This window comes from Mycobacterium sp. DL592 (assembly GCF_011694515.1).
Lineage (GTDB): Bacteria > Actinomycetota > Actinomycetes > Mycobacteriales > Mycobacteriaceae > Mycobacterium.
In genome coordinates this window covers 4,169,064-4,284,406 of the sequence record NZ_CP050192.1, presented here as the reverse complement: position 1 = coordinate 4,284,406, position 115,343 = coordinate 4,169,064, and the positions used below count along the sequence as shown (strand labels likewise).

Annotated in this window: 108 protein-coding genes, 3 tRNA genes and 1 pseudogene (1 of these 112 only partly in view); 49 read left to right on the top strand and 63 right to left on the bottom strand. The window is 63.9% G+C overall.

The annotated features are described in order from the left end of the window. Positions 1-72, top strand: the final stretch of a protein-coding gene (locus HBE64_RS20605; RefSeq protein ID WP_167106432.1) for a DNA cytosine methyltransferase. 1,065 nt of this gene lie to the left of the window's left edge; only the last 72 of its 1,137 coding nucleotides appear in the window; the start codon falls outside the window, past its left edge; it ends in the stop codon at positions 70-72. After that, the gene (locus HBE64_RS20600) at positions 56-436 is read left to right on the top strand and encodes a cupin domain-containing protein (RefSeq protein WP_243841398.1); all 381 of its coding nucleotides are present in this window, start codon (positions 56-58) and stop codon (positions 434-436) included. The genes HBE64_RS20605 and HBE64_RS20600 overlap by 17 nt, the downstream gene beginning before the upstream one ends. Position 437: 1 nt before the next feature. Here HBE64_RS20600 and HBE64_RS20595 read toward each other — a convergent pair whose 3' ends face one another. Genes HBE64_RS20595 through HBE64_RS20585 form a run of 3 tightly spaced genes read right to left on the bottom strand, consistent with a single transcriptional unit; the run spans position 438 to position 3,162 of the window. Then, positions 438-1,514, bottom strand: coding sequence for an AAA family ATPase (locus HBE64_RS20595; protein WP_167106426.1), 1,077 nt, complete (start codon positions 1,512-1,514; stop codon positions 438-440). Continuing rightward, positions 1,511-2,170, bottom strand: a complete 660-nt coding sequence (gene pnuC / locus HBE64_RS20590; RefSeq protein ID WP_243841397.1) for a nicotinamide riboside transporter PnuC — start codon at positions 2,168-2,170, stop codon at positions 1,511-1,513. The genes HBE64_RS20595 and pnuC overlap by 4 nt, the downstream gene beginning before the upstream one ends. Then, positions 2,152-3,162 (bottom strand): hypothetical protein, encoded by a 1,011-nt coding sequence (locus HBE64_RS20585; protein ID WP_167106423.1) that lies wholly within the window; start codon positions 3,160-3,162, stop codon positions 2,152-2,154. The genes pnuC and HBE64_RS20585 overlap by 19 nt, the downstream gene beginning before the upstream one ends. Positions 3,163-3,253: 91 nt before the next feature. Between HBE64_RS20585 and HBE64_RS20580 the strand changes: the two genes are divergently transcribed. Beyond that, the gene (locus HBE64_RS20580) at positions 3,254-3,898 is read left to right on the top strand and encodes an NUDIX domain-containing protein (protein ID WP_167106420.1); all 645 of its coding nucleotides are present in this window, start codon (positions 3,254-3,256) and stop codon (positions 3,896-3,898) included. A 1-nt stretch (position 3,899) separates the two neighbouring features. Here the strand turns inward: HBE64_RS20580 and HBE64_RS20575 are convergent, their stop codons facing one another. The 12 genes and pseudogenes from HBE64_RS20575 to HBE64_RS20520 all read right to left on the bottom strand — a co-directional run bounded on the left by HBE64_RS20575 (position 3,900) and on the right by HBE64_RS20520 (position 15,680). After that, entirely contained in the window at positions 3,900-4,379 is a 480-nt protein-coding gene (locus HBE64_RS20575; protein ID WP_208300514.1) for a hypothetical protein, read from the bottom strand. Between the two features lie 10 nt (positions 4,380-4,389). Further along, complete coding sequence (locus HBE64_RS20570; protein WP_208300709.1) at positions 4,390-5,580, bottom strand: TetR/AcrR family transcriptional regulator; 1,191 nt, start codon at positions 5,578-5,580, stop codon at positions 4,390-4,392. 26 nt (positions 5,581-5,606) lie between these two features. After that, the gene (locus tag HBE64_RS20565; protein ID WP_167106410.1) at positions 5,607-6,386 is read right to left on the bottom strand and encodes a mannan-binding lectin; all 780 of its coding nucleotides are present in this window, start codon (positions 6,384-6,386) and stop codon (positions 5,607-5,609) included. A gap of 5 nt (positions 6,387-6,391) precedes the next feature. Next, entirely contained in the window at positions 6,392-6,955 is a 564-nt protein-coding gene (locus HBE64_RS20560) for a tetratricopeptide repeat protein (RefSeq protein ID WP_167106407.1), read from the bottom strand. Between the two features lie 13 nt (positions 6,956-6,968). Then, positions 6,969-8,219: an MlaD family protein gene (locus HBE64_RS20555; protein ID WP_167106403.1), complete on the bottom strand. Its 1,251-nt coding sequence runs from the start codon at positions 8,217-8,219 to the stop codon at positions 6,969-6,971. After that, a complete protein-coding gene (locus HBE64_RS24805; RefSeq protein ID WP_167106400.1) occupies positions 8,216-9,397 on the bottom strand; it encodes an MlaD family protein in 1,182 nt (393 codons plus the stop codon). Before HBE64_RS24805 ends, HBE64_RS20555 begins: the two co-directional genes overlap by 4 nt. Beyond that, positions 9,394-10,512 (bottom strand): MCE family protein, encoded by a 1,119-nt coding sequence (locus HBE64_RS20545; RefSeq protein WP_167106397.1) that lies wholly within the window; start codon positions 10,510-10,512, stop codon positions 9,394-9,396. Before HBE64_RS20545 ends, HBE64_RS24805 begins: the two co-directional genes overlap by 4 nt. After that, on the bottom strand, positions 10,509-11,555 hold the full coding sequence (locus HBE64_RS20540) for an MCE family protein (protein WP_167106394.1): 1,047 nt from the start codon (positions 11,553-11,555) through the stop codon (positions 10,509-10,511). Before HBE64_RS20540 ends, HBE64_RS20545 begins: the two co-directional genes overlap by 4 nt. Next, complete coding sequence (locus HBE64_RS20535; RefSeq protein ID WP_167106391.1) at positions 11,548-12,603, bottom strand: MCE family protein; 1,056 nt, start codon at positions 12,601-12,603, stop codon at positions 11,548-11,550. Before HBE64_RS20535 ends, HBE64_RS20540 begins: the two co-directional genes overlap by 8 nt. A 20-nt stretch (positions 12,604-12,623) precedes the next feature. Continuing rightward, positions 12,624-13,973 (bottom strand): annotated as a pseudogene (locus HBE64_RS20530) (MlaD family protein); the annotation flags it as partial. Further along, positions 13,974-14,822: an ABC transporter permease gene (locus HBE64_RS20525; protein WP_243841702.1), complete on the bottom strand. Its 849-nt coding sequence runs from the start codon at positions 14,820-14,822 to the stop codon at positions 13,974-13,976. Between the two features lie 6 nt (positions 14,823-14,828). Then, complete coding sequence (locus HBE64_RS20520; protein WP_167106381.1) at positions 14,829-15,680, bottom strand: ABC transporter permease; 852 nt, start codon at positions 15,678-15,680, stop codon at positions 14,829-14,831. Positions 15,681-16,047: 367 nt separating this feature from the next. Here HBE64_RS20520 and HBE64_RS20515 point away from each other — a divergent pair, with 367 nt between their 5' ends. Then, positions 16,048-17,850: a bifunctional serine/threonine-protein kinase/transporter substrate-binding domain-containing protein gene (locus tag HBE64_RS20515; RefSeq protein WP_167106378.1), complete on the top strand. Its 1,803-nt coding sequence runs from the start codon at positions 16,048-16,050 to the stop codon at positions 17,848-17,850. Here the strand turns inward: HBE64_RS20515 and HBE64_RS20510 are convergent. Further along, positions 17,831-18,943, bottom strand: coding sequence for a fatty acid desaturase (locus tag HBE64_RS20510; protein ID WP_167109486.1), 1,113 nt, complete (start codon positions 18,941-18,943; stop codon positions 17,831-17,833). The two genes, HBE64_RS20515 and HBE64_RS20510, sit on opposite strands and share 20 nt — an antisense overlap. A 273-nt stretch (positions 18,944-19,216) precedes the next feature. On the opposite strand from HBE64_RS20510, the gene HBE64_RS20505 reads away from it, so the two are divergent. Further along, entirely contained in the window at positions 19,217-19,924 is a 708-nt protein-coding gene (locus HBE64_RS20505) for a GAF and ANTAR domain-containing protein (RefSeq protein ID WP_167106375.1), read from the top strand. Positions 19,925-19,970: 46 nt separating this feature from the next. After that, positions 19,971-20,729: a GAF and ANTAR domain-containing protein gene (locus tag HBE64_RS20500; protein ID WP_167106371.1), complete on the top strand. Its 759-nt coding sequence runs from the start codon at positions 19,971-19,973 to the stop codon at positions 20,727-20,729. A 7-nt stretch (positions 20,730-20,736) separates the two neighbouring features. Here the strand turns inward: HBE64_RS20500 and HBE64_RS20495 are convergent, their stop codons facing one another. The 3 genes from HBE64_RS20495 to HBE64_RS20485 all read right to left on the bottom strand — a co-directional run bounded on the left by HBE64_RS20495 (position 20,737) and on the right by HBE64_RS20485 (position 23,924). Next, on the bottom strand, positions 20,737-21,555 hold the full coding sequence (locus HBE64_RS20495) for a GAF and ANTAR domain-containing protein (RefSeq protein ID WP_167106368.1): 819 nt from the start codon (positions 21,553-21,555) through the stop codon (positions 20,737-20,739). Positions 21,556-21,596: 41 nt separating this feature from the next. Continuing rightward, positions 21,597-23,231: a fatty acyl-AMP ligase gene (locus HBE64_RS20490; protein WP_167106365.1), complete on the bottom strand. Its 1,635-nt coding sequence runs from the start codon at positions 23,229-23,231 to the stop codon at positions 21,597-21,599. Between the two features lie 234 nt (positions 23,232-23,465). Then, positions 23,466-23,924 carry a DUF5709 domain-containing protein gene (locus HBE64_RS20485; protein WP_167106362.1) on the bottom strand — a complete coding sequence of 153 codons (459 nt, stop codon included), beginning with the start codon at positions 23,922-23,924 and terminating at the stop codon, positions 23,466-23,468. A gap of 130 nt (positions 23,925-24,054) precedes the next feature. Here HBE64_RS20485 and HBE64_RS20480 point away from each other — a divergent pair, with 130 nt between their 5' ends. Genes HBE64_RS20480 through HBE64_RS20470 form a run of 3 tightly spaced genes read left to right on the top strand, consistent with a single transcriptional unit; the run spans position 24,055 to position 26,253 of the window. Then, positions 24,055-24,558, top strand: a complete 504-nt coding sequence (locus HBE64_RS20480; RefSeq protein WP_167106359.1) for a hypothetical protein — start codon at positions 24,055-24,057, stop codon at positions 24,556-24,558. Beyond that, positions 24,555-25,097 (top strand): ferric reductase-like transmembrane domain-containing protein, encoded by a 543-nt coding sequence (locus HBE64_RS20475; protein ID WP_167106356.1) that lies wholly within the window; start codon positions 24,555-24,557, stop codon positions 25,095-25,097. Before HBE64_RS20480 ends, HBE64_RS20475 begins: the two co-directional genes overlap by 4 nt. Beyond that, the gene (locus HBE64_RS20470; protein ID WP_167106353.1) at positions 25,090-26,253 is read left to right on the top strand and encodes an NADH-ubiquinone oxidoreductase-F iron-sulfur binding region domain-containing protein; all 1,164 of its coding nucleotides are present in this window, start codon (positions 25,090-25,092) and stop codon (positions 26,251-26,253) included. Before HBE64_RS20475 ends, HBE64_RS20470 begins: the two co-directional genes overlap by 8 nt. Here the strand turns inward: HBE64_RS20470 and HBE64_RS20465 are convergent. Further along, positions 26,250-26,702 (bottom strand): DUF5994 family protein, encoded by a 453-nt coding sequence (locus HBE64_RS20465; protein WP_167106350.1) that lies wholly within the window; start codon positions 26,700-26,702, stop codon positions 26,250-26,252. The two genes, HBE64_RS20470 and HBE64_RS20465, sit on opposite strands and share 4 nt — an antisense overlap. A 434-nt stretch (positions 26,703-27,136) precedes the next feature. Here HBE64_RS20465 and HBE64_RS20460 point away from each other — a divergent pair, with 434 nt between their 5' ends. The 5 genes from HBE64_RS20460 to HBE64_RS20440 all read left to right on the top strand — a co-directional run bounded on the left by HBE64_RS20460 (position 27,137) and on the right by HBE64_RS20440 (position 32,589). Continuing rightward, entirely contained in the window at positions 27,137-27,910 is a 774-nt protein-coding gene (locus HBE64_RS20460) for a GAF and ANTAR domain-containing protein (RefSeq protein WP_167106348.1), read from the top strand. A gap of 154 nt (positions 27,911-28,064) precedes the next feature. Next, the gene (locus tag HBE64_RS20455; protein WP_243841396.1) at positions 28,065-29,216 is read left to right on the top strand and encodes a glycosyltransferase; all 1,152 of its coding nucleotides are present in this window, start codon (positions 28,065-28,067) and stop codon (positions 29,214-29,216) included. After that, positions 29,213-30,235 carry a glycosyltransferase gene (locus HBE64_RS20450; RefSeq protein WP_167106343.1) on the top strand — a complete coding sequence of 341 codons (1,023 nt, stop codon included), beginning with the start codon at positions 29,213-29,215 and terminating at the stop codon, positions 30,233-30,235. Before HBE64_RS20455 ends, HBE64_RS20450 begins: the two co-directional genes overlap by 4 nt. Then, positions 30,232-31,710 carry a glycoside hydrolase family 130 protein gene (locus HBE64_RS20445; protein WP_167106341.1) on the top strand — a complete coding sequence of 493 codons (1,479 nt, stop codon included), beginning with the start codon at positions 30,232-30,234 and terminating at the stop codon, positions 31,708-31,710. Before HBE64_RS20450 ends, HBE64_RS20445 begins: the two co-directional genes overlap by 4 nt. 75 nt (positions 31,711-31,785) lie before the next feature. After that, positions 31,786-32,589 (top strand): transglutaminase family protein, encoded by an 804-nt coding sequence (locus HBE64_RS20440; protein WP_208300513.1) that lies wholly within the window; start codon positions 31,786-31,788, stop codon positions 32,587-32,589. 5 nt (positions 32,590-32,594) lie between these two features. Here the strand turns inward: HBE64_RS20440 and HBE64_RS20435 are convergent, their stop codons facing one another. After that, positions 32,595-33,794 (bottom strand): N(5)-(carboxyethyl)ornithine synthase, encoded by a 1,200-nt coding sequence (locus tag HBE64_RS20435; protein WP_167106339.1) that lies wholly within the window; start codon positions 33,792-33,794, stop codon positions 32,595-32,597. A gap of 203 nt (positions 33,795-33,997) precedes the next feature. On the opposite strand from HBE64_RS20435, the gene HBE64_RS20430 reads away from it, so the two are divergent. Continuing rightward, on the top strand, positions 33,998-34,540 hold the full coding sequence (locus HBE64_RS20430; RefSeq protein WP_167106336.1) for a DUF5994 family protein: 543 nt from the start codon (positions 33,998-34,000) through the stop codon (positions 34,538-34,540). A gap of 26 nt (positions 34,541-34,566) precedes the next feature. On the opposite strand, the gene HBE64_RS20425 is transcribed toward HBE64_RS20430, so the two are convergent. Both HBE64_RS20425 and HBE64_RS20420 read right to left on the bottom strand, forming a co-directional pair. Next, a complete protein-coding gene (locus HBE64_RS20425; RefSeq protein ID WP_167106333.1) occupies positions 34,567-34,746 on the bottom strand; it encodes a hypothetical protein in 180 nt (59 codons plus the stop codon). Then, the gene (locus HBE64_RS20420; protein ID WP_167106330.1) at positions 34,746-34,916 is read right to left on the bottom strand and encodes a hypothetical protein; all 171 of its coding nucleotides are present in this window, start codon (positions 34,914-34,916) and stop codon (positions 34,746-34,748) included. The genes HBE64_RS20425 and HBE64_RS20420 overlap by 1 nt, the downstream gene beginning before the upstream one ends. Positions 34,917-35,033: 117 nt before the next feature. Here HBE64_RS20420 and HBE64_RS20415 point away from each other — a divergent pair, with 117 nt between their 5' ends. The 3 genes from HBE64_RS20415 to HBE64_RS20405 all read left to right on the top strand — a co-directional run bounded on the left by HBE64_RS20415 (position 35,034) and on the right by HBE64_RS20405 (position 36,391). Next, positions 35,034-35,636: a TetR/AcrR family transcriptional regulator gene (locus HBE64_RS20415; RefSeq protein WP_167106327.1), complete on the top strand. Its 603-nt coding sequence runs from the start codon at positions 35,034-35,036 to the stop codon at positions 35,634-35,636. 90 nt (positions 35,637-35,726) lie between these two features. Beyond that, complete coding sequence (locus tag HBE64_RS20410) at positions 35,727-35,885, top strand: hypothetical protein (protein ID WP_167096576.1); 159 nt, start codon at positions 35,727-35,729, stop codon at positions 35,883-35,885. Beyond that, positions 35,882-36,391 carry a DUF5994 family protein gene (locus HBE64_RS20405; protein ID WP_167106324.1) on the top strand — a complete coding sequence of 170 codons (510 nt, stop codon included), beginning with the start codon at positions 35,882-35,884 and terminating at the stop codon, positions 36,389-36,391. The genes HBE64_RS20410 and HBE64_RS20405 overlap by 4 nt, the downstream gene beginning before the upstream one ends. A gap of 60 nt (positions 36,392-36,451) precedes the next feature. Here HBE64_RS20405 and HBE64_RS20400 read toward each other — a convergent pair whose 3' ends face one another. The 3 genes from HBE64_RS20400 to HBE64_RS20390 all read right to left on the bottom strand — a co-directional run bounded on the left by HBE64_RS20400 (position 36,452) and on the right by HBE64_RS20390 (position 39,237). Next, positions 36,452-36,655: a cold-shock protein gene (locus HBE64_RS20400; protein WP_163806794.1), complete on the bottom strand. Its 204-nt coding sequence runs from the start codon at positions 36,653-36,655 to the stop codon at positions 36,452-36,454. A gap of 76 nt (positions 36,656-36,731) precedes the next feature. Next, entirely contained in the window at positions 36,732-38,048 is a 1,317-nt protein-coding gene (locus tag HBE64_RS20395; RefSeq protein ID WP_167106322.1) for a DEAD/DEAH box helicase, read from the bottom strand. Positions 38,049-38,253: 205 nt separating this feature from the next. Next, positions 38,254-39,237 (bottom strand): MDR family oxidoreductase, encoded by a 984-nt coding sequence (locus HBE64_RS20390; protein WP_167106320.1) that lies wholly within the window; start codon positions 39,235-39,237, stop codon positions 38,254-38,256. Positions 39,238-39,341: 104 nt separating this feature from the next. Between HBE64_RS20390 and HBE64_RS20385 the strand changes: the two genes are divergently transcribed. Continuing rightward, positions 39,342-40,577 carry a KasA/KasB family beta-ketoacyl-ACP synthase gene (locus HBE64_RS20385; protein ID WP_167106317.1) on the top strand — a complete coding sequence of 412 codons (1,236 nt, stop codon included), beginning with the start codon at positions 39,342-39,344 and terminating at the stop codon, positions 40,575-40,577. Here HBE64_RS20385 and HBE64_RS20380 read toward each other — a convergent pair whose 3' ends face one another. Further along, entirely contained in the window at positions 40,578-41,462 is an 885-nt protein-coding gene (locus tag HBE64_RS20380) for a cyclopropane mycolic acid synthase family methyltransferase (protein ID WP_167106314.1), read from the bottom strand. A 17-nt stretch (positions 41,463-41,479) separates the two neighbouring features. Continuing rightward, positions 41,480-42,427 (bottom strand): cyclopropane mycolic acid synthase family methyltransferase, encoded by a 948-nt coding sequence (locus HBE64_RS20375; RefSeq protein WP_167106311.1) that lies wholly within the window; start codon positions 42,425-42,427, stop codon positions 41,480-41,482. Between the two features lie 59 nt (positions 42,428-42,486). On the opposite strand from HBE64_RS20375, the gene HBE64_RS20370 reads away from it, so the two are divergent. Next, entirely contained in the window at positions 42,487-43,038 is a 552-nt protein-coding gene (locus HBE64_RS20370) for a methyltransferase domain-containing protein (protein ID WP_167106308.1), read from the top strand. Between the two features lie 94 nt (positions 43,039-43,132). Beyond that, positions 43,133-43,552 (top strand): hypothetical protein, encoded by a 420-nt coding sequence (locus HBE64_RS20365; RefSeq protein WP_167106305.1) that lies wholly within the window; start codon positions 43,133-43,135, stop codon positions 43,550-43,552. On the opposite strand, the gene HBE64_RS20360 is transcribed toward HBE64_RS20365, so the two are convergent. After that, entirely contained in the window at positions 43,549-44,397 is an 849-nt protein-coding gene (locus tag HBE64_RS20360; RefSeq protein WP_167106301.1) for an NYN domain-containing protein, read from the bottom strand. The two genes, HBE64_RS20365 and HBE64_RS20360, sit on opposite strands and share 4 nt — an antisense overlap. Positions 44,398-44,546: 149 nt before the next feature. On the opposite strand from HBE64_RS20360, the gene HBE64_RS20355 reads away from it, so the two are divergent. The 4 genes from HBE64_RS20355 (at position 44,547) to HBE64_RS20340 (ending at position 50,453) form a co-directional block, all read left to right on the top strand. Then, positions 44,547-45,797 (top strand): Ig-like domain-containing protein, encoded by a 1,251-nt coding sequence (locus HBE64_RS20355; RefSeq protein ID WP_371744207.1) that lies wholly within the window; start codon positions 44,547-44,549, stop codon positions 45,795-45,797. A gap of 187 nt (positions 45,798-45,984) precedes the next feature. Continuing rightward, the gene (locus tag HBE64_RS20350) at positions 45,985-47,217 is read left to right on the top strand and encodes an Ig-like domain-containing protein (protein WP_371744020.1); all 1,233 of its coding nucleotides are present in this window, start codon (positions 45,985-45,987) and stop codon (positions 47,215-47,217) included. 323 nt (positions 47,218-47,540) lie between these two features. Continuing rightward, the gene (gene usfY, locus HBE64_RS20345; protein ID WP_167106296.1) at positions 47,541-47,852 is read left to right on the top strand and encodes a protein UsfY; all 312 of its coding nucleotides are present in this window, start codon (positions 47,541-47,543) and stop codon (positions 47,850-47,852) included. 366 nt (positions 47,853-48,218) lie between these two features. Next, positions 48,219-50,453 carry an IniB N-terminal domain-containing protein gene (locus HBE64_RS20340; protein ID WP_167106293.1) on the top strand — a complete coding sequence of 745 codons (2,235 nt, stop codon included), beginning with the start codon at positions 48,219-48,221 and terminating at the stop codon, positions 50,451-50,453. A gap of 49 nt (positions 50,454-50,502) precedes the next feature. On the opposite strand, the gene HBE64_RS20335 is transcribed toward HBE64_RS20340, so the two are convergent. The 5 genes from HBE64_RS20335 to HBE64_RS20315 all read right to left on the bottom strand — a co-directional run bounded on the left by HBE64_RS20335 (position 50,503) and on the right by HBE64_RS20315 (position 54,198). Then, positions 50,503-51,267 carry an SDR family NAD(P)-dependent oxidoreductase gene (locus HBE64_RS20335; protein WP_167106290.1) on the bottom strand — a complete coding sequence of 255 codons (765 nt, stop codon included), beginning with the start codon at positions 51,265-51,267 and terminating at the stop codon, positions 50,503-50,505. A gap of 2 nt (positions 51,268-51,269) precedes the next feature. After that, positions 51,270-52,007 (bottom strand): glucose 1-dehydrogenase, encoded by a 738-nt coding sequence (locus tag HBE64_RS20330; protein WP_167106287.1) that lies wholly within the window; start codon positions 52,005-52,007, stop codon positions 51,270-51,272. Between the two features lie 10 nt (positions 52,008-52,017). Then, a complete protein-coding gene (locus HBE64_RS20325; protein ID WP_167106284.1) occupies positions 52,018-52,608 on the bottom strand; it encodes a TetR/AcrR family transcriptional regulator in 591 nt (196 codons plus the stop codon). 3 nt (positions 52,609-52,611) lie between these two features. Then, on the bottom strand, positions 52,612-53,310 hold the full coding sequence (locus HBE64_RS20320) for a crotonase/enoyl-CoA hydratase family protein (protein WP_167106281.1): 699 nt from the start codon (positions 53,308-53,310) through the stop codon (positions 52,612-52,614). 171 nt (positions 53,311-53,481) lie between these two features. Then, positions 53,482-54,198 carry an MBL fold metallo-hydrolase gene (locus tag HBE64_RS20315; protein ID WP_167106278.1) on the bottom strand — a complete coding sequence of 239 codons (717 nt, stop codon included), beginning with the start codon at positions 54,196-54,198 and terminating at the stop codon, positions 53,482-53,484. 128 nt (positions 54,199-54,326) lie between these two features. Between HBE64_RS20315 and HBE64_RS20310 the strand changes: the two genes are divergently transcribed. The 11 genes from HBE64_RS20310 to rplA all read left to right on the top strand — a co-directional run bounded on the left by HBE64_RS20310 (position 54,327) and on the right by rplA (position 59,018). Next, positions 54,327-54,399: transfer RNA gene (locus tag HBE64_RS20310), tRNA-Thr, on the top strand. A gap of 37 nt (positions 54,400-54,436) precedes the next feature. Continuing rightward, positions 54,437-54,510 (top strand) — tRNA-Met (locus HBE64_RS20305). Positions 54,511-54,549: 39 nt separating this feature from the next. Next, positions 54,550-54,717 (top strand): 50S ribosomal protein L33, encoded by a 168-nt coding sequence (gene rpmG, locus HBE64_RS20300; protein WP_059015841.1) that lies wholly within the window; start codon positions 54,550-54,552, stop codon positions 54,715-54,717. Positions 54,718-54,773: 56 nt separating this feature from the next. Continuing rightward, on the top strand, positions 54,774-55,253 hold the full coding sequence (gene hadA / locus HBE64_RS20295; RefSeq protein ID WP_167106275.1) for a (3R)-hydroxyacyl-ACP dehydratase subunit HadA: 480 nt from the start codon (positions 54,774-54,776) through the stop codon (positions 55,251-55,253). Further along, positions 55,240-55,668: a (3R)-hydroxyacyl-ACP dehydratase subunit HadB gene (gene hadB / locus HBE64_RS20290; protein WP_167109480.1), complete on the top strand. Its 429-nt coding sequence runs from the start codon at positions 55,240-55,242 to the stop codon at positions 55,666-55,668. Before hadA ends, hadB begins: the two co-directional genes overlap by 14 nt. Positions 55,669-55,670: 2 nt before the next feature. Continuing rightward, positions 55,671-56,201, top strand: a complete 531-nt coding sequence (hadC, locus tag HBE64_RS20285) for a (3R)-hydroxyacyl-ACP dehydratase subunit HadC (protein ID WP_167106272.1) — start codon at positions 55,671-55,673, stop codon at positions 56,199-56,201. A 119-nt stretch (positions 56,202-56,320) separates the two neighbouring features. Then, a tRNA-Trp gene (locus HBE64_RS20280) sits at positions 56,321-56,393 on the top strand. 90 nt (positions 56,394-56,483) lie between these two features. Beyond that, entirely contained in the window at positions 56,484-56,918 is a 435-nt protein-coding gene (secE, locus tag HBE64_RS20275) for a preprotein translocase subunit SecE (protein ID WP_167106269.1), read from the top strand. Between the two features lie 30 nt (positions 56,919-56,948). Continuing rightward, positions 56,949-57,704: a transcription termination/antitermination protein NusG gene (nusG, locus tag HBE64_RS20270; RefSeq protein WP_167106266.1), complete on the top strand. Its 756-nt coding sequence runs from the start codon at positions 56,949-56,951 to the stop codon at positions 57,702-57,704. A 40-nt stretch (positions 57,705-57,744) separates the two neighbouring features. Next, positions 57,745-58,173: a 50S ribosomal protein L11 gene (rplK, locus tag HBE64_RS20265; RefSeq protein ID WP_059015847.1), complete on the top strand. Its 429-nt coding sequence runs from the start codon at positions 57,745-57,747 to the stop codon at positions 58,171-58,173. Positions 58,174-58,307: 134 nt separating this feature from the next. After that, positions 58,308-59,018 carry a 50S ribosomal protein L1 gene (gene rplA, locus HBE64_RS20260; RefSeq protein ID WP_167106263.1) on the top strand — a complete coding sequence of 237 codons (711 nt, stop codon included), beginning with the start codon at positions 58,308-58,310 and terminating at the stop codon, positions 59,016-59,018. A gap of 57 nt (positions 59,019-59,075) precedes the next feature. On the opposite strand, the gene HBE64_RS20255 is transcribed toward rplA, so the two are convergent. Beyond that, a complete protein-coding gene (locus HBE64_RS20255) occupies positions 59,076-60,575 on the bottom strand; it encodes a sugar transferase (RefSeq protein ID WP_167106260.1) in 1,500 nt (499 codons plus the stop codon). A 914-nt stretch (positions 60,576-61,489) separates the two neighbouring features. Between HBE64_RS20255 and rfbB the strand changes: the two genes are divergently transcribed. Next, on the top strand, positions 61,490-62,485 hold the full coding sequence (gene rfbB / locus HBE64_RS20250) for a dTDP-glucose 4,6-dehydratase (protein ID WP_208300512.1): 996 nt from the start codon (positions 61,490-61,492) through the stop codon (positions 62,483-62,485). Positions 62,486-62,571: 86 nt separating this feature from the next. On the opposite strand, the gene HBE64_RS20245 is transcribed toward rfbB, so the two are convergent. The 3 genes from HBE64_RS20245 to HBE64_RS20235 form a co-directional block, all read right to left on the bottom strand. Then, the gene (locus tag HBE64_RS20245; RefSeq protein WP_371744019.1) at positions 62,572-63,672 is read right to left on the bottom strand and encodes a glycosyltransferase; all 1,101 of its coding nucleotides are present in this window, start codon (positions 63,670-63,672) and stop codon (positions 62,572-62,574) included. 96 nt (positions 63,673-63,768) lie between these two features. Next, positions 63,769-65,127 (bottom strand): hypothetical protein, encoded by a 1,359-nt coding sequence (locus HBE64_RS20240; RefSeq protein WP_167106254.1) that lies wholly within the window; start codon positions 65,125-65,127, stop codon positions 63,769-63,771. Between the two features lie 115 nt (positions 65,128-65,242). Next, positions 65,243-66,454 carry a glycosyltransferase family 4 protein gene (locus HBE64_RS20235; protein ID WP_167106251.1) on the bottom strand — a complete coding sequence of 404 codons (1,212 nt, stop codon included), beginning with the start codon at positions 66,452-66,454 and terminating at the stop codon, positions 65,243-65,245. Between the two features lie 288 nt (positions 66,455-66,742). Here HBE64_RS20235 and HBE64_RS20230 point away from each other — a divergent pair, with 288 nt between their 5' ends. From HBE64_RS20230 to HBE64_RS20220, 3 genes are all read left to right on the top strand, one after another. Further along, complete coding sequence (locus HBE64_RS20230; protein WP_167106248.1) at positions 66,743-68,416, top strand: LamG domain-containing protein; 1,674 nt, start codon at positions 66,743-66,745, stop codon at positions 68,414-68,416. Positions 68,417-69,651: 1,235 nt separating this feature from the next. After that, on the top strand, positions 69,652-70,584 hold the full coding sequence (locus HBE64_RS20225) for a glycosyltransferase family 2 protein (protein WP_167106245.1): 933 nt from the start codon (positions 69,652-69,654) through the stop codon (positions 70,582-70,584). Positions 70,585-70,885: 301 nt separating this feature from the next. After that, positions 70,886-72,292: a LamG domain-containing protein gene (locus HBE64_RS20220; protein ID WP_167106242.1), complete on the top strand. Its 1,407-nt coding sequence runs from the start codon at positions 70,886-70,888 to the stop codon at positions 72,290-72,292. A gap of 48 nt (positions 72,293-72,340) precedes the next feature. On the opposite strand, the gene HBE64_RS20215 is transcribed toward HBE64_RS20220, so the two are convergent. Then, complete coding sequence (locus HBE64_RS20215) at positions 72,341-73,423, bottom strand: polysaccharide pyruvyl transferase family protein (protein WP_167106239.1); 1,083 nt, start codon at positions 73,421-73,423, stop codon at positions 72,341-72,343. A gap of 304 nt (positions 73,424-73,727) precedes the next feature. Between HBE64_RS20215 and HBE64_RS20210 the strand changes: the two genes are divergently transcribed. Beyond that, entirely contained in the window at positions 73,728-75,071 is a 1,344-nt protein-coding gene (locus tag HBE64_RS20210) for an O-antigen ligase (protein WP_167106236.1), read from the top strand. 10 nt (positions 75,072-75,081) lie between these two features. After that, positions 75,082-76,563, top strand: a complete 1,482-nt coding sequence (locus tag HBE64_RS20205) for a lipopolysaccharide biosynthesis protein (protein WP_167106233.1) — start codon at positions 75,082-75,084, stop codon at positions 76,561-76,563. 265 nt (positions 76,564-76,828) lie between these two features. On the opposite strand, the gene HBE64_RS20200 is transcribed toward HBE64_RS20205, so the two are convergent. The 4 genes from HBE64_RS20200 to HBE64_RS20185 form a co-directional block, all read right to left on the bottom strand. Next, complete coding sequence (locus HBE64_RS20200) at positions 76,829-78,286, bottom strand: polysaccharide biosynthesis tyrosine autokinase (RefSeq protein WP_167106230.1); 1,458 nt, start codon at positions 78,284-78,286, stop codon at positions 76,829-76,831. Positions 78,287-78,434: 148 nt separating this feature from the next. After that, positions 78,435-80,276 carry a DUF4012 domain-containing protein gene (locus HBE64_RS20195; protein WP_167106227.1) on the bottom strand — a complete coding sequence of 614 codons (1,842 nt, stop codon included), beginning with the start codon at positions 80,274-80,276 and terminating at the stop codon, positions 78,435-78,437. Positions 80,277-80,412: 136 nt separating this feature from the next. Then, on the bottom strand, positions 80,413-80,814 hold the full coding sequence (locus HBE64_RS20190; RefSeq protein ID WP_167106224.1) for a hypothetical protein: 402 nt from the start codon (positions 80,812-80,814) through the stop codon (positions 80,413-80,415). 669 nt (positions 80,815-81,483) lie between these two features. Further along, the gene (locus tag HBE64_RS20185; protein WP_243841395.1) at positions 81,484-82,467 is read right to left on the bottom strand and encodes an endonuclease/exonuclease/phosphatase family protein; all 984 of its coding nucleotides are present in this window, start codon (positions 82,465-82,467) and stop codon (positions 81,484-81,486) included. Between the two features lie 408 nt (positions 82,468-82,875). On the opposite strand from HBE64_RS20185, the gene HBE64_RS20180 reads away from it, so the two are divergent. Continuing rightward, positions 82,876-83,322, top strand: coding sequence for a hypothetical protein (locus HBE64_RS20180; RefSeq protein ID WP_167106221.1), 447 nt, complete (start codon positions 82,876-82,878; stop codon positions 83,320-83,322). Positions 83,323-83,377: 55 nt separating this feature from the next. Here HBE64_RS20180 and HBE64_RS20175 read toward each other — a convergent pair whose 3' ends face one another. From HBE64_RS20175 to HBE64_RS20165, 3 genes are all read right to left on the bottom strand, one after another. Continuing rightward, positions 83,378-83,848, bottom strand: coding sequence for a protein-tyrosine-phosphatase (locus HBE64_RS20175; protein ID WP_371744018.1), 471 nt, complete (start codon positions 83,846-83,848; stop codon positions 83,378-83,380). Positions 83,849-83,962: 114 nt separating this feature from the next. After that, positions 83,963-85,429: a sugar transferase gene (locus HBE64_RS20170; protein WP_243841394.1), complete on the bottom strand. Its 1,467-nt coding sequence runs from the start codon at positions 85,427-85,429 to the stop codon at positions 83,963-83,965. Between the two features lie 30 nt (positions 85,430-85,459). Next, positions 85,460-87,811 (bottom strand): UDP-glucuronate decarboxylase, encoded by a 2,352-nt coding sequence (locus HBE64_RS20165; protein ID WP_243841393.1) that lies wholly within the window; start codon positions 87,809-87,811, stop codon positions 85,460-85,462. Positions 87,812-88,325: 514 nt separating this feature from the next. Here HBE64_RS20165 and HBE64_RS20160 point away from each other — a divergent pair. The 5 genes from HBE64_RS20160 (at position 88,326) to HBE64_RS20140 (ending at position 95,139) form a co-directional block, all read left to right on the top strand. Continuing rightward, positions 88,326-89,564, top strand: coding sequence for a glycosyltransferase family 4 protein (locus HBE64_RS20160; RefSeq protein WP_167106218.1), 1,239 nt, complete (start codon positions 88,326-88,328; stop codon positions 89,562-89,564). A gap of 619 nt (positions 89,565-90,183) precedes the next feature. Then, complete coding sequence (locus HBE64_RS20155) at positions 90,184-91,524, top strand: lipopolysaccharide biosynthesis protein (protein WP_167106215.1); 1,341 nt, start codon at positions 90,184-90,186, stop codon at positions 91,522-91,524. Between the two features lie 130 nt (positions 91,525-91,654). Continuing rightward, complete coding sequence (asnB, locus tag HBE64_RS20150) at positions 91,655-93,517, top strand: asparagine synthase (glutamine-hydrolyzing) (RefSeq protein WP_167106212.1); 1,863 nt, start codon at positions 91,655-91,657, stop codon at positions 93,515-93,517. Between the two features lie 106 nt (positions 93,518-93,623). Then, positions 93,624-94,319: a class I SAM-dependent methyltransferase gene (locus tag HBE64_RS20145; protein WP_167106209.1), complete on the top strand. Its 696-nt coding sequence runs from the start codon at positions 93,624-93,626 to the stop codon at positions 94,317-94,319. Between the two features lie 70 nt (positions 94,320-94,389). Next, positions 94,390-95,139 (top strand): bifunctional 2-polyprenyl-6-hydroxyphenol methylase/3-demethylubiquinol 3-O-methyltransferase UbiG, encoded by a 750-nt coding sequence (locus HBE64_RS20140; RefSeq protein WP_167106206.1) that lies wholly within the window; start codon positions 94,390-94,392, stop codon positions 95,137-95,139. Positions 95,140-95,162: 23 nt separating this feature from the next. Here HBE64_RS20140 and HBE64_RS20135 read toward each other — a convergent pair whose 3' ends face one another. The 4 genes from HBE64_RS20135 to HBE64_RS20120 all read right to left on the bottom strand — a co-directional run bounded on the left by HBE64_RS20135 (position 95,163) and on the right by HBE64_RS20120 (position 99,359). After that, positions 95,163-96,017 carry a class I SAM-dependent methyltransferase gene (locus tag HBE64_RS20135; protein ID WP_167106203.1) on the bottom strand — a complete coding sequence of 285 codons (855 nt, stop codon included), beginning with the start codon at positions 96,015-96,017 and terminating at the stop codon, positions 95,163-95,165. A gap of 135 nt (positions 96,018-96,152) precedes the next feature. After that, positions 96,153-97,466, bottom strand: a complete 1,314-nt coding sequence (locus tag HBE64_RS20130) for an O-antigen ligase (RefSeq protein WP_167106200.1) — start codon at positions 97,464-97,466, stop codon at positions 96,153-96,155. 154 nt (positions 97,467-97,620) lie between these two features. After that, a complete protein-coding gene (locus HBE64_RS20125) occupies positions 97,621-98,724 on the bottom strand; it encodes a glycosyltransferase family 4 protein (RefSeq protein ID WP_167106197.1) in 1,104 nt (367 codons plus the stop codon). Further along, entirely contained in the window at positions 98,721-99,359 is a 639-nt protein-coding gene (locus tag HBE64_RS20120) for an FkbM family methyltransferase (RefSeq protein WP_208300511.1), read from the bottom strand. Before HBE64_RS20120 ends, HBE64_RS20125 begins: the two co-directional genes overlap by 4 nt. Positions 99,360-99,813: 454 nt before the next feature. Here HBE64_RS20120 and HBE64_RS20115 point away from each other — a divergent pair, with 454 nt between their 5' ends. Further along, complete coding sequence (locus HBE64_RS20115; protein ID WP_167106191.1) at positions 99,814-100,926, top strand: glycosyltransferase; 1,113 nt, start codon at positions 99,814-99,816, stop codon at positions 100,924-100,926. A 35-nt stretch (positions 100,927-100,961) separates the two neighbouring features. Here the strand turns inward: HBE64_RS20115 and HBE64_RS20110 are convergent, their stop codons facing one another. The 13 genes from HBE64_RS20110 to HBE64_RS20050 form a co-directional block, all read right to left on the bottom strand. After that, entirely contained in the window at positions 100,962-101,960 is a 999-nt protein-coding gene (locus HBE64_RS20110; RefSeq protein WP_167106188.1) for a GDP-L-fucose synthase, read from the bottom strand. Continuing rightward, positions 101,957-103,012, bottom strand: a complete 1,056-nt coding sequence (gene gmd / locus HBE64_RS20105; RefSeq protein WP_167106185.1) for a GDP-mannose 4,6-dehydratase — start codon at positions 103,010-103,012, stop codon at positions 101,957-101,959. Before gmd ends, HBE64_RS20110 begins: the two co-directional genes overlap by 4 nt. Before the next feature lie 49 nt (positions 103,013-103,061). Next, complete coding sequence (locus HBE64_RS20100; protein ID WP_167106182.1) at positions 103,062-104,522, bottom strand: polysaccharide biosynthesis tyrosine autokinase; 1,461 nt, start codon at positions 104,520-104,522, stop codon at positions 103,062-103,064. Between the two features lie 235 nt (positions 104,523-104,757). Then, positions 104,758-106,515 carry a DUF4012 domain-containing protein gene (locus HBE64_RS20095; protein WP_167109468.1) on the bottom strand — a complete coding sequence of 586 codons (1,758 nt, stop codon included), beginning with the start codon at positions 106,513-106,515 and terminating at the stop codon, positions 104,758-104,760. A 182-nt stretch (positions 106,516-106,697) separates the two neighbouring features. Beyond that, positions 106,698-107,096 (bottom strand): hypothetical protein, encoded by a 399-nt coding sequence (locus tag HBE64_RS20090; protein ID WP_167106179.1) that lies wholly within the window; start codon positions 107,094-107,096, stop codon positions 106,698-106,700. A 250-nt stretch (positions 107,097-107,346) separates the two neighbouring features. Further along, positions 107,347-108,408 carry an alpha/beta hydrolase gene (locus tag HBE64_RS20085; RefSeq protein ID WP_167106176.1) on the bottom strand — a complete coding sequence of 354 codons (1,062 nt, stop codon included), beginning with the start codon at positions 108,406-108,408 and terminating at the stop codon, positions 107,347-107,349. Positions 108,409-108,428: 20 nt separating this feature from the next. Next, the gene (locus HBE64_RS20080; RefSeq protein ID WP_167106172.1) at positions 108,429-109,646 is read right to left on the bottom strand and encodes an RNA polymerase sigma factor; all 1,218 of its coding nucleotides are present in this window, start codon (positions 109,644-109,646) and stop codon (positions 108,429-108,431) included. Between the two features lie 3 nt (positions 109,647-109,649). Then, positions 109,650-110,348, bottom strand: coding sequence for a YciI family protein (locus HBE64_RS20075; protein ID WP_167106169.1), 699 nt, complete (start codon positions 110,346-110,348; stop codon positions 109,650-109,652). 97 nt (positions 110,349-110,445) lie between these two features. Continuing rightward, the gene (locus HBE64_RS20070; RefSeq protein WP_167106166.1) at positions 110,446-111,345 is read right to left on the bottom strand and encodes a cyclopropane mycolic acid synthase family methyltransferase; all 900 of its coding nucleotides are present in this window, start codon (positions 111,343-111,345) and stop codon (positions 110,446-110,448) included. A 126-nt stretch (positions 111,346-111,471) separates the two neighbouring features. After that, positions 111,472-112,356: a cyclopropane mycolic acid synthase family methyltransferase gene (locus HBE64_RS20065; RefSeq protein WP_167106163.1), complete on the bottom strand. Its 885-nt coding sequence runs from the start codon at positions 112,354-112,356 to the stop codon at positions 111,472-111,474. Between the two features lie 96 nt (positions 112,357-112,452). Then, entirely contained in the window at positions 112,453-113,373 is a 921-nt protein-coding gene (locus HBE64_RS20060) for an alpha/beta fold hydrolase (protein ID WP_167106160.1), read from the bottom strand. A gap of 4 nt (positions 113,374-113,377) precedes the next feature. Further along, positions 113,378-114,724, bottom strand: a complete 1,347-nt coding sequence (locus HBE64_RS20055; RefSeq protein WP_167106157.1) for an AarF/ABC1/UbiB kinase family protein — start codon at positions 114,722-114,724, stop codon at positions 113,378-113,380. A gap of 92 nt (positions 114,725-114,816) precedes the next feature. Further along, positions 114,817-115,343, bottom strand: a 527-nt coding sequence (locus tag HBE64_RS20050) for a DinB family protein (RefSeq protein WP_167106154.1), incomplete at its 5' end; no start/stop codon positions are given.

The following is a 115,343-nucleotide window of genomic DNA, read 5'->3' as shown; positions in this document are numbered from 1 at the left end:
CGCGAGGAGATCGCGCGGCAGATAGGTAATGCTGTTCCGAAACGGCAAGTCCTGCGTGGTCAGCGACACTGAGGCCGAGATCAACTCCGTCGCTCCCGGCTTCGCCATGGGCATCCCGTACGCCACCGAGTCCAGCCCGCCGCCCCCGCGGCCGCTCGGCAATGCCGAACTTATCGATCAGTTCATCCCGCCGGGTCACGTCCGTTGGATGGTCGTCGACTACGGCCCGAACTCTCGAACCCCGGTGCACCATACCGACACCCTCGACCTCCAAACCGTCCTCAGCGGCACCATCGACCTCATCCTCGATGACGGCGTCCACCCCCTCGAAGTCGGCGACATGGTCGTCATGACCGGCACCGACCACGCCTGGAAGGCCGGCCCCGACGGCGCCCGCGTCAACGCTGTCCTCATCGGCACGCCCCCGCCGGAGTAGCTCACTCGAACCCCGGCCCGTGCAGCGGCTCCCCGAACCGCGCCCGCAGCTCCAGCAGCGGATCGATCGTCCGCACCGCAATCCCAACTCGCTCAGTCAGGCTGCCCGTCAACAACACCCACGAATGTCCCGCCGCCGTCAGCGCGTCGATGAACCACCCCGTCATCGTCGCCCGCACCGGCAGATCACCCTCCCGCATCCCGTCGTCATCCCACGGCACCCCCTCGTGATCGGTCACCAGATACACCGCCCGCGGCGGCACCTGCGTCCACGGCTGCCCGGTCCGAGCCAGGGTCCCGAGATAGCGCCGCTCCCAGATCGCCGTTGCAAACGCATCGATGTCACAGATCAACACCGTTGAACCCTCCCGCGCGGCCATCTCCTCCCGCGACGTCTGCTCCGCGCCGATCACGTCGAAATCCTCTGTCGTCCAGACCAACTCGTCGAGCGGAACCCCAGGACTCCGCTCCCACTTCAGCTGCGTGTACTCGCGCCCATACTCCTCGACACACTGAGTCGACGCCCACACGCCACCCCGGGCCCGATAGTGCTCAGCCAGCAGCCTGGCAATCGTTGTCGTACCTGTGGATTCAGCCCCCACCACGACCACCCGCGTCGCCAGCCCCGCCCGGGTGGCCGGGGCCAGATCATTCCACCGCCCCGCCAGGTCGCCGCGCACCGCGGTCGCGCTCAATCCTGCCCGCCGCGTCCGCACGCTAACAGCCCCCAACCACCGGGCCAACTCCGCGCCGTATTGCTCAGCGGAGAACACCGCATCCACCGGCTCGCCCCGCAACGCGGCTTCGATCACCGCGACCTGCGCCGCCCACACCCGCTCATCGGTCACATCCACCGGCGCATCACAGCGCACCCCGATCACCCGAACCCCCGGCTCGCCGCTGTGCTCCGCCTGCAACCACGCCACCCGATCCGCCAACGGCACCGTCTCCACCGCCGCAGCCATCACCAGTACCGTGAACTGCTCGCACTGCGCGGCGCCATCTCGAATGGCCGCGTGGTGTCCGAGGTGCGGTGGATAGAACTTGCCCACCATCAATCCGTGCCGATAGCGAGTCATGCTGGCTGCCTGACTTTTTCAGACACCAACGACCGCGACCACGCCCTCAGCCCGGCCACGCACAACGCCAGGAACACCATGTACACCACCGCAGTCAGGTTCAGTCCCCGGCTGAAGTACAGCGGCACGTAGATGACGTCGGCGGCGATCCAGAAGTACCAGGTCTGAATCCACTTCCCGTTGAGTAGCCACTGCGCGACCAACGACTGACTCGTCGTCAGCGCATCGAGGAACGGCGCCGAATCGTGCACCGACACCAGGACCGGATACAACGCCGCCGTCGCGGCCCCGAGCGCCACCACACACCACATCAGATGCCCAACGCCGGCGGAACGCACCTTCAACGGCGTGCGGCCGCGATCCCCGTACAGCCACTGCCACCACCCCACGAACCCCAACACGATGTAGAGGACCTGCAGCGTCGAATCCGCCCACAACTGCGCCGAGGCGAACAACACCAGGAAGAACGCCGAGTTGGCAATCCCCACAGGGAAGTTCGCCACACTGCGCCGCACCGTCAACGCCACGCACGCGCCGCCGGTGAGGAACCCCAGCAGCTCGGCCCAGGTCACCGGATCACCCCACAGCGTGAACGCCACCGCGTTGAGCGGGGCCACCACCGCCGCCAGCCAGTCCATCATCGACCACCGTTCCATCGGCGAATGATCCCGTGCACCCCGGGGGACACCTCACGATGCCCGACGATCCGCACATCCAGACCCGCATCCTCCACCACACCCAGCGCCCGCTCGATCGCCGCGTCGATCCAGGCGTCCTCGTTGCGGAACACCCCACCGCCGACCCGGGTCAGCAGCACGGTATCGGCCGCACCCCCAGCCGCAGCCAGCAGCGTCGCCTCATAGGTGGCCTCGAGCACCAGCCGCGCGAACGGCTCCCACTGCTCCCGCGGCAGGTGCGAGTACCCGATCGGCAGCGCCGAGCAGAACGCCTGCGACACCAGCCGCCGCTCGTGGCTGACATCGGTGACCTCCACACCGCGGTGCAGACCGATCGCCAACCGGCCCCGCAGCTCGTCGAGCAGATCCTCGCCGGCCTCGCTCAACAGCTCGCTGATCGCGGCCAGCCCGTCTGCCGTGCACAGCGCGTAGCCGTTGCGCATCGACCACAAGTCGGGGACGGCACGACCCGTCAGCTCAGCGAACGCCGCACCCAGCCCCGCCAGCGCATCGAGCTGCCGCTCGGCGGTCTGCCCGATCCCGTCGCCGACCGGCACCAGGTAGTTGCGGTAGATCGTCGCCGCCCCGGCCGCCAGCGCGCACGCCGGGCCCTGGGTGTGGTCGTGCTCGTAGCCGGTGACCCCATGCTCGGGCGTGACGTGCTGCGACGGCATCTCCAGCAGGTTGAACTGTGAGGCAACCTGAAACAGGGCACCCTCGAACTGCTTGTCCGAATGTAACTTCCGGGCATCGCCGACCAGTGCGCTGACCGTCGTGCGCTGCCCCCGGTGCGGGTCCACCTGGCGGCGGAGCTCCGCCAGCGCAGGCAGGCTCAGCTCACCGACGCGGTAGCGCGCGTCGTTGACCGTAGACACCAGCTCCTCGTCCTCCACCCGCAGCCGGTCCTGGACCCGGCGATACCCGTCCTCGGCGAACCCGGTGAGCCGTTCGAACCAGTCGATGGACGCCATGTCTGTTCCCTCCCAGTTGGCTGATTTAGATCGAGAATCGCACTAATTCTGTATTAGCGCAACATCCGCGCTTAATGTAGGGTTCCGGCCTATGGGTGTCGAGAAGAGGCTTCACGACTATCCCCGGCCGACCGTCGCCGTCGACACCGCGCTGCTGACTTGGGATCCCGACCGTGGTCTGCTTGTCGTCGAGATGGCCCGCCCGGACAACGGGAAGTGGGCGCTGCCCGGTGCGTTCCTGCGCCAGGGCGAGACGCTGGCCGACGCCGTCGAGCGCTGTCTGCGCGACAAACTCGGCGTCGAAGGAATCCGGCCCCGCCAGCTGCACGTCTTCGACGACCCGCACCGCGATGACCGCGACTGGGTGCTCTCCGTGGCCCACCTGGCGGTGGTGCGCCCCGAGCAACTGCACTCGCTCGGATCGGGCTCGACGCAGACTCGCCTGGCGTCGGTGGACCGGCCCGGCGAGCTGGCGTGGGACCACCCGGAGATCGTCCGGCTGGCCAAGAACGACATCCGGGAACGCTATGAGACTGAACCCGACCCGGAGCGGCTGCTCGGCAGCAGGTTCACCATGCGGGACCTCAAGCAGGTCCACGAAGCGGTCGCCGGCACCACGCTGCAGCGCGACAGGTTCCGCCGCACGATGGAGCCACGTCTGGTCGGCACCGGGGTGATGGAGGAGAACACCGGCACCCGCGGCCGGCCCGCCGAGCTGTTCCGCAGAAAGCGCTAACTCAACCGGCCGTGAACCGGATCCCCACCAGCTTGTTGTCGACGACCGCCGCCCGGAACTCCTCCAGCGTCGGCACCTGCGAACCGGAGAACTTCAGCCCCATCATCAGCTCGGCCTTCTTCGGCCCGTATTCGACCGCACACCGGTGGAACAGCTCGGCCACCGTCGCGGGGTCCTCGATGAGTTCACCGCGCATCGCCTTTGTCTTGCCGCCGTAGGCCACCTGCGCCGGACCGCCGCCGCGGAAGTTCAGCTTCCATGTCGCGTTCGCCAGCGCATACAAATCCCCGCCTATCAGGTGTGCGCTCACCGGCACCGCATACTGGCGCCCGGACTTGCGCCCGCTGAACCGCAGCACCATGAACTGCTTGAGCGCCCCGCCCGCCGGCGTGCCCAACACGAACTTCAACACCGGGTTCATCACCCGCATGACCACTCCGGGCGGCTCGGAGAGGCTCACCGCCGCGCTGTGTTCTGCCATGGTTTCCAACCTAGCGCCGTCGCGTCGGCCTGCCCAGTAGCGTGACTTCCATCAGCCGGCGGATCGCCGCGATCGACTCCGTGCCCAGCGCGCCGTCGAAGAGCCTGCCGAAATCCACCGTCAGCGCGAAGGCCGCACACACCGCATACCGCGCCCAGCCGATCTTCACCTCCGGACGCACCTCCGTCACCAACCGCGCCCACGCCTCCGTCGCCGAATGCTCGACGGTGTCCAGCACCCGCCGATCGGACTCCGGCACGTTGTGCCGCTCGGTGAAGTAGACATACGCCAGCCCCGGCGACTTCACCAGCCGCACCAGGCTGGCATCGATCAGCCCGACCAGAGCCAACTCGGGATCGTCTGTGCGGGAGAGAACTTCGGCCACACTGCTGGAATGCTGGTCGACGGCACGCCGATACGCCAGACCCAGGATGTCGGCCTTACCCGGAAACGACCGGTACAGACCGGAGGCCTGGATGCCGACCGCCGACGCGATGTCCTCCATGCTGGTGTTTCGATACCCGTGCTCGTAGAACAGCCGCACCGACTCATGCAGCACATGCTCGTACATCCCTGCCGAGGCGCCCACCGCCATCGGCAACGTCGGCCGATCCGAGCGGCGCCGCAACGCCGGCAGGTCGGCCGCCAGCACATCGGCGACCACCATCGACATGCAGGACCGAATCTCGTTGACCGCCAACGGGTTCGCGTGGTCGGTGATACTGCCGATCACACTGAGCGCCGACGCCGTCAGCGCCGAGCGCTGCCGGTGACTCAGCTTCGGCCGAAGCCGCGCCAACGGCCGATCCAGCCGCCGGTTCACCAGCCCCACCTGCTCGAACAGCCGCAACCGGTCCTCGCCCTGCAGGTAGCGCGCCTCCCACCGGTACAGCCCACCGGCCGTCCGGTTGGCGATCGTCGCATCGACCAGGCCGTTCACCAACGCCTCCAGCGTCGCGGCCGGATCGTCCTCACCGTCCTCGACGAAGTCGGTCGCGTCGACCAGCGTCTGACCCAGGTCGAGCACGGCATCGCGGAACAGGTCGTACTTGCTCGTCGAATGCCGATACAGGGCAGCCGGTGTGATGCCGACCCGCGACGCGATGTCCTCCATGCTGACGGCGTGATAACCCAGCAGCCCGAACGCATCCGCTGAGGCCCGCGCGATCTGGGCCTTGCGGTCCTTGGGCCTGCGCCGCACCTCCTCGGGCCGCTGCTCGATCCTGGTCATGATCCGCCGAACTGCCCGCGCAGCACCGAACTCAGCGCCGCCAGCGGGATGTGCGCCTGCACGGTGGCGCCGTCCATCGACCACTGCATGATCCCCGGCGTGTAGTTGACCGGAGAGTCGCGCGCTACCGGGTAGTCCGGCATGTACAGGATCAGCTCGTCGGGGCCCAGCGCCCAGGCCTTGTACGCCCCGGAGTACACCTTGTCCGGTCCCCACCGGTCGACGACGAACGGATAGGTCCCCGGATCATGCTGCGGCGGTGCCAGATTCAGGGCATCTTCGATGAACGGCTGCCCGAGTGAGGCGATCGCCCCCAGCGGCTCGACGCCCGGCTTCACCAGATCCGCCAGCGTCAGCCGGGTACCGCGGGCCATGTCGAAGGTGAAGGTCCGGTAGGCGTTGTTGGGTTTGGGCCCGTCAGCGTGATAGTCCTCGTGGAACACCACAGTGAGGACATCGCCGTGGCGCAGGATCTCGAAGTTCTCCTCACCGAAGCTGTCGGCCACCATGTGCACACCGACGCTGCGCCAGTTGTTCACCAGCGTGGTCAGGTAGTCACGCACCGTCGGCCCGGTCACCGGATTGTCGACGAGCTCGCCGGGCACCGCCACCTTGATATCGCGCACCGCCTTGCGCTCCGAGAGCACCGAGGTGTGGCAGTACTGGCCGTCCCACTGGCCGCCGAGCCCGGCGCAGAAGTCCGGCGCCGAGGCCTGGGCCACCGGCGCGAAACCCAGCGACAGGGTCGCGACGAGTGCAACGACGGGAACTCGCATCAGCGTCAGGGGAGTTCGACTTTGCTTGCCCGCCAACGACCGTCGACGTACTCCATGGTCATCTTGACCCGGCTGCGGTCGATCCGCGGGTCCGGTGCCGCCGAGTTGGCCACCGTCTGATCGACGAACATCAGCACCACCACCTTCTCCGGTGACGCCGACTGCACCGCCGAGTCCACCACCACACCGTGCGCGGTCGCCTTGTTGTCGACCAGCAGCTGGCGCAGCTGCGCACTGGAGCGCGAGTACATGTCCTTGAACTCACCGGTCGCCCCGTCGAGCACCTCGGCGAAGTTCTGGTCCACCTTGGTGGTGTCGATGCTCGTCAACACCTGCGCGTAGGCCACCGCCGCCTGCTGCGCGTCATGGCTGGCCTGCGCCACCCGGTGCTGCTGCCACACCTGCCAGCCCAGGAAGCCCGAAAGCCCCAGCAGCGCAACAACCAATGCGGCCAGCACAGCGCGCAGCACCCACTTCCGACGCGTTGGTGCCGGCGTCACCACCTCCGGGGCAGCAGTCTCCTCGGCCGGGGAGTCGTCGTCCTCGACGTCGTCAGCCACAGCAGTCATGAGATCTCTCCTTCTAGTTCGGCGGTTCGATCGGCAGCACCGGGCCGCCGTACGGAGTCGGAATGGTGAAGCGGCCCTTCGGCGTCGGGTCGGTGGTCTGGCCCAGGTCCGCACCCGGCGCCGGCCCGGCGGTGTCGTCGCCGGCCGGCCGGGGTGCGTTCTTGGCGCCCCGGATCAGCACCGCCGGGTCGTCGTCGCGGCAGTAGGTGTTCAGCGGCGGCTCGGGATAGTCGGCCGACGACGGTGGGCGGCGCGGCGTGCCGTAGTCGCAGGCGTACCGCGGGTAGATGTCGCCGGTGACCCACAGCCCGTGGTCGTGCATGGTGGTGCCCAACGCGTCGAGCACCGACCCGCGATAGTCGGGGAACAACGCCGTCAACGCCGGCACCCGCACATACAGCAGCTGCGACGCGGTCGCCATGCTCGCCAGCAGCCCGACCATGGTGTCGGAGTTGTCCGAGAACAGGGTGTCGGCGGCGGCCAGCGTCGCCGGCGTCTGGTCGACGAACCGGCGATACCCGTCGAGCATCCGGTTCACCCCGGTGAACGTGCGGCTCAGATTGCCGGTGGCCGCGGCGATTCCGGCGTTCTTGTCGGCAGCCGTGGTCAGTACGATCCGGCTGGTCCGCAGCAGGCTGGTGGTCTGCGGCAGCACCGAATCCAGCGTGGAGAGCAGGAACGTGCCGCCGTCGATGATGTCGGCGAGCTTGCGCGGCCCCTCGTTGCTCATGCTGAGTTCCCGCTTGATCAGCTCCAGCTTGGCCGGATCAACCTGCGCCAGAACACCATCGGAGTCGGCCAGCAGCTGCGCCAGGCTCACCGGCACCGACGTGTTGGACTGCGCGATCACACTGCCATCCGCCAGATACGGCCCGGCATCCGAGGTCGGCACGAACTCGATGTACTGCTCACCGGCCGCCGACAACCCCGACACCCGCACCGGGCTGGACACTGGGATCCGCACGTCCGAGCGCACCGTCGCGACCGCGGCCACCCCGTGCGGTGTCACCGCCAGCGACTGCACCCGACCGACCGCCACCCCGCGCAGGGTCACGTCCTGATTGGGCAGCAGCCCACCGGACTCCGGGAGTTCGATGGTGACCCGATACGCCGAGGAGAACGGCGACACCCGCAGCGCACCCCACATCACGTAGGCGCTGGACACCACCAACGTCAGCACCAGCGCGACCGTCGACAGCACCGACCGGCGCCGGTACCCGAATCGGACCGTCCGGACGAGAAGATCTGCCGCCCAATTGATCACGGTGGCGGCTCCGTCGACGGGGGAGCGACGATCTGCATACCGGGATCGGTCGGGCTGGGCATCACCGGAACCTGGGGCACGTCGGGGCCCTGCCCGACGACCCGCTGCTGCAGCCGCCACAGCGTGTACTTGAACGACCCGACGAGCTGGGCCCAGTTGTAGCGCTTGGGGCCGTGGAAACCTGGGTCGCCGCCGAACCCGATGTCGGGGATCGACCCCAGCACCAGCCGGTCGATACTGGCCCGCACCGAAATCGCATTACTGGAAGTCGATTTGATCAACGGCGGCATGATCCGGTTCAGCGAGGCCAGGTCGGCACCCGGAGCCAGGACGACGTCGTTCCACGCCGAGGCGATGGTGTTTGCGTCGGCGATCATGCTGCGGCCACTGGTGTCGGTGCCTGCGATCGACGGGAACTTCTGTAGCTGGCGGCTGGTCGCGCCGATCTGCTCGATGAGGTCGGCCACCGTCGCGGTGTTGGCGGCCAGGGTGTCGGCGGCCGGTCCCGCCGCCACCAGGAGGTCGCTGAGGGTTTGGTTCTTCGCGTCGAGTTCGTGTGCCAGCGAAGACGTCTGCGTCAGCGCCTCGGAGAGCTGGTCGGAGCGCGCGGTCAGTTTCGACAGTGTGCGGTTGGTCTTGGCGATCAGGTCGCCGAACGCCTGGCCCTGATCCCCGGTGGCCTTGCCCGCGCCGTTGATGAGGTTGGTCAGATTGCGTACCGCGCCGCCGTTGACCATGACGGCCGCCGAGCTGAGCACCGACTCGACGGTGGCCGCCGCCCTGGTCGAGTCCAAGCCGATGGTGTCGCCGTCCTTCAGCAACGGGGTCAGCGGGCTGGCCGTGGCCGGTGGCTTGATCGCGACGAAGACGTCGCCCAGCGGGGTGGCCGAGCGCAGTTCGGCGGTGCTGCCCGCAGGCAGCCGCACCCCGTCCATGATCCGCAGCGTGGTGACCGCGGTGTAGTTGCGCGCCACCATCGACTCGAGCTCACCCACATCGGCGCCGGCGAGCTTGACCTTCGCCTTGGCCGGCAGGTTCAGCGCATTGGAGAACACCGCCGTCAGCCGGTACCCACCACTGCCGACGGACGGCGCCGGCAGCGGCAGGCTGGACAGCCCGCCCGACGAGCACCCCGTCACCGTCACCGCGACCAGGAGAACCGCTGCGGCGCGCCTCATTTCTGCCCCATCGCTGCCATACCGTCCAGCACGTAGGTCAGACCGAAGTCCGGCCCGAAGTCCTGCAGGGTGCCGGTGCTGCAACCCAACTGCCGCAGCCCCATCAGGTTGCAGACTTCCTTGACGCTCTGGCTGTCGAACAGCACCCGGTCGGTGAGCACCCGGGCGCGGGCGGCGCCGTTGTTCTGGTCGACGATGTTGTACATGTTGTCCAGGGTCAGCGGCGCGACGTCGAGGAACTCGGCCAGGTCACGCTGGCGGTCGACGAGCGTGCCCGCCGACGTGTGGCCGTTGGCGACGATCGCCTTGATGTGATCGCGGTTCTTCTCCAGGAAGTCTCCGACCTGCGCCAGCAGGGTGTTCATCTTCTTGCCGGTGCTGCCGCTGCCGAAGTCCTCGTCGTTGACGATCTGGCTGAGTTGGCGCACGGTGGAGCCGAAGTCGCGCAGCGTCGCGTCGTTGTCGGCGGCGGCCTGCATCAGCGAGCTCAGATTGCGCACGATGGTGGTCAGCTGGTCGCGGGTCTGGGTGCCGCCGTCGGCGCTGAGCCGCAACGCATTCGACAGCTGATCGAGCGCCGACTTGATCTTCTCGCCGTTGCCGTCGGCGATCGCCGCCCCGGAGTTCAGCACGTCGGCGACGGGGCCGTTGCCGGTGCCGTCACCCTTGAGCGAGCTGGAGATCTTGTCGAGCACGCCGAGCACCCGGGCGAACTCGACCGGCGTCTTGGTCCGGGGCAGCCCGATGGTGTCGTGGTCGGCCAGCGTCGGGCCGTCGCGATACGGCGGCGTCAGCTCGATCTGCCGGTCGGTCAGGATCGACGTCGACACCGTGACGGCCTGGGCGTCGGCCGGAATCTTCACATCCCGGTCGACGGTGAACTCGACTTCGACGTAGCCGCTCTTCGGTGTGATAGCGGTGACCTTGCCTACCGGCATCCCCAGCACCGCAACCGTGTTGTTCACGTACAGCCCTGCCGCACTGTCGAATTGGGCGGTCACCGTGATGTGGTCGGAGGCCGACCGGAAGTACACCCACGCCGCGGTGGCCGCCGAGGCCACCAGCACCACGGCCGCCGCGGTGATGGCGACCAGCTTGACCCGCGCCCGTGTCATTGGCAGTCCTTGAAGTACTGGATCATCCCGAACTGCTTGGCCCGTCCGCTGATGGCGCACATCCACGAGTCGACGGCCAGGCCGGCGGGTGTGTTGAAGTCCATCGCGTTACCGGTTCCGGTGGCATTGGCGAAGCCGCGCAACGCAACCGGGCCCGACTGCAGGATGCTACGCAGCAGGTCGTCGTGCTGGGCCAGCAGGGTGGTCAGCTGACTGAGGTTGGCGACGGTCCGGTCGAATTCGGCCCGGTTGTCGACCACCGTGGTGCTCATGGTGTTCACCAGGTCGGTCAACGCGGCGAGCATGGCGTGAAACGACGCGCTGCGGGCGACGAACTGGCCGATCAGATCCTGGCCCTGGTTGATCATCGCCGCGATGTTGGCGTGCTGACGCTCCAGCGTGGTGCTCACCAGCTCCGTGCTTTTCAGCAGCTGCCCCAGTTGGTCGCGGCGGTCGGCGATCACCGTGGACAGGATGTGGATGTTCTGCATGGCCTGCGGCACCACCGCGGGCAGCCCCTGCATCTGCTTGCCGAGAATCCCCAGCGACTGCGCGAACGCGTCGGTGTCGACCTGCTGGTAGGTCGTCGACACGTCGGCCAGCGCGGCCTGCAGGTCGTAGGGCACCTCGGTGTGCGCCAGGTCAAAGGTGTTGTTCGGCAACGTGCCGCCGTCCTCGGGCACCAGCGCCAGATAGCGCGAACCCAGAATGGTGGCCACCTTGATGACCGCCTTCGACTCCGCACCCAGCACCACGTCGTCGCGGACCTCCAGACCGGCCTCCACGTGGTCACCGGCCAGCTTCATGCTGGTGACCTTGCCGACCTGAATGCCCCCGATCGTGATCGGATTGCCGGTCTGCAGCGCCGCGGCCTGCAGGAACTTCGCGGTGTAGTGCCGGTGCCCGACGTTGGTGGCGTTGGCCAGCAGCATCGCGCCGACGACCACGCTGACGACGGCCACGGCGATCAGGCCGAGCCACGTCGCGTTGTAGCTTTCCAACCGCCGGCTGCGGAGCCGGGCCAGCAGCGAGCCCTCAGCCATTGCCGGCATTCCTGCATCGCGGGGAGTACCAGGCCTTGTTCCCGGGTGTGGCCGCGTCGACGATGATCGGCACCACGTCGTTGAGGCCGGGGAAGAAGCCGGTGGCGTTCAGGTCGCAGGCGTAGGCGTTGGCGTAGGCGCCCTCGCTGGTGATGCGGGCCAGCCCCTTCAACATCAGCGGCAGATTGTTGGCGGTGAACGCCAGCTGCGGCTCGATGTCGAGCAGGTGGCCGGTGAAACCGGGCTGGCGGGTGAGCATCTGGTTCAGCGTCGGGGATGCGGTGTCGGTGACGCTGGCCAGCTGCTGCATCACCCGTGTCAGCGACCCTGTGGAGGCCACCAGCTCCGGGCGGCGGGCATCGAAGTCCGACACCGCGTGGCTGGTCTGTGCCAGCACCTGATCCAGGTGTCCGTTCTGGGCGGACAGATTGCCCATCACCGTGTTCAGCTGGGTGATCACGTCACCGAGCACCTGGTCGCGGCCAGCGAATGTGTCAGTGAGAGTGGAGGTTTGCGACACCAGCTGCATGATCGAAGCGTCATCTCCCTGCAGCGAGGCGATCACCCCTTTGGTCAGATTGTCGGCGTCCTGCGGGTTGAGGACGCTGAAGAGCGGTTCGTAACCGTTGAGCAGGGTGGTGACGTCGAAGGACGGGTCGGTGCGCTCGACGGGGATGGTGCTGTTGGCCGGCAGCGGCCCGGTGTCGCCGGTCTTGCCCAGCGACAACCCGACATAGCGCTGGCCGACGATGTTCTGGTAGGTCACCGACGCCACCGTGTTGCCGAACAGCCGCTGGTCGTTCTGCACGACGAACGACACCTTCGCCAACTTGCCTTGCAGTTCGATCTTTTCGACCCGGCCCACTCGCACGCCGGCCATCCGGACGTCGTCGCCCTCACGCAGCCCGTAGACGTCGGTGAACATCGCCGCATACGGGGTGGTCGGCCCGGCGACGTCGCGGCGCAGCGTCGCATACACCAGCCAGGTCACCGCCACCGCGACCACCATGAACAGTGACAGCCCGATCAGCGGGCCGCGGATCTTCATCGGGGGCCTCCCGGGTCGGCCTCGGCAGGCAGCGGCGCCGGGGGAGCGGGCGGCGCCGGGGTGTTGTCCGGGTCGGCGGTGCCCGGCACCCGCAGCGCGGGTGAAAGCCACGGCGGGACAGGTGGATTGGGGTCGGTGAGGTTCGGGTGGGGATTGAGCAGCGGCGGGCCGGTGGCCACCAGATTGCCGTCGGCGCCGATGACGGTCCCCGGCGGCGGAGCCAGATCCTTGGGCGGCTGGTAATTCTGCGGCATCAGGATCTCCGGCAGATCGGGCCGCACGACGATCTGCGGGGCGGTGAAGCAGCTGGGCCCCCACAGCTGGCCGTAGCGCGGGCAGTCGGCGCGGGTGTAGGTGGAGCTCGGCGTCAGCGACAGGTTGATCCGCATGTTGCCGGCCTCGATCTCGGGGATCCACACCTCGTCGAAGAACTTGTGGGACAGGTCGTTCAATTTGGTGAACGCCGGGACGAACTTGCCGGCGTTCATCGCCAGGCTGCCCAGCACCGGGGTCAGGTGGGTGGTGATTCCGGTCAGCTGGTCGATGTGGTTGTCGACAGCGGTGCGGGTGGTGCCGACGGTGTTGGCGCCGCCGGCGATCAAAGTGGCTAGCGCCGAACGCTTCTCGGCCAGCACCTGCATCGGCGCGACGGCCTGGTGCAGCGCGTCCAGCAGGTCGGGTGCGGTGGCGGCCAGCCCGTGGGTGGCGTCGATCAACGCCGACACCGTCGACGGGCCCGGCTCGGTGCTGATGACGGAGTTGAGTTCGTCGAGCAGCCGGCTGAGCTGCGCGCCGCCGGTGAGCAGCTTGCCCCGCCGGTTCTCGGTGGCGGCGTTGACCGCGGCCAGGATGCCGACGCTGGTGTCGTCGCGACCGCGGCCGGCGGCTGCCAGCACGTCGCGCAGCTTGCTGATGGTGGTCTGGAACAGCACCGTCGGCAGGGCGGTGTCCTCGGGGATGTGCGCACCCGGGGCGATGGGCGGCCCGGCGCCGTCGGCGACGAGCTGCACCGAGGACACCGCGAACACGTTGCTGGGCACCACCCGTGCGGTGACCGAGGCCGGAATCGATTGGGCATACTCGGGTTTGAGGTCGATGCGGACGTAGTTGGGGCTCCCGTTGGCGGCCGGGGTCACGTTGTCGACCGAGCCGACGAGCACCCCGTGGTACTTCACGTCGGACTTCTGCGGCAGCCCGTCGCCGACGTTGAGCAGGTCGGCCACCACCCGCACATAGTTGTTGAGCCGGCCGGTCGACTTCACCACCAACAGCGTGGTGATCAGGGCCGCGGCGAGCAGCACGGCAAGCCCGCAGGCCAGCAGCTGACGATCCGAGGGCCCGCGCCCGTCGAGTTCGTAGGAGTTGCCCATCTACCCGCCGAACCTCGCGCCGGCGTCCACGCTCCACAACGCCATCGTCATCAGCATGTTGACGATGATCACCACGGTGATGGCCGCCCGCATCGCATGCCCGGCGGCGATACCGACACCTTCCGGGCCGCCGCTGGCGTAGAAACCGTAGTAGCACTGGATGGTCGAGGCGATCCAGACGAATACGACCGCCTTCAGCAGCGAGTACAGCACGTCGGTGCCCGACAGCATCAGCGTGAAGTAGTGCAGGTAGGCCCCGGATGCGCCGCCGCTGATGAGCTCGACGACGACCTGGGTGGTCAGGTAGCTCACCGCCAAACACAAAACGTACAAGGGGATTACGGCCACCACCGAGGCCATCAGCCGGGTGGTCACCAGATAGGGGATCGGCCGGATCGCCAGCGAGTCCAGGGCGTCGATCTCCTCGGCGATCCGCATTGACCCCAGCTGCGCGGTGAACCGGCAGCCGCCCTGGGTGGCGAAGGCCAGCGCCGCGGCGATCGGCGCGAGTTCGCGGGTGTTCACCAGTGACGAGATGATGCCAGTAGCCGGCCCCAGCCCGAGCAGGTTCAGGAAGTTGTAGCCCTCGATACCGACGATCGCGCCGACCGTCATACCCAGGACCACCGCCACCCCGGCCGTGCCGCCGCCGACGACCAGCGAGCCGTTGCCCCAGGCGATATCGGAGAGCAGCCGCCCGAACTCGGCGCGGTAGTGCCGCAGCACGATCGGCACCGCAGCGACCGCGCGGACGAAGAACACCAGAATGTGCCCGAGCCGCAGGATCGGCGCGGAGGCCGCCTTGGCGAGGGTGCCGAGCCGGGCGCCGAACGGGGAGAAGGTCGCCACAGACACCTACAACCCCATCCTCGGGAACAGCATGTTGTAGAGCTGGCTGATGACGACGTTGACGATCATCAGGATGAGGATCGACTCCACGACGGCAGCATTAACCGAGTTGGCCACCCCGGTCGGGCCGCCCTGGGTGGCAAGACCTTTCTGGCTGGACACCACCGCCACAATCGCCCCGAACACGACCGCCTTGAGCAGGGCCAGGATCATGTCACCGGGGGTGGTGAACGACGCGAAGGTGGCCACGAAGCTGCCGGGTGCGCCGTTCTGGAAGTACACGTTGAACAGGTAGCTGGCCAGGAACCCGACGAAGCACACCACACCCGTTAGCGCGACGCCGATCATGATCGCGGCGGCGAAGCGGGGCACCACCAGGCGGCGGATCACCGAGACACCCATGACCTCCATGGCGTCGATCTCTTCGCGCATCGTGCGCGAGCCCAGATCGGCGGTGATCGCCGAGCCGACGGCCGCGGCCATCAGGATCGCGGCGACCAGCGAGGCGGCCTGCCGGATGACGGCCAGACCGCTGGCGGCGCCGGCCAGCGAGGTGGCCCCGACTTGTCCGGCGAGCAAGGCAAACTGGATCGACAGGGTGACCCCGACTGGCAATGCGACCAGAACGGTGGGTACCACGGCGGTGCCGGCCATGAAGGCGCCCTGGCGGACGAATTCCCGCCAGGGGAAGCGGCCGGTGGCCAGGTCGATGATCAAGTATTGGACGGTGCGCACACCCAGAACGAACTGCTGGCCGACGGTCGTCAGGGACGCCAGCGGGTGGCGAGTGACATAGCCGCCGACCCAGTTCTCGATGGCCTCGGCGCCCTCTCGGACAGCTGGTTGCTGACTAGCCATCGCGGCGGCTATGTGATGACGAGCGCGTTACCAAAGCTGTTGTCCCTGAGGGTTGTTGACGATCAGTCCGCGCGTCGAGGAAACGGACGTGCTGATGATCCCTTTGGTGCGCCTTGCGTCACCGTAGGACCCGCCCGGCTGCGCCGTCAAGGGAATGAAGAATATTGATTCACTTAATTGGGATGCCTCCCGACCGCCGAGTGTGCAACGGCATACGCAACACGCCGCGCAAGGCGTACGAGAACGCACACTCGCGGCCTCGGGTGGCGAGAAGCCATGCCCACAGCACCTCAGCGGACCCTAGGGCGTCCCTGGCAAACGTGCGGTAACTTCAATCGACGGTCACAGGGTTGGCGAGGAGTACATGGTGGATGCCACGCCATTCGGGCACTATCAGCTGCGTGAGCTGATAGGTCGGGGCGGCATGGGCGAGGTCTACCGCGCTTTCGACACCAAAACCGACCGGATCGTGGCACTCAAGGTCCTCCCGCACCATCTCGCCGAGGACACCACCTTCCAGCAACGCTTCCGCCGCGAAGCCCAGGCCGCTGCCGCCCTCAACGAACCCCACGTGGTGCCCATCCACGGCTACGGCGAAATCGACGGCCGCCTCTATCTCGACATGCGCCTCATCGAGGGCCGCCCGCTGGGTGCCACCCTCACCGATACGAAGGTCCTCGACCCGGCCTACGCCGTCCACGTCGTCGAGCAGGTCGCGGCCGCCCTGGACGCCGCGCATGCCACCGGCCTGATCCACCGTGACATCAAACCTTCCAACATCCTGATCACCGACCGCCAGTTCGCCTATCTCATCGACTTCGGCCTGGCCCGCACCGCGGGCGAGAACGGACTGACCACCGCGGGCAGCACGCTGGGAACCCTGGCCTATATGGCCCCCGAACGCTTCGACGGCGGCCAGGCCGACCCGCGCGCCGACATCTACGCACTGGCATGCGTGCTCTACGAATGTCTTACCGGGTCGCGGCCTTATCCGTCGGACAGCATGGAACAGCAGATCGCCGGGCACATCCGCAAACCCGCGCCCAAACCGTCCGACAAAGACCCGCGGCTGGCCGCCTTCGACGAGGTCATCGCCAAGGGCATGGCCAAGAAGCTCGAACAGCGCTACCAGAGCGCTGGTGAGCTGGCCGCCGCCGCCCGCAAAGCCCTCGACACGCCGGTCCGCAAGACGAGCACGTCGGGCCGGCACTCCCTGCCCGCCAAGCGAATTCGGGTTCCCGGGAAAGTCCTGCTGGCCGTCGCCGGCTCGGTGCTGCTCGTCGCGACGCTCGGCATCGGTGCCTGGCAGTGGCGCGATGGCGACGGCCGCGGCTCCACCGCACCCACCAGCCTGGCCGGTGCGCTGTCGTCCTCGCAGGCTCCGCCCGCACCTGCCGGCGCTGTCCCCGAGATCGCGGCCACCGTCCCCGAGGCCATCCGCAAGACCGGGCGGCTGGTGGTCGGCGTCAACACCCCGTATGCCCCCAACGAGTTCATCGATGCCTACGGCAAGCTCGTCGGCTTCGACATCGACCTGATGAACGCGATGGCCCGAACCCTCGGTCTCACACCGGAATACAAGGAGACCGCGTTCGAGGCGATCATCCCCTCGGTGCGGGCCGGTGACTTCAACCTGGGAATGTCGTCGTTCACCGATACCAAGGAACGCCAAGCCGCCGCCGACTTCGTCACCTACTTCCAGGCCGGCACGCTGTGGGCACAGCGCCCCGGCGCCCCGGTGAACCCCGACGACGCGTGCGGGCTGAAAGTCGGTGTGGCCTACGCCGCCATCCAGGAGACCACCGAGATCCCGGCCAAGAGCGCGGCCTGTGTGGCGGCAGGCAAGCCGCCGATCGCCAAGGTCGTCTACACCCGTCAGGACGACCTCAATACCGCCCTGATGGCCGGCGAGGTCGATGCGATGTCGGCCGACTCGCCGGTCACCGGGTTCGCCATCAAGACCAGCGGCGGCCAACTCGAAGCCGCCGGTGAGGTGTTCGACTCCGCCCCCTACGGCTGGCCGGTGGCCAAGAACTCCGGGCTGGCGCAGTCGCTGAAGCTGGCCCTGGCGCATCTGATCGAGACCGGCGAGTATCGCACCATCGCCACCATGTGGGGTGTGGAGATGGGCATGATCGACGCGCCGCAGATCAACGCTGCAGTGCGCTGACCTGCAGTTCCTGATCGGCTCCCAGGAAGCGGTCCGGCAACGCCAGCTTCAGGATGGTCCGCTGGGCCAGGAAGAACTGCCGCGGCAGCGATCCCGTGGTGTACGGCAGCCCGTAGTCGGCGCACAGCGCCTGCACCTGCCGTGCGATCGCGGCGTAGCGGTTGCTGGGCAGATCGGGGAACAGGTGATGTTCGATCTGGTAGCAGAGGTTGCCGCTGAGGAATGCCAGCACCCGTCCGGCCTTGAAGTTGGCGCTGCCGAGCATCTGGCGCACATACCACTCGCCCTTGCTCTCCTGCTCGAGGGCAGCGGCGGTGAATTTCTCGGCGCCGTCGGGAAAGTGGCCGCAGAAGATCACCGCGTAGGCCCAGAGGTTGCGCAGCAGGTTCGCCGCCGCATTGGCGGTCAAGGCCCGCCGCCACCGAGTTCCGTTGAGCGCCGGGATCGCAACGTAGTCCTTGAGGACCTGACGGCCGATCTTGCGCTTGAAGGCTTGGCTCTGCGCGGCCCGCTGGTCATCGGAGTCCGCCCGCTCGTGCGCGGCGTGCAGTCCGTGCAGGGCGATACCCCACTCGAAGATGACGGCCAGCAACACGTTGCGGAACGGCTGGGCAAGATTGCGTGGCTGCCAGGCGACGTCGCGGCTAACGCGCATGATGCCGAAGCCGAGGTCGTCGTCGACGTCGACGACGTTGGTGAACACGTGGTGGCGGTAGTTGTGTGAGTAGCGCCACTGGGATGACAGCCCCGCCATATCCCACTCCCAGGCCGTGGAGTGGATTTCCGGGTCGTTCATCCAATCCCATTGCCCGTGACCGACATTGTGGCCGATCTCCATGTTCTCGATGCTCTTGGCCACCGCGAGTGAGACGGTTCCCAGCAGCCAGCCCGTCCGCGAGCGGCTGCCGAAGATCAGCAACCGGGCCCCGACGTCCAGGGCCCGCTGGAACAGAATGGTTCTGCGGATATAGGCGGCGTCGCGGGCACCGCGGGAGCTCTCGACCTCGGCTCGAATCGAATCGAGTGCGGCGGCTAGAGCGTCGGTGTCCTGTCGACTGAGATGTGCATACCCGGCGACATCGGTGATCGCGATGGTGAGTCCTCGAGATGATGGCCGTTGCGGGGTTGAGCGACAACGATATTGGAGGACGCGCCCGACGGTGAGCGGATGCTCGCGGCACCGCGCAAGGGCGACGCCGTTTCGGGCCGGCTGTGGTGCCAGCACGGCAAGCCTACCCGCGGCGGGCGACGGGTGCAGGCGCAGGCTTGGGCAAAGCCGAGCAATCGCGACCGAACTGGGGCAGGCTGGACTGATGGCGGCGCGTAGTTCCCACACTGTGCCGGCGTCAAGCCTGGTCCGGCTCGTTTGACGATCCAGGATGGGCTTGTCGCGGCCGTAGAGGGGCGGCGCGGAGCACAGGCCGCCGACCGTCTGTGTCAGGCGTGCGTGACGTTGCTCGACGTCGACGCCGCGGCGATCTCCCTCGTCTTCGACGGCACGAACACCGCCACTCTGGGTGCCAGCGGGCCACAGGCGAAGCTGTATGACGAACTGCAGTTCATCTACGGCGAAGGGCCCTGTCTGGACGCAGTGGCCGGCCGGGCCCCGGTGCTCGTCGTCGATCTCGGTTACCCGGGTGAAGCGCGCTGGCCCAGCTACGGCCGGGCGATGCTGGAGCACCACATCCGGGGTGTGTTCGCCATGCCCGTGCTGGCCGCGGGGGAGTACGTCGGGGCCCTCGACCTGTTCCGGGCAGAGCCGGGCTCGCTGCCGGGTGAGCAGATCGCCGGGATGGCGATCGCCGCCGAGCTGGCGTGCATACCGGTGCTGGATCTGCTGGCCGGCGATCTGCAGGCGGCCATCGAGGACCCCGCCAGCAGCGCATGGGCGGAGCTCAATGCGCTCAGCCGTGTCGAGGTCAGCCAGGCCACCGGCATGCTGGTGGCGCAGCTCGACATTGACCCGGCCGAGGCCCTGGTGCGCATCCGTGCGCACGCCTACGCCACCGGCCGAAGCGCCACCGACGTCGCCCGCGACATCCTGGACCGGCGCCTGCGATTGGACGCCGACTGATGCGCGACAACGAAATCTCATCCACACCAAGGCAGGGAGGGAAGCCATGGTGAACGACGACAACCTTCGAGAAACCCGAGTGCTCAGCGCGGTGGTATCGCTGGTCGACCGTCTGCTCGACGACTTCGACGTCGTCGACCTGCTCACCGAACTCACCGAACGCTGTGCCGAACTGCTCGACGTGGCCTCGGCCGGGTTCCTGCTCGCCGATCCGCTGCAGCGACTTCATCTGCTGGCCGCCACCTCCGAGCAGACCCGCGAGCTGGAGCTGTTTCAGCTGCAGGCCGAGCAGGGCCCCTGCATCGAGTGCTACCGCACCGGGGAGCCGGTTCTGGTCCCGGACCTGCGCGGTGAGGCAGAGCGGTGGCCGCGATTCGTCCCCGCCGCGGTGGACGCCGGTTTCGCGGCAGTGCACGCGGTGCCGATGCGGGCAGCCGGTTCCGTCCTGGGCGCGCTCGGCTTGTTCGACACCAGCCCCGGCGCGCTCACCGAAGCGGACCAATTGGTCGGTCAGACCCTGGCCCACATCGCCTGTGTGGCGGTCCTGCAGGAACACCCGCCGACGACGGCCACCGTGGTGGCACCGCTGCGCTCGGCGCTGACCTCACGAATGGTCGTCGAACAGGCCAAGGGATTTCTGAGCGAGATGCTCGGAGTATCGGTGGACAAGTCCTTCCAGCTGCTGCGCGCCTACAGCCGCGCCCGCGGGGAGCACCTCACCGATATCGCGCGGCGGCTTATGCAGGAACGCCACACGCGTCCCGAGATTGTGCGGGCTCTCTCGGAGCTGGCCCGCAACCAGTGAGCGCCGGTTAGTGCTGACGGGCCCGGGCCCGGCGGACAGCCTCGTCGACGATCTGCTGGGCGACTTCAGCCAGTTTGACGTGCTCGGTTTGGCTGATGCGGGTGAGGCGGTCGAACGCCTCCTGCGAAGTACCGCCAGATCGGCTGCGGAGGATGCCGATCGCCTGGTCGATCACCGCCCGGCTGCCCAGCGCCGCCTGCAGTTGCGTGGTGCGTTGGCGGGTGCTGGCCAGTAACTGCGCGTTGTACACCGCCACCGCCGCGGGCCCGGAGAACTGGATCCCGAGTGCCACCGCGTGGTCGGCGAACGCGTCCCGGCCGTGGGCGTAGGAGTTGATCGAACCGATCACCTGCTCACCGATGGTCAGCGGCAGCGCCAGCACCGAGTGCACCCCCATGCGGGCCACCCGGCCGCCGAAGTGCGGCCACCGGCGGTCGCTGCCCAGCGAGCCGCTCACGGCGGGCCGCCGGGACTGAATGCAGGTGATGCACGGACCTTCGGAGAGTTCCTCGTATTGCACGGTGTCGATCATGCGGACGAAGTCGGCGGTTGCCGACCAGGCCTGGATGTGGGGCTGCTCATCGCCGGTCGAGGTGTCGTCGGAACGGACCAGGGTAACCCCCGCGCCGTCGGCTCCCGGGATGGCTTGCACGGCGAATTGTGCTACCTGGCTGAGCATTTCATCGACGGAGCAGGCGCCCGCGACGATCTTCGCGACACCGCTGAGCCCGGCGTTGAGGTCGAACTCGTCGGCTTGCATCTGGGCCGGTGACAGCTCGGGCTCCGGCGGCAGCTTGCGGCCGGGCTGGACGTCGTAGTCGGCCATCGCCCCCTCCTTCGCCCCGGGGGCCAATCTACGCGTCCACTTCAGACGACCAAAGCCATGGCGTGAGCGCGCCGCAACTTGCCCGACGGGGTCTTGGGGATGGTTCCGGGAGCAAGCACCACCACCCGCCGGGGCCGGGCCTCGACCTCGATGACGACCTCGTGGATCACCTGACGTTCGATCCTGCGGACCTCGTCGCGGTCGTCGCACGATGTGGACTCCACGGCCACCGCGAACGACTCGCGGGACTGTCCGGCATCCAGTCGCACCGCCACCGTGCAGCCGGGGCGGACGCCGTCGACGCGGGAGGCCGCCCGCTCGATGTCGGTGGGATAGATGTTGCGCCCGGCCATGATGATGACGTCCTTGAGCCGGCCGCAGACGACGATCTCGGCGTTCTCGGTGAGGTAGCCCAGGTCGCCGGTGTCGTACCAGCCCTCGTCGTCCTGCGCCGAGACGAATCCGGCGATAGTGGTGTAGCCGGGCGTGACGGGTTCGCCGCGGACGTGGATGACGCCGACACCGCGGGTCGGCACCAGTGCGCCGTCCTGGTCGACGATGCGGACGTCGAGCCCGTCCAGCGGGCGGCCCAGGGTGACCAGGCGCCGGACGTTCTGCCGGGCCGCGGGCACGGCGCGCTGCAGCACCGCCAGCAGGTCGGCGTCGACCTCGTCGACGGTCATACCGGCACCGCAGGGCGAAAAGGACACCGCCACCGTCGTCTCGGCCATCCCGTAGGCGGGCACGATCGCCTCGGGCCGCAATCCGTAGGGTGCACCGGCCTCGCACAGCTCCTCGACATCGGCAGGGTCGACCTGCTCGGCTCCCGACAGCGCCCACCGCAGCGACGACAGGTCGAACTGACCCGGCGTCGCCGAGTGCCGCAGTCGCTTCGCCAACAGGTTGTAGGCAAAGTTCGGCGCGGCGGTCATCGTGCCCTTGTATTTGTCGATCAGCTTGACCCACAACAAGTTATCGCGCAGGAAGTCCATCGGCGTGAGCTTGACCAGCTCGGCGCCGAAGTACATCGGCACGGTCAGAAAGCCGGTCATGCCCATGTCGTGGAAGCACGGCAGCCAGCTAACGATCACGTCGGAAGCCGGGTCGAACTCCGCGCCGACGAACATCGCCTCGGCGTTGGCAACGACGTTCGCATGAGTGATGTGGACGGCCTTGGGTGAACCTGTCGACCCCGAAGTCAGTTGCAGCAGGGCCAGATCGGTCTCGGCGGTCGGCACGGGCCGCACGGGGCGTGCCTGCGCGAGTTCATCGACGATCAGCACCGGCATGCCCAGCTCGGCGAGCAGCGGCGCAGCCGGCAGGAACGGGTCGGAGACGACCACGGCCTTCGCGTCGATCACCGAGATCACCGCGGCGGTCTCATCGGCCCAACGCTTGAGGTCGGTTCGGGGTGTGGGCTGGTGCAGCATCGTGACCGAAGCCCCGCGCATCCAGATCGCCTGTGCGGTCGGTGCGATATCGACCGGGGCCCCGGCGAGTACGGCCACGGCGTCGCCGTGGCCCACCCAGGCCCGCGACAGACCGCCGGCGATGTGCCCGGCGCGCTGATGCACGTCGGCCCAGCTGTGCCGGACCGCATTGTCGGGTTCCCCGGTGATCATGCCGTTCACGCTCCACTGAGCATTTCCGAACATCGTCTCGGTGAACTGGCTCATGAATGTCCTGTGCCCGCCGCGCGAGGACGCGGCCCGCTAGGTCGTGGCCGCAGCGATACTGCACTGCGAGTGCCATGCGCCGAAGGGGCGCCACAACTACGGGTCGGTCAACGCCGGACCGGTACTCCGGTGCGGTGGGGCGTCCAGATCGCCACCGTGACGTTGCCGCGAGGCTGCTGCGTCAGCCTCATCGACCGTACCGCGCTATTGGCTGCACGGCCGAACGACTCGGTACTAGTCCTCGTCGCTGATGATGTGCATGGCGGCCTCTTCGGCCGAGGCCGCGCCACCGTCGATCCCGACGTCGGCGGCGAACAACTCGGCGTCATCGTCCTCACCGGATCCGAGGTTCGAGGCCACCAGCCGGCCCGAACGGGCGCGGCCCACCTCGTCGTCCTGCGGGAACTCGGATACGCGCTCGGAGTCGTCGGAGCGGTCCTGCTCGAACTCGTCGAGCACGTTGTTCAGTCGCGACAGCGGATCGGGCTCTTCCTCGGCCAGCAGCTCATCGAGGGTCTCCCTGCCGGGATGGTCGAGCACCGCCTTGGCATAGGGCCGCTCCGGCGGGGAGATTCCCTCGTCAAGGATGTCGTCGACGCCGCGGTCGACCAGGGTGTCCTCCGGCTGCAGCTGGTTGTCGTCATCGACGCTGTACTCGCCGGACTCGATGCTGGTGTCGTCCCAATTGCTCACAGTTTCCACAATGGCACGAATCGACCTGAAAGCCTCGGTCAGAGCTTCCATTGGTGCCTTTGGTCACCACCTAGCGAGCACATAGCGAGTTCTTTGAGCGTCCTAAAAATCGGCTGACACTCTCGTGGACATGAACTCACCTCGTTCCGGATTCCGCCGGGCCGCCGTCGCCTCGTGGACGCTGGCCGGAATCGGCGTCGCCGGAGTGGCGGGCGCCTCCGCCCTGGCCTACGCCGACACCTACAAGCCGCCGCCGGCCGCGGAAGCCCCGGCACCTGAGGTCCTGGCACCCGCTCCGCCGGTGGACGTGGCACCGCCGGCACCCCCGGCTGACGCCCCGCCGCCGCCGCCCGTCGACCCGGTGGCACCGGCCGCGCCGGCACCCGTCGCGCCGGCCCCTGCCGAGACCTACACCCCGCAATACACGGCCCCTGCCGAGACCTACACCCCGAAGTACACGCAGGCGCCCGTCCAGCAGCAGGAGCCCGTCCAGCAGCAGGCTCCGTCGTCCTCGTCCTCCTCGGGGCAGTCCGCGTTCCCCATTCGCAAGAGCCACGTCCCGGCCGGCGGAGGCAGCGTGTCGGGCGGCGGCAACAGCTTCTCGCCCCACGTCACGTTCTCGCGCGGGTCATGACCAGTGAGGCCCTGTGGGCGCTGGGGCGCGGCAACGGCATCGTCGCCCTCGCATTCATGACGGTCTCGGTGGCACTCGGCATCGTCACCCGCTCGGGGCGCCCGCTGGTGGTGCTGCCGCGCTTCGCCGTCGCTGACGTGCACCGCTTCGTCGCCTTGGCCGCAACACTTCTCGTGCTGCTGCACATGGGCCTGCTGTTCATGGACCCCTACGCCAAACTTCGACTCATCGACTTCGTCGTGCCGTTCCTGGGTGCCTACCGGCCGCTGTGGCAGGGGCTGGGCACCGTCGCCTTCGACGTGCTCCTCATCGTCATCATCACGAGCCTGCTACGACAACGTCTGGGGCTCAAAGTATTCCGGGTCATTCACTGGGTCACGTACCTCCTGTGGCCGATCGCGATGGCCCATGCCCTCGGCAATGGCACCGACACCGACCGCATTTGGTTCCTGGCCTTCGCGGGCTGCTGCGCTCTGATCGTGGTCGCCAGCGTCGTGTGGCGCCTGCGCTCCAACTTCACCGAGTACGCCAATGCGTGACGCCAGACTGCTAGGTGCCCAGGGCCCCGGAATAGCCGCGCACCAGAGCCACTTCGGTCCCTTGCCTAAGGTCGGACCCGACCTCATCGCCGCCATCGCCGAAGCAGGACTGTCCGGACGCGGCGGCGCAGGCTTTCCCACCGCCCGCAAGATGGGTGCGGTGACGGGGGCCAATCCGGTGGTCGTCGGTAACGGTGCCGAAGGTGAACCGTTGAGCCGCAAGGACGCGATGCTGCTGACCCGCGCACCGCACCTGGTGATCGACGGCCTCGAGGCCGCCGCCGCGGCGGTAGACGCCGACAAGCTGTACCTCTACGTGCACGCCGACGCGATACCCGCGGTCACCAAGGCGCTGACTGAACGCCCGAACCGGGTCACCGTGATCGAGGCTCCGGACACCTTCGTCGCCGGTGAGGAATCATCTGTGGTCCGTCGGATCGAGGGCGGTCCCGCTCTGCCACGCGACCGTGTGGTCCCCACCGCCATCTCCGGCGTGCGCGGGCGTCCCACCCTGGTCAACAACGTCGAAACGCTGGCTCACGTCGCGCTGATCGCCCGCTACGGCGCCGCATGGTTCCGATCTGTCGGTGACCGTGACGAACCCGGCACCATGCTGGTGACGCTGTCCGGTGCGGTCGACAATCAGGGTGTTCTCGAGGTGCCGACGGGTACACCGCTCACTGACATCATCGACCCACGCGGGGTCTCCGCGGTCCTGGTCGGTGGCTATCACGGAAGTTGGCTTCTCGCAGATTCTTTTGCCGAAGCGCGGTTGTCCAGGGCCGGGCTGAAGGAGCTGGGGGCCAGCCCCGGTGCGGGCATCATCCACGCACTGGGCCGCACCGAGTGCGGGCTGGCGCGCACCGCCGAGATCGTCGGCTACCTGGCCGACGAGAGCGCCCGCCAGTGCGGGCCATGCCGCAACGGCCTGCCACGGTTGGCGGAACTGGTCGACGAACTCGCGTATGGGCGCGCCAATGATGCTGTGGCCAAGGAGATTCGGCGAATCGTGCGGCTGGTCGACGGGCGCGGATCATGCCGGCACCCGGACGGCTCCGCGCGTCTGATCCGCAGTTCGCTGCGCGCTTTTGCCGTCGACATCGAACTGCATCACCACGACCGCTGCACCGCCGCCGACGCCGTGGTGCGCGACTAGCCCTGAGCCGGTGCCAGTAGCTCCTCGGTCGTCGACGCGTCATCCGGTGTGGCCGCGGCCATCATGATGTCGTGTGCCCGGGCAGGTTCGGTGCCGGCGGGAACCACCAGCAGCACGACCTTGCCGCCGCCGATTCCCTGGACCTCGACGGTGTGGTCGGGCTGGCGCTGGTAGCCGGCGAGCCGCACGGTGCGATCGCCCACCAGCATCTTGGCGGGGGCTTTGACCCACTCGGTCATCTTGTAGAGCACATAGGTGATCGGGCCGAGCCGGACCGACAGGACCGCGAGCAGATCCGGAACCTCGTCTTCGAGAGTGTCGCTGTGCGGCCACCAGGCGCCGTCGACCCGACCGGTCAGGGGAGCTTTCGGTTTGAGCCGCAGCCGGGGCGTCTCCTGGGGAGGAGCTTGCTGCCAACCTTGCGATGATCGGGTGTGTGTCGGCGTCACGAGACGCTCCTGCCTCCGACCGCCGGGCGGCCGAAATTGTCAGCGACGAAGCGACTTTGGATGTGTGCGACGTACCGCCGATACCGTCGACTCTACGCCCTCACCGGGGCAAAGTGAACCGCTCGACCTGACGTGCAGACCGATTGAACGCGAAAACTATTTCAAGCCAACATTTTTCGCGTGAATAATGCCGCTGGATCAGCGGCGCTTGATGTTGAGCACCGGGTCGCTCGCCGTGCCGTCGCTCTTGCCGCGCTTCTCAGCCCTTTTTTCTTTCAACGACTTACCGGGCTTCTTCGACATCGACTGCCGAGGGGATTTGTCAGACACTATGGGCCCTTTCATCAGGGGGCCGGTGGCAAGGTCCCGTTCACCAGACGCTACACGCGAAAACCCGGCCGGGGACCGTGACGGTGTCGACGTAGGCTGATCCGATGGCCCGGGCGAGCCAAGACGGCGAGGAATCACCGAGTTCCGACGACGCCAATCTGCGCGCCGGTATTGCCGATCTCGCCGGCTTGGTCGCCGACAGCCGCCCGCTGCCCGAATTGCTCGCCGAAGTGGCCGCGTTCGCGGCGAGTGCCATCCCGCATGCCGACGGTGTGGGGGTGGTGTTGCTGCGGGGTGAGCAGACCGGCCCCGTGGTCGAAGCGTCAGCCGCCAGCGACACCTTTGTCGAACAGATCGACCACATCCAGTACGTCACCCTCGGCGAGGGGCCCGGTATCACCGCCGCACAGCAGGGCAGCCCGGTGTGCTCCGGGTCCCTGGGCGGTGAGCAGCAGTGGCCACGGTTCGGGCCCCGTGCGGGACGGTCGGGCATCCACAGTGTGCTGGCCCTGCCCCTGGCGGTCGGCGATCAGGTATTCGGCGCCATCTGCGTGTACTCCCGCGACAAGGACGCCTTCGGCCGCCACGCCTGCGAACTCGGTGAACTGTTTGCCAAACCGGCAGCGGTCGCTGTACACAACGCGCGAATCCTCGCCCAGGCGCTCGCCCTCACCGACCGGCTCCAAGCAACCCTGCTCACCCGGCCGATCATCGATCAGGCGGTCGGAGTCATCCGCGGACGCACCGGACGCAGCACCGAGGACGCGCTCGAACAGCTCCGGACGATCAGTCAAGCCGAGCAACGCAAGCTTGCGGAGGTTGCGCGCAGCGTCGTCGACGAGGCTGTGCGTCGAGCCCGCGCCCGGCGGAAGCCGTGACCAGGGGTGTAACATGGGGTGAGTTGGTAACCCAGCCAGCCCGGGATTAGTCAGCTGTCCGCTGCTGAACTTGCCGAGCATCAGCTCACGCCGGGCACGCCGGTGACAACCGCCAGGCGGGATCACCTTGAATTTTCTTTCGACCCTTTCTTCTTTGACGTATCCTGCTGCGCCCCAACACATTCGGGCAGCCAAGCGAGTCGGAATCGTCAGCACCTACCCTCCGACACGGTGCGGCCTGGCCTTCTTCAGCGCGGCATTGGCCGACGGGCTGCGTGCCAACGGTGTCGACGTGGCCGTGGTGCGCATCGCTGACGGCACACCGGCCGATGACGACACCGTCGCCGGCGAACTGGTCAGCAATTCTCCCGCATCCACCGCCGCCTGCGCGGAGCTGCTGAACTCCTGCGACGTGGCAGTCATCCAGCACGAGTACGGCATCTACGGCGGAGCCGACGGCGAGGATGTCATCGAGCTCATCGGCGGCCTGCGGGTTCCGTCGATCGTCATCCTCCACACCGTGCTCACCGAGCCGACGCCGCATCAGCAATTCGTCCTGGAGACCGTCGCCGCCGCAGCCGACCACGTCGTCGTCATGACGTCGGCGGCTAACGACCGCCTGTGCCACGGCTACGACGTCGACTCCCGCAAGGTGTCCACGATCGCCCACGGTGTCACCGTCGCGACCGGCGCCCGGGTGAAGCGGTCCGGACGCCCGATGCTGCTCACCTGGGGCCTGCTGGGTCCGGGCAAGGGCATCGAGCGCGTCATCGACGTCATGCCCTCCCTGCGCGACCTGCCGGGACGGCCCCGATACGTCGTCGCCGGCCGCACCCACCCCAAAGTGCTTGCCGCCGAAGGGGAAGCCTATCGGGAGTCACTCATTGCCAGGGCGGCCGATCGCGGAGTCTCGGACTCGGTGCACTTCGAACCCTCCTACCGCTCGAGCCTCTCGCTGAGCGCGCTGGTTCAGTCCGCCGCAGTGGTGGTGCTGCCGTACGACTCGACCGACCAGGTCACCTCGGGGGTGTTGGTCGATGCGATCGCCAACGGCCGCCCGGTGGTGGCGACCAGGTTCCCGCACGCGGTCGAGTTGCTCAGCGACGGTACCGGAATCGTCGTCGACCACGATGACCCCGCCGAGTTGGCCGCGGCCCTGCGCCGCGTACTGACCCAACCCTGTCTGGCCGGGGCGATGGCGGCGAGGTCACGCGAGATCGCGCCGAACATGGCGTGGTCGATGGTTGCCGCAGACTATCTGGCGCTTGCTAATCGGTTGCGCGCCAACCGGTCGGCGACGGTATGACAGCTGACGCTTCGGCCCCCGTGTTCGACCACCTGATCCGGATGACAGACGGTCGCGGCACGTTCGAACATGCCCTCCTCGACCAGCCAGACCCCAGCCACGGTTACTGCACCGACGACGTGGCCAGGGTTCTCGTCGTCACCACCCGGGAGCCCAACCCGTCCGGGGACGTCAATCGCCTCGCCGGGGTGGCGTTGCGATTCCTCGGCGAAGCGCAGGCTCTCACCGGCGCCTGCCGCAACCGGATGGACAGCTCAGGCAAGTTCGCGGACGAGGCGAGCCTGGAAGACTGTTGGGGCCGATGCCTGTGGGGTTTGGGCACCGCGGCCGCACACAGCGACGTCCCCTGGGTCCGCAAGTCGGCTTTGATCCAGTTCGAACGGGCCGCCAAGGTCCGCTCGCCGTGGCCCAGGGCGATGGCCTACGCCGCACTGGGCGCCGCCGAAGTCATCTCGGTGTATCCCGACCACAGTGCCGCGCTCAGTCTGATCACCGACTACGCCGTGTCGATTCCCGCGCCCAACGGCGACGCGGCCTGGCCCTGGCCCGAACCGAGGCTCGCCTACGCCAACGCGGTGTTCGCCGAAGCGATGATCGCGGCAGGCGTTGCCTTGGAGGCGCCCAAACTGTGGCAGCGCGGGCTCGAACTGCTGGCCTGGCTACTCGGCGTCGAGACCGGCGACGGTCACCTGTCACCGACACCGGTCGCCGGTCGCGGCCCGCACGACCCCAAACCCGCATTCGATCAGCAGCCGATCGAGGTCGCTGCCCTCGCCGATGCCTGCGCCCGAGCAGCCGCCATCGACGCCAGCGCAACCTGGCCGGATGGGCTCCGTGCAGCGGCGGCCTGGTTCGAAGGCTCCAACGACGCCAATGCGCTGATGTGGGACCCCCAGACCGGGGCCGGCTTCGACGGGCTGCACGCCGACGGGGTCAACCAAAACCAGGGTGCGGAATCCACCTTGGCCGTCATTGCCACGCTGCAGCACGCCCGACGCGTATCGCTTCTGCAGCAATGACTTCCACGACCGCGTTGGTCACCACCCGCAGCACCCAGCGGCTCGTCGCCAACCCCGCGCGGGTCATCAGCCGACTCTTCGTACCGGGACAGGAGGGATTCGAGCACCAGGATTCCCGTGCCGGGCTGGTGCTCGAGCGAGTTCTAGCTCTGGCGGAGGAGGACGTGCTGGTCGAGCTGGACGACGTCATCACCCGATTCGACCGGCGACACCGGGATCTGGCAGGCACCTTCCGTCAGCATGCACGCGAACTCACGGACCGACTCGGCCCTGGCGAAACCCTCTCCGACGCAAGGATGTTGTTGCTGGGAGCCGTCTTCACAAGCGAGTATGCGATCGAAGGGGCGGCGCTGTGCAATCCCAGTATCGTGGCCGACCCCGATCAGTCCGGGTTGCCCGCGGGTGATCTGAGATTCGTTATGAGCGTGCGCAGCATCGGGGAAGGACACATCTCCTCGATCGGCTTTCGCAGCGGGGTGATCGATTCGCGAGGTAACCCTCGAATCGATCGCCCGGTCGCGCTGGCCACGATTGGCTGGACCGGGCCTGCTCTTCTCGATGCCGCAACGTTTCGTGCCGAGTTGGCCCGACTCGACGACGTGGGGGAGGCGGCCGAGTATGTGTTCGGAGCCCTCGGTGACCGCTTCACCCGGGCCGACCTCGACGACCAACTCGCCCGGCTGCAATCGCACCGGCGCACGCGCGGCCATGCCCAGGCCACCATCTCGCAGATCAGGTCGATCGCCGCCCGCTACTACGCCCTCGAGTTCCGGAATCGGATACCGCTCTCGGAACGTGTTCTGTGGCCGTCGACCAGCGTGGAGGCAGTCGGCATGGAAGACGCCCGCTTCGTCCGATTCGTAGACGACGACGGATTGGTGACCTTCTACGCCACCTACACCGCCTACAACGGTTCCAATATCACCCAGCAACTGCTGGAAACCCACGATTTCCAATCGTTCACCTCGCGGCCGATCGTCGGATCGGCCGCGGCGAACAAAGGTCTCGCACTCTTCCCGCGCCGCGTCAACGGGCGTTATGCCGCCTTGTCGAGGGCCGGCCGGGAGACCAACGCGATCGCCTACTCCGACCGGCCGTACGTGTGGACAAACCCCATCGAGATCCAGCGACCGGCGCAGCCGTGGGAGATCCTGCAACTCGGCAACTGCGGAGCGCCCATTGAAACCGAATACGGCTGGCTGGTTTTGACGCATGGTGTCGGCCCGATGCGCACGTATCACATCGGCGCGCTACTGCTTGATCTCGACGAACCGACCCGCGTCATCGGCCGGCTGCGGGAGCCGCTCCTGAGTCCGGCCGCTGATGAGTCCGACGGTTACGTCCCCAACGTCGTCTACTCGTGCGGAGCGATCGTCCACGCCGACACACTGGTGCTCCCATACGGGATGAGCGACGCCGCAATCGGATTCGCCACCACCCCACTTCCCGAGCTGCTGGCTGCCCTCATTGGCTGAGAATCAGCCGGCCGCCGTGGTGTGCGATCTTCCCCGGTTGGACGCTGAGCCGCCCGCCATGGATCATGGTCCGGTATGAGGCGAGAGGTGGGATCGGATCTCGAAGTCGAGATCACCGAGCCGACGACGTTGGAGTTCCAGATCGCTGTCGCCCCGCACCCGGGCACATCGGTATCTGAGGCGTTGACGTTCGTGCTGAACGGTTCTCCTGTCACGGCCTTGGAGATCAGCGGCACGCACGGCAACCGGATCCACAAGCTCGAGGCCCCGGTGGGCACGCTGAAAGTGCACTACGAGGCGACGATCACCGGCCGAACTGACCCGGCGCCGGTCACCGAGCACGATCTGTCGGTGTACCTGCGGCCCAGCCGCTACGCCGAGGCCGACAAGTTCTATGGTTTTGCGGCAACGGAATTCGGCGGCTACCTGGACTCGACCGACCTGTTGGAGAAGGTGTCGCGATGGGTGGGCAACCGATTGAACTATGTACCCGGCTCCAGCGACCCGATCGACGGAGCTGTCGACACCCTGCTTGCCGGCGCCGGAGTGTGCCGCGACTTCGCGCACCTCGTGGTCGCGATGCTGCGGGCGGTCAACGTTCCGGCCCGGGCCGTCGCGGTGTACGCCCCCGGCCTATACCCGATGGACTTCCATGCCGTGGCCGAGGCGTTCGTTGACGAGCAGTGGCGGGTGGTCGACCCGACGCTGCTGGCACCCCGGCAGTCCCTGGTGCGCATCGCCACCGGTCGCGACGCGGCGGACACCGCGTTCCTCGACAACCACAAGGGTGCGATCACGCTGACCTGGCTCGAGGTCATGGCGATCGTCGACGGCGATCTGCCGAGGGATTCGATCGACCAACTGGTGTCGATCGGATAACTGGCCTAGCGAGCGGCGGCGGTCAGGTGCGGGTAGGTGGCCTGGCGGTGCTGGAACGCCAGAATGGCCTCATTCAGGACGACCCCGTCGCGGATTTCGATGGCCCGCGGAATGGTCGAACATCCGCTCCAGCTGTCCGGGCCGCCCAGAACCGTCGCGATATGCGGCAGCAACGCCAGGCTGATCTCCCACGTCGCGGAGTTCCACAGATAGGACGGGCTGTGGTCGACGGCGTAGTAGTGCACGCCGGGCGCGACCTCGATGACCGGGTCGGTGAACGATGTGGGCCGTGCCCAGCTGAAACCCATCCCGCTGTCGCAGGAGACGTCCACGATCAGTGTGCCGGGCGTGAAGACGTCCAGTTCGTCGTCGGTGACGAAAATCAGTGGCGCTGAAGGATCCTGCAGGACGCAGTTCACCACGATGTCGCTGTCGGCGAGGAAGTCCGCCATCATGACCGGACCGGTCGGGGAGTCCGCCCACGTCCGATCGAGGATTTCGGGATCCTGACGCATCTGGAAGATCTGGGTCGAATGGATCGGCGATGCGACGGCGGCGACCTCGCGGTTGGTCAGCACCCGCACATCGTCGACGCCGTGCGCATTGAGGGCGGTGACCGCGCCGCGTGCGGTCGCGCCGAATCCGATCACCGTGGCCCGCAGTCGCCGGCCGTAGCTGCCGGTCGTGCCCGCCAGTTGCATCGCGTGCAGAACCGAGCAGTAGCCCGCGAGCTCGTTGTTCTTGTGAAAGACATGCAGCGCGAAGGAGCCGTCGTCATGCCAGTGATTCATCGCCTCGAAGGCGATCAACGTCATGTGCTGGTCGATGGCAGTTTGGGTCAACGCGGTGTCCTGGACGCAGTGCGGCCAGCCCCAGACGATTTGTCCGGTCTTCATTTCCGCGAGATCTTCAGCCTGCACCTTGGGCAGCAGGATCACGTCGCACTCGGCGATCAGTTGTTCTCGCGACTTGAAACCGGCGACGAGACCGGCCAACTCGTCCGCGCTGGTGTCGAAATCCTCGCCGTAGCCGTGTTCCAGGAAGATTCGTGTGCGCAACTGCGGATCGATCCGGTCGAAGTGCGCCGGATGGATCGGCAGCCGGTGTTCGTTCTCCTTGCGCGAGTGCGCAAGGACTCCCAGCGAAAGTTGTTGATCTCTCGAGTCTTTGCGTTGTGCAGCAGTGTGATGGGAATCGTCAGACATTGCAGGCCCTCTTGATGGGGGGACCCGGTTGGACCCGTCTGCTCAACCGTACGCCCCGGCCACCCTGCGGGTATCCCGGCAGCGGCGCAGGTAGGCGGACCGTACCGGTGTAGGGTCTGCGTAGAGGTCCATCTCGCATTGGCGGCGATCGTGTTGTGCTGATACGTCGGGGATCAGCCCTGCTAACGCCAAAGGAATTTCAGATGGACGGATCCATTGAATCCACGTCGGCGTCTTTGTTGAAGCACTCCTGGACTGCGCGCCGCCTCGCGAGCCCGGTACGTATCTCGTTGAGCCTGTGCCCGGGCGGCGTCATCGACGGGGCCTGGTGGCCGCACTCGGGCTCACTGGCACGCGAGCTGCCGTCTCTCGTCGACGCGTTGAAGTCCACTCTCGGTGAAATCCTCGACATCAAGCTCAACTGGACCGCCAACGCGGGTGCTCCCGTGCTCAAGCCGCTGTCGTCGGGTTCGATGTCGATGCTGGGATGGAACGACCGCCGCCAGCGGCTCGTGTTCGTCATCGGCCGTACCGCCCAGGCCCGGCTGCTCGTCATTCCGGACTCCGCGACACCCACATTGGGCCGGATGGTGTTGCGCCGGGCCGCCTCGATGCCCCTGTCCGCCGCCGACCAGAGCAGTCCGATCCTGGAGACAGCCGAGTGCATCTTGCGGGCGGCAAAGGCAGAAAGCTTGTCATGGGCGGCAGCACCCACGGCCCGTGGCGTAGAGCCTTCAGCCCTCTGACGTTGTCACGGTCGTGTGGTGCAACCTCACAGCCGGTACATCTCCCGCGACATCGACGCTTGTTCGACGAAGCTCTCCCGTCTCGGCGGATACTGCGGGTGAACCACGCGGTTCTCCCGGCTGACGTGGGCGATCGGCCGGACCAGTGCCAGCAGGCGCTCGATGAGGCGCGCGGGCGATAGGCCGACACCTGGCAGTGCAACCATCATGACCTCCTGGTCCACGCAGAGATCAGCGGCGGCATCTCGACGCTGGCTCCCGCATCGGGATCTGCCAGATCGCCTTTGGCCAAACCACGTTGGTCGGCAATCGGATACACCGATCGCCAACTCGTCATCTCGCTGTCGGCATGTCCGAGCGGGTAGCTGGTCGTCATCCGAATCCTCTCCTGGCGGTCAGATTTGTAGACTAACCGGTCTAGACCAATTCGTCTAGACGGTTCGGTCTAGTCGTTTTGGTCCAGTGGACCGCAGGAGCATCTATATTGGGTGGCATGGCCGCCGACCAAGCAACCCTGTCGCACAAGGAGCGGCTGCTGATTGCCGGCGCGGACCAGTTCTATGAGAACGGGTTTCACGGGACCACGATCGACGCGGTACTCGCCGCGGCGGGCGTTCCGAAGGGCTCCTTCTACCACCATTTCGGATCCAAGGAAGCATTCGCCCAAGCCGTACTGGATCGCTACGCCCAATTCCAGGGCGAGCTATTCGCGAAGTGGATCTCGAAGAAGGATCTTTCGACTGCCGACCAGCTGGCCGGTTACTTCAAGGATCTGTCAGGCGGCTTCATTAGATCTGGCTTCCAGAACGCCTGTCTCATGGGAAAGTTCTCCACCGAGATCGCCGCGACGTCTGACGTCTTTCGGGACCAATTGGCCGCTCAGATGGCTCTGTGGAAGCGACAGTTGGCGCGCCTGTTCAGCACGGGCCAGGAGCGTGGTGACATTCGCCGCGATCGCACCGCCGATGAACTCGCCGACGCGGTGTTGGCCCTGATCCAGGGCGGTTTCGTCCTCACTTTGTCCACCCGCGACAAGAACACCATCGCCACGGTCGGGGCCACGATCATGGAGATCATCGAACCGTCGGCACGCTGAGGTCTCAGCCTGCGGGTGTAGTGTCGAGGGTGGTCCGTCAGTAGCGGTGATGCGTTCTCGTGAATCGTCCGCGGATCTACCCTCCTATTCGTGAAGGGCCCGCGAATGCAACATTCCGACCTTTTTTCTCAGCCTGTCGAGGTCGTCGAGGCCGGCGCCTACGACAAGGACAGCGAGCCCGTGAAGAATCCGGTCTTCTCCGACCGCGACGACTCCGACCGTCCAACGTCTGATCCGGCCTCGTCGTGAACGGGCTGCGCGGGCCGCGACGGACCGCGAGCCCGGTACGCCTGACCCTCAATCGAACCCTCGGCGCCGACATCGACGGTGCATGGTGGCCGCACACCGGTGCGATGGCCCGCGAGCTTCCTGAACTCATCGAGTCTCTGCATTCGCAACTCGGCGAGATCGTCGACATCAACATCAACTGGTCGTCGACAGCCGGTGCACCGCTCATGATCACGCAGTCATCTGCCGCGCTGCTCAAGATGCGCTGGAACGACAGCCGTCAACGGATCATGGTGGTGATCGGTCGTCTCGGCTGCGCGCGGCTGCTCGTCATTCCGCATATGACCACACCCCAATTGGCCATGATGGTGCTGCGTCGCGCCGCCGACATGTCCATCCCCATCGCAGAGCAGGACAGTCCCGAGTATCAGGCCGCCGACCGGGTTGTCCGCGCCGCCCAGTCGCAGAGCGCCACCCAGACCGCGCAGGCCAGTGGCGCGCAGTCTGCGGTCACTCCGCCTAACTGACCAAATGCCAAGGGCTGGCACGGCATAGCCGTACCAGCCCTTGGTTGGTCTGTGGTCCGATCAGACCGCGGACACCCGAGTCGCCTGGGGACCCTTGGGGCCCTGGCCGACCTCGAACTGAACGCGCTGATTCTCCTCGAGCGACTTGAAGCCGCTGCCCTGGATCTCGGAGTAGTGCACGAACAGATCCTGCTCGCCACTGTCAGGAGCGATGAAGCCGAAGCCCTTTTCGCCGTTGAACCATTTCACAGTTCCCTGTGCCATCTGTCTTTCTTCTTTCATCAGTTGGATGCCTACTTGCGACACCCAGTGTTCACATCGGCGATCGCCGGCGTGAAATCTAGTTCGCTCCAACCCTGGAGCGAGGCCGGCGGGCGCGCCGACGGCCGGGTTGCCCACCACCGGTACCCGTACGCGGGCGGTTCTGGGTGGACGGTGCCGGGCGACGCTGCTGCGGGGCAGCGACGGCGACGGCTTTCGGTGCCTGGTAGGGAGCAACCTCGCCCACCAATGCCTGGACCGACTCGGAGTCATGCGAAACCTGTTCGGGCGCAACCGCGATCCCGGCACGGCGAAGCAGTGCCTGGGTATCACGACGCTGCTCGGGCAGCACCACGGTGACGACGTCACCGGCGCGGCCCGCGCGTGCGGTCCGGCCCGAGCGGTGCAGATATGCCTTGTGCTCGGCCGGCGGGTCGATGTGCACCACGAGCTCGACGTCGTCGACGTGTACGCCGCGGGCGGCGATGTCGGTGGCGACCAGAACCCGTGCCGTCCCAGCGGTGAACGCGGCCAGGTTGCGGTCACGTGCAGGCTGAGAAAGGTTGCCGTGCAGGTCGACTGACGGAATACCGGCCTCGTTGAGCTGCTTGGCGAGCTTGCGGGCGTGATGCTTGGTGCGCAGGAACAGGATTCGGCGCCCGGTGCCGGAGGCCAGGGTGTGCACCAGTTGCTTCTTGGCTTCCACGCCGGAGACGTGGAACACGTGATGGGTCATCGCGGCCACCGGTGAGGTGTCCGAGTCGACCGCGTGGGTGACCTCGTTGCGCAGGAACCGCTTGACCAGCTTGTCGACGCCGTTGTCCAGCGTCGCCGAGAACAGCAGTCGCTGACCGCCACCGGGGGTGGCCGCGAGGATACGTGTCACGCCGGGCAGGAAGCCGAGGTCGGCCATGTGGTCGGCCTCGTCGATCACGGTGATCTCGACGGCGTCGAGGGTGATCAGCCGCTGGCGCATCAGGTCCTCGAGCCGGCCGGGGCAGGCGACGACGATGTCGGCGCCGTCCTTGAGGGCCTTGACCTGCCTGCTCTGCGGCACGCCACCGAAGATGGTGGTGACCTGCAGGCCGTAAACCTTGGCGAGCGGGGTCAGCGCCGCGGTGATCTGGGTGGCCAGCTCACGAGTCGGCGCCAGTACCAGGCCGGACGGCCGCGACGAGCGTCGGGTGACCTCAGCCAGGCGGGCGACCAGCGGGATGGCGAATGCCAGCGTCTTACCGCTGCCCGTCTTGCCGCGGCCCAGCACGTCGCGCCCGGCCAGGGTGTCCGGCAGGGTCGAAACTTGGATGGGGAATGGTTCGGCGATGCCGTTCTCCGAAAGCGCGCGCACCATGGGTGCGGGCACGCCGAGACCGGCAAAAGTTGATTCGGTTGTCATGCTGCCTTTCAGGCAATGAAGAGGTGGCGAGATTGCCGGGAGGCAAAATCGATCGCCGCGAGACTGTGTGCCCGGGGGCACAATCAGCTGAACTCGGCCTTGCGGCCGGTGAAGTGAAGGTGTTCCACGACGTACTGGTCAGCGCGTTGCGATGCCAGCGTTGAGATGAGCATAGCAGGCCGGCGCCCAAATCACCCCTGTGATGTCAGCGGTTGACGTCGACGACCAGACGTCCGCGCACAGTGCCGTCCATCAGCTCGCCTGCCGCGGCGATGGCCTCACCCAGCGAAATCTCGCGCACGATCTTCTCCAGCGCCGCCGGATCGAGGTCACGCGCCAAGCGGTCCCAGGCCGCCAGCCGCGGCGCTCGCGGCGCCATCACGCTGTCGATACCCAGCAGCGACACCCCGCGCAGGATGAACGGCGCCACCGAGGCCGGAAAGTCCATCCCCTGAGCCAGTCCGCACGCCGCGACCGCACCGCCGTAGCGGGTCTGCGCGCACACGTTGGCCAGGGTGTGGCTGCCGACGGTGTCGACCGCCCCCGCCCAGCGTTCCTTTTGCAGCGGCTTGCCGGGGGCGCCCAACTCGGCGCGGTCGATCACCGTCGTCGCGCCCAGCTGTTCCAAATAGTCTGTCTCCGAGGCCTTTCCGGTGGCGGCGGTGACGCTGAACCCGGCCTGCTTGAGCAACGCGATCGCGATGCTGCCCACGCCGCCGGTCGCGCCGGTCACCAGGATCTCACCGCGATCCGGGGTGAGGCCGAACTTCACCAGCGCCTCCACACACAGACCCGCGGTGTAGCCCGCGGTGCCGATCGCCATTGCTTGGCGGGAGTCGAACGCCGACGGTAGCGCGATGAGCCAGTCCCCGGACAGCCGCGCCTTCTGCGCGAGGCCGCCCCAGTGCGTCTCGCCGACACCCCAGCCGTTGAGGACCACCCGGTCACCGGGGGAGAACTCGCCGTGCGAGCTGTCGGTGACCACGCCGGCCAGGTCGATACCGGGCACCATCGGGAATTTGCGCACCACCGGTGACTTGCCGGTGATGGCCAGCCCGTCCTTGTAGTTCAGGGTGGAGAACTCCACCTCGACGGTCACGTCGCCGTCGGGAAGTTGTGCCTCGTCGAGGTCGGCGACGGTGACCGTCTGCCCTGATTCGCCCTTGTCGATCAAGATTCCGGAGAACACCGTCGTCCCTTCGTCGTCGCCAGAGGCACATTCTCGCAGGCTTACTTTCCGCGGCAATTGGGAACCCCACGCGTCAAAGACGCCACTGGAGGGGTGAGCAAGGAATGGGTGTGTTGCGCACCGACGTCGCGGTGACCGCGATGACGTCGACCACCGCGCTGGCCTCGGACGCCGAGCAGACCTGGCAGCACCTGCTGGAGGGCGCCAGCGGCATCCGCCCGCTCGACACGTGGTTCACCCGCGAGCACTCCTCGCCGGTGATCATCGGCGGCGCGCTGCAGGAGGACTTCGACGAACACCTCAATCGCGTCGAACTTCGTCGGCTGTCCTATCTGGGGAAGATGGCCACCGTGCTGGGCCGGCGGCTGTGGGACCAGGCCGGCGCACCCGAGGTGGACACGACGCGGCTGACCGTGTCGATCGGGCTCGCGCTGGGCACCACCGAGGAGATCGCGGTGCAGTACGGCGACTGGGAGGACCGCGGCCTGCGTGCCATGTCCCCGCTGGCCGTGCAGATGTTCATGCCCAATGCCCCGGCCGCCGCGGTCGGGCTGGAACGCCAGGCCAAGGCCGGTGTGATCACACCCGTGATGGCTGATGCCTCCGGTGCCGGCGCGATCGCCGAAGCGTGGCGGCGTCTGGTCCTGGGCGAGGCCGACATCGCGATCTGCGGCGCCGTGGAGACGAGGGTCGAGGCCGTGCCGGTGGCCGCGTTCACCGCGCTGGGCTTGTTGTCGACGAACAGCGACGACCCACCGGGCGCCTGCCGACCCTTCGACCGCCACCGCGACGGTATGGTCCTGGCCGAAGGTGGCGCCTTGATGCTGATCGAGACCGAGCAACACGCCAAGGCCAGGGGGGCGCCAATTCTGGCCCGGCTCATGGGAGTTGGCGTCAACTCCGACGGATACGACGACCTCCGCCCGGATCCCACCGGAGCGCTGGCCGCCGACGCCATCGCCAGGGCAGTGCAGCTGGCCGGGCTGCAACCGGGCGACATCGACCACGTCAACGCCCACGCCACCGGCACAACGTTCGGCGATCTGGCTGAGGCGCAAGCCATTCGGCGCGCACTGCGCGGGCATACGCCCGCGGTGTACGCCCCCAAGGCCGCACTGGGACACTCCCTCGGTGCCGCAGGCGCGGTCGAGGCGGTGCTCACCGTGCAGGCGCTGCGCGACGGCGTGGTGCCCGCCACCCGCAACGTCAAAGACCTCGACCCGGCGATCGACCTCGATGTCGTCGTCGACCGGCCGCGCCCCGGCAACTACCGATACGCCCTCACCAACTCGTTCGGCCTCGGTGGGCACAACGCGGCCCTGGTCTTCGGCGCCGCCTGACTACTGCTTGACCAACGTGAACTGGCCGACCTCGGACACCCCTCGGCTGAAGAAGTCCGAGCAGCCGACCAGGTAGCGCAGATAGCGGTCGTAGATCTCCACCGAGGTCGCGGCGATCGCCTGGTCGCGGGCCGCCTCCAGCCGCTGCGACCAGATGTCGAGCGTGCGGACGTAGTGCGGGGTCAGATAGTTGAGGCTCTCGACGGAAAACCCTGCCCTGCCGGCGAAGTCGGCGATGTCGTCGTCGCACGGCACCGCCCCGCCGGGGAAGATCTCCTTGGCGATGAACCGCATGAACTTCAGGTCGCTCATGGTGATCGGGATGCCCATCTCCGGCCAGCGCTTCAGCGGATGGCCCATGATGGTCTGCAACACCATCCGGCCGTTGTCGGGCAACACCCGGTGACACATCTCGAAGAACGCGGCGTAGCGGTCCTTCGGAAACGCCTCGAACGCCTCGATACTGACGATCCGGTCCACCGGCTGATCGAATTCCTCCCAGCCGCGCAGGAGGATCTGCCGGGATCGCTGCGAGTCGATGTCGTCGAGGACCTCCTGGCCCAGAGAGCGCTGGTTGCGGCTCAGCGTCAGGCCGAGCGTGTTCACGTCGTGGCGCTGCACGGCCCGCTTCATCACCGAACCCCAGCCGCAACCGATGTCGAGAAGCGTCATCCCCGGCTGCAGATACAACTCGCCGAGCGCCAGGTCGATCTTGGCCAGCTGGGCTTCTTCCAGCGTCATGTCGTCGCGTTCGAAGAACGCACAGCTGTAGGTGCGCGACGGGTCCTGGAACAGCCCGAAGAAATCATTCGAGATGTCGTAGTGGGCCTGAACGTCTTCATATGCGGGCCGCAATTGCGTAGAGCCCGACCTGCTCTGCGTCATGAGTGACGAACCCCCCTTTATTTTGCAGCCTTCTCGCAGGTGAACTGGCAGACGTCGGTGTATCCGTTGCGGAACAGGTCAGCGCACCCGGTCAGGTACTTGTGGAACCGCTCATAGATCTCCTCGGACGTGATCGCGACGGCCTCGTCTTTGTTGGCTTCCAGGTTCGAGGCCCAGGTGTCCAGGGTGCGGGCGTAGTGCGGCTGGAGGTGCTGCTCACGGGTGACGTCGTACCCGGCGGTGACGGCGTGCTTGCGGACCATCGACGCCAGCGGCAGACGGCCACCGGGATAGATCTCGTCCATGATGAATTTGATGAACCGGACCCGCGACATGGTCAGCGGCAAACCCTTGGCTTTGATCTCCTCGTCCTCGGGAATGATGATCGTGTGTAGCAGCATCACGCCGTCGTCGGGCAGCCAGCTGAAGGTTTTCTTGAAGTAGTCGTCGTACTTGTTGAACCCGAAGTGTTCGAAGGCGCCGATGGACACGATCCGGTCCACCTTGCCGTCGAACTCCTCCCACGGCTGCAGGCGAACTTCCTTGTGGCGCGGGCTCGTCGAGTTCGCGAACCAGTACTCCTCGATGTGGCGGCGCTGGTTCTCCGACAGCGTCAGCCCGATGACGTTGACGTCGTACTTGTCGACGGCGCGCATGATCGTCGAGCCCCAGCCGCAACCGATGTCGAGCAGCGTCATCCCGGGTTTGAGTCCGAGCTTGCCCAGTGCCAGGTCGACCTTGGCGATCTGGGCTTCTTCCAGCGTCATGTCGTCGCGCTCGAAGTAGGCGCAGCTGTACGTCTGGGTGGGGTCTTGCCAGAGCTTGAAGAACTCGTTGGAGATGTCGTAGTGGAACTGGACTTCGTCCTTGTCGGATCCGCGGGTCGCGGATGCGGACTTCGACAGCCACTGAGACTGAGCCTGGGGAATGGATTGAGACACGTTCGTCCTCGAGGCAGGGGTCATCGGTCGTAATGGTGCGTACCCACATCGGCTCGGCGCCAATCACCCGATACGGTCATCAGATGGCCGACGAGGATCGCGTTCGCTGGGACGGCAGACATGCCGACCGTGAGCCGGGGCCGGTGGGTCCGCCGGGACTTTTCGCCGCCTACGAGAGTGCGTTTCCGGTCGCGGGACATGCCCTTGACCTGGCCTGCGGTCAAGGGGAGGTGTCGGTGTGGCTGGCTGTCCGGGGTTTGCACGTGCTGGGCGTCGACGTGTCACCGGTAGCGATCGCAGCCGCACGAGAGTTGGCTGTGCGCAACGCTGTTGACGGGCGGTGCCGATTCGAGGTGCTCGACCTCGACGGTGGGCTTCCGCCCGGGCCGCCCGCGAACGTGATCGTCTGCAACAAGTTTCGCGACCGCAGGCTCGACGCCGCGATCGTCGAACGGCTGGCACCCGGCGGTCTGCTGGCCATCAGTGCGCTGAGTGAGGTCGGCGCCCATCCCGGGCCGTTTCGGGTGGCGGCAGGGGAATTGGAGCACGCCTTTGCCGATTTGGACGTGCTGGCCGCATCGGAGGCCGACGGGCAGGCATGGCTGCTCGCCCGGCGAGAGACTGCACCCAATTAACCTGCGCCGCCGTCAATTTCAGCGTGAGGGGATTCCCATTTACGTCATGCATAATCATCGGCGGGTCGGGGACTTTCACTAGGGGAGGAACGCAATGAAGCGAACCCTGATCGTCGCTGCCGCAATCACCACGATGGGGTTCGCCGCACCGGCGCATGCCGCCGATCCCAACGTCGTCGGAACGTTCGCGTTCAAGGCCGGCAACGTCGCCTCGACCTGGGTGATGACACCGTGCGCCGACGACACCGACCAGTGCATCCACGTCGCCTCGTCAGGCATGCCGGGCCAGCAGCCCTGGAACGCCGATGCCTTCTGGTCGGTGGGCTCGTGGATCCTCAAGGTCGAGCAAGCCGATGCGATCAGCTGTGACGACGGCGTCCAGCATCCGGGGCTGATGACCTATTCGTGGGACGCGGCGACGTTCCAGGGGTGGGCCGGCATCTACAACCCGGGGGTGTGCGACGGCAAGGCCGGCAGCATCGCCGCGCCGTTCGCCCTGACCCGAACGGCCTAGCGCAGCTTCACCATCCGGGTCGTCGAGCTCTCGTCGAGTTCGACGATGTCCGAGCGTGAGCGCAGGAAGTCGCTGAAGGACCGGAAGCCCAGCGACTTCTCGGAGAACGACGGGTCCATCCGCTTCATCTGCGCCTTGACCGTCGAGTTGTGCAGCCACTCGACGTCGTCCTTCTCCAAGCCGATTTGCAGGGCCCGCTTCAGCAGCGCGGTTGCGGCAGCCTGCCCGTCGGGCGGCTCGGGTTCGGTCGACTTGGCCCGCTTCGCGCGGGGCTTCTCCTCGGTGTCCGCGGGCTGGAGTACCGGCACCCCGGGGAGCGCGTCGTAGATGACGAACTCGTCGCACGCCGCGGCCAGCGACTTGCTCGACGACCCGGCCACCCCGATGCCTACCACGTAGCGGCCGAGCCGCTTGCAGCGTTGCGCGAGCGGAATGTAGTCCGAGTCGCCGGCCACGATCACCACATGGGTCAGGTCGGGTAGCCGGAACATGTCCTCGACGGCGTCGACCGCCAGCCGGATGTCGGCGGCATTCTTGCCGTAGGCGGCCGCCGGGAACAACTGCACGAGGTCGACGGCGCGGCCGACCAGCTGCTCGCGGTACTCGGCGTTGACGCCGGCCGACCAGTCGGCATAGGCCCGGGTCAACACCACCGTCCCGAACGACGAGGAGAAATCCAGGATCGCCCCTACATCGACCCTGGCCAGGGTGAGCTTCGCCGGCTCAAGGCCCTTGGCTTTGTCACGCTGAAAAGAGTTGCGGCCGTTGACCTGGTCGTAGCGGGAGATCACGATGTTGTCGAAGTCGAGATACACCGCGACGCGGGCCGCACCGGGTTCGGTCATGTGCTGAAGTCTTGTCCATGTTGTGACGAAGCACGCGCTATTGCGCAGAACCCTTGTGTCGTCCGCCCCGTCTATGATTCAAGGACCCATCCAGTCGGGTGGGCTCCCGGCCGGAATGGCCGACCTTCTACTGGAGTGTCTGGGTGTCTTTGAGTCGTCGTGCGCGCGGTGCCTACCTCGCCGCCGTCCTTGCCGTACTGGCCGTTCTCGGTGGTGTGGTGATCTCGACGACTCCGCACTGCCCCGAGCACTGCCGGGCCGAGGCCGCCGCACAGGTTCCGGCTCCGGCGCCGTCGAACGACCCGGCTGCGCTCGCCCTCACGCCGGCCGACGGCGCCAATGACGTCGACCCGCTGGCCGCGGTCAAAGCCGTCGCGCAGACCGGGATGCTGACCCGCGTCAGCCTGGTGAACGACGCCGGCAAGCCGGTGCCCGGCGTCGTCACCCCCGATTTCAAGACCTGGAAGCCCACCGTGCCGCTGGGTTACGGGCGCACCTACACACTGTCGGTCGACGCCCGCGGCCCTGGCGGCGTGCCGTCGTCGGTGACCTCGACATTCCAGACCCTGGTTCCGGGCAATCAGACCGAGGTCTCTCTGACCGCGCCGGGCGGGCAGCCGCTCGACGGCGCGACGTTGGGTATCGGAGCCATCGTCGTCGCCCGCTTCGACGAGCCGATCGCTGATCGCGCTGCCGCCGAACGGCGCCTGTCGGTCACCACCTCACCTCCGGTCGCCGGCTCGTGGTACTGGGTGGACGACCAGAACGCCCGCTGGCGGCCCGAAAAGTATTACGCGCCGGGCACTTCGGTGACCGTCAAAGCCGACATCTACGGTGTGCCCCTCGGTGACGGGCTCTACGGCGAACAGGACAGCGCTGCGAAGTTCCGCATCGGCGCCGCGCACGTCTCGGTCGCCGACGACACCACCAAACAGGTCAGCGTCTACGAGAACGGGAAGCTGATCCGCACCATGCCCACCTCGATGGGGATGGGCGGTACCGAAACCATCGGCGGGCAGACCCTGTCGTTCTGGACCCCGCCCGGCGTCTACACCGTGATGGACAAGGCGAACCCGGTGATCATGGATTCCTCGACCTACGGCCTGCCGATCAATTCGCGGCTGGGCTACCGGGAATCCATCCCGTACGCCACCCGCATCAGCTCCGACGGCATCTATCTTCACCAGCTCAACGCCACCGTATGGGCCCAGGGCAATACCAACGTCTCCCACGGCTGCCTGAACCTCAGCGGCGATAACGCACAGTGGTTCTACGACTTCGCCCAGCCAGGTGACGTCGTCGAGGTGCGCAACACCGGGGGACCGCCCCTGCAGGTCTGGCAGAACGGTGATTGGACGTTGCCGTGGGCCGACTGGCTCAAAGGCAGTGCACTGAGGTAGCCCAGCCGCTAGGTGACCGGTCTTTGCTGCAGGCCACCGCTGGTACCGCTGTCGTCACGTCGAAATGGGAGCGGGTTTCCGTCTATGATCTCAGTCGTCAATGGTGACGCCGGCAACATATCGTCGACCAGCTCTGGAGTGAATTTCGGTGAGTCGTCCCGGTCGTGCAAGCACGGCGATCTTGGTCGTGGGCGCGTTGCTCCTCGCAGTTCTCGGCAGCGACGTCGCCGGCTTGCCCGGGTGCCAGGACGGCTGTAAGACCCCGACTGCTGCTGCTGCGGCGGCCCCGGCCCCGCCTGCGGCCCCGCAGCCGCCGCTGCTGGGCGTTGCTCCGGCGAACGGCTCCGCTGACTTGAGCCCGCTGAGCCGGGTCTCGGCGCGGGTCGTGGCCGGCAGCATCACCAACGTCTCCCTGGTCGACGACTACGGCAACACCGTTGCCGGGGCGCTGTCGCCCGACGGTACGTCGTGGCAGCCGACCGAGCAGCTGAAGTACGGCCGCAACTACACCTTGCAGGTCGCCAGCCGCGGCACCAGCGGTGTGCCGTTGGCCCGCACCACCACTTTCGCAACGGCAACGCCGAACAACCTGACCGCGGTGTACCTGGAGACGCCCGGCGGTCTGCCGATCCACGAGGACCAGCGCTACGGCATCGGCACCATCATCTCCGCGCGCTTTGACGAGCCGATCACCGACAAGGCCGCCGCTGAACGCCAGCTGGTGGTGACGGCCAACCCACCGGTGAAGGGCTCCTGGTACTGGGTTGACGACGCCACCGCTCATTGGCGCCCGGAGACGTACTACAGCCCCGGCACCACGGTCACGGTTACGGCCAACATGTTCGGGATGCGACTCGGCGACGGTCTGTACGGCCAGAACAACGAGACGGCGACGCTGACGATCGGCGACGCGCACGTGTCGATCGCCGACGACGCCACCAAGACCGTCAACGTCTTCGACAACGGCAAACTGGTGCGCGCCATGCCGACGTCCATGGGCCGTGGTGGTACCGAAACCATTGCGGGACGGACGTTTTCGTTCTGGACCCCGCCCGGGGTCTACACCGTGATCGACAAGGCCGAAGAGGTGACGATGGACTCGTCGACCTACGGTCTGCCGGTTGCGTCGTCGATGGGCTACAAGCTCAAGATTCCCTACGCCACCCGGATCAGCACCGACGGCATCTATCTGCACCAGCTCAACGCCACCACGTGGGCGCAGGGCAACACCAATACCTCGCACGGGTGCCTGAACCTCAACGGTGAGAACGCCGCCTGGTTCTTCAACTTCTCCCAGCCCGGCGACGTCGTCGAGGTCCGCGGTACCGGTGGGCCGGGGCTGGCGATCTGGCAGAACGGCGACTGGTCGCTGCCGTGGAATGAGTGGCTCAAGGGCAGCGCGCTGACGCCTAAGCCGTAGCGCGTGGGATTTCTATACCCCCCGGAGGTATAGGATGGTTGTCATGAGCGACCAGACAACGACGTCCACCTGTACCAATGCCAGCTGTACCTGCCAGAACTGCACGTGCGGAGACAGCTGCAGCTGCGGTAAGTCCGACTAGCCTGCGGCCGATGCCGGCAACCGGTGACGGCTTCCGCGAGCGTGCGTGTCGGCCCGCCGACACGCCGCCAGCGCCGACACTAGGCGCACCCTCGCCGGGACTGTCGCCCCCAGGAATTGAGCTGTGAGCTAGCTCACAGCGAGCGTAGGCTGGGGGTGTCTCTTCGCGGAAGGGAGACGCCATGAAGGGTGCATATCGCGATCCGGTGGATCACGCGCGAACCACTCAGCCGCATGCCGGCGAATCGTTCGTCGACACCCTGTGGCTGCCGGGATTACTCCTCATCGCTCTGGGTGTGGTCGGTTTGGCCGGGGTGGTTGCCGCCCTTGCCTACAACCACCACGAGCTGTTGATGACGCTGATCTCGGTGGCTGCAGGACTGTTGATCGCCGGTGGTCTGGCCATCACCGCCGAACACCACCGCGTGCAACGGGTGGAGCGGCGGTGGCTGGCTGACCATCCAGACCACTGGCAGAACCACTCGAGCGCTTAACCGTTCACCCGGTGCCCACGCCCGTCCCCCGGGGACGGACGAAAGCGTCGCTTGCTTTGCTGTAAGTATCGCGCCTGTCAATAACGAGGTAACGATTCGGAATCGCCTTGGCGGCGGGTGGTGCCCGCGGTGTTGGATCTGATCAGGACATATGGGTGTTCAGTCAAAGAAGCGCCTGCTCACGCCCGGTAGCGAAAGCTCGATCCCCTAATCCCCTAATGGGGATTGCTGGGTTATCCCGGTAGGGGCCCTATCGGGCAGGGGAGTGCGCCCCATGTTGGGGGCTCGGCGTTGTTCATAACGTGGCGGTAAGTCACCCGGCCAGCCGGGGTAGAGCTTCTCTCCAGAGACGAAAGGCACTTCTTCATGGACACCCTGCTGCAGTTCATCCTCGATCTGTTCGCCAATGAAAACGCCGCGCAGACGTTCGTCGCGGACCCGAACGCCGCGCTTGCGAATGCCGGGCTGGCCGACGTCAGCCCGCAGGAACTCCAGTCCGTCGCCGCCTCCGCTGTTCCGGGCCTGCAATTGTCCGGGGCGGATCCGGTGGCCGGCCTGGCCCACGCGGTGTCGGATCAGTTCGGATTCGCACCCGTCGGCGACGCCGCGGTGATCGGTGACCAAGCGCTGCAAGTCGGAGCCGACGCCGGCACCGGCTTGGCGGCCGGGATCGGCGAGGGTATCGGAGCCGGGCTGGGCACCGCGTTGAGTGGTGGCCTCGAAACCGGGCTGTCGACCGGCCTTGGCCTGGGCACGGGCCTGGGCATCGGTGGTGGCGCTGAGATTGGCGGTGGTGTTCAGGCTGGGCTGGGCTCGGAGATCGGTGTCGGTACCGGGTTGGGCACGGGCTTTGGTGTTGGTGGCGGAGCCGAGGTCGGTGGTGGTTTCGAGGCGGGCCTGGGTACTGAGATCGGCGCTGGTGCTGGTGTCGGCGGCGGCTTGGGCACCGGGTTTGGCCTCGGTGGCGGTGCTGAGGTCGGTGCTGGTTTCAATGCCGGCCTCGGTTCGGAGATTGGCGTTGGTACCGGCTTGGGCACGGGATTTGGTGTTGGTGGCGGTGCTGAGGTCGGTGGTGGTTTCGAGGCTGGGTTGGGTGCTGAGATCGGCGCTGGTGCTGGTGTCGGTGGTGGCTTGGGCACCGGGTTTGGCCTCGGTGGCGGCGCCGAGGTCGGCGGTGGTTTCAATGCCGGTCTGGGTTCAGAGATTGGTGTTGGCGGCGGAGCCGAACTCGGCGGCGGTTTCAACGCCGGCCTCGGTGCTGGCACGCACACTGGCATCGGTACAGGCTTCGGCGTCGGTGGGAACGTCGGTGGCGGAGCCGAACTCGGCGGCGGCATCAATGCCGGCCTCGGTGGTGGCACACAGTTCGGCGGCAACGCCGGCGGCGGAGCCAACATCGGCTCGGGACTCGCCGCGGGTGCAGGCGCCGAAGCCCTTGACCGAAGCCGATTTTCGGCCAACGGCGGTGTCGATGCCGAACGGCGCACGGCCCTGAGCGCCAACTCCAGCTCGCCGACCGTCAACACCGGCGTCGGCGCCCAGGGGAACTTCAGCAGCAACTCCAGCGCAGGCTTCAGCAGCCCACTCGGCGGCGCCGGATTCGCCAACCAGACCGCGGCTGCCGGCGGCGGCGCGATCGGTCTAGGCGGAGCAGGCCTGGGCGCGTCCGGCACCACCGCGGTGACGAGCGCGACCACAGCAGGCATCGTCAGCCCGCTCGGCGGTGCCGCGTTGAGCACGCAGGCCGCAGCAACCAACACCGCGGCGGCGAGCTTCCTCCACAACGAGGGCGCGGCACTCGGCGGGCAGTCGAGTGCCGCCGGACAGGCCAACGTGGGTGGCGGATTCGGCACACAGGCCAACGTCGGCAGCGCATTCGGTACTCAGGCCAACGTCGGTGGAGCATTCGGCGGACACACCGCCGCCACTGTGGCAACCCCTGCTGGGGGTGCGACCGTCGACGGTCACACCAACGTGGCCGCGGGCGCGGCGGCGGGGGGAAGTGCGGACTTCCTCACCCACGAGGCGACGACGCTCGGTGCGCACAGCGCCGTGCAGGCTGCCGGCTCGACCGATGCTGCCGCATCGGCAGGACAGACGACTGTCGGTGGAAATACCAACGCCCACAACAGCTTCAACAGCAGTGCCGACATCCTCGGCCAGGACAGCGCAGCCCTCGGCGGCCACAGCACCGCCAGCGGTGGTGCCGTCACCGGCACGCACACGCAGCTGGGCTCGCCCAGCCAGGGCACGGTGATCAACACCGGCGGATCGGCATCCGGCGGTGGCGAGGTCGCCGCCGGCTCGCAGGGCGCCTCGGTGATCACCGCAGCCCAGGGCAGCGGCGCGGCCGCTGGCTCCACCTCGGTGGGCGGCAACCACGCGTCGACCACCGTCGACCAGCACGTTGCCGCGGACTCGGCGACCCATGTCGCGGCCCCGACGCCGGATCACTCCGCTGTCGACCAGTCCGCCCATGCGTCGACCGACTACTCGAGTCACTCGCTGTTCGACGCCAGTAACGACCCGTCGGCCTCGCACGCCCAGGCGGCCACCGACCTGTCGTCACACAACCAGTTCGACCATCACCTGGGTTTCTGAACCGCAGAGCCAGTCCGATGTCGGCGGGGACCGGATGGTCCCCGCCGACTCATGTCCAGGTCTCGGGCAGGTTGTGCCCGCCGTCGGCCACCAGCACCGCACCGGTCACGAACGAGGCCGTCTCATGAGCCAAAAACAGCACACACGAGGCGATCTCGTCCGTTGTGCCGCTGCGACCGAACGGTCCCGCCGATGCCGCGACCGCCTCGAACTCCAGCTGTGAACCCGTGAGCACGTAGCCCGGCGCGACGACGTTGACCGTCACACCGTCGCGCACCACCTCCAGCGCCAGGGCACGGCTCAACCCGACCAGCCCGGCCTTCGCCGCGGTGTAGGTGGCCTGGCCGGGCATCGCGTTGACGGTGCCGGTCGTCGAACCCACCGTCACGATGCGCCCGTAGCCTGCTGCGGTCATCACCGGTACCGCGGCCCGGCACATCAGGAACGCCGTCGTCATGTTGCGCGCTATCGCGGAATCCCAGTCCTGCAACGACAGTTGCGGCACCTCGGCTTCGGTGTCCCACCCGCTGGTCACCGAGGTCATTCCCGCGTTGTTCACCAGAATGTCGAGCCGCCCCCAGGCCTCGGTGGCGGCGGCGACCAGCGTGTCGGCGGCGCCGTCTACGGTGAGGTCGGCCACCACACCGATTGCCGCAGAACCGAGTTCACCGGCGCGGTCGTGAATGCGGTCACTGGTGGCGCCCAGCACCACCCGGGCTCCTTCGGCGACAAGATGGCGGGCGACGGCGAAGCCGATCCCGTCAGATGCGCCCGCGCCGGTGACGATCGCGACACGATTCTCGAAACGGCCCATACTCACCTCCGGTGCGGGACGTCGGCGATCAGGCCGCCGTCCATGACGAATTCTGAGCCGGTGGCGAAAGAGGACTCGTCACTGGCCAGGAACAACACGAACGTTGACACCTCGACGGGCTCGGCGATCCGACCCAGGGGTGCGGCGACCAGATCTTCGGGCATGTGCGCGGTCATCGGGGTGCGGACCATCCCCGGATGCAGCGAGTTCACCCGAATGTTGTTGGGCGCCAGCTCCAATGCGGCGGACTTGGTCAGTCCGCGGATCGCCCACTTGGAGGCGACGTAGCCGTGGTTTCCCGGAGTGCCGCGCATACCCTGGATCGAGGACATGTTGATGATCGAGCCGCCGCCGGCGGCGATCATCGGCTCGATCGCCGACTTGATGCCCAGCATTGTCCCGGTGAGGTTGACGTCGAGAACGCGTTGCCAGCGTTCGGGTTCCAGATTGCCCAACGTGCGCCGGTAGACGATGCCCGCGTTGTTCACCAGCACGTCGAGCTTGCCGAACGCGTGCAGCGCCGTGTCGACGGCGCCCGCCCAGTGGTCAGGATCGGTGACGTCTAGGTGCACATACCGCGCGGCGTCACCGAGCTCGTCGGCGACTGCCATGCCCTCGTCGTCCAACACATCACCGAGGACGACCTTGGCACCCTCGCTGACCAGCAGTCGGGCGTGCGAGGCGCCCATGCCGCGCGCGGCGCCGCTGATGACTGCGACCTTGCCGTCGACGCGTCCCATCCTCGGCACGCTACCGGCCGAACCCGGCCAGCACGGCCTGCACCCCGACGTCCCAGCGGCGGTTGACCGAGACGGCCGAGGAGCCCAGCCAGCCGCCCGCCTCTTGCACGGCCAAACCCTGTGCCAGAGCTAGCAATACGTGCGCGATGTCGACCGGATCACCGGAGAGTGTGCCGGCGGCGATGCAGCGCTGCACCTTGCCGACGAGGATCTCCCGCACGGTCGGCGCGGCCCCGGTCTGCTCGGGGCCGGGGTCGAGATCCTGGAACGGGCGGCTGAACATCACCCGGGCCAGTGGCGGGTAGTCCAGGCAGAACCGCCGGAACACCGGGATCACGGCGCGCAGGTCCGCCAGCGGGTCAGCGGTTTCCTGCAGCCCGGCAAGCTGGCGGCCGAGGCGGTGGAACCCTTCGAAGAAGACCGCCCGCAGCAGGCCGGCCTTGTCGTCGAACAGCTCGTACACCGCGGGCACCGAGGTGCCGGCGCGCTCGGCCACCCGTCGCGTGGTGAAACCGGACATGCCGTTCTCGCACAACGTGGCCACCGCCACGTCGACCACCCGGTCGCGCAGCTCGGGGGTGCGCTGCTTGACCCTCGGCACGGACTAGGACAGCCCGAACTCGGTATGGATGTTGTCGATACCGTGGCGCATCGCATCGAGAGTGGCCTGCCTGGCCCGCAGCTTGCTGGCAAGGTGGGCCCCCGGGGTCAACGTGGTGAACTCCTGGGCGGCCTCCAGGGCGCGGGGGAGCACCTGGTCGGGCAGCACGATCTCGTCGACCCAGCCGCCGGCCAGTGCGGTTTCGCCGAAGAACGTCTTGGCCAGCCCGACGGCCTGCTGGTAGGCCGACGGGGTCAGCCGCAGCTTCAGCACCTCCAGCGCCGGGTAGGGCAGGATCATCCCGATCGCCACCTCATTGGCCTGGAAGTTGTAGGCGTGGGCGGCAATTCGATGATCGAAGCTGCATGCCAGGAACCCGCCCATCGCGATCGCGTGCCCGGTGATGGCGGCGACGACCGGCTTGGGGAACGACAGCAGGCGGTGGGACAGGTTGAAACCTGCCTGCAGCATCGCGATGGAGGCGTCGATATCGCCGGAGCGGAAAACCTTGAGGTCGAAGCCACCGCTGAACACCCGTTCGTTGCCGGCCAGGACCACCGCTGCGGCGTTGTCAGCCTCGGCGCGATCGAGGGCGTCGTTGATGTGCTGCAGCGTGCTCGGGCTCAGCACGTTCACTTTGCCGTCGTCGAGTGTGATCACGGCGATCGCGTCGTCCTTGCGATAACTTACCGGCCCGCTCATGGATGCTCCTTCGTCGCAGCGTCAGTTGAATCGACGTTACGTAACAAAGTTCCGATTGCCAAGATGCAATCTCGACCCACCCGGGCGGGGAATCCCACGGCCCCGGTCTGGCGCACGAATCAGCCAGTCTGCCAACGGATCTCGATGTCGGCGTGACCAGTTGCAGGCCGGTCAGCCGCCCATGAACGAGCGCCACTGCTCCAGGCTCGACACCCGGTAGACGTAGTTGGACCGTTTGACCTCGGAGAGCACCGCGCTGGGCTCGGTCGAGTACCAGTGCCCGGGGAACACCGTGGGGTCGCCGGGCAGAGCGGCCAGCTGCTGGAGGCTGCGGAACATCTCGTCGACGTCGCCGCCGGGGAAGTCGGTGCGCCCGCAGCCGTCGAGGAACAGGGTGTCGCCGGCCACCAGTCGGCCGTCGAGCAGGAAGCACTGGCTGCCCGGGGTGTGCCCGGGGGTGTGCAGCAGTTCGATCTCGATGTCGCCGACGGCGACCTTGTCGCGATGCTCGTGGGCGGTCAGCTCGCTCATCGGGATGCCGGTGGTCCTTGACACCCACAGCGCCTCGTGGGCGTTGACGTGCACCGGCACGCTGACGCGCTCGAGCAGCTCGGCCAGGCCCGCCAGCGTGAAGCCCATCATCGTTCCGCCGACGTGATCGGGGTGGTGGTGGGTGACCAGCACACCGGAGAGGTGCATGCCGTCGGCCTCCAGCGCGTCGAGCAGGTCCCCGGCGGCGTAGGCCGGGTCGACCACCACGGCGTCGCCGCTCTCGCGGTCGCCGATCAGATAGGCGAAGTTGCGCATCTGCTGCGCCATCATGTCGCCGGGCGCGAAGTCCCGGCCGGAGAGCAGTTGGCGGAAGTACAGCCGGTCCGTCGATGACATGACCTCAGCCTATGGCGTGTACGTGCCAGGCCGGATTTCGCCCCTCGACGAGCGGTTTGGCTGAGCCGAGTCGCAGGCTGTACCCTCTTTAAGGCCCACGGCGCGGTTCAACTGACGCCGAGGGTAAGGCCCCCTTAGCTCAGTCGGTAGAGCGTTTCCATGGTAAGGAAAAGGTCAACGGTTCGATTCCGTTAGGGGGCTCGGTGGACGCGAGCGGAGCTCCGCCCGCGTCGATCGGGGCGGTGTAGCTCAGCTGGTTAGAGCGCACGACTCATAATCGTGAGGTCGGGAGATCGAGCCTCCCCACCGCTACAGGAACGAACTACGAGAGTGTGAAAGAAGGCAACGAACGTGGCCTCCAGTACTGACGTCCGGCCGAAGATCACTTTGGCCTGCGAGGTGTGCAAGCACCGCAACTACATCACCAAGAAGAACCGCCGCAACGATCCTGATCGGCTGGAGCTGAAGAAGTTCTGCCCGAACTGTGGCACGCATCAGCCGCACAAAGAGTCGCGCTGATCGCGCCCGGCTGTCCGTGTGACGGCCGGAGAAAGTTACTAGGTAGGTTCTAGCCCGTGGCGTTGTCCCAGACTCTCGTCGGAACGCACTACCGCTATCCCGATCACTACGCGGTGGAGCGCGAAAAGATTCGCGAATACGCCAGGGCCGTGCATAACGACGATCCGGTCTTCGTCTCCGACGAGGCTGCCGCCGCACTCGGCTACGACGGGCTGCCCGCACCGCTGACGTTCATCAGCGTGTTTAGCTACGTGGCGCAGAAGGCGTTCTTCGAGAACGCCAACATCGGCATCTCCGACCGTCAGATCGTTCAGATCGACCAGGTACTGAAGTTCCTGGCCCCGGTCACGGCCGGAGACAAGCTCTACTGTGACGTCTACCTGGATTCCATTCGGCAGGCGCACGGTACCGACATCATCGTCACCAAAAACATCGTCACGAACCAGGACGGCACGGTGGTCCAAGAGGCCTACACGACGCTGGCGGGGCGAAGCGAGGAAAACGGAGAGAGTGGCTTCAACGATGGCACTGCGTGAGTTCAGTTCGGTCAAAGTCGGCGAAGAGCTGCCGGAGCGGGTGATCACCCTGACCCGGGCAGACCTGGTCAACTACGCCGGGGTGTCCGGCGACTTGAACCCCATCCACTGGGATGACGAGATCGCCAAGCAGGTCGGTCTGGACACCGCCATCGCCCACGGCATGCTGACCATGGGTCTGGGCGGCGGCTACGTGACGGCGTGGGTCGGCGACCCGGGCGCGGTCAGCGAATACAACGTTCGGTTCACCGCGATCGTCCCAGTCCCCAACGACGGAACCGGGACCGACATCGTGTTCACCGGCAAGGTCAAGTCTGCCGACGCCGAGACCAAGACCGTCCACATCGCGCTGACCGCCACCACCGGCGGCAAGAAGATCTTCGGCCGCGCTGTAGCCATCGCAAAGCTGGCGTAGAGATGGCCCTCAAGACCGACATCCGCGGCATGGTGTACGAGTACCCGGAGACCTTCACCATCGGCCGTGAGCAGATCCGCCAGTACGCCAATTCGATCAAGGCCCAGGACCCGGCCAGCATCGATACCGAGGCGGCCAAGGAACTCGGCTACGACGGACTCGTCGCACCCCTGACCTTTATGTCGATCTTCGCGGTGATGATTCAGCGGCACTTCTTCCAGCACGTCGACGTGGGCTTCGAAACCCTGCAGATCGTCCAGGTGGACCAAAAGTTCAAGTTCTACCGGCCGATCGCCGAGGGTGACGAGCTGCGCGGCAGCTTGGCAATCGACTCGGTCAACGAGCGGTTCGGCGCCGACATCGTTACCTCCCGAAATATCCTGGTCGATGTGAAGACCGGCGAGGTCGTCATGGAAGCCTTCACCACCCTGATGGGCCACGAGGGCGACAACTCGATCTCGGCCGGCTGGGACCCCGAAACCGGCCAGGTTCTGCGCAAGCCCGTCCGCCACGAGGACGACGAAGCGGATTAACACCTGCTCGTTGTGCCGTTGTACACTCGGACCTCGGGGTTTTCCCACGTAAGCGCGCTGTCCGTCGGTTCGGGTTTCACCGAACGGGGAGCGCGCGAGTTATGTGGGGGGACCAACAGAGGGGCGTAGCTCAACTGGCAGAGCAGCGGTCTCCAAAACCGCAGGTTGCAGGTTCAAGTCCTGTCGCCCCTGCTCAACTGAATAGGCAATGGTGGACACTGGAGGGTGCACACCGGGCTGGGTGGTCCCAGCCCATACGGACTCGACACAAAGGAGCATGCGGTGAGCGATGAGCGCGATAGTGCTGACGCCGCAAGCGACAGCAACGAGGACACCACCGGCGGTCAAACCGTCGTCGTGAGCCGCCCCCAGCGTCCCACCGGCAAGCGGACCCGGCAGCGCGCCGGCGCCACCGCACTGGCCGAGCAGGAAGAAGTGGAATCGGGCGCCGAGGAACTCGGCGTCGACGAGACGAAGTCCGGCAAGAAAGCCAAGAAGCCGAAGAAGGCCTCCACCGGACCGTCGCGCAACCCCTTCGTGTTCGTGTGGAACTACCTCAAGCAGGTGGTTGCCGAGCTGCGCAAGGTGATCTGGCCGAACCGCAAGCAGATGGTCAGCTACACCAGCGTCGTGCTGCTGTTCCTGGCTTTCATGGTGGCGCTGATCGGCGGCGTGGACCTGGGCCTGGCCAAGCTGGTGCTGCTGGTGTTCGGCTGACCTGGATGTTGTGAGAGAGGACTGACTACCGTGACAACCCCCGAAGGCGATACCCCCACGGGTGAAGGCCTCGTCGATGTCATCGACGAGACCACACCTGAGCTCGAGGTGGCGCCTGAAGCCGAGGCGACGGAAGCCGCCGCCGAGGCCGTCGAGGAGGAACTCGATCCGGCCGACGCGCTCAAGGCTGAGCTGCGCAGCAAGCCGGGTGACTGGTACGTCATCCACTCCTACGCCGGCTACGAGAACAAGGTGAAGGCCAACCTCGAGACCCGCGTGCAGAACCTCGACGTCGGCGACTACATCTTCCAGGTGGAAGTGCCCACCGAAGAGGTCACCGAGATCAAGAACGGCCAGCGCAAGCAGGTCAACCGCAAGGTGCTGCCGGGCTACATCCTGGTGCGCATGGAACTGACCGACGACTCGTGGGCCGCGGTGCGCAACACCCCCGGTGTCACCGGCTTCGTCGGCGCCACCTCGCGGCCGACGGCACTGTCGCTCAACGACGTGGTGAAGTTCCTGCTGCCCCAGGGCGCGGCCAAGAAGCAGGGCAAGGCGGCTTCGACTGCGGCGGCTGCGTCGTCGGAGGCCACGCTGGAGCGCCCGGAGATTCTGGTCGACTTCGAGGTCGGCGAGTCGGTGACCGTCATGGACGGCCCGTTCGCCACACTGCCGGCGTCGATCAGCGAGGTCAACGCCGAACAGCAGAAGCTCAAGGTGCTGGTGTCTATCTTCGGCCGCGAGACGCCTGTCGAACTGACCTTCAACCAGGTCGCCAAGATCTAGTAAGTCGGGCTTCGGCCCCCAGAAAGGAAAACGAACACCCATGGCTCCCAAGAAGAAGGTCGCCGGGCTGATCAAGCTCCAGATCCAGGCCGGGCAGGCCAACCCCGCCCCGCCGGTCGGCCCCGCGCTCGGCCAGCACGGCGTCAACATCATGGAGTTCTGCAAGGCCTACAACGCCGCGACGGAGAACCAGCGCGGGAACATCATCCCCGTCGAGATCACCGTCTACGAGGACCGCAGCTTCACCTTCGAACTGAAGACCCCGCCCGCCGCCCGGCTGCTGCTGAAGGCCGCCGGTGTGCAGAAGGGTTCGGCCGAGCCGCACAAGACCAAGGTTGCCAAGGTGACCTGGGATCAGGTGCGCGAGATCGCCGAGACCAAGAAGGCCGACCTCAACGCCAACGACATCGACCAGGCCGCCAAGATCATCGCCGGCACCGCCCGGTCGATGGGCATCACGGTCGAATAATTTCACTGTTGATTGAGCGCTGACGCACAGGTTGGTCGAGTAACCAACAGCGTCACTTCTCACTCGACGAAAAGTTAGACGTGGGAGAGCCCGCTTCGGCTCGCAACCACAACCTCTGAATTCAGGAGATACCAATGAGCAAGACAAGCAAGGCATACCGCGAAGCCGCCGAGAAGGTGGACAAGAGCAAGCTCTACACCCCGCTCGAGGCCGCCAAGCTCGCCAAGGAAACGTCGTCGAAGAAGCAGGATGCGACCGTAGAGGTAGCGATCCGGCTGGGCGTCGACCCGCGCAAGGCCGACCAGATGGTCCGTGGCACCGTCAACCTGCCCAACGGCACCGGCAAGACCGCCCGCGTCGCCGTGTTCGCGGTGGGTGAGAAGGCCGAAGCCGCCATCGCCGCCGGCGCCGACGTCGTCGGCAGCGACGACCTGATCGAGAAGATCCAGGGTGGCTTCCTCGACTTCGACGCCGCGATCGCCACGCCCGACCAGATGGCCAAGGTGGGCCGCATCGCCCGTGTGCTCGGCCCGCGCGGTCTGATGCCCAACCCCAAGACCGGCACCGTCACCCCGGATGTGGCCAAGGCTGTGGCCGACATCAAGGGCGGCAAGATCAATTTCCGCGTCGACAAGCAGGCCAACCTGCACTTCGTGATCGGCAAGGCTTCGTTCGACGAGAAGAAGCTCGTCGAGAACTACGGCGCCGCGCTCGACGAGGTGCTGCGGGCCAAGCCGTCCTCGTCGAAGGGCCGCTACCTGAAGAAGATCACCGTGTCGACGACCACGGGCCCGGGCATCCCGGTCGACCCGGCCGTCACACGCAACTTCACCGAAGAGGCGTAACGCATTTCGTTCGAATGGCCACCTGCTGCAGCAGGTGGCCATTCGCCGTTTGAGGGCTCAGTACGCCCCTGAATGTGAGAAGACGGCCTTCATCGTTTTCAGAGCGATCAGCAAATCGGCGACCATGGACCAGTTTTCGACGTAGAACAGGTCGAGCCGGACGGTGTCCTCCCACGACAGGTCGGAGCGGCCGCTGACCTGCCACAGGCCCGTGATGCCGGGCCGTACGAGCAGACGGCGCATCGCGTAGTCGTCGTAGGAGTTGACCTCTTTGGCCAGTGGGGGGCGCGGTCCGACAACGCTCATCTCGCGCTTGAGGACGTTGATGAACTGTGGCAGTTCGTCGATGCTGTACTTGCGCAAGTACCGGCCGACGGGGGTGACTCGAGGGTCGTCGTGGAGCTTGAACAGCACCCCACCCTGGAAGTCGTTGTGGCGCGCCAATCTGTCGACCATGCGATCAGCGCCATCGATCATCGTCCGGAACTTGAGCATGACGAATGGCTTGCCGTCCAAGCCGATACGGCTCGATCGGTACAAGATGGGTCCTGCACTCGTCAGCTTGATGGCGAGTGCGACGAGGACGAGGAACGGGAAGCCGCACAGCAGGACTGCGGACGAGAACGCGACGTCGAAGACTCGCTTCTGAAAGCGCTTGGCGCCGTCGTACTGTGGCTTCTCGACGTGGATCAGCGGGAGTCCCGACACCGGTCGCATCTGAAGTCGCGGTCCTGCGATATCGGCGACACCGGGCGCGACGAGTAGGTCGACGTCGAGCTTCTCGAGTTCCCATGACAGATCTCTGATCGCGCGGCTGTGGAGGCGCTCGGTCGCTGTGACCGCTACGGCTTGGCAGCCGGTGGCCAGGACGGCTTCCACCACGTTGGATTCGTCACCGAATGTCGGGACTTTCCTGACGCCGGGTACGTCGACGTGGGTGTGGATGTTGGGGCCGGGTATACACGCGCCGACGACCTGGTATTCCGACCACTGCTCGCGGGCGAGGGATTGAGTCAGATCACGAACGGCGGGAACGCTGCCGACCGCCAGTACGCGAGTGATGTACCGGCCGTGCTTCATTCGGGCTCTGATCATCGAGCGTCGGACCGACCAGCGCATCAGGGCAAGAATGACGATTCCCGCCGGAAGGGCCACAAGGAGATAGCCCCTGGCGATCTCGAGTTTGAACAGCATCGAGACAATCGCAACGCCACCGAACACCGACAGGGTCGCCACCCAGACACGGCGGTACTCTTCTGCGCCCGCGCCGATGATTCGCACCGAGCGGGATCGGGCAGCGTATAGCGCGGCCAACCATATGACGGCAATCGTCAGCGAGACCGTTGTGTAGCTGGGGCCCTGCGGAGTTCGGGGTACCACGGGCATGTTGCCGAATCGAATCCAGTGGGCAAGCCCAACCGCGGCAACGACTCCGACGAAGTCGATGGCGACGAGGCGCCGCGCATAGCCGTACTGCCACGAGGCGAATCTGTTGGTCAGCGCTGTATCGGTGTGGGCCGCAACCTGTAGCTCATTGCTTTCGCCTGCAGCTGTCAACAAATCCCCCAGTTCCCGAGAATCTCGTCCAGCTCCAATTGCGTAACGCGTGCGATCTTACTCATAAGCAGGCGAGGTTCGCTTGACTAAGCAATGAGATTGACAGTAGATGCTCAGATTCACGTCGGCTCGAATGGCCGGCCTGGAGATTTATTTACCCAGAAGTGCAATCTCAGCTAAATCCCAACGCGCGGTTGACGATAACTCATCGTCGACTGAATCACCTCCTCGGAGTGCGCGGTCATCCGTACCGCTGAAAGCCGAACCAGTTTGCTTGACAATGCAAAGTAAGCGCTTTATCGAGCATGAACATCCGAAAGACCTCCCACGGTGTTAGCTCTGATGCCGCGCGGCAACCAGATCAGGCCCCCGGGCCGGGGGTGCGGGCGCCGTGGTGGCTTTCCAATACCGGCACGGCCTGTGCGGCAAGGCAATCCATCGGCCTGCGGAGCAGCCACTTCGTCAGGTGCGAGGGTGAGACTGCCAACATTCTGATCGGTCACGGCACGACGCGGCGCGGCGGTGGTGAGTTTCGAAGCCGACCGGCGGCCGTACGACTCGGGCCACGGCCCGCCTCAGCCGCGCGGTGGCTGGGACCGGGCGCGCGGGACCGATTGCGCAGGAGCGTTTTACAATATGGCGATATTGATAGGAATGCTCTTGGCGGGAGATCGGCCGGGCCTCTAGCGATTGTCTCCGACAGAAATCTGCAGTGCGCGTGGCCTATACTTCGACGGGCGCGACATATGGGTCCGGACCCGGGAATTGCGTATCGAACTCGAAGTTGTTCTAGCCGAGCATATTGCAGGCGGCAAGGCGCCATCACCGATGATGAGCTGCGTCGGCGGGCCCGGGCCCCAGCATTCTCGGAGTATGGCTGGTGTCTATCGGATCTAGCGGGATAGGGCGCATTGATGCGGTTGATTGTGACCGGTGGCGCGGGTTTCATCGGATCAAATTTCGTCAGGCATGTGATCGATCACACCGGCTATCACGTGACCGTGCTCGACAAACTGACTTATGCGGGCAATCGGGCGTCCATCAAAGATCTACCGGACAAGCGGGTCGCATTCGTCCACGGCGACGTCGCCGACGCGGCCGTAGTTGACGGGCTGTTTGCCGGGGCCGATGCCGCGGTTCACTTTGCTGCCGAAACGCACAACGACAACTCGCTGCATGGACCGAAACCGTTCCTGGATACCAACCTGGTGGGCACGTTCACCCTGCTTGAAGCGGCCCGAAAGTACGGAACCAGGTTTCATCATGTCTCTACCGACGAAGTGTATGGCGATCTGGCGCTTGATGATCCGGGCAGGTTCACCGAGGCCAGCCCGTACAACCCTTCGTCGCCGTACTCCGCGACGAAGGCAGGAAGCGATCTCCTGGTGAGGGCCTGGGTCCGTTCGTTCGGCGTCGCAGCGACCATCTCGAACTGCTCGAACAACTACGGGCCTTACCAGCACGTCGAGAAGTTCATCCCGCGACAAATCACCAATGTGCTGTGCGGTCTGCGCCCCAAGCTCTACGGGGAGGGGCGCAACGTTCGCGACTGGATTCATGCGGACGACCACTCGTCGGCGGTGCTGAGGATCCTGGAACAGGGTCGCATCGGAGAGACCTATCTCATCGGCGCCGACGGGGAGAGGGACAACAAGAGCGTCATCGAGATGATCCTCACCTTGATGGGGCATGCTGCGAATGCGTATGACCATGTCGGCGACCGGCCCGGTCACGACCTGCGCTACGCGATCGACGCCACCAAGCTACGTGAAGAGTTGGGCTGGCAACCGAAGTATCGGGACTTCACGCGCGGATTGGCTGACACCATCGAGTGGTACCGCGAACACGCAGACTGGTGGGGGCCGGCCAAAGACGCCACCGAGGCGTTCTACGCCGGCCTCGGCCAGTGACCGTCACCCTCAGCAGGGAAAAGCTTTGTACCGCAGTTAAACCCGAAACGGCGAACGTCGTGGCCCAGAACTGGACCGATGAGGCTCTAGGTCGATGTGAGCAACGCGCGTAACGCCTGCTCGTACTCCGTACATACCTGTTTCCAGGAGTAGTCGTCCTCGGCGCGCGTCTGGTTGGCCCGGCTTGCCTGGTCGAGTCCCGCGCGGTCGTCCATCATGTCCAGTACGGCCCGGGCGATGGCCTGCGACTCGCCTGGCACGAATCGTCCGGCCGATCCCAGTACCTCCCGGTTGTACACGGTATCTCTGGCCAGCGTTGGGGCGCCTGCTGCCATGGCTTGAACCAGTGCCGGATTCGTACCACCGACGCTGTGGCCGTGAAAGTACACGCCGGCGTGCTGCCAGAGGGCGAGCAGCAACTTGTCGTTGGAGACGTGGCCCAGCCAGGTCACCGTCGGCCAGTCGGTGGCCAACTGCCGCGCTGCGTCGTCCAACTCCCCGCCGTATCCGGTCGTCCCCACGATGACCACCTGATGCTTGGCGGCGATCGTACACACCGCTTCAAAGAACTGAGGGACGCTGTTCTCCGGCACGAAACGGGCAACGATCAGCACGTAACCCCGGTGCACCAAACCGTCGGGCACCGGCAGTGGCGGCGGAACGGTCCCTCCATATGGGATGAAAGTTCCTGTGGCCCTGAACTTCTGTTGCCAGTAGGACTCGATAGCCTTCGCGTCGAAGATCAGACCGTCACTCCAGCGTGCCGTGCATCGGGCCCCCTGATAGAAGACGCGTTTGGCCAGTGCGTTCCACTTGTCGCGATCCCACTCGATACCGTCGACATTGACCAGCGAGGGAATGTTGCGCGCCTTTAACAACGGGAGGAAGTATCCGTTGGCGACGTTCATGACCAGTGCTACGTCAGGACGTCGCACCGCGGCGTCGAATGTCGATGTGAGTCCGTAGGAAAGGGTACTCAGACTCTTGGTCTCCAGGCCCCGCGTCACCCGCGTCTGTACGCGCGGATCTCTCTCGGGGTCGTCGAGCCTTGATGCGTTATGCCGACCGTATACGGTGACATCCCAACCTTCCTCCACGAGGTAGGGGGCGAGTTTCCGGGTTGCTGTCTCGAAGCCACCGTAATAGCTCGGATATCCCCGCGTTCCGATCAGCGCGACAGACGGCAATATATTTCCCTCACTGTGAGCGACAACCGGAATAGTTTCGACAGCAAGAAGTTATATATTGGCGGCAGGATTTGCGCTAGTCGTAGACCCGTTGGCTCACTGCAGGATTGAGATCTTCGAACCGCTTTCCTGCCCGGTGGCCCTTTGCCAGCTTTGGGCTTCCTCGACCGTCTCCGGCCGCTGGAATTCCATCTTGGTTCCCGGTTTCAGCCGGATGGTGTTATTGCGGGTGATGTAGCCGGTAGGCACGTCTGAGGAGTGGTAACTGTACGCGCTGTACGCATCCTCGAAAGTATTGTTCTGGATCACCACATCAACGGGCGTTTGCAGCCGATATGTGAGCAAATGCGTACGCACGCCTTGATCCGGCCGAACGTCAGAGAAGATCCCATAGCCACCACGCTGGCAAAGATTTCCCGCAATGCTGATGTTGCCGAAGCCGGGAGAGGCGGCGTTGTTGCTCTCGGACCACAGTTCGAACGTCTGGCCGCAATCGTGAATGTGGTTGTTACGTACAGTCAGATCGCGCCATAGCACTGGACCGTCGGCGACGTCCCGCCCCTGTGCGGTCCAGGCGGCGTCGTACACCTGCGTGATCTCGTTGCCCTCAATTAGCCAGCGCTGGCTGTTGGCCCAGTTCTGGATTGCGTTGCCGTAGCGAGGATTGGCTCCGTTCTGGAGGATGGAGCCGCCGATGTAGTCGATCTGGCAGTCGTGCACATGCACGTCTGTCGCCTCTCCGGCGATCCCGCATCCGCCGGAGCCGGTGATGTGTAGGTCGTGGATGTCGAGCGACCCATTGATGCAGTTGATCACCTGCCCTGTCGCGCTGGTGCCGTTCGGTGCCGCGCGGATGTCGCGGGCCAGCGTGGTCGGGTTGGCAGACGACTTGACGTAGAGGAGATGCCCAGCGATATCGGTGCAGAAGTCCCACGGTGAAGTCAGTTGAGCGGGATCGGCTTTCATGGTCGGAACCGCGGTGCCATCGACCATGAGAAAACCGATGTTGGCGTCGTTGAGCGCGTTGTATCCGCCGTGGGTGTCGGGCGAGCCCAGGTCGATCGTCCAGATGCCCTCGCTGTGCTGCACCCACCCGTCGGGACGGTTCAGCACCTTGAACATCGTCAGCACGGGTCTGACTCCGGAGCCGTATGCGCCGACCTCGCACCCAAACGGGGGCGTCAACTCGCCATAGAAGGTATCGCCGCGGCGGAACAGAACTGTCGACCGTCCGCCCGGCAGGGCTGCGTTGACCTTCTGTATGGTTGCCCAAGCACTGGCGGGGGTGAGCCCGTCGGCGCTGTCGTTGCCCGCGTTGGAGACGTAATGGGTCGACGGTGCTGGTAGCGCCGCCGATGCCACGGTCGGCTCACCAGTTCCAGGCAGCAGCACACCGGCGGTCGCTACCTGTGCGGCAGCGTGGAACAGCCTCCTGCGTGAGAAGTGAGAATCCACGGCGTTCCCCTGTGCCACTGACTAGTCGATCTGTTGATTCATCTGCGGGCATATCCTGTTGCGCAACAGGATATGCGACTAGATTGCATGGCTCCTAAGTGCCGGCGTGGATCCGCTACGTTGCCGGTCGTGAGTCCGCCCCTCGGAACGGGCTTTGGCCCTGGAGCATTCGCCTGAACACTTCCATGTAAGCGTTAGCAGTGCGCTCCCAACTGTAGTGCTCGCGCGCGAGGTCCATTGCCGCTCCACCCAGCTGTCTCGCCTGCTCAGTGTTCTGCATTGTCGTAACAATGTGGTTCGCAATGCTTTGCGCACCGTCACCAACAAGTGCGTGCAAGCCTGGAACAAGGCCCGCGATGGGGCTGGCGCTTGCGGAGTTCAGAATGACCGGACAGCCCATGGCCATCGGCCGAATCGCCTTCAGGAATACGCCCGCGTCGACCATGGACGGCGCAAGACTCACCGCCGCGTGGAGAAACTCGTCATCATAATCATCGACTTGCCCAACGACGGTGACACCATTCGCACCGTCGAGCGCACGAACCAAAGCAGTCGGTCTTGCTCCGAATACTCGCAGTTCAGCAGTGGGTAGCACTTGACGCACGAGCGGCATGACCTCCCGTGCGAGAAAGACAGCAGCGACCTCATTTTCTGCGCGCCACATCGCCCCGCCGAAAACGGCGGTGTGGGGCCGATCTCCAATCCATCTCGTGCGAGGCGGTTCTACTCCGACGGGGACGACTTCGACGATTCCGGCAGCGTCGGAGAGCTTCTCCTTGTCGCGTTTCGAATACACGAGTGCGGCGTCCACATTGGTCAAGATGGCGCTTCTTGTGCGCCGCATCTTCACACGCTCGATCTCTTGCATCCACTTGCGGATCATGTTGTGGCTCAGGAGTGACCTTTCAGCCGTTCCCCACGACAAGTCGTGAAGCGTGATGCTGGTGCGCATCAATGTGTGACGCACGTGTTTGTCACAGCGCAGAAGTGCCTCCGCGGTCTGGTTGTACTCTGCGTGCAGAATGTCGGGGCGCAATGTCCGTGCAACAGCTAGAGCTTCCCGCGTGGATTGTCGAGACCATGATCCGCGGCCCGCGTATGGATAAGGCGAGATACGGTCCAACTGTGTTCTGCGCACAGCCGAGCCTGCGTGGTAGGTGACACCGTCAACCTTCCACTGGTCTAGTGTGCCGTTACGCTGACCGGGCGCATATACATGAACCTCCGAAAAGCCTGCCAGTGCATTGACGAGGGGCCGCATCAGATCGTTCGCTGCGTGGTCATGTTGAGTCAGAGGCGAATACGGTGTCAGTAGCAGCACTTTCATCGGCGCCCCCAACTCAGATGTAGCCAGCATTCGGCTGGAATCCCGGCGTCTTCGCGAAGCTGAATGTTCGCACTGCGACATGCCGAGGGTGCCCAGCGGTGTGAGAGTACGAGAGTTTCGTTCGATACGCACGAATTAACTGGTCCGAAGGTGGCCCCGCGGCGGTGTGGTGGGCATGCAGCAGCTCTGTGGGCCGATCCGACTTTGACGTGTGACACGGCGCAACTCGGCGGACACACGACCCTGCATATGCGGCGGGCGGACCCCCCACGCAGTATTCTCCGTCGAATGAGCTCCTCGGAGAACAACCCCCGTCTGGTATTCAGTGACATCGAATCTGGCGGATTGTTCTCGCGCCGTGAGGTTTTCCGCCGCCTAGGGCTTCTCGGCGTTGGCGCTTCGGGCGCGTTGGTCCTAAGTAGTTGCCAGCAGGCCACGCAAGATTCATCAGCTCCAGATACCAGCACTGAGCCGACGGGGGCGCAGCAGAGCGATACCCCCGAGGCCATATCTGCGGTGAATGCCGCCGATATCCCGTGGCCGGCGGGTCTTGTTGCGATGTGGGATTTCCAGGGTGATCCAGAAGGTGGGAACACGGTCACCTCCAGTCTCGGAGTCGCACCGCTGATCTTAACCGCGCGTGGGTCGAAGGTTGTTGTCAAAAGCTCGACTGACCCCGGTCCATTTGGTCCCTCGCTAGTGCTCGATGGAGAAACTGTTTATGTGAAGGATGGCGAGATCGGGGCATTGGACGTCACCAAACACGGTGGCCAAGTTACCGTCTTAACGTGGATTAACGACACTGCCGACAATCATGACGATTCAGACATAAATGGTATGGCCTTCCGGGCCGGCTCATATTGCACAGGCGGCCCGGAAGAGTCTTTGCAGTACGGCTCTTACTTCGATGCAATCCGTTACATTACATGGACTCATGGACACTATACCCCCCATATTGGTGCGCAGGACGGACCAACGCCAGGATTCGCTTCCAATCACGACTATGCCGCGAGCGCCAGGAAGTGCTTCACAGGTGTGGGCCAAGGGCAATGGCACATGGAGGCGTTTACTTATGACGGCAAGAAGATAACCGCCTTCATAGATGGATTATCTGATGTATGGAAAGCGGTCAAGGAACCACCTCCGAGTGAACCGGGTTACACACTGCACCCAACGGTCGATCGAAATCCATATGTTCTGAATAAACCCATTAACAGCTCACCGAAAATGAAGCGATTCAGCATTGGCGCAGCGGTGAAAGGGGAGCCCCCTGAATTTCCAGGCGTACATTTCACGACCGGTAAGCTGGGTGGTGTTGCGGTATTCGACCGATGCTTGACGGCCGAGGAGATCATGGCGGTCCGCCTCCGTACGTTGAAACCGAACGAGCCCATAACAACTTATTCTTTCGAGGTTACCTCCGTGGGTGCGCACCCATTAGCGGAAATTGGATGGTCCGCCGTTGCGGGGCCATTGAATAGCGATGTGTCCGCGGCATGGGGTGATGACTACCGCGTCTCACGACCGTCTGGTTCACCGAAGGCGTTCCTTCGCAAGACCTCCAAGGCTCTAGGCGCCGCCTGGGTACCGCTCACTGGACTGTCGAGCTCACAGATCAAGAGTGTTCGTTTCAAGTTGCTTTCAGAAAAGCCATCTGCTTCGCCTCAACGAGTACTCGTCAGGGTAGGAGACACCTGGTGGGCATCCGACACTGCCTATGGAACGGTTAAGGCGCATTCGGCCGACACCAAGTGGTCTAGAGCTGAGAGCGTTACCCACCCGATGAGATGGGATCCGGGGCTGTGGCGGTCGGTGAGTCTTCGGCCGGGGTCACTGATCCTTTCCGACGGTCACAATGCCGCGCCTATTCCGCCGGGCGGATTGACGGCAATTGGCTTTCTGTCGGAAGGCGGTGATGGTTCGGTGGTCCGTATTACTGACGTGGAGATCTTTCCGAATTAGAGGCCCGCACTGTTCAACACCTTGAGGTTTAAGTGGGTGTCCGGGGCATGCGATGAGCCTGAACGACCGAGATCCACCCATCGCAATCACCGTGTTCAGTCCCTTGGTTGTCGATGCGGCCATCCATTCGCGCGGCTACGACACGAATAGTTAACTGCTATGGTTTGAAGAGACCAAACGTCGACCACCTCGGAAAGTTGAGAGGACGCGCGTGCGTATGCTTTCGGAGACTCTTTGAATTACATGGCGGACCGCTCCGTGCGGATCTATAATCCACTTCATAACGTTCTGGCCCATTTCACTGGCCGGCTGATTGAAGGCCTAGGTGGTCAAGGTCTCTCCACGATTGAGCTCGCCTCGCGAAATGGAGAGGTTGGCAGACATCCCTACGGCAAGGCGCTTGCACTCGGAGCGCACGTGCGAAACGCTCGTCTGCACGTTCGATCTGGTGGGCCGAATATAGTTACATGGCCTCTGCTCGGCTGGTTGGAGATGCCGATGTGGCGCCACCCATTACACGAGACTTTCATCGCGATGCACGATCCGGAACCGCTAGTCCGGCAGAACGGCATATCGCCATGCGCTGCGATGTTTTCCGCAAAGCTGAGCGGGTCGAATTGGCCGCACTTAGTCACCATGAGCCCAGAGGCCCGCGCTGTGACCGCGAAATACTTTGATACCCGTCGGATTCACATGTTGCCCCATCCGATGTCTCGCCCGAAGGTCGCGGGTCCGGCTACGTCTGCGGAGACGGTTCTCGTCCTTGGCCAGTACAAACCCGCTCGTGATCTCGATGCCATGGTAGCGATCGCCCCCGTGCTGACGCGGGCTGGCTGGAATCCGATGGTTGTCGGGCGCGGATGGCCAGATCTTCCGGGATGGTCAGTCGTCAACCGATTCGTTACCGAAGAAGAGTTCCAGCAACTACTAGCAGGGTCTGCGGTGTTACTCCTTCCGTACAAGTACTACTTTCAAAGCGGTGTCGCGCTGCGAGCGCTAGAGGCGGGTGTGCCCGTCGTAGGTCGCAGCACAGGCTTCCTTACCTCTATCCTCGGGAAGGGCTTTCCCGGTGCTGTCGACGACTGGGACGACCCGGCGGCATGGTTGGCGGCGGTCCGTGCAGCTGCCAGCGGGCGCACGGAGCAGTTGCGCTCTGCCACAGACTATTCCAACCGCGGGGCGGTGGAGTGGCGCGAACTGGTGTGCCCCGCTGACTTTCGGAGCGGGTGATTCGCATGACTTTCGATCCCGACGAGGCTCTACACGTTCTGACCGTTCACTACAACACACCCGACTTAACCTCACGTCTTGTGAGGGAGTTTCCCCGCATCACGCCTCGTGGGCGCCGCGTCTTCATCCATATTCTCGACAATTCGTCAGAACCTGAGAATCTGCGGATGCTCCAGCAGGCTACCGACGGCGTGCATGGAACCACCCTTGACGTGAGTGACCGCAACGTTGGATTCGGAGAGGGCATCAATTGCCTTGCGAGCCGTAACGATATACAACCTTCGCACGTCGTTTGGCTACTGAACCCCGACACTCGGCTCGAGCCCGGATGCTTGGGCGAACTCGAAGCGGAACTCGACAGCGGTCGGTTCGACGTTGTGTCACCGTTGATCTTCAGCGGAGACGGTGATGAGGATCGGTGGATTTGGTACTGCGGCGGCGACATCAACGTTCGACAGCTGCGTGTGACCCACCAACTTTACGGATCGAGTCTGGGTGAGGCGGGACGCGAGCCATTCGAGACCGGGTTCGTAACTGGGGCAGCTCCGATGATGCGGGCAGACACCTTCCACGACTTGGGGGGGTTTCGCCGGGGCTATTTCATGTACTGGGAGGATGCGTACTTCTCGTGGCAGGCAAGGGGGACGGGCCGACGTCTTGGTGTTGTACCGGCCGCGCATTTGTGGCATGCGGTTGGCGCATCGTCCGGGTACGGGAAGAGCCGGAGCTTCTACTACTGGTCAACTCGGAATCGGTTCACCTTTGCGGGCGATATCGGCCTTTCACGATGGCAGGTTGTGGGGGGACGCCGTGGCGTCGAATGCTTCCGTCCGATCGCGCACGCCATACGAGAGCGAGAGGGCCGATTGTCAAAGGTGCGCCATGCTATTCGAGGAACCCTCGACGGGTTCCTGGGGACACAGCGAGTTCCCAGCTAGACCGTTACGTAGCGTGGTGGCGATGAGCACTCACTGGATCGACAATCCAGAACGTCGAAGAGGAAGCGGCAACCTCAGCAAACCTGCAGTAACCTACACGCGTGACCGTGTGGGCCAGCGCCGGAGCTAATGAATGACAGCTGGATCTGATGGCTTGTTCTCACGCCGCAAAGCCCTAGGGACATTTGGTCTGTTCGCGGTGGGCGCTACCGCGGGGATTCCTCTTGTGGGGGCATGTACGGCGTCTACTGCAAAGCGACAATCCGCGGGCGCATCAAGTTTCCCGTGGCCCGATGGCCTTGTGGCGGTGTGGGATTTCCAAGACGATCAGGAGGGAGGAAAGACTGTCACAGCCGTCCATGGGGCCGAGCTGCTAACTCTGACGGCGCGTGGCACCAAGACGGTTGTCAAGGATGCAGCCGACAGGGGGCCGTTCGGGCCGTCTTTGGTGCTCGACGGCGAAACCGTCTTCGTGAAAGACGGTGACATCGGAGCTCTGGACGTAACCAAGAGTGGTAACCAGGTGTCAGTCGTGAACTGGGTCAAGGACACCGCTGATAACCACGACGATAACTTCAACGGCACAGCGTGCCGAGCAGGGTCGCACTGTGAGGGAGGTCCCGACTCGGCGCGCCAGTACGCATCCTACTTCGATGCGATCCGCTACATCGGCTGGTCACACGGCCACTACACGCCCCATATCGGCGCACAGGACGGTCCAAGTCCTGGGTACCCGTATAACAGGGACTACGCAGCAAGCGCGCGAAAGTATTTCACCGGAGTGGGTCAGGGCCAGTGGCATATGGAGGCTTTCACCTATGACGGTGAGACCATCACCGCTTACGTTGACGGACTGTCCGACGTATGGAAGGCAGTCGCCGAGCCTGCGCCGGATGAACCCGGTTACTCATTGCACCAAACAGTTGACCGAAACCCGTTTTTTCTCGGGAAGCCGATAAATAATTCACCTACCACTAAGCGCTTCTCGATTGGTGCCGCGGTTAGCGGCGAGCCGCCGGATTTTCACGGGGTGAACTTCACCGACGGCAAACTGGGCGGTGTGGCAGTCTTCAACCGTGCGCTGACGGCTGACGAAATCATGGCTATCCGGCTGGGAACTTTGAGACCGGGCGAGCCGATTACGATGTTCTCGTTCGAGGTGACGTCTCCTGGTCCGCATCCTTTGCGCGAGATCGGTTGGACTGCGGTAGCGGGGACGCTGAGTGCAGACGTTTCTGCAGGGATCGAGGACGACTACCGTGCTTCGCGACCGGCGGATTCAGACAAGGCGTTCTTGCGGAAGGCGAATCCGGCGATCGGCGCGACCTGGATTCCGCTGACTGGACTTTCGGCCTCTCAGGTCAAGCGGTTGCGCTTCAAGCTGCTATCGGCCTTACCGTCATCAGCGCAGCAACGCGTGCTGATCCGCACGGGTGAAAAATGGTGGGCTTCCAACTCGGCTTATGGCACGAAGACACCGCATGCCAACGCTTCAAACTGGTCGGAGGCCGAGACCGTCGTTCATGTGATGTCGTGGGGGCCCGGACAGTGGCGGCCGGTCACCCTGGAACCCGATGCGCTCGCGCTGGCTGACGGCGCCAACACGGAGCCCATCTCCGCGGATAGGGTGACTGCTATTGGGTTCATATCGGCTGGCGGCGACGGATCGGCAGCCAGAGTTACTGATCTCGAACTCTTAGCTGACTGAGTCGGGCATGAGGATGGCTGCAGGCAGGCCAGGCTCGGTCTGGTGCTATCAGTCCGATTCGAGCCCATCGAAATTCAGAAGCGCCAACTCCCGGACTTTAGGCAGGCGAGCTGAAACCCGTTGACGTACCGAAGGATCGTCGATGATCTGATTCAAAGCAGCCATTGCATCCTTCGCAAGGTCCGGCCCCGGTTCCAGAGCCATATCAGGCGTCTCGAACAAGTCCATCAATCCAGAGACTTTGCCCTGGGTGGACAGTACTGCCGCTGGCACGCCTTGATTAAGTGCAAGAATCGACAGGTGCATTCGCCCAGTTAGTACGGCCGACGATTGCTTGGCGAGCCATGCGACCTGGCTGGGCCGCAGCAAATTTTCGACAAGATGAACGTAACTACCGGTGCCGGCCTCGTTCGCCACTTCGGCACAGGCGGCGAGGTCGTCGTCGCCTGGACGAATAACGTGTGGCAGCAACATGATCGAGCATCCAGAACGGACGAAATGGCGTGCTACGGCCACGTATTGCTCGGTTCGGACCCCCCGACTCGCCAACAGGCCGCTGACATTCATGATGATGATCCGCCGGCGGTCTTGCGCCGCTATCCAGGGTGCCGCCGGGGCGTAGGGTTCGACCGCGTCCATGGCGAAAACGACGTCTGCTGTCTGGTGCAGGTTCAAACCTCCGTCACGACCTAGACGGGCAAGGGAGCGCGGGTCGCGTGAGCACAGCAGTGAGCCTGGCTGAGAAAGCGTGAGTGCCTGCCGGACTGCGCTGGGCGGCGCGCCATTCCAGCTGAACCCGAGGACCCGGTTCGGGGTTCCAAGTGCGTTACCGATACAGAGCATGCCAAAGCGGATGCTCGATTGAGCCGCGTCGTAACCGCCATCCATCACGTCGGCGCCGATCACCGAGAATGTCGAGTGGGCACCGATGAGGCCCGCGATGTGGCGCCGGAGTCTGCTGCGAACCCAGGGTCTGGTGGCGAAAAGATCTGGTAAAACGATCTTCTCGACACGCCCGGCGAACTTCGAGGGTATGTCATGGCCACCCTCGTGTTCTACGAGGAGGGTCACCGGCCAAGTGGTGTTGAGCAGGAAGGACTCAAGCATCGCCTGGTCGCCGATGTTTCCCATGCCGATCGTGGGGAGCAGCAGGTGGCTCCGATGGCGGCTTCGCGCGACGTGTCTGAGGCCGGACGGCATTGTGGTGTCACGCCTCAGCGAACTGACAAGCCAGCGTTCGGCATTGAAGCGGGCGTCGAGTGAATACCTGCACCGATCTTGTATCCGCCGCGCTAGTGGCTTGGTCCCAGCATGACTGGACGAGTGCGTCATCGGAGCTCCCGCATCGTAGTTTGGCTGTGCCCCTCGGCGACGGACACTCCTTTGCCATAAGCTATGGCTGAAAAGTTGCGTCGGAGAATAGTTGGTCTGACCTGTGTCAACGAATCAGTTACTGATTATTGCAGCAGTAGGGATATTCGTCTTTGCTGCAGCGTCACATGTGGGCTGGGCTGTGGCATGTTTAGCCGGCTATGTGATCACGTTTGGTGGTGTCACGACCTCGTTGATTATTGTCGGTTCGCAAACGAGGCATACAGGTATTGCTCCCTCAACGCCCGTAGTCTGGCTTGGCGATGCATTGCTGTTAGGTGCCGTGCTTGCCGTATGGGCAGGCGGGGGGCGTCTGAGAATCGGTTGGCTCTTAGCGGCTTTCGGGCTGCCGGCCCTAGTGCTGGAGATAACCGTGTGGGGTGGCACCCCCGCGCAGTGGTCTGGTCTCAAGCTGTATGTGACGGCGATCGTCGCTTTCGCTGTAGGCCGTTGGCTCAGCGAGAACCTCACTGAGAAATCTGCTCTGCTACTGGCCTCGGTCTGCGCTGCGGTCTGTTTCCTTCAGCTTGTCTTTACAGTCGCGCAGTCCCGGGGAGTGATGTTGCTCCGAGCGGGTGGCCCCGACACCGAGAATTGGATCACGTCTGAGGGCCGGATGGTGGGTCTCTTCAGCCATCCCGCAATCCTCGGAAAGACAGTGTTTCTACTTCTTTGCTTTCTGCTGCCGCTGTCGACGTGCCGTCGACCACTCACTCGACGATTGACCTACACTGCCGTGGCCTTCGGTTCTCTTGCGACTCTCTTCACCCTCTCGCGGGCGAACATCCTCGCCATCGGGATCGCGATCGTGCTGTGGGTGCTTCTCAGCGGTAGGGCTTCCTCCATTGCAGCAAGACTAGGCGTCCTTGCCGTCTCGATTGGGCTCATTGTCCTGAACGGCGGCCTCATCGGAGCTTTGCAGGACAGGCAGCGGGCCGACCCCGGTGGTGGATACCGTGACCGGCTTCTGCAGACCGGATTGGGCCAAATCGAAAGCGCCCCTTTTACCGGCACGGGCCCGAATTTCTACACTGACGTAGTTGGCCGCTACGACCGACTTGCCGCAGCTGGATTTCCCGTCCATAACTCGTTCTTGTATCCCGCTGCTGAACTAGGAATCCCGCTGGCGATCCTTTTATTCGTGCCGATAGTCTTGACCATCGTGGTTCGGATCAGCAGAATCAGACCTCACCTCGGCCTCGAGGTGCAGACAGCCGCACTGTTGTCGATATTTCCGGGGTTGTTGCTGATTGCATGGACCGGCTGGGGAATGATCGCTACAGAGGCGCTTCCCTTGTGGTTCATGGGTTTTGGTTTCCTCGCCGCGAACAACAATTTCTTTAATCGGGCCCAACCGCCGCATATAAATAGCGAAGCCTTAGCTGACACCTCGACTGCTCGGACTTGAGGCTTTGACGGTGGACAAATCTGTGGACGAGCCGCCATCCACATCAGCCAAGACTGCCGGCGCAATCACGGTAGCAGGCCAGCTGATCAAAGGCATCGTTCAGTTTGTCGGTCTGGTTGCGTTCTCACACCTATTGAGCCCGCGTGACATTGGTCTTATCGCCATGTTGGCGGTATTCCTCATGCTCGGCGAAACAATTCGGGACTTTGGTCTACTGCAAGCGGCAATTCAAACGCCGAAGCTCACCCACGGGCAAGCGAGCAACCTGTTCTGGAGCAATACATTTATTGGTCTTGTGATGTCGGTGAGCCTGACCGCTGCGGCTCCGGCTGTAGCGGCGATGTACAGCGAACCCACGTTGCGAGCCGTCGCACCTTGGATCGCGCTGTCATTCTCAATCAACGCACTTCAAACGCAGTTTCAGGTGCGGCTCGCACGCGACTTGAGGTTTATGGCATTGACGGCCACCGATGCGTTGTCACAGGTGATCGGCTTGGCTGCGGGTTTGGTTGCCGCTGTGGCGGGAGCCGCATATTGGTCCTTAGTCATTCAAATGCTGACAATTTATGTAGCGCTGCTGATAATGCGAGTCGTGGTCAGCGGGTGGTGGCCGGGATTGCCGAGGCGCGAGTCCGGCATGAAAGCCCTATACCTGTTTGGCATTCATTCTGGCTTAACTCAACTGCTCAATTTCTTCGCTTACAACACGGACTCGTATCTGATTGGTACTCGCTGGGGGGCGAGCGCGCTGGGTATTTACAATCGGGCGTTCCAAATGTTCACCGTGCCTGCCAATCAGCTGTTGGCGCCACTTACGAATGTCGCGCTTCCCTTACTGTCCCGCCGACGTCACGCCGGTGGTGACTTCTATCCTTTGCTGCTGAAGGCCCAGGTTGCCATATCGGTGGCGCTGACGGCAATGTTCTCGCTTGCCGCGGCTCTCGCGCACCCTATCGTTGAGGTGGTGCTCGGACCGACTTGGAGTAAGTCTGCACCGCTGTTGTCAATTCTATCGATCGGCGGAGCGGTCCAGGTCATGAGCTACATTGTATTCTGGGCCTTTCTGGCCTCAGGAAATGCACGCCAGTTGTTCTATGCCGGTTTGGTCACGAGATCGATTTTGGTGCTGTGCATAGTCGTTGGATCTTTGGCTGGCTTGGCGGGCGTTGCCTGGGGATTTACGACCGGGTTGGCGATATCGTGGTTTATTAACCTAGCGTGGCTGAGGAGATGCGACTCGATGCCAGTGCGCATTTTCCTTCGATCAGGCGTTCATGTGTTGCTGAGTGGTCTGGTCGCCGGCCTCGCTGGATGGGGTCTCGTCGCGGTTGCGGGACCGAACATTAACGTGTTCATCCTGTTGGTGCTCGGTTTCATTGTGGTCTCCGCCGTCTACGCGATACTCATCTTGGCGAACAGGCTCGCCCGAGAGATGTTGCGCGAGAACGTTGGCCCCGCTGTCGCGCGATTGCGGGGACTCGGCAAGACCTAGACCATGGGCGGACCAAATCAATTGAGTCGCAACGCGGGGACGCGGCTGGCATCGCGTCTACCTGACGACCTTGATACCGATGATCAACCTAAGTCGGTATCGAGATGATCGAGTTCCGTTGGTGAGGTGAGCAGGGAGCCGAGCATATAGCGGGCGTCGGTTCTGCCCGGGATCCCTTGGCAGCGAACTAGATTCGCGACTGTCGGGATGCAGCTCAGGTCGGCGAAGAGGTAGTCAACGCCAACTTGGCAGCGAGGAGAATCGATCACACCGGCTCGACGGCCTCTTTCTCGGATGTGGCCGGCACATCGGAGGAGTCCTCGGCGGATCCGCTCGTGGTGGCCGATGAACCGTTCAGCGACGCGCCATCGCTGCCATAGCTGTAGTTGTAGTTATAGCTGTACGAGGTTGTGCCACGTGCTGCGGTCATGGTGAACACAGCTCCGAGGATGGACGCGCCCACGCCGGTGAGGTTCCTGATCGCATGCGCGAGCTGTTCGCGTTTCGTCGTTCCGAACCGCACCATCACCAGCACGCCGTCGACACTGGTGGACAGGACGGCCGCATCTGTGACGGCCAGCAGGGGGGAGGAATCCACAATGACGTAGTCGAATTGCTCGCGCAGTTCGCCCACGATCCGCTTGGCGGCCTGGGATGCGAGCAATTCGCTCGGATTCGGCGGAATCGCGCCGGAAGCCAGCACCGTCAGGCCGGGGAACCGGGTCTTCTGCAGGACGTCGCTGAGTGATGCTGCGCCGCTGAGGACAGTGCTGAAGCCCGCTGTGCCAACGAGGTTCAGGTATTTGTCCAGCATCGGCCTGCGCATGTCGCCATCGACCAGAACGACCGTGTGCCCGGCTTCGGCCAGTACGAGTGCCAGGTTGATCGCTGTTGTGGATTTCCCTTCATTCGGCAGCGAGCTGGCAACGAGGATCGCCCGGGGCGGGTCGTCGACGGCGAGGAACTGCAGATTGGTCCGAAGCTTGCGGAAGGCCTCCGAGATACCCGAACTCTCTTTGTCGAACGCGATCGCCGCGTCCTTACGCCGTTCCTTGTCAGCCGGGATGTTGCCGACCAGCACGACGCCCGTAATGTCCTCGACCGTCTCACGGTCGTTGACGGTGTTGTCCAGTCGATCTCGGAGGACCGCCAGGCCCACGCCCAACAACACACCGGCGACCAACCCCAACGCGATGTTGCGGCTGGTCTTGGGCACGACGGGTGATTCGGGAATCGTCGCGCGTTGTTCGACGATCACCCGTGCGTCGGGCTTCGAGCCGTCTGGGGGCGTCTCGAGTTCTCGAACCATTTTCACGAACTCGTCGGACAACGCGTTTGCGATGTCGCGGGCCCGGACGGGCGAGGCGTCGAGTACCTGGACATCGATGAGCACCGTGTCCTGCTTGGCAGAGGCTGTGATCTGTTTGGTCAGTGCGGAGGGTCTCATATCGAGGCCGAGCTTGTCGATCGTGCGTTTGGCCAGGGTCTCACCCTTCAGAAGCTGCGTGTACGACAACACGCGCTCTTGGGAGAACAGGGTGCCCTGATAGGCGTCTGCCAAGGAATCGCCCGCCGCTGTCGAGACGAACAGCCGTGTCGACGCCTGGTAGAGCGGTGTGGTCAGCAGAGTGACAGCGACCGCCGCCAGTAGGGCGGCCGTCAGGGCTGCGGTGACTGTAATCCAGCGCGCTCGAAGAATTTTGACAAATTCCTGGAGATTCACTGCGTTCCCCTTCCCATAGGCGGACTTGCGTCCCCGGCGGCTGACCTACCTGAGTAGGCGCTGGACCTCAAATTGAACATTGCACAGCTGTTACCTGCACTATCCGCAGGCTGCATCCGACGAACTTGTCCCGGGCGGCGATGGAGAATCACTTTGAGCATTGCGGCACCGTGACTTCCGGGATAACGGTGTCGCGCAACGGTTGAACTGGTACGCGTGGCGCCCCAGCGGCTGTGGGTTCGGAGAGCCGGAAAGTGATCTCCGCAGTCTTTCCGGGTGCGATGGCCACTTGACTCTCAAAGCTGGGGTGTCCGCGCTCCTTGGCGCCGAAGACACGAACCCTCTTGCCGTTGACGACAACACTGATTACCTGCGCGTCCTTGGTTGCGAGCAGGCGTACCGAGCTGAGCATCGCGCCCCTCGGGATGTTCTCTGCGAGAGCGGGAAAGAAGCCCAACTTCCCTGCGACGTAATCCGGCAGTCCAGATGCATCCGGGAGTGTATTGGTCAACCGGACCGTGACAGTCGACATCCGCGTATCTCCATCGCAACCGTCAGCGACATACTCGATCTGTCGATCCAAGTAATAGTCCATCTTGTTGCCGCCGAGATTATTGATGACGACCTCCGCGTAGGGCGCCGGATCATCTGGAACCACATGAGCCAGAGGAGTCTCTTCAAGCAGCTTCTGGTCGGCAGGTGACGAACTCCAGACCGAGATTCGCCGCTCGCCGATCGCACGGCCTAAGGCGTCGAACAACTTGCGCGCGGACTGCACCGGCGCGCCGATCTTCTTGACCACCGCGGAAGCAACCTCCTGCAGATACTGCTTACGCGCGGATTGATCTGTGGGAAAGCGGGTGTAGACGGTCGACTCAGTCAACTCGACGACGTTGTTGTCCGCTACCGTCTCGCCGTCCGGCATCACGACAGGTCCGGTGGCCCCGAGGATATAGCTGAGTGCGATGGGGTCGATGGCGACAACACCATCGACCTTCATTCCCGACTGTTGTTCCCACATCGACTGCCAGATCTGGGCCGCATATGGGAAATGGGAACTCTGGTTGCTGTTACGGAAATCCGTAGTTGGATGGGTGAACCCGTACTGCTGGTCGAAGTCTGGGCCAAGAGACATCGGCGTGAAGGGCTTATCAAGCTCGGTATTGCGGCCCAGCGTGTCCACTGCGGGCTTGCCATTGTCGAATCGCAGAATTCCAAACCCGCCGAGGAGCCCTCCGGTGCCTCGGGCCTCGGCATTGGTCTGGAATCCCATGAAGTAAGTGCGGGGGCCGTCGGCACCCATGAGTGCCGGCGCTACACGCGCGGCGACAGCGGCGTTGCCCACCAGCTGGGAGATATCGGCAGTCTGCGCTTGAAGTTTCGTTCGGGCCTCACCGAGCGCCGAAACATAATGCGGATCCGAAATCGCTTCTGCCTCAGCGTTAAGCCGCGCTGCGCTCGCAGCGATCTTGGCCAGAATCGGCGCTTCCTTGCGAAGTGACTGTACGTCGAGTCGGCCGTTCGCAAGCAGTTGCTTCGGCGCGACGCTGGTGCCGGCATCTGCGGTGGGTTTCAGAACGTCAGCCGCCAGCCCCAGCACCACATCGGTTATCTGTTGGCCGGTCTTGAAAGGGCCGCCCAGCCACGGCACTGCGGAAGCGATGTTCCAGGGCAGGGAGTGGGCCGCATCCCGGGCAGCCTGTGCTTGCGTCTGCGCATCAGCGGCAAACCGTGTCGCGTCAGCCGTATCACCCTGCAGCAGTGCATCTTTGCTCTGCTGGGCAGTGCTGCGCGCCTGGTCGAGGTGGGCCTTGGCTGCTTGCGCTTGGAAACCGAGCCAGCAGCCGAACGCGATGAGCAGGACAAGAATCCCAAGGCCTGACCACGCAACCCTGCCGCTCCTGAACCAGGGGCGCTCATCGGTGTCGGGCGAAGTCGTGGAGCTATCGTTCGAGTCGCCACTGGACCGATGCCGTGAAAAGAGACCCACTCAGTACATTCCCCGTGCTCCAGTGCGGTCTGCGTTAGACGACAGCAGACAGCAGTCGCGATAGCTGACTCTGAAGAACCGAATCTCCAGCGGGCGCGGGCGGCGCCAACTGACGAGTGATTCCGTTGAGATTGAGCTACGCGCCAGTCTGGTAGGGGCCGGCATGGAACGTCAGGGCGATGGAGGTGCCGAAGGCGCTGACCCCGTCGCTCACGTTGCTGAAGAATTCACCGATGGGACCGCCGACGACTTTGGACACCAGCTTCAAGAGCTGAGCGGTGCCGTCCACGAGGACGTAGGCGACATTTCCGATGAAGGTCACCGTTCCGCGTACCAGGGTTTGCACTCCGGAGACGACTGATTCAACGAGATAGCAGCCCACGTCTCCCGGGTTGCAAGTGGTCGTGGCGGACGCCGCAGCAGTGGGAATCACGACCGAGTTGACAGCTCCCGACACCGAATTGCCGATTCCTGCCGCGTGAGCTGCCGTAGGCGTGATCACGGCAGCGGTGGCGAGCACCAGTGCCGCAGTACCCACCTGGAACTTGGTAGCGAAATTGGTTGCGCCTGCAGTAGTCATTTGGGACCCCCAATTGTCGGCCGTGAAGCCGTCGATACTCGTGGACGGAAACCTGCTGGATAAGGGCTTGAGCTGGTGAGATCGTGTCAGAAGGTGATGGTGCTGTCAAACGCAAATACCTACTTTCATGCGCAAAGTTTGTAAATTCTCTGCTACCCAGCAACGGAATTTGGATCGCCGTTCTTGCGCATTAATTTGCTGGCCCACGTGTTTAGCGCGAGAGGGCGTGCTCCCGGGCTCGATCGGGCCCTCAGCTTCGATAGCGAGGATTCCAATCGCGTGCACTCAGCAGTGCTCTGGGTCCGGAATCTGGGTGTACCAACATCGGTAGCGGTTGCTGCGAGACATCTGTGGAAGTGCTGCGAATAGGTGAGCATCCGGTGGCCTGCCGATCCGCGGCGGGAGCAGTGGAAGTGGGGGGCTGCCGGAGGGCGTCGGCAACGGTGGTGTCATCGCCGATGCTGCGGACTGTGCCGGTGATGTGGGCGCGCGACTGTTCCGGATCGCCCACCGCAGGCCCGCATGGGTGATCGACGCCGGCTTAGGTCCTTCTCGCTCCACACGCGCTCAGCCATACAGCTCCTTCCAAGGAGCCCAGACTGTCAACGACCTCAGTCGGTTGTAGAACTAGCCGGTGGGCAATTCGATGGTTGCCAGCAATGCGCGGTGGTCGGAGCCCGGCACTTCGACAGTACGGATCGACGAAGCAGCGGCGTTGTGGGTCAAAATGTGGTCGATGGTGATCAGAGGTGGATACCACCTGTTGGACGGGAAGGTCGGAGCGAAGCCGGCGCCGAGCTGCTCCACAGCATCGCGGTAGCCGTCAGTCAGCAGTTCCCGGAACTGCAGCATGTCGGGAGTGCTGTTGTAGTCGCCACCCACGATGACCGCACCGAATCCAGCACTGTCCGCAAAGTTCGCTAATTGTGCTTTGGCGCTTGCCATTCCGCTGCGCCACTCTGCGACGGTGTTATGTTCTTCGGCGACCGGCGATGTGACGTGCACACTCGCCAGTAGTGGTTCTGTCGCTAACCCGGGAATCTGCAGCCGCGCTACAGGAATCGTCACGCCGCGGTGCCGCGGTGCCGACAAGGAGGTAAGCGGATACCGACTCCACATGCCGATTCCCCCGGCGCCAGCCGAGGGGATGAGTTGAGAGTAGGGGAAGGTCTTGTCGATTCCGGCTTGCTGAAAGCGTTGCACGGCTTCTGGAGTCAACTCGGAGAGGGTGATCACATCGGCGCCGTCCTTGGCCAGGCCAACGAGGAATGAAGGGTCGGCCTGTCCGTAGCGAAGGTTCGAAGACAGCACCCGCAGGGAGACGTGCTCGCCGATCGTCACGGGCCGGCCAAGGTAGTACCACGACACCTGGACAGCGAGGGTGGCGACGAGGACGCCCACGGCGGCGATCGAGAGTGCCACTCGACGGCAGGAAGCAGCAAGGCACAGCCCCAACAGGGCAACGAGCGTGACGTAAGGCGACCCCACAGCGAGGACCAGATCCGCGACTGTCTTTATCGGTTGCGTTCGCGCCGCCAGGGCGAGAAGGGCGAATCCGAGAGCCGAAATCGACACTGTTGACAGAACCACCACACGGATCGTCTTGTACACGTATGCAGCCCTCCCCCTACGGCGCCCCACGATTCGAACGCAGGCTATCAGTGTGGGGATTGATGGACGCCGGTCTAAAGCGTCCCGGTTCAAGCAATCGGAGCAGGTGCAGGGATGCTTGGGAGAGAAGTTGTTTGGCTGATCGTTGAACGGTCAAATTGCGTCGCAATCACCGTTCGACTGGGGAGACGACGTCGGTGATTGATGGAGATTGGGCCAGTTCCAGTCCTATCGAAGAACGCTTCGGTCGCGTCACAGATTTCGTCACCGGAGCCTCGAACGAGCGATATGGTTTAGGGGCTGGTTTGCATGTCCGTTGGGGTGGCGTGCCGTTCGATGGGGGAGAACGTGAAGAGATTCGTTGCAGCATGTCTCGGGACTCTCGCGAGTGCACCGATCCTAGTGCTGATGCTCGGTGCGGGCGCTGCCAATGGGGCGCCGCCGTTCTATGGCGAGACTTATGCAAAGGCTTCCGAATCCGTCAAGAGCAACGGCGGGACGCCGATGATTGCGACGATCATTGGTAGTCAGCTGCCCACCAATGACTGTGTGGTCACCAACGCGTACCCGTCAATTACGCTGAATTCCCAAGGGCGGGCCGCTCACGGCTCAAGGTGGCTGTTTGAACTGAACTGCAATCAGCGGATCGCCTCCCCAGGCAAGCCCGGCAATTCAGCGGCCACCGCTGATGGTTCACAGGCCAAGAAGATCGAGGGTTACATCGAGTACTGGAACAAAGGAAACTTCGACGCATGCGGTGCTGATAAGAAAACTGCGCAATGGTGCCAGCAGGAGTGTGACGCATACGGTGGCTGCTCCGCTGAGTTCGAGAACTATTTAGCTAGTAAGGCGTAGTCCTGGGACTCGTTGTCGGCCAGCAGATATGGCCGCTTTGGCAATACGCTCGGAGTTACTGTCTGCACAATTCAAGGATCGGTGTCAGCAGGGCTGCGATCTGGAAGCCAACCATCGCGAAGAATTCCGGGCTCTGGCCGATAGGGTCGGGGACGTCCACAAGCTCGGACGATTGAAGGCGCGGACGGAGATCTGCGAGGTCGGTGACACTAATGCCCCCGCCCTCTGATGCAAGTCGAGAGGCTTCGCCCAGCGAAAATGTCCTACGGAGTTGGCGTGGGGCGAGTTCCAATACCATGTCTCGCTGCGCCATCGTCATGGTGAGAATGAGGTCGGCGTCTGACGCGATTCTCGAATTCAGCTGTCGCGCAGCGAATTCTGATGCGTCGCCACCGATTTCGGCAAGCACCGCTGCTGCCTCGTGATGCATCGGATGTGCGACTACCGCATGGGTACCGGCACTAGATGCTAGGAGGTGGGAGAGTTGATGCTGCCTGGCGTAGGCAGCTGTATACCGTTCCGCCATAGGCGACCGACAGATGTTTCCCGTGCAGACAAACAGAACTCTCAGAATGTCCTCCTTGCTCCGCTGGCGGCGCAAGCCGCGGGGGTCTCAACTCACCTGTCAGGGGATAGTTTGTCAGTAGGCACCGTTGCGTCCAAGTACTATCCGCGGCGTTTGTATCAGAATTCGCATGTCCCACATCAGCGACCACGACCGGACGTAGACCGAATCAAGGTGCTGGAGGTCGGCGTACGTCAACTCGCTCCGACCGCAGACCTGCCAAAGGCCGGTTATGCCAGGCTTTACGTCCAGGCGTGCCAGCGCTGCACCATCGATGTGCTCGGACTCCTCGGTCGGCAGTGGGCGAGGGCCGACCAGCGACATCTCGCCTCGGACCACATTGATCAATTGAGGCAGTTCGTCGATGCTGGTCTTGCGGATGAAGGCGCCGACCCTGGTGACTCTTGGATCGTTCTGCATCTTGAACAGAGGACCATCCACCTCATTGAGTTGTGCAATGATGTCGCGTTGCTCCCACGCGTCAGCAGTCATAGAGCGAAACTTGAAGATTTGGAAGGGTTTGCCGGCCTGGCCAATTCGTTCTTGGCGAAAGAACACCGGCCCGCTGCTGTCGAGCTTGATCGCGACGGCGACGATAAGCAGCACCGGACTGGCGAACATGAGTGCACACGTCGCGAGCGTCACGTCGATGATCCGCTTCGAGACTCGTGCGACTGGTCCCAGTGAGGCAGTAGGCAAGTGCACCAGAGTTAGGCCATGTAACTCCTCGGCCTCGCTTCGCCAGTTGTGCAGCTCGAAATAGCGTGGAATCTCAGAAACCGGCACTTGTCCCTCAAGGTGGCGCAGGGCCTCGAGCACGGAGGCGTCATCAGCTCTCGGAAAGCCAATGATGACCCGATCAACCTGATAAGCCTTGCAGACGGCGGGAAGGTCGGAAAGGCTGCCAAGGACAAGCGTTCCGGGAGTCGGATTGTCATCGACGTGGCCGACCACCAGAGTATCGGGGCACCGCTGCAGCCTCGATGTCAATCGAACCGAACTCGGTCCAGTCCCAATCACCAAGATTCGGCTCACGGTGGGATCGAACAGTCGGACGACCAGTCGCCGTCCGAACGGCACCAAGACGATGGCAGGAAGTGTCATGGCCACGGCAGCTGTCAGCGTGAGCATTCTTCCGCCGCCGCCGATGAAGGTGTCAGCTCCGAGTGCGAGCAGGGCGGCGGTCGGCAGGCACCGAGCGACCACCATGGGCCGCCACCACTCGCTCGGCCTCAGACGCGAGGCGGGTCGACGGTACAGCCCGTGAAGGTGCAGTGCGACCGCCATTGCTGTGGTCGCGACCGCTATGTCGCGGATGCCGAGATGGCCGGCGCGCTCCGCGCTGATGTGGCTGAGTGCCAGCGCACCAAGGGTAGCGCAGGCTGTCAGCGTGATCAGATCTGATATCTCCAGGAGATAGCGATGTTGCAGGCCGAGTTGCCGTGCCCGCGCTGTACCACCAATCTCCACCGGGGAATCCAACGCCGCGCGCAGGTCGGATTTGCGAACGGAGAGTCGCTTGCGGGGTATGTCAATAGTCACATTGACTCCTTGCGATGCAGTGGCGTGGCGTCACCAGCCGAATCCGATCAGTCGCAGGCCTGACTCGGCAAAGTGTGCTTCCGGCAGACAATTTCGGCCGTCGACAACCACAGTGCCTCGCATGGCACGGCGCAACTCGGCAGGGTCAATCTGGCGGAAATCCGGCCATTCGGTGGTAACGACAACAGCGTCCACTCTGTCGGCGGCATCATAAACATCGTGTGCTAGTCGCACCGCGCCGAACTCGACCGGAAGTTCCTTCAGGACTGGGTCGAAGGCGGAGACTGTCACGCCTGCGGCAAGTAGCCGCCGAGCTATATCGAGGGCTGGCGAGTCACGCAGATCGTCTGTTCCGGGCTTGAAGGTCAAGCCGAGTAACGCGACTCGGCGGCCTTTCAACACGTGAAGCTCCCGCTGAAGCTTTCGCACGACGCTGGCTCGTTGCGCTTTGTTGATAGCAACGGTTGCTTGCAACATCGTTGGCGTGTAGCCGTATTCCTGGCCGGATGAGATCAGCGCGGCGACGTCCTTACCGAAGCACGACCCCCCCCACCCGACACCAGGATTGAGGAACGCACTTCCAACGCGGTGGTCGGCACCGATGGCGGGAAGCACTTCTCGGACGTCGGCACCGAGCAGCTCACACAGCTGGGCCATCTCGTTCGCAAAACTGATCTTCGTCGCCAGAAACGCATTCGCGGCGTACTTGATCATCTCGGCGGACGCCAATTCCGTTGTGATCAGCGCTGGCTGAATACCCCGTCGACCGCCGGCGAACGATTGATTCAGCACCGGTTGGTAGAGCTCGGCTACGCAACTGACGTCCTCGTCGGCACCGCCCAGCACGATGCGATCGGGGTAGAGGAAGTCATCGATAGCAGATCCCTCCCGAAGGAACTCCGGGTTGGAGACGACGTGGAACGTCAGCTGCCGGCTCCCCTCTAATGCGTCTTCCAGGATTGTGCGCGTCCAGTTACCTGAACCGACCGGCACGGTGGACTTGTTGACGATCACGGCACCTGGGCGAAGATGCGGCGCCAACGAACTGATAGCACTTTCGAGCTGCGAAAGGTCCGGCGATCCGCCATCGTCCGGTGGAGTTCCAACGCAAAGGAAGACGAAGTCTGCATCGGACAATGCGTCGCTGGGTTCGCTGGTGAACCGTAGCCGTCCGGTCGACAATGTCGACTTGAGAAGGTCTTGCAATCCAGGCTCGACGAAGGGCGCCTGCCCATCGTTGAGCTGACCAGCGCATGAAGCATTGGTGTCCAGACCACACACGGAATGGCCGAGAAACGCCAAACATGTCGAAGTGACCGCGCCGACGTATCCGGTACCGATGACCGCAACGTTGTGGCGCGGTTGCTCCTGGGGCCGATCGTCAAGTGAACCAACGGGGGTGCGCTGCCATGAGCGGTCACTGCCGCTGCGAAACCAAGAAGTGGTTCGCAGCAGGCCATCGCGGGCTTCAACCTCAGGAGCCCAACCCAGTTCGCTCCTCGCGAGTGTGATGTCTGGTCGACGCTGAGACGGATCATCCTGGGGGCGCTCAGAGAACTCAATCGGAGAGTCTGTTCCGGCGAGCTCCCGGATGAGTTCCGCCAACTGCAAGATCGTCATCTCATGGGGATTGCCAACGTTGACCGGACCCGCAACGTCGGAGAACAAGAGCCGTAGGGCACCCTCGACTAGATCATCGACATAGCAGACGGAGCGCGTCTGACTGCCATCGCCGTGAACCGAGATCGGGATACCGGCCAGTGCTTGCGTTACGAAGTTTGGGATCGCACGGCCGTCGTTCGCACGCATGCGAGGCCCATATGTGTTGAAGATGCGCATGATCGCGGTGTTGACGCCGTGTACGTTCCGGTACGACGTCGTAAGCGCTTCGGCGAAGCGCTTCGCCTCGTCGTAGCAGGCACGTGGCCCCACCGGATTGACGTTGCCCCAGTAGGTTTCGGGCTGAGGATGGACGAGCGGGTCACCGTAGGTCTCTGAGGTCGACGCAAGAAGAAAGCGGGCCCCCTTTTCCTTGGCCAAGCCCAAGGTGTGGAGTGTTCCCAAAGAACCGGCCTTCAACGTTTGTATGGGGAACTCCGCATAGTCCACGGGCGAAGCCGGAGAAGCGAAATGGAGCACGTAGTCAACTGGCCCGGGGATCGAAATGAAGTCACTAACGTCCACATTGACTAGGCGAAAGCCCTCCCGGCCTTGAAGGTGGGCGACATTCTCGGCCGCCCCAGTCACGAAGTTGTCTAGGCATATCACGTCAATGTCGTGATCCAGCAGCCGTTCCGCAAGATGAGAGCCGATGAACCCGGCACCGCCCGTTAATACTGCCCGTCGCCGCATGACCGCCCCCGATGCTCTTGTCTGTTCCATACGGCCCACTCGAATCGGTATTTGATCTTGAGTAAGCCGCGTCCTCCATCTGCAAATATTGGCCGACCATTAGCTAAGAAAGGTCGCGGTGATGCCGCTATTTGCAAAGGAAAATATGAACACACGTGAATCCCCCCGAACCCCGAATAGCGTAGAGCCTATGTTGGCCAGCTCATGCTCGACTCTGACGCTAGCACCGTCGGGTGCCCTCAGCAATCAGAATGGCGAACCTTGGCGACCAGCGCGCGGAAGTGTGGAGAGCCGCGGTTTGGAGTGCGAACACGCGCGTGCTCCCTGTTCTTTGCGCGCGAGTCCAATGCGGTGTTCATCGGCGCTCGGCGGCCCGGTTCGGCTTCTTTCAGAAACCGCCACGACTTGTGGTTCTCAACGAGCAAGTCCGCGACCGGCCGCGCAAACCTGGAAAGCTTCGAGTTGCAAGCACCTCGAAGCTCGAGACCATCCGGGGTTTCTCTGTTGCCTGCGGCAGAAAATCCACCGGTTGTAATGTCACGCCATGGCTGGACGCCGAGTGTCGATACTGAGCTTGCACTATCCGCCGGACGCAACGGGAATCGCGCCGTATGCCGGAGCCTTGGCCGCCGGTCTCAGCGCGCGCGCGCATCGAGTGACGGCGTGGGTTGCTCATCCGTTCTATCCGGAATGGAGGATTCGGCCCGGCTACGGACAGTGGAAGCGGACCGATGTGATCGACGGTGTAGTCGTTCATCGAGTGCGCCATTACGTGCCGCGCCCCCCGAGGGGTTTGCGGCGGTTGTTGTCTGAAGTGAGCTTTGGCTTGCGCCTGTTCCTCCGCCGATTTCGCTCCGACTCCGTCGTGATTGCCGTTTCACCTGCGCTTTTCGCCACTGCCCTGGTTGCGTTGCGCTTTCGCTTGACTCCGAGACGACCGGCTCTGATCGTCTGGGTGCAAGACCTCTACACCCTTGGACTGGTTGAAACCAAAGAAGGCGGCCGCTTCTCGACAGTCCTCACGAAGTGGGTGGAGGGCTGCGTCCTTCGGGCAGCTGATCGGGTGGTCGTGATCCACCCCACGTTCGCTGCCTACGTCACCGCCAGTCTCGGGGTCAGTGGTGAACGTGTCTCTGTCATCCGCAACTGGACTCACTTGCAACCCGCTCCGGCAATCTCCCAAAGCGATGCGCGTGCGGCGCTCGACTGGCCCACTGACGTATACCTCGCCGTTCACACCGGAAACATGGGCGCGAAACAAGGACTCGAGAATGTAGTCGCGGCTGCGCGCTTGGCAGACGAGCAGAGGGCGCACATCAGATTCGTCCTCGTTGGCGACGGCGGCGAACGGGCCCGGCTCGAGCAGTTGGCGCGAGGAGTTGACCGCATAGAATTCGTCGATCCGCTAGACGACTCCGACTATCGGTGCGCCCTTGCCGCTGCTGACTGCCTTCTGGTGAATGAACTTCCGGGAGTCGCAGCGATGGCAGTGCCCAGCAAACTCACCTCTTACTTCGATGCTGCACGACCGATTCTCGCTGCGACCGATTCCAATGGAATAACTGCAGGAGAAATCGAGCGCGCGAGTGCCGGCATCGTGGTGCCCGCCGGAGATCCGCAGGCACTCCTTGCGATGGCCCTGGAAGTCTCCCAAGATATTGAGAAGGCAACCAATTTTGGCCGCTCTGGACGCAGATATCGAATGGAGACGCTAGACGCAGATGTGGCGGTAGCTGCATTTGAGGAGATTATTCAAGATATAGCGGCTGAAAGGGGTTGGTAATGGGTTATGCGGGGCGGCGTGACTTAGATCTTTGCTTTTCAAGTTTATTCGCGAGCCAGTCTTCAAGATCGCTTTGGGTCGGGGGTTATCTGAGCAACTTCGTCCGCGCTTCGGTGGCGAGGTTCTTCCGGGCCCGACCAGCCGCCTGAGCTTGGAGCTAGCGAGTTCTGCGCTGCCGAAACAGTTACCCGACTGGCTGATGGCAGTAGGCTGAGTTGGGGGCGAAACTTCCGGCCCTCTTCGTCGTAAGAACTGATACTTGACGGTTCGATGAATTAGTCGGCGTTGATCTGGTGAATGCCCTACACTCGGCAGCGGCTATCACTGCTCGAGGGCCTGCAGTACGCGGTTGACGACCGCTCCAGCGGGACGGGGCCTTGATCAGTCTCGCGGTTGACGTTGGGGCGCAATCGCATACCGGGGGGTTCGGATGACGTTAGAGCCATGCCAGGTGTTGCTGAGGGCACCATCATCACCCGCCGTCGGTTGGGTGGGCCGACTGAGCCTCCCGGCTGGTCGATGACCGACGAGCATGACTTCTAACCCAATGCGTCGTAGTCGAGATGCCCCCGCGGGAGACGGAGTCAAGCGCCGTCGAATCCTGCAGGGTGTTCTGGCGATGGGCTACAGCAAGACCGTCATCGCGTTGACTCAGTTGGCGATGGTTCCAGCGCTCGCCACGGCCTGGGGCCTCCCACTCTATGGTCAGTGGTTGCTGCTCGCCACCGTGCCAACGTTCTTGGTGGCCGGCGATTTCGGTTTCGGGTATGCCGCAGGCAACCGTCTGATCGGTGAAGTGGCGCGGGGTGACAACCGCCAGGCACGCGTCACGTTTCAGAGTGCCCAGGCTGTCGTGTTGTGTTGCAGCACAGCTCTCCTCGCATTGGTGATGCTGATCTGTTTCTTGCTGCCGGATCGCTTGCTCGCGGTGTCTGGGGGGATGGATGGTGGGGGCGCACGTTCTGTTCTGATCGTGCTGTGCGTGTATGGAGTCGTGGCTATGCAGTCCGGGCTGTTCATGGCTGCAATGCGCGCACATGGTGGTTTCGCCCTGTCGTCGAGCCTCGACTCGACCGTGCAACTTGTTGAAGGCCTTGCCGTCATTGGCGTGGCGATATCTGGTGGGACACCACTCGAGGCTGCCCTCGCGTACCTCATCGCCAGAGCCCTAGGTGTGGTCGGACACATAGGGCTCGCGCTTCGCAGGGCGAGCTGGCTAAGGCTTGGATTCGGAGAAGCGAGTCGGACTCGAATGTCCGAACTGCTGCGACCCGCCCTGGCGGCGATGATGTTGCCACTCGGGCAGGCGGGCTACATCCAAGGAACCGCGCTCGCGGTCGGCGCTGCTGCAGGCGCCGCCACGGTGCCGATCTTTACCAGCCTGCGCACGCTTTCGCGGGTTGGCTTGCAATTCTCCTTGAGTGTCACTTTGCCGATACTGCCGGAGTTCACCGCAGAGCACGCTCGTGGAAATCAGGCGTGGCTCGCTAGAGTCACCGGTGCCCTGACGACGTTCAACGCGTTGGTCGGCGCGGCGGCGGCGTTGACTCTGATACTTCTCGGAAACCCTTTGCTCGAGTGGTGGACAAGGGGGGCAATAGCGGCTCCGCAAGCGATGATCGCCCTTACCGCTGTCAGCCTGGTGGCGGCGACGGTGTGGAATCCGCTGGCCTACCTACTACTTGCTGTAAATCGCCACGAACTGTTCACGTATGGGTTCTTGGCTGGCGCAGTGGCGGCCCTGGCCCTCACCTTCGTCCTTGTTCGACATTTGGGCGTCACCGGAGCTGCGGGCGCAGGCCTGCTTTTCGACCTCGCCATGTGCGTCTGTGGCGTCATTCTCGTGCGGCGTCTGACCGGGCCCTTTCCGGTGGGCTTGTCGACGCTTCGCATGCTGCTTCCTCAACGCTGGCTGCGTGGCAACCCGGCGGCGTCCGCGCCGATACTAGGTGAAAGATGAAGGGGAACCGCAACAGTGGAGAGACGTACGCGCTCGCGCACGCGCAGAATACTGTGCCCCTCGCGTTACGCAGGCGCACGATTGGTGATCCCATGCGGGCGATGACGTCGAGGGATATCAAGCAGGCGCCATGTGCGGAATAGTCGCGATCATCGGTGACGGCCACGCGAATCTTGGCATCCGCCGCCAGCAAGCCCTCGATAGTCTGATTCACCGTGGGCCTGACGACGAAGGATCCTGGGCGGATGCCCATGCGTGGCTCGGCCACCGAAGGTTGGCGATCATCGACCTTACGTCCGGTGGCCACCAGCCGATGCTTCACGAGCCGACCGGGGTCGTACTCACCTACAACGGTGAGATCTACAACTATGTAGAGCTGCGAGCCGAACTCCAAACGGCCGGACATACTTTCAGGACAAAGTCGGATACAGAGGTCCTTTTGGCTGCTTACCTCGAGTGGGGTGAGGGCTGCCTCAGCCGACTCAACGGCATGTGGAGCTTTGTGATTTGGGATCCGCGTAAACAGGTGGCTTTCTTCGCGAGGGACCGTCTCGGGGAGAAGCCCCTCTATTTTGCGATGGTGAACGGCGGACTCGCGATCGCCTCGGAGCCCAAGGCAATCCTGAAGCTGTATCCCGAGCTGCGTACTCCTGATGACGCGTCGGTGTACCAGTTCCTCGCGGAAGGCGATCTCTACTCGAGCGACCGTAGCTTCTACGCCGGTATCCGAGTTCTCCGACCTGGCCAGTGTGGCCGCATTGTTCTCGGCGCGTCTTCGCCCACTACTCGAATCTATTGGAGTCCTGATGATTCCGCGCTGCAAGAACCTGACTATGGAAGAGCGGTCGAGCAGTTCGGTGAGCTCTTTGCGGATTCAGTTCGGCTTCGGATGCGTAGCGATGTTCCGGTCGGTGTCACACTGAGCGGCGGCCTCGACTCCTCAGCCGTACTTCAAGCCGCCGTGGCAGCTACCGAATCCAGCGGAGGAAGGGTGCGGGCCTATACCTCGGTATATGAGTCGCCCAACGGTTTCCAGAGTATTGACGAACGCGCTTGGGCCGGCTTGGTCGCCGGTAAGTATCAGTCCGTTGACCTTCAAGAGATTTCGGCGAGCACCTGCGACTGGCTCGACGTGCTGACAAGGGTGACCTGGCATCTGGACGGCCCGGGAGGCTCTCCCGCGGTGTTTCCGCTGTGGAAGATCGTGCAGCATGCCCGGGCATCCGGAACGCCGGTACTTCTCGAGGGCCAAGGAGGCGACGAACTGTTGGGCGGGTACACCCCCTACGCCGCCATAGTGCTACTGGATTCGCTATTTCGGCTCCGACTGCCGACCTTTGCTCGTGAATTCCGTTCTTACGCTCAGACATTCTCGACCCTGATGCTAACGCTGTTCATAGTGAGAGAGCGGACCGCGTTCGCCAGGCGGGTATACCGCCGGCATGTCGGGGCGCTCGGTACTCTGAATCCTGACTTCGTCAGTCGGTTCGAGCGCGGCGCATCTCACAAGCCGGCGAGGACGGTGAATGCCCGACTGAACGACGATCTCACCCGGGATGTTCTGCCCGGCCTACTGCATTACGGCGATGCCATCAGCATGGCCCACTCGATAGAGAACCGCTTGCCTTTCCTGGACTATCGTCTGGTGGAGTTTGTAGGAAGGCTGCCGGCGGAGTTCAAGGTTGGTAACGGCGAGACGAAACGGATTCTGCGAGAATATCTTCGGTCTGTAGGTCTATCCGTAGTCGCGAACCGCAGGGACAAACTCGGTTACCCCACACCAATCAGCACGTGGCTTGCGGCAAATGGTGGTGAGGTCCTCAAGTGTCTGCTGTTGTCCAACGATGCCGAGACTCGGGCCTACTGCAGCCCGGAGCGGGTGGCGCGCCTCATCGAGCACCATGTCGGAGGGGGAAAGGGCGCCGCCCATCATCTTTACCGCCTCCTCACTACCGAACTTTGGCTCCGAACCTGTATCGCGGAATCGGTCTGAGGTCATCGCCGCAAAAGCCACTGACTCAACACAGGAGAAGAGGTACTGTGATTTGGGCTGTTACGGACGCTGGGGGCGGCCTATTCCGCAGCCTGAGGGGGAGACTATGTCTGCGAATAGTCAAGTGCCGATTTACGAGACTTCAGATCATTATCTGGGGCAACTTGGTGAGGATTACCTCGCGTACGCAGCGGTGATCATGGACACGACCGGCAAGATCACTGCCGAGATTATGCAGCCCTACGTGAATAGCACTGACACAGTGCTCGACTTCGGGGCGGGTACCGGGAGCACACTTCATCATCTGAAGGCGCGTCGAAAAGTTGCAGTCGAGATCAACCCAGCGGCGCGTCAAGGATGCCACGATCGCTTCGGCAATGAGATCGAGATGCACTCTGACATCTCATCGATCGGCAATGGCTCAGTCGACGTCTGCATTTCGAATCACTGCTTGGAGCATGTTCCCTACCCCATCGCAGCACTTCGCGAGATTCGCCGGACGCTGCGCCCCGGTGGTCGCCTGATCCTGCGAGTGCCGATCGATGACTGGCGCGCTTCAAAGCAGTATCGTGCCGAGGACATCAACCACCACCTGCACACCTGGACACCGCTACTGCTCGGCCACACGCTGTTTGACGCTGGATTCAGAGAATTCTCGGTGCGGGTTGATGCTCATGCAGTTCCTCCGCGGCACACCGAGAAGTTCTATCGCTTGTTGCCCCGGCCGTTATTCAATGCTGTGTGTCGCATGATCGCGATCCTGCGTAGACGGCGGAGCTTGGTTGCCGTCTGCACGGCCTAGTGGGGGAGGGGCTGGCGAGCGCGACAAGCCCGCACACCTGTCCTTTCAAAGATTCGGGGGGATTCGAATGGTGGCTTCTGAGAACTTGCAGCAGCACTATGCAAGCTTCTACGCCAGCGGCGAGGACTTTGAGTGGCGCCGCCTAGGTGCCATCGACAAGGCTGACAACATCGTCCGAGCATGGCGTTCGCTGACAGGTACTCGGCCGCGTGTGGTCGAGATCGGTTGCGGTGACGGGGCAATCGCCGCGAGACTGGCAGAGCTGGATTTTTTCGACTCTTATCTCGGTTTCGATATCTCCGAGTCTGGGATCGGGGCCGCTAAGGCACGCGCGATTGTCCGGGCGGACTTCGCAGTCTCAGGATTCCCCATTCCACTCAAGGACGATTCCGCAGATGTCGTGATCATGTCGCATGTCATCGAGCACCTCGAACACCCACGCCAACTGATAAGAGAGGCCCGTCGTATCGCCCCTTTGCTCATCGCAGAAGTCCCACTCGAGCTGAATCGGGGTCTAAGGATCGACTACGATTGGAACCCAGTGGGACACATCAATAAGTACAGCGGAAAAGCGATCCGACAGTTGATTCAAACTTGCCAATTCGACGTGCTCGCCCAATTCACTACGAATCCGTCCCGGGATGTTGCTTTATTCCATACCCCTGGTATCCGGTCATCGACGAAATGGGTGATCAAGCAGTCAGCGTTGCGTGTGACTCCAAACATTGCGCGTAGCATGTTCACCTTCCACGAGACGCTCATCGCGCAGCGGAACGAGCGCACGCATCCGAGCCACGGTGTCGGCGCAAAGCGAATTTAGGGAATTGCACAGCTCCCGATATCCTACGCGGGCCAGGCCGACGCGGTAATCGCTCGTTCAGTCGGTTCCAGTAACTTCTTCAGCAGCAGTTGATTCCCAGCAGCGCTGAGAATTTTGTACTTGCCTGAGTGAAACTTCAATAGGATATTCACGGGCCACGCTGGGTTGTCATGGGCACGCGGATAGAAATTCCAGACGAGATCGTCGAAAATTAACACACCGTTCGGTGTCAACAGGCGCCACGCGTTGATACCGTCAGCCAGGACATCATCAGCGAAATGCGATCCGTCGACATATATCAGGTCGAACTCCTGTTTCTCGTCCAGCAGCTGCGGCAACACGCGTAGCGACGATCCTCTGATTTTTGTCATCCGGCCTGCAAACGGTTCGAGATTAGCATCAAACCGAGATTCGAGGCTCAGCAATTCTCCGCGTGAGCACGACTGCAATCCGTTATCGCCCTCACGCCCATCGGCGGCACACACATGTTCGTCACTTCCAGCCCAAGTGTCCACCGCAGTCAGCGTTCCGTTCGGGAAATACGTCAATAGAAATACGGTCGAACGCCCTTCGTAAGAACCGATTTCAAGGATCCGGACTGGGTCGGTGCGCTGGAAGGTCCTCGCGAAAACTACGCACCACTGGGTGATGTTGTGGTCGAACCAGGTACGTCGGAACTGGCCCTGTTTGGCGCGTTGTTCAAAATCCGCACGTACCTGGGAAATATGTGCTGCTGGTCCGCGAAGAACTCCGCGAGAAATCAAGAGATAGTACAGGGAATCTTGAAAGTAGTGCCATAGAAGTGGTGGGGCCGACCCGTTGCGTAACAGTATCTTGAAGATGCCCGTTGATGAGCGGATAATTTCTAAGGCACCCATGCTTTCCCTCCACCTCGAAAACTACGTCCCGCAACTGGCGCAGGATTCGAAGAACCCTCGACCATTGACGATGTGCAGCCCGCCGATATCCCCCAGTACGTCGTCAACGATGGTTGATGACTACTGCCAGATACTTTACATGCGCCGCACAGGCTTGGAGTCCGTCGACGATGAATTTGATGCGGTGATCCTGCATGGATGAGCGCCGAGGTCTGGCGCCGTGCCTTTTGGTGAGGGATTTCTGATCGCGGCAGCCGAGATTGAGCCCCAGGCGACAATCACCGGTAGCCAGAAGTGGCGCTGTTCAAAGAAGGATGACGTGAGTGCATACGAGAAGACTGCAATGAGGACGCCGGCTTCCGTGGCGTTCTTCTTGTGGACCATAGCCTTGAGTGCAACAGCGGTGATCGCAATCACGATGAGCGCGAACGCGACTGCCAGGACAATGCCACCTTGGTACCAAGCACGTACGAACACGTTATGCACGGTGGCCCTTTCGATCGTCTCGCTGTACTTGATATTGAGACCCACACCAAAGAAGGGATCTTCAAGGATCCTGTTCCAGCCGAATCGGATGGTTGATAGTCGAAATTCCCACGAGCTGTCTGATTTGGTTTGGCCGGTGACCTCGAGATATCGGTGTTGCGCTGACGGAAAGTAATCCGCAATGCCGGTCAACGTGCCAATGGCCCACAGGATGAGTGTGAAGGCGATTCCGCGAAGGGCAATCTTTCCGAGGCGATCCCTTCTGGCAACGACTACAACGGTGGCTCCGAGGGCGAGTGCCATCATCGCGCTGAGCGTCCCTGAAGCGATGAGACCCGCGAAATTGGCGGCCAGCGCTATGAGCACTAGCGTTCGGTGACGTCGAGTGTTGAGGAGGAACTCGAAAGCGACCAGAATTCCGACGCACGCCAACAGCCCTAGTGTCGTGGGATGTTCGGCCAGACCATAGGCGCGCCCCCACACCGGTTTTGATCCGACCGTGGTGAAGCCCAGGAGTTGCAGTATCGCGGCTAGGTCGGACAGAAACTGGCCGCCAAGAAACGCGACGCTCACGCGCTGGATGAACTTGGGATCTGTCAGCGCATTGGCCGTCATGGCGAACGGTCCGAATCCGACCAATAGCAACAACTGGGAGCCGACGAAAAAGTTGTCGGGGATCGTGCCGTCGCGGGTCGCAGTGAGAACCGCGACGATGGCCGCATAGCCGGCGACAATCCAGACGGCGGGGTACAGCGGTCGTCGACCCGCCTTGGCGAACAGGATCGGTATGCCGATCAAGGCTGCGACACAGACGAACCATAATGCCCTTGGTGCCGAGGGGAGCTGCTGGTTGAACGGCAGCGAGAATGCGATAGCAGATCCCAGCACAGTTGTCAGTGGCCAGGGAGACCTGGTCTGCGGGGCAGGAAGCGGAGCCGTCCGCAAGTTGTGGTTGGTGGTCATGCCTGAATCTCCAAAGCTGTCCGGATACCTTCGCTGCGCAAACCGACCGGTAGGCCGTATCTGGGTTTCCATCGCATCCCCCGGGATGTTGACCGCGCAGGTTGCAGACTTTTCGGATTCTTCGGCGGAGGGATCTTGACGCCGGCAGATGTGTTCATCCCGGTCTCGACAGCAGCTCGAACAGAACCGTCAACTGGCTCTCCGACTCGGCGAGCGCTCTTAGATAAGCTTGCCGCGTTTCGTCGGATGCAGCCGCCGACACTCTCGTTTTCATCAGTAGCGGCAGTGTTTCCTGCACGAATGTGTCTGCACTTCTGGCGAGGATGCCGGGGCTGGAGCGCAGTTGCTCAGGTATCGATCCCTGGTGGGTTGCCACACAAACAACACCGGCTGCCATGGCTTCGTACAACACCATCGGAGCTGCCTCGTGTGCGTAGCGAGAAGGGAAGACGAAATGTGTTATTTCCTTGAAGAATTCGACCTTGGCGGCGCCTCCGAGTGGACCCCGATACTCGAACCGATCGCCAAGTTCCTCAACCGCGCGATGGAGGTGGAACTGTGAGTCACGATCTGCGGCGGGTCCGCCGACAACCAGTCGAACGTCGACTCCGCCCTGGTGCAGTGCTGAGGCAAGGTCAACTACCTCTGCGATTCCCTTCTCGATACTGAGGTTGCTCAGATGGCCCAGCACCAGCTCGCCGTCATCGGATTTCAGAGGCAGTTCCACGAGAGCGCTATCGATGAGCCCTGCGTTTTCGACGACGAGGAGTCGACTCACCTCGGGCATAACCTCACGTAGCGCGTTCGCCATCGAGTTGGAGAGCACAACGTGGTATGCCTTCGACCCGGCGGCACGGGTCAGCGCCACCATTCGGGCCTTGCGTTCTCGGACATAGGCATACGAGTGGTGATGAAGGAACAGGCGCCCTCCGGTTATCCGCGCCAAGCCGGCAGCCGCCGTGGTGAGCCACATCCCATGCCCGGCTTTGACTGCGATGTACACCGCGTCTGAACCGGGAACAGACCATAGTGCACGGATCGAATTGCGGAGGCCCTTGAGTGGACGGCGCCAGCCAACGCTTTCGCCTTCGCCAACGTTGGCCACTCGCATCCGGGGAATCAGCGGCGCGAGTGATGAAACCATGTGGGCCATCACTACCGACTGTCCGTGCACCGGGGGCGGCATGGGGCCGATCATTGTCACTGAAGCCGCACGGGCGCTATCGTCCATCGTTGCGGCTGCCGATGTCTCGCTCACGCGACGAAGAAGACGGCGTCGGCTTGGAGCAGCTGCCCCGACGTGGGGTCGGAGAACACCGGGTCGAGACCCATCAGCGTCATACCCAGACCCTCTGCGCGATCCAAAACCTCACGGTAGGTCATGGATCCGGCGTAGAGAGGCACTAGGGACAGTTCGAGTTGCAGTCCGACGATTGCGCCAAGCGAAAACAGGCCGGATGCGCCATCAAGCACTGCCCGCTCATACCCCTGAACGTCGACCTTCAGGAACGTTCGGCTATCGGGGAGGGCATCCAATTCGGCGACGAGTCGGTCGAGCCGTCTCTCGGTAACCGTCTCGGTGCCTACGTAACGCGACTCTGGCGCAGCTTCGGTGTGAACTTTCAGCATTGGCAGAACAGAGCTGGACAGGCCCGCGTTACCGGAGACGTTGATCGTGACCTCCCGATCAACGTCGCCGACCGCGCAGCGGATCACATCCCACTTGCCATCCGCGGACGCCTTGCGGCGAAGCACATTGAACGGTTCGTGGAGCGGTTCGATGGAGACGATACGACCGGTGTAGCCAAGTCTCCGGACGTCATTTGCGAATCCGCCGTCATTGGCGCCGACGTCGATCACAGTGTCGATGCGGTGATGGTGAAGAAGCTTCACCGTCCTAGCCAATGGAGCATGGAGTGGAAAGCGAACGACGTCGATACCGAAGCGCTGAACAAAGTGCCGTAGTTCGTGCTTGAACCTCATATGTCGCCGGAGACAGGGCACCGGCAATCCAGCCCCCAGCTCCGCCCCCCTCTCAACTGCTTTCCCCATGATCAGACCAAAGCACACTTGCGTGCGACACCAAATGCACTGTGGTCCAGGCATAGGCATGTCATCTGAGAGTTAGTATGCCCGCCCCAACTTCGTAATGCGCCAAGTTTGGCGACTTGTTCTGCAAGGGTGTGGCTTGTTGCAAATCTCCGGCTAAGTTAGTGGCAGACGACGAGTCGAGCCGCCTTGCGCTAGCTGTTTGCCTCGTCAAGCAGAGGCGTCGAGAATGGGTCTGGTCCCTTGAGTCAGGCGGCATCGTTGCGGAGTCCGGGGGAGCATGTTTAGGGGGCGAACTATGAGGCGCACAACGGTCGGAATCGTCCAAGAGTACGTACCCCAGTATCGAGTCGCCTTCTTCTCGGGTTTGGTGGACACCCTTGGCGAGCGGGGGATCGACTGTGTCGTCATCGCCGGGTCACCGGCAGGTTCGCAGGCAGTACGCGGTGACTCCAGAACCGCTGTTCCGTGGCTACGTGACGCCGAGCCGCGCCGACTCGCGGTAGGTAAGCGGAGCATTTATATCTATGGCACACAGAGGCATTGGAGCGACTGTGATGGCGTCATCATGCAGCTTCGGGGAATATCGCTCGACCTCAATGCGGAGTTGCTCCGGAAAGGTCTCTCCGGTCGACGCGTAGGCGTGTGGGGCCACATCAAGCCATTCGTGGCCGAGGGCAATCAGATTGATCTCGCGATCGAGCGCCGACAGATGCGGCGAAGTGACCATGTCTTCGCCTATACAGAATCCGGCGCCGAGGCTGCTGTCGCAGCCGGGGTCGACTCCTCTTCGGTGACGTGCGTGATGAACTCCACCGACGTCTCCGCGCTGTTGGCGGCATACCAGGGGATTAGTCCAGGCGCTTCCGCGAGATTTGAGCGTGAGAAGGGCTTGGTGCCAGGAAAAGCATTCGGCTGGATCGGTGGTCTTGATGCCGCAAAGCGGGTCAGCTTCCTCGTCGACGTCCTCGACCGACTGTGGGAACTTGACCCCGAGATAAAGCTGGTAGTGGGTGGGCGGGGCGATGAAGAGCATCTCCTCACGCCAGCGGTCGCGCGGGGGCAGGCCGTCCTACTGGGATTCGTAGGCGATGAAGAGAAGGCGTTGATATTCAAATCGTGTCAGACTTTGCTTAACCCCGGGCGCGTCGGACTGATTGCCGTTGAATGCCAGGCACTTCAGATTCCGATACTGACAACTGATTGGCCATTTCATGCCCCGGAGTACGAGTACCTCATCGAAGGCCAGGACCTCTTCGTTTCGCCGAACACCGTCGAGGGGTACACCCGTCTTGTGCTGGATCGCGCGCGAGGGCGCCTGACGACCAGCAGTCACCGGGTATGCGGATATCCCACCCTGGAGCAGATGACCCAGAACTTCGCGCGCGGCGTGTGTGCAATGATGGGTTGAGACTAAGTCTCCCAGACAATCTCGCGGAGAAGTCGCTAGTTCTGTCTCGACTTGTCGGCATATCCGCGTAACGAGTGGGCCCCATTGCGGTACCAGGCCACGGTGGACTCGATGCCTTCGTAAAGGCTGATCCGTGACTTCCAACCCGCGCGTGTGAGCTTGGAGACGTCAAGAAGCTTCTGCGGCATCCCATCGGGCTTTGTTGCATCCCAAACGGTTTCACCGTGATAGCCGACAGCGGATGCGATCAGCTCGGCAAGTTCGCGGATCGTGACGTCGATACCACTACCGACGTTGATGTGGCTGGGCCCGTCGTAGTGCTCAAGCAGATACAGGCACGCGTCCGCCATGTCGTCTACGTGCAGAAACTCGCGTCGCGGCGAACCGGTACCCCAGTTGGCCACCGACCGGGCATCGGCCGCCGCCGCCGCCTCATACCGTCGTATCAGTGCCGGAAGCACGTGTGAACCAGTGGGAGAGAAGTTGTCATTGGGGCCGTAAAGATTCGTCGGCATTGCCGAAATCCACGGCAGGCCAAACTGTCTGCGCACCGCCTGAACGTGCACTATGCCTGCGATCTTCGCGATTGCGTAAGCGTCATTTGTCGGCTCGAGGCGGCCGGTGAGTAACGCCTCTTCGGGTATCGGTTGCTGAGCAAGCCTCGGATAGATGCACGATGACCCGAGGAAGAGCAAGCGCTCTACGCCGGCACTGCGCGCTGCGTCGAGGACATTGACCTGGATACGTAAGTTGTCACTGAGAAAGTCGACCGGGTAGGTACTGTTAGCGAGAATGCCGCCGACTCTCGCCGCAGCCATGACGACGTAGCGGGGCTTGGTGTCAGTAAGGAAGTCGAAGACCGCTGTGCGGTCCCTCAGGTCTAGCTCGACTGATGTTCGGCCGATCAGGTTCTCGAAGCCCGCTGCCTGAAGCCGGCGGACAATCGCTGAACCGACAAGTCCACGATGGCCTGCGATGTAGAACGGCGCATCGCGGTCGAGCTCGCCGGCCGAGAACTGTGCGCCGGCCGTCATGTTGTGGCATCGACTCGGGCGACCGGTGTTTCCCACGTGTCCAGCTCCACCCTGTCGATCCAGGGAGTGCCCGCGTGCTCGAGTGCTTCGACGTCCGCATCCACCATGAGGCGAGCCAACTCGGGGCCATGGACGCTCGCCACCCAGTCGAGTCGATCGCGAGCTCGAGACGAATCACCGATCAGGGCGTCGACCTCGGTTGGGCGAAGGTAGCGTTCGTCAAACCGAACGTGATCCTCCCAGTTGAGGCCCGCGTGATCGAATGCAATCTCGACGAACTCTCTGACACTCGTGCCCACGCCCGTTGCCAGGACATAGTCGTCGGGCCGGTCGGCCTGCAGGGTCCGCCACATTCCCTCGACGTACTCGGGTGCATAGCCCCAATCGCGGACTGCATTGAGGTTGCCCATATACACGCAGTCTTGTTTGCCGGCTTTTATTGCGGCGACCGCGCGGGTGATCTTCCGGGTGGCGAATGTCTCACCACGCCTTGGTGATTCGTGGTTGAACAAGATTCCGTTGACCGCGAAGAGGCCGTAAGCCTCGCGATAGTTCTTGGTGATCCAGTAGCTGTACAACTTGGCGGCGGCGTAGGGCGACCGCGGGTAGAAGGGCGAGTCCTCGGACTGCGGTGGTGGCGTTGCACCGTAGAGCTCTGAGGAGGAGGCCTGGTAATAGCGCGTCTTGATTCCCGACAATCGGACCGCCTCGAGCATGCGAACAGTCCCGGTTCCGGTTGTGTCGGCTGTATGTTCGGGCTCATCGAATGAGACCCGAACATGTGACTGTGCAGCCAAATTGTAAACCTCGTCGGGTTTGATGTCGGCGAGTAGTGTCACCAGTCGTACACCGTCGCTCAAATCTCCGTAGTGCAGAAAAAGTCGCGCATCGGGCGAATGCGGGTCGACGTACAGATGATCAATGCGCGAGGTGTTGAACGTAGATGCGCGGCGAATGAGACCGTGCACCTCATAACCTTTGCTGAGTAAGAGCTCAGCCATGTATGAGCCGTCTTGGCCTGTGATGCCAGTAATCAAAGCGCGCTTAGTCATTGGCCTTCGCCGACTTTCGTGGATGCTGAGAAGCAATCCGTAGCGGCGCTCACGCGTGATCCTTCTGGTCTTGCTGTGAGGCTACTTCGAGCACGGGTGCGGGTTCTGGTACTGCAGGCTCGGTGAGCGGTCCGTGGGGAGACGTGACTTGCGCCTCGGGCTGGCTGTTGTAGTTGTACTTGTAGTTGTACGACGAGCGTCCACGTGAGGGAGTCATGGTGAAGACGGCGCCGAGTATGGGTGCGCCGACATCCCTCAGCGCTCCTACCGCATGTGCGAGTTGGTCGCGCTTTGTCCGCCCGTGCCGCGCGATGATAAGCGCGCCATCAGAATGCGCCGCCAAGATCGCGGCGTCGGTAACCGCGAGCAGCGGCGACGAATCCAGGATGACATAGTCGAACTGGGCGCGTAGTTCGCCCAGAACCTTTTGGGCGGCCAGCGACCCGAGCAGCTCGCTGGGATTGGGTGGAACGGCGCCAGAGGTCAATACCGACAATCGGGGGAATCTCGTCTTCTGGAGCACATCTGAAAGGGGTGCTGCACCGCTGAGCACCGTACTGAAGCCGACGCGGCCGACCATACCGAGATACTTGTCCAGCATGGGACGGCGCATGTCGCCGTCGACTATCACGACATTGTGCTCGGCTTCCGCCAATGCCAGCCCGATGTTGATAGCAGTGGTGGTCTTACCCTCGCTCGGCATTGAACTGGTTACAACGATCACCCGCGGCGGGTCGTCCACCGAGAGGAACTGGAGGTTTGTGCGGAGTTTCCTGAATGCCTCAGCAATCGTGGAACTGTCGTTGTCGAATGTTATCGCTGGCTCGTCCGGACGTTCCTTGTCGAGCGGAATGCTGCCGACCAGCGAGACCTGACTGATCTCCTCAAGCTCCCGCCGGTCCTTGACGGTGTTATCGAGCTTCTCGCGCAGAATCGCCAGACCGACGCCCAACGCGATGCCGAGTGCTAGACCTGCTGTGATGTTGAGCAAAGGTTTTGGGGAGACCGGCTTTTCGGGCATCGACGCGCGCTGCTCGACGACAACGCGAGCGTCTGGTGTCGACCCATTGGCAGACGTCTCCAGTTCACGCACCATGACGACGAACTCGTCCGAAAGCGCGTTCGCGATGTCACGTGCTCGGATCGGCGAAGGGTCAACCACTTTGACGTCTATCAGGACGGTGTCGGGCTTGGCGGTCGCTTTGACATCCTTGCGTAGCGCGGCCGCTGTCATTGGGAGGCCGAGTTTATCGATCGTGCGCTGGGCCAGCGTTTCTCCCATGAGCAATTCGGTGTATGACAGAACACGCTCCTGTGAGAGTCGATTTCCTTGATACAGCTCACTCAGCGATGAACTGGCGGCCGTAGAGACAAACAGCCTCGTCGATGCCTGGTAGACCGGAGTCATGGTCATCGTGGCGATGATGGCGCCCAACACGACCACCAAGGTGGTAACGGCGATGGTTATCCATCGAGAACGCAAAACCTTTAGGAAGTCTTGAAGTGTCAAAGCCGTCTCCCCGACATGCTAATTCCCGCCCCGTGTCGCGGCGCCTGGACGTCGCATCCTTGCGAATTATACCTTTCGGAGTCTCTGGGCAGCCCAGAATGAGAACTCGGGCATCGCGTATTCCTCGGGCAGAAGGCGAGATTCGGCCGAACTGCTTGAGGTGAATCGATTTGCCCTACGTACGCAAGGCCGGTCGGCGCGACGTGGGATCGCGGTCCGGCCAGTCGACAGCTACTCATCCCGTGCACGAGGGCACCGAGACCACAGGCGTCAGGTTGTCTGCCAACGGCTGCACAGGAACCCGTGCTCCGCCGCGAGCCGTCGGCTCGGAGAGCCGGAAGGTCAGTTCGGCAGTCTTTCCGGGCGGAATCGCCACCTGAGCTTCGAAGCTTGGATGGCCGCGCTCCTTGGCTCCAAAGACGCGAATCCTTTTGCCGTTGACCAGGACACTGATGACCTGTGCATTCTCGGTCGCGAGAAGGCGCACGGATGTGAGCATCGCACCTCGCGGAACATTCTCCGCAAGGGCTGGAAAGAAACCCAACCGCCCTGCGACATAATCAGGGAGTCCCGCCGGATCCGACAGCGTGTTGGTCAGCCTGACGGTGACGGTCGACATCCGGGTATCCCCGTCACAGCCGTCGGCGACATACTCGATCTGCCGGTCGAGGTAGTAGTCCATCTTGTTTCCGCCGAGATTGTTGATGACAACTTCGGCGTAGGGGGCTGGGTCGTCGGGGATCGCATGAGCCAGGGGTGTTTCTTCAAGGAGCTTCTGGTCTGCAGGCGATGCACTCCAGACCGCTATTCGGCGCTCACTGATGGCCCGCCCCAACGCATCCAACAGCTTTCGAGGCGAGTTTATCGGCTTGGTGATCATCTTGACGACCTCGGTTGCGATGTCCTGGAGATACTGTTTTCGCGCAGCCTGATCGCTCGGAAATCGGCTATAAACAGTCGACTCAGTCAGTTCCACGACGTTGTTCTCCGCCACCGTCTCACCGTTCGGCATCACCACCGGTCCGGTGGCTCCGAGGATGTAGCTCAGAGCGATCGGATCGATTGCAATCACTCCGTCGACGTTCACTCCCGACTCCTGTGCCCACATCGACTTCCAGATCTGCGCCGCGTAGGGGAAGTGGGAGCTCTGGTTGCTGTTGCGGAAATCCGTAGTCGGATGGGTGAACCCGTATTCCTGGTCGTATTCCGGACCTAGGCTGAAGGGTGTGAACGGCTTCTTGAAGTCGCTGTTCGCCCCCAACGTGTCCACGCTCGGCTTGCCATTGTCGAACCGCAGGATTCCGAAACCGCCGAGCAGACCGCCAGTTCCACGGGCTTCGGCGTTGGTTTGGAAGCCCATGAAGTAGGTGCGTGGTCCGTCGGCGCCCAACATCGACGGGGCCAGCTGCGCGGCCAAGGCCGTGTTGTCCATCAGTCGGGCGATATCAGACGTCTGCTTCTGTAGTTGTGACCGTGCTTCGCCGATCGCTGACACGTACCCCGGCTCTGAAATCCCCATAGCTTCAGCATTGATTCGAGCCGCGGATGCGGCGATCTTGGCCAGCACCGGCTCTTCCTTGCGCAATGCCGCTACATCAAGCCGGCCGTCGGCTAGCAACTGCGTTGGTGCGAGACCTGTGCCGGCATCTGCGGTGGGCCTCAACACGTCGGTAGTCAACCCGAGAACAACGTTCGATATCTGCTGACCGGTTCTGAACGGGCTGCCCAACCATGGCACGGCAGAAGCGATGTTCCACGGCAGCGAGTGGGTCGCGTCGCGAGCTGCCTGGGCGTGCGATTGCGCGTCGGCCGCGAAGCGTGATGCGTCCGCGGTGTTTCCCTGCAGCAGGGCATCTTTGGCCTGTTGGGCACTGCCGCGTGCTTGTTCGAGGTCAGTCTTCGCCGCTTGCGCGCGGAGGCCAAGCCATGCTCCGAGGCCGATCAGGACAACGAGCACTAGGAGCCCCGCCCAAGCAGTCTTGCGGCGCCACATTCGGCGCCGCTCTTCGTCGTCCTCGTCGTCGCTGGACGAATGCCCTGAAAAGACACCCACTCAGTAATCCCCCGTGCTCTGATGTGGGCTTCCGCAGAGGGAAGCCACACAGCTGGCAAGTGTGGAACAACCCGCCAGCCGCCGGTCGGGCGTCAGCTGACGAGTTGCGTCCCTGAATTGGGCTACGCGCCTGTGAGATACGGGCCGACGTGGAACGTCTGGGCGATATTGGTGGCGAAGGCGCTGACTCCGTTGCCGACATTCGTGAAGAAGTTGCCCACCGGTCCGGGGAGAATGTTGCCTATCGCCTTGAGAAGTTCACCCGTGGCCTGGACGAAGACATACGCTACCGTCCCGACGTAGACCACGACGCCGCGGACGATGGCCTGGGTACCTGCGACGGCTCCCTCGACCGTGTAGCAGCCCAGCTTGAAGTTGGCGGTGGCGCACGGATCCGTGACGACAGACGCCGAAGCGTTGGCGGAATTACTCGGAACGATGACCGGATTGACGACGAGCGATGCTGCGCTGCCGATGTTTTCGGCGAACGGCGCGAGGCTTGGCCCCGCGTGAGCGACCACTGGTGTGAGCGTGGCTGCCGCAGCGACTACTAGTGCTGCGGTGCTGAGTTGCAACCTCTTGGTTCCGAACTGAACCACGTTAGCTGTGGACATATCCCCGACCCCCTATGTAATGCCTTATAACTGGCGTAAGCGTCCCACCGCCGCATAGGGCTGTCAACGGAATCACCAACTACAAAAAGCCGGTTATTGACGACACAATTAATTGATCTTAATCAGTGGCACAGAGCGTCGCTCCACGCGAAAGTGGTTACGAATTCAACGAATTCGCGAAACCACTGATATCCCGCACGGTCGCCCCGAAAACCTCCGGCATGACAGCAGGAAACAGCAGGTCACCGCCATGGCAGGTGCCCACGACGATCCGCCCCGCCGCCGGGACACCGGCGGCAAGCAGGCGGCGGTAATAGAGAAGCCCCTCGTCGCGCAAGGGATCGAGCTCATTCACCGATATGACGTGCGGTGGTAATCCGGTCAAATCTTGTTCCGAGGCTTTCCCGGCCCAACATGTCACATCGTTCACATGCGTCCCAGACGGGTCGTACACCGAACCCAGTAACGCCGCTTGCTGGCAGCTGATGAAGTAACCGTCGTTCTCCCGCAATGACGGAAACTCCGCCGGATAGTCCAGCCACTTGTTGGAGATATAGGGGCATTGCGCGTACGCGCCGGCGATCTCCCCGAGCCAGCCTTCCCGCTTGGCTTTGTGGGTGACCGTCAGCGTCAGGTTTCCGCCGCCGGACTCGCCCGCCACGATCAGATGGCTGACTCCCAGATCCGCGGCGTTGGCGTACACCCAGCGGGTCGCCGCCGCGCAGTCATTGAGTCCCGCCGGATACGGATGCACCCCGAGACGGCCGGCCGAGTTCCTGAACTCGACACCGACCACCACCAACCCGGTCGCCGCCAAGGACTCACGTAAATGCCGATAGGCGGCATCGGCAGCGCTGCCGATCGCCATCCCCCCGCCGTGGAAATGCACGACGGCCGGCAACGCCCCCGGTGCAATGTCCGGTCGGCTGATGAACAACGTCAGCTCGTTGCCGTCGCCGCCGGGAATGGTGACCGTGGTCGTGCTGACGCCCCCAGGTGCCGGTGCGGCCAGCGCGAGCGCGTCGAACACCGCGCCGATGGCTTCCTCGGCGGCCGCCGCGTAGGCCAGTCGATGCTCGATCGGGGAGTCGACGGTCAGCGGCGCATCCGGCAGCGCGTCGGCCAGGCCGAGCGGGGCGAATGCGGCGACCATCCGTGGATCGGAGCGGGGATCGGTGCCGAGCGTGCAATTCGGATCTGCGAGTCGACCAGCAAGCATGAACCGACCCTAGTGGCCAGTCATCCTCCGCATTCGGCGATTCGCCGTCGGAGAAACACCTTGCCCGGTTCAGAGCCGTTGAGTTCCAGAGCGTCCCGGTACCACTGCGCGGCCTCTCGGCGCCGCCCGGCCCGGCGCAGCAGGTCGGCGCGCACCGTGGCCGCAACGTTCGAGCGGACCAGCCGTGGATCGTGGGCCGCCTTGTCCAGCGCGGCCAAGCCTGCCTCCGGTCCGTCGCGAAGCCCGATCGCCAGCGCCCGATTGACCCGGACCACCGGGGAGTCGGTGAGCTCCAGCAGGCGGTCATAGGCCAGGCAGATCGTCGCCCAGTCGGTCCGATGCCAGTCCGGAGCCGTCGCGTGCACCGCGGCGATCACCGCCTGGGGAAGATACGGCCCCGTCGACCCCTGCGCCCGGGTCACTGCGGCGAGCCCGCGCGCGATCTTGCCGCGATCCCAGCGCCGTCGGTCCTGTTCCTCTAGCGGTACCAGCGCGCCCGAGATGTCGACGCGGGTCGCGCGGCGCGAATCATGCAGCAGCACAAGGGCTGACAGAGCATGTGCCTCGCGCTCGTCAGGCATCAGCACAGCTAGCTCACCGGCCAGCCGTACGCCCTCGTCGCACAGTTCGTCGCGGATCGCCGACGGACCCCCAGTAGACCAATAGCCCTCGGTGAACACCGAGTAGATGCACGACAGCACGTGCGGCGTCCGCTGCGGCAGCCGATCAGCCTCCGGCACCCGCAACGGGATGTTCGCATGCCGGATCTTGTTCTTGGCACGCGTGATTCGCTGTGCAACGGCCGCCTCACTCTGCAGCAGGGCCCGCGCGATCTCGGCCACCGTCAAGCCCGAGACAAGCCGCAACGTCAGAGCCAGCTGTGACGCCCGTTCCAAGGCCGGGTGCGCGCACGTGAACATCATCCGCAACTCGTCGTCGCGCACCGGGTGAATGTCGACCCGGTCGGTGCGGGCGACGATGTCGTCGAGCACAGCTGCCAACTCCTTTCCCGGACGCAGGGATTCGCGACGCAGACGGTCGCGGGCCCGGTTGCGCGCGGCCGTCATCAGCCACGCCCCGGGATTGTCGGGCAATCCCTCACGCGACCACGCCCGGACCGCATCTGAGCACGCCTCCTGAACGGCGTCCTCGGCGACGGTGAGATCACCGGACCAACGGGCCAGCGCGGCCACCGCCGGGCCCCACTCGCGCCGGAAGACGCCGTCCAGAGACTGCATGCTCTAGAGGAGCGAAACGCCCGCCAGGCGGCGCAACTGCACAGCCGTCGCCGGAATCATCGACGCGAGCTTGGTCGCCTCATCCCGGTCGGCAGCCCGCAACAGATAGAAGCCGTTGGCCACCTCCGCGTCCTCCGCGAACGGCCCGTCGGTCAAGAGCACCTCGCCATCGCGCACCCGCACCGTCGTTGCAGTGCTCGGGGGATGCAGCGGCGCCCCGCCGAGCGCGTGGTCGCCCGCCGCGGCACCGAAATCGACATGCCGGCGCGCGCCGGCGTCCCACTCGGGCGTGCCCGGCGTGTTGACCCGGGCGGGCGGTTCCAAGAGCAGGGCCAGCCAGTCGTTGCCGGTTGTCCGGTGAGCCGGGGGAGTCCAATGCACCATCGGCCACACCTCGACCGCGCCGTACCGGGCGGCCGGCACCTGTTCAGCCAGCTTGAGCGCGTCGTCGAGGTTGTCGGCTTCGAAGACGTAGAAGCCGCCGGCGACCTCAGCGCCCTCCGCGAACGGGCCGTCAGTGACCACCGGGTGATCCGGGCCGCCGTCGATCCGGACCGCCTCAGTCGTCGAGGCCAGCGCGTCGCCGCCGCGGATGGCCTCGCGCGCCCGCACATGGAAGTCGTGATAAGCCTGCATCTCCGCCTGCGCAGCCTCGGGGGCAAGGTCACGCTCGGGCGTCTGGAGCAAAGCGAAGTAGTACATCGTGCCGTCCTCGGGTCGGGAGCAGAACCCTGCGTTCCACTCTCTACCTATTCGACGAACGATGTCGGCCCGATCCGACAGATCATGCCGACAAGAACTACGCGGAGGCGACGGCGCCCGGCTTGAGGTAGGTCACCAGGCTGACGTCGATCGACTCGTCGAGGTAGTAGTACTGGCAGCCGGTCAAATACCGCATGTAGTTGTCGTAGCTCTCGACGCCGGCCGCCGCGATGGCCTCGTCCTTGTGCTGCTCAAGTCGCGCGGCCCAGATACCGAGGGTCTTGATGTAATGGTTACGCAGCGACAGCGGCTCAGGCACGACGAACCCGGCCTTCTCTCCGTGCGCGACCAACATCTTGGTGCTCGGGATACGGCCACCCGGGAAGATCACATCAACCATGAACTTGGCGAAGCGGGCCAACTCGAACGTCAGCTTCCTGCCACGGGCGATCAGGTCATCCGGGTGGTAGCCGCAGCTGCTTTGGATGGTCATGCGACCGTCATCGGGCAGGATGTCGAAGCAGCGCTTGAAGAAGTCGTCGAAGCGCTCGAAGCCGAAGTGCTCGATGGCCTCGATCGAGACGATCCGGTCGACCGGCGAGTGGAACTGCTCCCAGCCCTCCAGCCGCACGTCGAACGTGCGGTCACTGTCGACGTTGGCCAGCAGCTGGTCGCAGTAGGCCTTCTGATTCTTCGACAGAGTCAGCCCGATGACGTTGACGTCGTACTTCTCCATCGCGCGCTGCAACGTCAGTCCCCAGCCGCAGCCCACCTCCAGCAGGGTCATGCCCGGCTTGAGGTCCAACCGGTCGAGGTGCTGGTCGACATTGGCGACCTGGGCTTCCGACAGGGTGGCGTTCGGCCCGGTGAAGTACGCACAGCTGTACTTGCGGGTCGGATCCTGGAACACGCCGAAGAAATCGTCCGAAAGGTCGTAATGAGCTTGGATTTCCTCGAAATGGGGCCGCATGTCCTTGGTGTCTGTTGCCTCGGCCATGGTTGTCAAACCTTCCTGAATCTCTCGCACCACGGCCCCCGCGTGTGGTGGTGTGTGGGCGTCAGTATGCCTCATGTGACGCGGACCATACCGTCGCGCCCACCGGCGATCCGCAAAAAGCTCCTGCTAGCTATGGGTATGTCGTGGCTGCTTCTCGAGCGTGAATTGGTCGACGTCGATGTACCCAATTCGGAAGGCTCGTGAACATCCGGTCAGGTATTTCATATATCTGTCGTAGACCTCCTCGGACTGCACCGCGATCGCCTGGTCCCGGTTGGCCTCGAGCGCCGCGGCCCAATGGTCCAGGGTTCGGGCGTAGTGCGGCTGCAGCGACTGCGTGCGGGTCAAGGTGAAGCCGGCGGCGGCCGAATGCTCCTCGACCTTCTCGATCGACGGCAGGCGCCCGCCCGGGAAGATCTCGGTGAGGATGAACTTGACGAACTTGGCCACCTCGATGGTCAGCGGCATGCCCCGGTCAGCCATCTGCGGCAACGTCAGGGCGGTGATCGTGTGCAGCAGCATCACCCCGTCGTCGGGCAGCGCCTTGTAGGCCATATTGAAGAAGTCGTCGTAGCGGTCGAATCCGAAGTGCTCGAAGGCGCCGATCGACACGATGCGGTCGACGGGCTCGTCGAACTCCTCCCAGCCCATCAGCTCGATGCGTGTGCTGCGTGGGCTCCCCGATGCGGAGAACAGCCGTTCGACGTGGTCACGCTGATTCTTCGACAACGTCAGCCCGATGACGTTGACGTCGTACTGTTCGACCGCCCGCATCATCGTGGCGCCCCACCCGCAGCCGATGTCGAGCAACGTCATCCCGGGCTGCAGGCCCAGCTTGCCCAGTGCCAGGTCGATCTTGGCGAGCTGGGCTTCTTCCAGCGTCATGTCGTCGCGCTCGAAGTAGGCGCAACTGTAGGTCTGAGTGGGGTCGAGGAAGAGCCTGAAGAAATCGTCGGACAGGTCGTAATGTGCCTGCACGTCGTCGAAATGAGGTGTGAGCCGTTTCGGCATTGTTCGATGTGCCTTTCGCAGAATGCTTAAGGCAGCAACCACTTATCCCCCCGACGGGATCTGCGATCACCGCGGACTTGCTCAGACGAGCTTAACTCAGCCGGCCGGGCTGTTCGCCTCGGAGAACGTCGTCTTCAACTCCCCGACGATGTCGTCCCACAACGCCTCGGGCAGGTCGTGGGCCATACCGTCGATCAGCACCAGGCGCGCATTGGGGATCGCCGAGGCGATCGCACGGCCGCCCGTCGGACGCATCAATTTATCTGCGCGGCCGTGAATTACGACGGTGGGAGCGCTGATCTGCTTGTCGTAACGCTTCAGGCTGCCACTGCCCAGAACCGCCCCGAAATGACGCGCGATGCCCTGCGGGTAGTGAGCCCGATCGTAGGCCTCGATGGCCTCCTGGCGAAGTTTCTCTTCGGATGCCGGATAGCCCGGTGAGCCGATGATCCTGCTCACCTGAATCGAGTTCTCGACGATCACCTCGCGCGGCGAGTCCGGTGCCGGACCCTTGATCAACGACAGCAGCGCCTTCGGCGCCGGCGGCGGCAGGAACGCAGAGTTGTTCGAAGAGAAGATGATTCCCAGCGCATTGGTGCGGTGCGCATACCGGGCGGCGAAGATCTGCGCGATCATGCCGCCCATCGACGCGCCGACGACATGCGCCTGGTCGATCTCGAGATGATCCAACAGGTTCGCGGCGTCATCAGCCATGTCCTCCAGCGTGTACACCGACTGGCTGGGCCGGCCGACGAACGACCGCAACAGGCTGGGCACTAGGGCGCCGCCGGCACGTTGGCCGTGCAGTTTCGACGACAACCCGACATCGCGGTTGTCGTAGCGGATGACGCGATGGCCCTGGTTCACCAGGCGCTCGCAGAAGCCGTCGCGCCACAACAGGAGTTGGGCTCCCAGACCCATCACGAGCAGCACCGGCGGGTCGCCGGGGTTGCCCATGTCCTCGTAGTAGATCTCCACATCGTCGGCGACTTGAGCCGTGCCGCAACGAATCTCCAACGTTCTAGACCTCGACGTCGCTCTGATGTTCGCGGCTGATCTCGACCATGAAATTGGCGAAGTAGCCGGAGAACTGGGGGTCATTCATCATCTGCCACTTGGGTGCCAGCAGCTTCATGTACCGCTCGACATAGAGGAACTGCTTGCCGATGAGCACCAGCTCCCGCGGCAGCTTGACGTCATAGGCGTCGGCCAGCGTCGAGAGCTGCTTGCCGATATCGGCATAGGACATATCGCCCAAGGTCTTCAACGTCAGCGGCTGGGCGAACGCCTCGAGGTCCTTGGCGGCCTGGGCTTCCGGCTTGACGGTGCCCACCGCACCCAACAGCACCACGATCTTGCCCGCCGACGCGTGGTCCTTCTTGACCACCAGCGAGTAGACCAGTTCGCGCAACAGCCAACGGGTTCGGGGATCGATCCGGCCCATGATGCCGAAGTCCAGGAACACGATCTTGCCGTCGTCGTCGACGAGCAGATTGCCCGCGTGCAGGTCGCCGTGGAACAGGCCGTGCCGAAGGCCGCCCTCGAAGGTGGAGAACAGCAGCGCCTTGACGAGTTCGGTGCCGTCGAAGCCCTTCTTGCGGATCTCCTTGACATCGTCGATCCGCACGCCCTGCACACGCTCCATCGTCAGCACCCGCTCGCTGGTGAACTCCCAGTGCACCTCCGGGACCCGGATATTGCGGCCCAGCGACGAACCGTGCAGACCCGACACCCAGGCCTCCATCGACTGGGCCTCCAGACGGAAGTCCAGCTCCTCGGCGAGATTGTCGGCGAAGTCGGCCACCACGTCCTGGGCTGAGAGCCGCCGGCCCAGCTTCGCGAACTCAACGATCTGGGCGAAGCGCTTGAGGATCTGCAGATCGGCGGCAACCCGGCGCCGGATACCCGGGCGCTGGATCTTGACGACGACATCCTCACCGCTGCGCAGGGTGGCGAAGTGCACCTGGGCGATCGAGGCGGACGCGAACGGCTCCTCCTCGAAGGTCGCGAACAGCTCACCGGGCTCGCCACCGAGCTCCTGCTTGAACAGTTTGTGCACCTCGGCGGTGTCGGCCGGCGGGACCGCGTCGAGCAGACCGCGGAACTCACGGCTCAACGACTCGCCGAACGCTCCCGGGCTGGAGGCGATGATCTGACCGAACTTGACGTACGTCGGGCCGAGCTCGGCGAAGGTCTTCGGAATCTCCCTGATGACCTTGTCCTGCCAGGGCCCACGGCCGGGCAACTTGGTGAGAACTCGGGCGCCGGTGCGAGTGAGCTGCCAACCCGTCGCACCGATGCGCGCCGCCTCGATCGGCAACGGAACCCGATCGAGCTTGGCTACTTCGCGGTGTTTGGTCGAACTCATTCTTCCCAGTGTGCCAAACCGGCCCCTATTACCACCAATTTCACGGTGGCGCAGCGACGGCGGTCACAACGTTGTGTTTGCTGGCCGTGCTGTCACCGCTTCGGCGACCACGGTGTCAACCACGGTTGCGGCTCCCACTCCTCGGCCGCCGCGACGAGTTCGTACATGGTTGCGCCATCGATGCTTTCGCGGATGATGTCGGCGTGCCCGGCGTGGCGGCCCAGCTCGGTGACGAGGTGCAGCAACACCCAGCGCACCGACCACGCGTCGACGTCCCGCGGGAACCACGGTGCATCACGCGGTACCGGTACCGCCGCGTCGAGGCCCGCGGTCTCGGCCAGCCGCAGCGTCTCGCGGTTCTGCCGGGCGTAGGCGTCGAGAAGCTGCGCCAGCGTCTCGTCCGGGCTCATCACGTACTGCGCCTCGTATTCCCTGGCGCGTTCCTCGAACGGCCGGGTGTCCTCCGGCGGCTCGCCGGGTGCGGCCGCGATGCGTTGGCACCAGCTGTGCTGCACACCGGTGGCATGCTTGATCAGACCGCCTATCGACAGCGTGCTGACGGTCGGAGTCTGACGTGCCTGATCGTCGGTGAGGCCGTAGGCGACGGCGAAGAAGGCGC

Bases quoted from the DNA above. Each gene is read 5' to 3' on its own strand.
- HBE64_RS20135 (WP_167106203.1), bottom strand. From the start codon at position 96,017: ATGGGTGCCTTAGAAATTATCCGCTCATCAACGGGCATCTTCAAGATA.
- HBE64_RS20085 (WP_167106176.1), bottom strand. From the start codon at position 108,408: ATGCTTGCTGGTCGACTCGCAGATCCGAATTGCACGCTCGGCACCGAT.
- HBE64_RS20395 (WP_167106322.1), bottom strand. From the start codon at position 38,048: ATGACAACCGAATCAACTTTTGCCGGTCTCGGCGTGCCCGCACCCATG.
- HBE64_RS20225 (WP_167106245.1), top strand. From the start codon at position 69,652: ATGACTTTCGATCCCGACGAGGCTCTACACGTTCTGACCGTTCACTAC.
- HBE64_RS20365 (WP_167106305.1), top strand. From the start codon at position 43,133: ATGAAGCGAACCCTGATCGTCGCTGCCGCAATCACCACGATGGGGTTC.
- HBE64_RS20420 (WP_167106330.1), bottom strand. From the start codon at position 34,916: ATGACGACCAGCTACCCGCTCGGACATGCCGACAGCGAGATGACGAGT.
- HBE64_RS20235 (WP_167106251.1), bottom strand. From the start codon at position 66,454: ATGAAAGTGCTGCTACTGACACCGTATTCGCCTCTGACTCAACATGAC.
- HBE64_RS20490 (WP_167106365.1), bottom strand. From the start codon at position 23,231: ATGAGCCAGTTCACCGAGACGATGTTCGGAAATGCTCAGTGGAGCGTG.
- HBE64_RS20110 (WP_167106188.1), bottom strand. From the start codon at position 101,960: ATGACGGCCGGCGCACAGTTCTCGGCCGGCGAGCTCGACCGCGATGCG.
- HBE64_RS20415 (WP_167106327.1), top strand. From the start codon at position 35,034: ATGGCCGCCGACCAAGCAACCCTGTCGCACAAGGAGCGGCTGCTGATT.
- HBE64_RS20340 (WP_167106293.1), top strand. From the start codon at position 48,219: ATGGACACCCTGCTGCAGTTCATCCTCGATCTGTTCGCCAATGAAAAC.
- HBE64_RS20230 (WP_167106248.1), top strand. From the start codon at position 66,743: ATGAGCTCCTCGGAGAACAACCCCCGTCTGGTATTCAGTGACATCGAA.
- gmd (WP_167106185.1), bottom strand. From the start codon at position 103,012: ATGACTAAGCGCGCTTTGATTACTGGCATCACAGGCCAAGACGGCTCA.
- HBE64_RS20330 (WP_167106287.1), bottom strand. From the start codon at position 52,007: ATGGGACGCGTCGACGGCAAGGTCGCAGTCATCAGCGGCGCCGCGCGC.
- HBE64_RS20435 (WP_167106339.1), bottom strand. From the start codon at position 33,794: ATGTCTGACGATTCCCATCACACTGCTGCACAACGCAAAGACTCGAGA.
- hadC (WP_167106272.1), top strand. From the start codon at position 55,671: ATGGCCCTCAAGACCGACATCCGCGGCATGGTGTACGAGTACCCGGAG.
- HBE64_RS24805 (WP_167106400.1), bottom strand. From the start codon at position 9,397: ATGAGGCGCGCCGCAGCGGTTCTCCTGGTCGCGGTGACGGTGACGGGG.
- HBE64_RS20535 (WP_167106391.1), bottom strand. From the start codon at position 12,603: ATGAAGATCCGCGGCCCGCTGATCGGGCTGTCACTGTTCATGGTGGTC.
- HBE64_RS20385 (WP_167106317.1), top strand. From the start codon at position 39,342: ATGGGTGTGTTGCGCACCGACGTCGCGGTGACCGCGATGACGTCGACC.
- HBE64_RS20335 (WP_167106290.1), bottom strand. From the start codon at position 51,267: ATGGGCCGTTTCGAGAATCGTGTCGCGATCGTCACCGGCGCGGGCGCA.
- HBE64_RS20080 (WP_167106172.1), bottom strand. From the start codon at position 109,646: ATGCAGTCTCTGGACGGCGTCTTCCGGCGCGAGTGGGGCCCGGCGGTG.
- HBE64_RS20475 (WP_167106356.1), top strand. From the start codon at position 24,555: ATGACCAGTGAGGCCCTGTGGGCGCTGGGGCGCGGCAACGGCATCGTC.
- HBE64_RS20360 (WP_167106301.1), bottom strand. From the start codon at position 44,397: ATGACCGAACCCGGTGCGGCCCGCGTCGCGGTGTATCTCGACTTCGAC.
- HBE64_RS20560 (WP_167106407.1), bottom strand. From the start codon at position 6,955: ATGACTGCTGTGGCTGACGACGTCGAGGACGACGACTCCCCGGCCGAG.
- HBE64_RS20450 (WP_167106343.1), top strand. From the start codon at position 29,213: ATGACAGCTGACGCTTCGGCCCCCGTGTTCGACCACCTGATCCGGATG.
- HBE64_RS20145 (WP_167106209.1), top strand. From the start codon at position 93,624: ATGTCTGCGAATAGTCAAGTGCCGATTTACGAGACTTCAGATCATTAT.
- HBE64_RS20370 (WP_167106308.1), top strand. From the start codon at position 42,487: ATGGCCGACGAGGATCGCGTTCGCTGGGACGGCAGACATGCCGACCGT.
- HBE64_RS20095 (WP_167109468.1), bottom strand. From the start codon at position 106,515: ATGTGGCGCCGCAAGACTGCTTGGGCGGGGCTCCTAGTGCTCGTTGTC.
- HBE64_RS20400 (WP_163806794.1), bottom strand. From the start codon at position 36,655: ATGGCACAGGGAACTGTGAAATGGTTCAACGGCGAAAAGGGCTTCGGC.
- HBE64_RS20375 (WP_167106311.1), bottom strand. From the start codon at position 42,427: ATGACCCCTGCCTCGAGGACGAACGTGTCTCAATCCATTCCCCAGGCT.
- HBE64_RS20545 (WP_167106397.1), bottom strand. From the start codon at position 10,512: ATGACACGGGCGCGGGTCAAGCTGGTCGCCATCACCGCGGCGGCCGTG.
- pnuC (WP_243841397.1), bottom strand. From the start codon at position 2,170: ATGGAACGGTGGTCGATGATGGACTGGCTGGCGGCGGTGGTGGCCCCG.
- HBE64_RS20215 (WP_167106239.1), bottom strand. From the start codon at position 73,423: ATGGGAAACATCGGCGACCAGGCGATGCTTGAGTCCTTCCTGCTCAAC.
- HBE64_RS20070 (WP_167106166.1), bottom strand. From the start codon at position 111,345: ATGGCCGAGGCAACAGACACCAAGGACATGCGGCCCCATTTCGAGGAA.
- rplA (WP_167106263.1), top strand. From the start codon at position 58,308: ATGAGCAAGACAAGCAAGGCATACCGCGAAGCCGCCGAGAAGGTGGAC.
- HBE64_RS20115 (WP_167106191.1), top strand. From the start codon at position 99,814: ATGAGGCGCACAACGGTCGGAATCGTCCAAGAGTACGTACCCCAGTAT.
- HBE64_RS20500 (WP_167106371.1), top strand. From the start codon at position 19,971: ATGGTGAACGACGACAACCTTCGAGAAACCCGAGTGCTCAGCGCGGTG.
- rplK (WP_059015847.1), top strand. From the start codon at position 57,745: ATGGCTCCCAAGAAGAAGGTCGCCGGGCTGATCAAGCTCCAGATCCAG.
- HBE64_RS20130 (WP_167106200.1), bottom strand. From the start codon at position 97,466: ATGACCACCAACCACAACTTGCGGACGGCTCCGCTTCCTGCCCCGCAG.
- HBE64_RS20155 (WP_167106215.1), top strand. From the start codon at position 90,184: ATGGGCTACAGCAAGACCGTCATCGCGTTGACTCAGTTGGCGATGGTT.
- HBE64_RS20480 (WP_167106359.1), top strand. From the start codon at position 24,055: ATGAACTCACCTCGTTCCGGATTCCGCCGGGCCGCCGTCGCCTCGTGG.
- HBE64_RS20495 (WP_167106368.1), bottom strand. From the start codon at position 21,555: ATGGCCGACTACGACGTCCAGCCCGGCCGCAAGCTGCCGCCGGAGCCC.
- HBE64_RS20595 (WP_167106426.1), bottom strand. From the start codon at position 1,514: ATGACTCGCTATCGGCACGGATTGATGGTGGGCAAGTTCTATCCACCG.
- HBE64_RS20315 (WP_167106278.1), bottom strand. From the start codon at position 54,198: ATGTCATCGACGGACCGGCTGTACTTCCGCCAACTGCTCTCCGGCCGG.
- HBE64_RS20585 (WP_167106423.1), bottom strand. From the start codon at position 3,162: ATGGCGTCCATCGACTGGTTCGAACGGCTCACCGGGTTCGCCGAGGAC.
- HBE64_RS20425 (WP_167106333.1), bottom strand. From the start codon at position 34,746: ATGGTTGCACTGCCAGGTGTCGGCCTATCGCCCGCGCGCCTCATCGAG.
- hadB (WP_167109480.1), top strand. From the start codon at position 55,240: ATGGCACTGCGTGAGTTCAGTTCGGTCAAAGTCGGCGAAGAGCTGCCG.
- HBE64_RS20175 (WP_371744018.1), bottom strand. From the start codon at position 83,848: ATGGCGGAACGGTATACAGCTGCCTACGCCAGGCAGCATCAACTCTCC.
- usfY (WP_167106296.1), top strand. From the start codon at position 47,541: ATGAAGGGTGCATATCGCGATCCGGTGGATCACGCGCGAACCACTCAG.
- HBE64_RS20565 (WP_167106410.1), bottom strand. From the start codon at position 6,386: ATGCGAGTTCCCGTCGTTGCACTCGTCGCGACCCTGTCGCTGGGTTTC.
- HBE64_RS20055 (WP_167106157.1), bottom strand. From the start codon at position 114,724: ATGAGTTCGACCAAACACCGCGAAGTAGCCAAGCTCGATCGGGTTCCG.
- HBE64_RS20430 (WP_167106336.1), top strand. From the start codon at position 33,998: ATGGACGGATCCATTGAATCCACGTCGGCGTCTTTGTTGAAGCACTCC.
- HBE64_RS20380 (WP_167106314.1), bottom strand. From the start codon at position 41,462: ATGACGCAGAGCAGGTCGGGCTCTACGCAATTGCGGCCCGCATATGAA.
- HBE64_RS20580 (WP_167106420.1), top strand. From the start codon at position 3,254: ATGGGTGTCGAGAAGAGGCTTCACGACTATCCCCGGCCGACCGTCGCC.
- HBE64_RS20160 (WP_167106218.1), top strand. From the start codon at position 88,326: ATGGCTGGACGCCGAGTGTCGATACTGAGCTTGCACTATCCGCCGGAC.
- HBE64_RS20065 (WP_167106163.1), bottom strand. From the start codon at position 112,356: ATGCCGAAACGGCTCACACCTCATTTCGACGACGTGCAGGCACATTAC.
- HBE64_RS20445 (WP_167106341.1), top strand. From the start codon at position 30,232: ATGACTTCCACGACCGCGTTGGTCACCACCCGCAGCACCCAGCGGCTC.
- HBE64_RS20575 (WP_208300514.1), bottom strand. From the start codon at position 4,379: ATGGCAGAACACAGCGCGGCGGTGAGCCTCTCCGAGCCGCCCGGAGTG.
- HBE64_RS20460 (WP_167106348.1), top strand. From the start codon at position 27,137: ATGGCCCGGGCGAGCCAAGACGGCGAGGAATCACCGAGTTCCGACGAC.
- HBE64_RS20520 (WP_167106381.1), bottom strand. From the start codon at position 15,680: ATGGCTAGTCAGCAACCAGCTGTCCGAGAGGGCGCCGAGGCCATCGAG.
- asnB (WP_167106212.1), top strand. From the start codon at position 91,655: ATGTGCGGAATAGTCGCGATCATCGGTGACGGCCACGCGAATCTTGGC.
- HBE64_RS20075 (WP_167106169.1), bottom strand. From the start codon at position 110,348: ATGTACTACTTCGCTTTGCTCCAGACGCCCGAGCGTGACCTTGCCCCC.
- HBE64_RS20540 (WP_167106394.1), bottom strand. From the start codon at position 11,555: ATGGCTGAGGGCTCGCTGCTGGCCCGGCTCCGCAGCCGGCGGTTGGAA.
- HBE64_RS20180 (WP_167106221.1), top strand. From the start codon at position 82,876: ATGCTCGGTGCGGGCGCTGCCAATGGGGCGCCGCCGTTCTATGGCGAG.
- rfbB (WP_208300512.1), top strand. From the start codon at position 61,490: ATGCGGTTGATTGTGACCGGTGGCGCGGGTTTCATCGGATCAAATTTC.
- HBE64_RS20470 (WP_167106353.1), top strand. From the start codon at position 25,090: ATGCGTGACGCCAGACTGCTAGGTGCCCAGGGCCCCGGAATAGCCGCG.
- HBE64_RS20165 (WP_243841393.1), bottom strand. From the start codon at position 87,811: ATGGAACAGACAAGAGCATCGGGGGCGGTCATGCGGCGACGGGCAGTA.
- HBE64_RS20320 (WP_167106281.1), bottom strand. From the start codon at position 53,310: ATGAGCGGGCCGGTAAGTTATCGCAAGGACGACGCGATCGCCGTGATC.
- HBE64_RS20440 (WP_208300513.1), top strand. From the start codon at position 31,786: ATGAGGCGAGAGGTGGGATCGGATCTCGAAGTCGAGATCACCGAGCCG.